101 protein-coding genes, 1 tRNA gene, 2 rRNA genes and 28 pseudogenes (1 of these 132 running past the window's edge) are annotated in these 115,343 nt (G+C 36.0%); 63 read left to right on the top strand and 69 right to left on the bottom strand.

Features of this window, described 5'->3' with window-relative positions:
* Both ARADI_RS15015 and rrf read left to right on the top strand, forming a co-directional pair.
* Window positions 1-292, top strand: a 23S ribosomal RNA gene (locus ARADI_RS15015); the annotation flags it as partial.
* A 154-nt stretch (window positions 293-446) separates the two neighbouring features.
* Window positions 447-564, top strand: a 5S ribosomal RNA gene (rrf, locus tag ARADI_RS15020).
* Window positions 565-719: 155 nt separating this feature from the next.
* On the opposite strand, the pseudogene ARADI_RS21965 reads toward rrf, so the two are convergent.
* Window positions 720-2,694 (bottom strand): annotated as a pseudogene (locus tag ARADI_RS21965) (acetate--CoA ligase).
* Window positions 2,695-3,028: 334 nt separating this feature from the next.
* Here ARADI_RS21965 and sodA point away from each other — a divergent pair.
* Entirely contained in the window at window positions 3,029-3,658 is a 630-nt protein-coding gene (gene sodA, locus ARADI_RS15035) for a superoxide dismutase [Mn] (protein ID WP_119712537.1), read from the top strand.
* Window positions 3,659-3,960: 302 nt separating this feature from the next.
* On the opposite strand, the gene trpS is transcribed toward sodA, so the two are convergent.
* The 12 genes and pseudogenes from trpS to pilM form a co-directional block, all read right to left on the bottom strand.
* A complete protein-coding gene (gene trpS / locus ARADI_RS15040; RefSeq protein ID WP_119712538.1) occupies window positions 3,961-5,004 on the bottom strand; it encodes a tryptophan--tRNA ligase in 1,044 nt (347 codons plus the stop codon).
* 4 nt (window positions 5,005-5,008) lie between these two features.
* Window positions 5,009-5,609: pseudogene (locus tag ARADI_RS15045) on the bottom strand (HAD family hydrolase).
* Between the two features lie 22 nt (window positions 5,610-5,631).
* Window positions 5,632-6,303, bottom strand: a complete 672-nt coding sequence (gene rpe / locus ARADI_RS15050; RefSeq protein WP_119712539.1) for a ribulose-phosphate 3-epimerase — start codon at window positions 6,301-6,303, stop codon at window positions 5,632-5,634.
* Complete coding sequence (gene dam / locus ARADI_RS15055; protein WP_119712540.1) at window positions 6,245-7,162, bottom strand: adenine-specific DNA-methyltransferase; 918 nt, start codon at window positions 7,160-7,162, stop codon at window positions 6,245-6,247. Before dam ends, rpe begins: the two co-directional genes overlap by 59 nt.
* Window positions 7,163-7,241: 79 nt before the next feature.
* Entirely contained in the window at window positions 7,242-8,108 is an 867-nt protein-coding gene (locus ARADI_RS15060) for an SPOR domain-containing protein (protein ID WP_119712541.1), read from the bottom strand.
* A gap of 126 nt (window positions 8,109-8,234) precedes the next feature.
* Window positions 8,235-9,329: a 3-dehydroquinate synthase gene (gene aroB, locus ARADI_RS15065; protein WP_119712542.1), complete on the bottom strand. Its 1,095-nt coding sequence runs from the start codon at window positions 9,327-9,329 to the stop codon at window positions 8,235-8,237.
* A gap of 55 nt (window positions 9,330-9,384) precedes the next feature.
* Window positions 9,385-9,906: a shikimate kinase AroK gene (gene aroK / locus ARADI_RS15070; RefSeq protein ID WP_119712634.1), complete on the bottom strand. Its 522-nt coding sequence runs from the start codon at window positions 9,904-9,906 to the stop codon at window positions 9,385-9,387.
* Between the two features lie 716 nt (window positions 9,907-10,622).
* On the bottom strand, window positions 10,623-10,850 hold the full coding sequence (locus ARADI_RS15075; RefSeq protein ID WP_119712543.1) for a secretin GspD/PilQ domain-containing protein: 228 nt from the start codon (window positions 10,848-10,850) through the stop codon (window positions 10,623-10,625).
* A gap of 259 nt (window positions 10,851-11,109) precedes the next feature.
* Entirely contained in the window at window positions 11,110-11,430 is a 321-nt protein-coding gene (locus ARADI_RS21375) for a secretin N-terminal domain-containing protein (RefSeq protein ID WP_119712635.1), read from the bottom strand.
* Between the two features lie 283 nt (window positions 11,431-11,713).
* Entirely contained in the window at window positions 11,714-12,073 is a 360-nt protein-coding gene (locus ARADI_RS15085; RefSeq protein ID WP_119712544.1) for a hypothetical protein, read from the bottom strand.
* On the bottom strand, window positions 12,060-12,554 hold the full coding sequence (locus ARADI_RS15090; protein ID WP_119712545.1) for a PilN domain-containing protein: 495 nt from the start codon (window positions 12,552-12,554) through the stop codon (window positions 12,060-12,062). Before ARADI_RS15090 ends, ARADI_RS15085 begins: the two co-directional genes overlap by 14 nt.
* Before the next feature lie 58 nt (window positions 12,555-12,612).
* A complete protein-coding gene (gene pilM, locus ARADI_RS15095) occupies window positions 12,613-13,428 on the bottom strand; it encodes a pilus assembly protein PilM (protein WP_119712546.1) in 816 nt (271 codons plus the stop codon).
* A gap of 137 nt (window positions 13,429-13,565) precedes the next feature.
* On the opposite strand from pilM, the pseudogene mrcA reads away from it, so the two are divergent.
* Window positions 13,566-16,094, top strand: a pseudogene (gene mrcA, locus ARADI_RS15100) (peptidoglycan glycosyltransferase/peptidoglycan DD-transpeptidase MrcA).
* Between the two features lie 90 nt (window positions 16,095-16,184).
* On the opposite strand, the pseudogene nudE reads toward mrcA, so the two are convergent.
* A pseudogene (gene nudE, locus ARADI_RS15105) lies at window positions 16,185-16,733 on the bottom strand (ADP compounds hydrolase NudE).
* 356 nt (window positions 16,734-17,089) lie between these two features.
* Here nudE and ARADI_RS20100 point away from each other — a divergent pair.
* The 5 pseudogenes from ARADI_RS20100 to pckA all read left to right on the top strand — a co-directional run bounded on the left by ARADI_RS20100 (window position 17,090) and on the right by pckA (window position 22,384).
* A pseudogene (locus ARADI_RS20100) lies at window positions 17,090-17,788 on the top strand (IgaA/UmoB family intracellular growth attenuator).
* 92 nt (window positions 17,789-17,880) lie between these two features.
* Window positions 17,881-19,233, top strand: a pseudogene (locus ARADI_RS20105) (IgaA/UmoB family intracellular growth attenuator).
* Between the two features lie 15 nt (window positions 19,234-19,248).
* Window positions 19,249-19,665, top strand: a pseudogene (hslR, locus tag ARADI_RS15135) (ribosome-associated heat shock protein Hsp15).
* Window positions 19,666-19,691: 26 nt separating this feature from the next.
* Window positions 19,692-20,563, top strand: a pseudogene (hslO, locus tag ARADI_RS19020) (Hsp33 family molecular chaperone HslO).
* A gap of 201 nt (window positions 20,564-20,764) precedes the next feature.
* A pseudogene (pckA, locus tag ARADI_RS15150) lies at window positions 20,765-22,384 on the top strand (phosphoenolpyruvate carboxykinase (ATP)).
* Window positions 22,385-22,958: 574 nt separating this feature from the next.
* Here the strand turns inward: pckA and ARADI_RS15155 are convergent.
* On the bottom strand, window positions 22,959-24,152 hold the full coding sequence (locus ARADI_RS15155; protein WP_119712552.1) for a BaiN/RdsA family NAD(P)/FAD-dependent oxidoreductase: 1,194 nt from the start codon (window positions 24,150-24,152) through the stop codon (window positions 22,959-22,961).
* 289 nt (window positions 24,153-24,441) lie between these two features.
* On the opposite strand from ARADI_RS15155, the gene pitA reads away from it, so the two are divergent.
* On the top strand, window positions 24,442-25,929 hold the full coding sequence (pitA, locus tag ARADI_RS15160) for an inorganic phosphate transporter PitA (RefSeq protein ID WP_119712553.1): 1,488 nt from the start codon (window positions 24,442-24,444) through the stop codon (window positions 25,927-25,929).
* Between the two features lie 127 nt (window positions 25,930-26,056).
* Here pitA and uspB read toward each other — a convergent pair whose 3' ends face one another.
* Window positions 26,057-26,365: a universal stress protein UspB gene (uspB, locus tag ARADI_RS15165; protein ID WP_119712554.1), complete on the bottom strand. Its 309-nt coding sequence runs from the start codon at window positions 26,363-26,365 to the stop codon at window positions 26,057-26,059.
* Between the two features lie 422 nt (window positions 26,366-26,787).
* Here uspB and uspA point away from each other — a divergent pair, with 422 nt between their 5' ends.
* Both uspA and gdhA read left to right on the top strand, forming a co-directional pair.
* Window positions 26,788-27,219 carry a universal stress protein UspA gene (gene uspA / locus ARADI_RS15170; RefSeq protein WP_119712555.1) on the top strand — a complete coding sequence of 144 codons (432 nt, stop codon included), beginning with the start codon at window positions 26,788-26,790 and terminating at the stop codon, window positions 27,217-27,219.
* Window positions 27,220-27,515: 296 nt separating this feature from the next.
* Window positions 27,516-28,818: pseudogene (gene gdhA / locus ARADI_RS15175) on the top strand (NADP-specific glutamate dehydrogenase).
* Window positions 28,819-28,989: 171 nt separating this feature from the next.
* On the opposite strand, the gene ARADI_RS15180 reads toward gdhA, so the two are convergent.
* The 16 genes from ARADI_RS15180 to prlC form a co-directional block, all read right to left on the bottom strand.
* Window positions 28,990-29,208 carry a beta-barrel domain-containing protein gene (locus ARADI_RS15180; RefSeq protein ID WP_119712556.1) on the bottom strand — a complete coding sequence of 73 codons (219 nt, stop codon included), beginning with the start codon at window positions 29,206-29,208 and terminating at the stop codon, window positions 28,990-28,992.
* 33 nt (window positions 29,209-29,241) lie between these two features.
* Entirely contained in the window at window positions 29,242-29,457 is a 216-nt protein-coding gene (locus ARADI_RS15185) for an HlyD family efflux transporter periplasmic adaptor subunit (protein ID WP_119712557.1), read from the bottom strand.
* A gap of 261 nt (window positions 29,458-29,718) precedes the next feature.
* Entirely contained in the window at window positions 29,719-29,904 is a 186-nt protein-coding gene (locus tag ARADI_RS15190) for a hypothetical protein (RefSeq protein WP_119712558.1), read from the bottom strand.
* Window position 29,905: 1 nt separating this feature from the next.
* On the bottom strand, window positions 29,906-30,232 hold the full coding sequence (locus ARADI_RS15195; protein WP_182853298.1) for an HlyD family secretion protein: 327 nt from the start codon (window positions 30,230-30,232) through the stop codon (window positions 29,906-29,908).
* Between the two features lie 175 nt (window positions 30,233-30,407).
* Window positions 30,408-30,644: a hypothetical protein gene (locus ARADI_RS19025; RefSeq protein WP_238149534.1), complete on the bottom strand. Its 237-nt coding sequence runs from the start codon at window positions 30,642-30,644 to the stop codon at window positions 30,408-30,410.
* A 92-nt stretch (window positions 30,645-30,736) separates the two neighbouring features.
* A complete protein-coding gene (locus tag ARADI_RS19030) occupies window positions 30,737-30,883 on the bottom strand; it encodes a hypothetical protein (protein ID WP_238149535.1) in 147 nt (48 codons plus the stop codon).
* Window positions 30,865-31,293 (bottom strand): ATP-binding cassette domain-containing protein, encoded by a 429-nt coding sequence (locus ARADI_RS19035; RefSeq protein ID WP_238149536.1) that lies wholly within the window; start codon window positions 31,291-31,293, stop codon window positions 30,865-30,867. Before ARADI_RS19035 ends, ARADI_RS19030 begins: the two co-directional genes overlap by 19 nt.
* A gap of 116 nt (window positions 31,294-31,409) precedes the next feature.
* Window positions 31,410-31,751, bottom strand: coding sequence for a hypothetical protein (locus tag ARADI_RS19040; RefSeq protein WP_238149537.1), 342 nt, complete (start codon window positions 31,749-31,751; stop codon window positions 31,410-31,412).
* A 19-nt stretch (window positions 31,752-31,770) separates the two neighbouring features.
* Complete coding sequence (locus tag ARADI_RS19045) at window positions 31,771-31,953, bottom strand: hypothetical protein (protein ID WP_238149538.1); 183 nt, start codon at window positions 31,951-31,953, stop codon at window positions 31,771-31,773.
* Window positions 31,954-32,362: 409 nt separating this feature from the next.
* A complete protein-coding gene (locus ARADI_RS15205; RefSeq protein ID WP_119712560.1) occupies window positions 32,363-32,557 on the bottom strand; it encodes a hypothetical protein in 195 nt (64 codons plus the stop codon).
* A 335-nt stretch (window positions 32,558-32,892) separates the two neighbouring features.
* Window positions 32,893-33,048: a hypothetical protein gene (locus tag ARADI_RS19050; protein ID WP_238149539.1), complete on the bottom strand. Its 156-nt coding sequence runs from the start codon at window positions 33,046-33,048 to the stop codon at window positions 32,893-32,895.
* 373 nt (window positions 33,049-33,421) lie between these two features.
* A complete protein-coding gene (locus ARADI_RS15210) occupies window positions 33,422-33,571 on the bottom strand; it encodes a hypothetical protein (RefSeq protein WP_182853299.1) in 150 nt (49 codons plus the stop codon).
* A 61-nt stretch (window positions 33,572-33,632) separates the two neighbouring features.
* Complete coding sequence (locus ARADI_RS15215; RefSeq protein WP_119712562.1) at window positions 33,633-34,007, bottom strand: hypothetical protein; 375 nt, start codon at window positions 34,005-34,007, stop codon at window positions 33,633-33,635.
* A gap of 18 nt (window positions 34,008-34,025) precedes the next feature.
* Window positions 34,026-34,439, bottom strand: a complete 414-nt coding sequence (locus ARADI_RS15220) for a collagenase (RefSeq protein WP_119712563.1) — start codon at window positions 34,437-34,439, stop codon at window positions 34,026-34,028.
* 537 nt (window positions 34,440-34,976) lie between these two features.
* Window positions 34,977-35,744 (bottom strand): 16S rRNA (guanine(1516)-N(2))-methyltransferase RsmJ, encoded by a 768-nt coding sequence (rsmJ, locus tag ARADI_RS15225; RefSeq protein ID WP_119712564.1) that lies wholly within the window; start codon window positions 35,742-35,744, stop codon window positions 34,977-34,979.
* Complete coding sequence (gene prlC / locus ARADI_RS15230; RefSeq protein ID WP_119712565.1) at window positions 35,745-37,787, bottom strand: oligopeptidase A; 2,043 nt, start codon at window positions 37,785-37,787, stop codon at window positions 35,745-35,747.
* A 201-nt stretch (window positions 37,788-37,988) separates the two neighbouring features.
* Between prlC and ARADI_RS15235 the strand changes: the two genes are divergently transcribed.
* Window positions 37,989-38,083 (top strand) — tRNA-Sec (locus ARADI_RS15235).
* Here the strand turns inward: ARADI_RS15235 and ARADI_RS15240 are convergent.
* Window positions 38,061-38,198, bottom strand: a complete 138-nt coding sequence (locus tag ARADI_RS15240; RefSeq protein ID WP_182853300.1) for a hypothetical protein — start codon at window positions 38,196-38,198, stop codon at window positions 38,061-38,063. The genes ARADI_RS15235 and ARADI_RS15240 overlap by 23 nt on opposite strands.
* Before the next feature lie 927 nt (window positions 38,199-39,125).
* Between ARADI_RS15240 and ARADI_RS15245 the strand changes: the two genes are divergently transcribed.
* The 23 genes and pseudogenes from ARADI_RS15245 to ARADI_RS19075 all read left to right on the top strand — a co-directional run bounded on the left by ARADI_RS15245 (window position 39,126) and on the right by ARADI_RS19075 (window position 53,938).
* On the top strand, window positions 39,126-40,187 hold the full coding sequence (locus ARADI_RS15245) for a condensation domain-containing protein (protein WP_119712566.1): 1,062 nt from the start codon (window positions 39,126-39,128) through the stop codon (window positions 40,185-40,187).
* A gap of 8 nt (window positions 40,188-40,195) precedes the next feature.
* Window positions 40,196-41,728, top strand: coding sequence for an AMP-binding protein (locus ARADI_RS15250; protein WP_182853301.1), 1,533 nt, complete (start codon window positions 40,196-40,198; stop codon window positions 41,726-41,728).
* 9 nt (window positions 41,729-41,737) lie between these two features.
* Complete coding sequence (locus ARADI_RS15255; RefSeq protein ID WP_119712568.1) at window positions 41,738-42,583, top strand: alpha/beta fold hydrolase; 846 nt, start codon at window positions 41,738-41,740, stop codon at window positions 42,581-42,583.
* Window positions 42,525-42,821, top strand: a complete 297-nt coding sequence (locus ARADI_RS15260; RefSeq protein WP_147392429.1) for a hypothetical protein — start codon at window positions 42,525-42,527, stop codon at window positions 42,819-42,821. The genes ARADI_RS15255 and ARADI_RS15260 overlap by 59 nt, the downstream gene beginning before the upstream one ends.
* 53 nt (window positions 42,822-42,874) lie before the next feature.
* Window positions 42,875-43,744 (top strand): annotated as a pseudogene (locus ARADI_RS15270) (AMP-binding protein).
* A 50-nt stretch (window positions 43,745-43,794) separates the two neighbouring features.
* Window positions 43,795-44,061 carry an acyl-CoA synthetase family protein gene (locus ARADI_RS15275; protein WP_182853302.1) on the top strand — a complete coding sequence of 89 codons (267 nt, stop codon included), beginning with the start codon at window positions 43,795-43,797 and terminating at the stop codon, window positions 44,059-44,061.
* Between the two features lie 9 nt (window positions 44,062-44,070).
* Complete coding sequence (locus ARADI_RS15280; protein ID WP_182853303.1) at window positions 44,071-44,484, top strand: AMP-binding enzyme; 414 nt, start codon at window positions 44,071-44,073, stop codon at window positions 44,482-44,484.
* A complete protein-coding gene (locus ARADI_RS15285) occupies window positions 44,477-45,046 on the top strand; it encodes a condensation domain-containing protein (protein WP_119712574.1) in 570 nt (189 codons plus the stop codon). The genes ARADI_RS15280 and ARADI_RS15285 overlap by 8 nt, the downstream gene beginning before the upstream one ends.
* Window positions 45,047-45,186: 140 nt before the next feature.
* The gene (locus tag ARADI_RS15290) at window positions 45,187-45,783 is read left to right on the top strand and encodes a condensation domain-containing protein (RefSeq protein WP_255420758.1); all 597 of its coding nucleotides are present in this window, start codon (window positions 45,187-45,189) and stop codon (window positions 45,781-45,783) included.
* A gap of 149 nt (window positions 45,784-45,932) precedes the next feature.
* A complete protein-coding gene (locus ARADI_RS15295) occupies window positions 45,933-46,130 on the top strand; it encodes a hypothetical protein (protein WP_238149540.1) in 198 nt (65 codons plus the stop codon).
* A 38-nt stretch (window positions 46,131-46,168) separates the two neighbouring features.
* Window positions 46,169-46,912: pseudogene (locus ARADI_RS19055) on the top strand (AMP-binding protein).
* A gap of 8 nt (window positions 46,913-46,920) precedes the next feature.
* Entirely contained in the window at window positions 46,921-47,286 is a 366-nt protein-coding gene (locus ARADI_RS21380; RefSeq protein WP_369407058.1) for a hypothetical protein, read from the top strand.
* A gap of 127 nt (window positions 47,287-47,413) precedes the next feature.
* Complete coding sequence (locus ARADI_RS15315) at window positions 47,414-48,319, top strand: beta-ketoacyl [acyl carrier protein] synthase domain-containing protein (RefSeq protein ID WP_119712581.1); 906 nt, start codon at window positions 47,414-47,416, stop codon at window positions 48,317-48,319.
* A 6-nt stretch (window positions 48,320-48,325) separates the two neighbouring features.
* Window positions 48,326-48,583 (top strand): annotated as a pseudogene (locus ARADI_RS15320) (beta-ketoacyl synthase N-terminal-like domain-containing protein); the annotation flags it as partial.
* A 27-nt stretch (window positions 48,584-48,610) separates the two neighbouring features.
* Window positions 48,611-48,952, top strand: coding sequence for a ketoacyl-synthetase C-terminal extension domain-containing protein (locus tag ARADI_RS15325; protein ID WP_305000211.1), 342 nt, complete (start codon window positions 48,611-48,613; stop codon window positions 48,950-48,952).
* Window positions 48,953-48,973: 21 nt separating this feature from the next.
* Window positions 48,974-49,879 (top strand): hypothetical protein, encoded by a 906-nt coding sequence (locus ARADI_RS15330; RefSeq protein WP_147392431.1) that lies wholly within the window; start codon window positions 48,974-48,976, stop codon window positions 49,877-49,879.
* Complete coding sequence (locus tag ARADI_RS15335; RefSeq protein WP_182853307.1) at window positions 49,812-50,300, top strand: KR domain-containing protein; 489 nt, start codon at window positions 49,812-49,814, stop codon at window positions 50,298-50,300. The genes ARADI_RS15330 and ARADI_RS15335 overlap by 68 nt, the downstream gene beginning before the upstream one ends.
* Before the next feature lie 171 nt (window positions 50,301-50,471).
* Window positions 50,472-50,801, top strand: coding sequence for an acyl carrier protein (locus ARADI_RS15340; protein ID WP_119712585.1), 330 nt, complete (start codon window positions 50,472-50,474; stop codon window positions 50,799-50,801).
* Between the two features lie 62 nt (window positions 50,802-50,863).
* A complete protein-coding gene (locus tag ARADI_RS15345; protein WP_119712586.1) occupies window positions 50,864-51,532 on the top strand; it encodes a thioesterase domain-containing protein in 669 nt (222 codons plus the stop codon).
* Between the two features lie 339 nt (window positions 51,533-51,871).
* The gene (locus ARADI_RS19060; RefSeq protein WP_238149541.1) at window positions 51,872-52,306 is read left to right on the top strand and encodes a 4'-phosphopantetheinyl transferase family protein; all 435 of its coding nucleotides are present in this window, start codon (window positions 51,872-51,874) and stop codon (window positions 52,304-52,306) included.
* On the top strand, window positions 52,299-52,574 hold the full coding sequence (locus tag ARADI_RS19065) for a 4'-phosphopantetheinyl transferase family protein (RefSeq protein WP_238149542.1): 276 nt from the start codon (window positions 52,299-52,301) through the stop codon (window positions 52,572-52,574). Before ARADI_RS19060 ends, ARADI_RS19065 begins: the two co-directional genes overlap by 8 nt.
* A gap of 474 nt (window positions 52,575-53,048) precedes the next feature.
* A pseudogene (locus ARADI_RS19070) lies at window positions 53,049-53,567 on the top strand (serine hydrolase).
* 83 nt (window positions 53,568-53,650) lie between these two features.
* Window positions 53,651-53,938 (top strand): serine hydrolase, encoded by a 288-nt coding sequence (locus ARADI_RS19075; RefSeq protein ID WP_238149543.1) that lies wholly within the window; start codon window positions 53,651-53,653, stop codon window positions 53,936-53,938.
* 61 nt (window positions 53,939-53,999) lie between these two features.
* Here ARADI_RS19075 and ARADI_RS19080 read toward each other — a convergent pair whose 3' ends face one another.
* Together ARADI_RS19080 and ARADI_RS19085 are read right to left on the bottom strand one after the other, a co-directional pair.
* Window positions 54,000-54,314: a Mammalian taste receptor protein (TAS2R) gene (locus tag ARADI_RS19080; RefSeq protein WP_238149544.1), complete on the bottom strand. Its 315-nt coding sequence runs from the start codon at window positions 54,312-54,314 to the stop codon at window positions 54,000-54,002.
* 61 nt (window positions 54,315-54,375) lie between these two features.
* Window positions 54,376-54,669, bottom strand: a complete 294-nt coding sequence (locus ARADI_RS19085) for a hypothetical protein (protein WP_238149545.1) — start codon at window positions 54,667-54,669, stop codon at window positions 54,376-54,378.
* 1,518 nt (window positions 54,670-56,187) lie between these two features.
* Between ARADI_RS19085 and ARADI_RS15365 the strand changes: the two genes are divergently transcribed.
* From ARADI_RS15365 to ARADI_RS15375, 3 genes are all read left to right on the top strand, one after another.
* Window positions 56,188-56,976 (top strand): MMPL family transporter, encoded by a 789-nt coding sequence (locus tag ARADI_RS15365; RefSeq protein WP_119712587.1) that lies wholly within the window; start codon window positions 56,188-56,190, stop codon window positions 56,974-56,976.
* A gap of 266 nt (window positions 56,977-57,242) precedes the next feature.
* On the top strand, window positions 57,243-57,674 hold the full coding sequence (locus tag ARADI_RS15370) for a hypothetical protein (protein ID WP_119712588.1): 432 nt from the start codon (window positions 57,243-57,245) through the stop codon (window positions 57,672-57,674).
* 1,122 nt (window positions 57,675-58,796) lie between these two features.
* A complete protein-coding gene (locus ARADI_RS15375; protein WP_238149546.1) occupies window positions 58,797-59,648 on the top strand; it encodes a hypothetical protein in 852 nt (283 codons plus the stop codon).
* A gap of 596 nt (window positions 59,649-60,244) precedes the next feature.
* Here the strand turns inward: ARADI_RS15375 and ARADI_RS15380 are convergent.
* The 4 genes and pseudogenes from ARADI_RS15380 to ARADI_RS15395 all read right to left on the bottom strand — a co-directional run bounded on the left by ARADI_RS15380 (window position 60,245) and on the right by ARADI_RS15395 (window position 65,746).
* Window positions 60,245-61,377 (bottom strand): annotated as a pseudogene (locus tag ARADI_RS15380) (BamA/TamA family outer membrane protein).
* Between the two features lie 512 nt (window positions 61,378-61,889).
* On the bottom strand, window positions 61,890-62,174 hold the full coding sequence (locus ARADI_RS21385; RefSeq protein ID WP_119712591.1) for an autotransporter outer membrane beta-barrel domain-containing protein: 285 nt from the start codon (window positions 62,172-62,174) through the stop codon (window positions 61,890-61,892).
* The gene (locus ARADI_RS15390) at window positions 62,060-63,244 is read right to left on the bottom strand and encodes an autotransporter outer membrane beta-barrel domain-containing protein (protein WP_182853308.1); all 1,185 of its coding nucleotides are present in this window, start codon (window positions 63,242-63,244) and stop codon (window positions 62,060-62,062) included. The genes ARADI_RS21385 and ARADI_RS15390 overlap by 115 nt, the downstream gene beginning before the upstream one ends.
* 1,989 nt (window positions 63,245-65,233) lie before the next feature.
* A complete protein-coding gene (locus ARADI_RS15395) occupies window positions 65,234-65,746 on the bottom strand; it encodes a Spy/CpxP family protein refolding chaperone (RefSeq protein ID WP_119712594.1) in 513 nt (170 codons plus the stop codon).
* 154 nt (window positions 65,747-65,900) lie between these two features.
* On the opposite strand from ARADI_RS15395, the gene cpxR reads away from it, so the two are divergent.
* The 4 genes and pseudogenes from cpxR (at window position 65,901) to ARADI_RS15415 (ending at window position 69,704) form a co-directional block, all read left to right on the top strand.
* Complete coding sequence (cpxR, locus tag ARADI_RS15400; protein ID WP_119712595.1) at window positions 65,901-66,596, top strand: envelope stress response regulator transcription factor CpxR; 696 nt, start codon at window positions 65,901-65,903, stop codon at window positions 66,594-66,596.
* Window positions 66,593-67,963, top strand: a complete 1,371-nt coding sequence (gene cpxA, locus ARADI_RS15405; RefSeq protein ID WP_119712596.1) for an envelope stress sensor histidine kinase CpxA — start codon at window positions 66,593-66,595, stop codon at window positions 67,961-67,963. The genes cpxR and cpxA overlap by 4 nt, the downstream gene beginning before the upstream one ends.
* Before the next feature lie 198 nt (window positions 67,964-68,161).
* Window positions 68,162-69,128 (top strand): annotated as a pseudogene (locus ARADI_RS15410) (NAD-dependent epimerase/dehydratase family protein).
* 105 nt (window positions 69,129-69,233) lie between these two features.
* Window positions 69,234-69,704: pseudogene (locus ARADI_RS15415) on the top strand (TrmH family RNA methyltransferase).
* A 28-nt stretch (window positions 69,705-69,732) separates the two neighbouring features.
* Here the strand turns inward: ARADI_RS15415 and cysE are convergent.
* The 4 genes from cysE to ARADI_RS15435 form a co-directional block, all read right to left on the bottom strand.
* The gene (gene cysE / locus ARADI_RS15420) at window positions 69,733-70,548 is read right to left on the bottom strand and encodes a serine O-acetyltransferase (protein ID WP_119712597.1); all 816 of its coding nucleotides are present in this window, start codon (window positions 70,546-70,548) and stop codon (window positions 69,733-69,735) included.
* A 25-nt stretch (window positions 70,549-70,573) separates the two neighbouring features.
* The gene (gene gpsA / locus ARADI_RS15425; RefSeq protein ID WP_119712598.1) at window positions 70,574-71,596 is read right to left on the bottom strand and encodes an NAD(P)H-dependent glycerol-3-phosphate dehydrogenase; all 1,023 of its coding nucleotides are present in this window, start codon (window positions 71,594-71,596) and stop codon (window positions 70,574-70,576) included.
* The gene (gene secB / locus ARADI_RS15430) at window positions 71,596-72,072 is read right to left on the bottom strand and encodes a protein-export chaperone SecB (RefSeq protein ID WP_119712599.1); all 477 of its coding nucleotides are present in this window, start codon (window positions 72,070-72,072) and stop codon (window positions 71,596-71,598) included. The genes gpsA and secB overlap by 1 nt, the downstream gene beginning before the upstream one ends.
* Before the next feature lie 72 nt (window positions 72,073-72,144).
* The gene (locus ARADI_RS15435; RefSeq protein WP_119712600.1) at window positions 72,145-72,582 is read right to left on the bottom strand and encodes a rhodanese-like domain-containing protein; all 438 of its coding nucleotides are present in this window, start codon (window positions 72,580-72,582) and stop codon (window positions 72,145-72,147) included.
* 340 nt (window positions 72,583-72,922) lie between these two features.
* Here ARADI_RS15435 and envC point away from each other — a divergent pair.
* From envC to rfaC, 5 genes and pseudogenes are all read left to right on the top strand, one after another.
* Window positions 72,923-74,194, top strand: a pseudogene (envC, locus tag ARADI_RS15440) (murein hydrolase activator EnvC).
* Between the two features lie 101 nt (window positions 74,195-74,295).
* Complete coding sequence (locus tag ARADI_RS15445; RefSeq protein ID WP_238149551.1) at window positions 74,296-75,174, top strand: divergent polysaccharide deacetylase family protein; 879 nt, start codon at window positions 74,296-74,298, stop codon at window positions 75,172-75,174.
* A 295-nt stretch (window positions 75,175-75,469) separates the two neighbouring features.
* Window positions 75,470-76,408, top strand: coding sequence for an ADP-glyceromanno-heptose 6-epimerase (rfaD, locus tag ARADI_RS15450; RefSeq protein WP_119712601.1), 939 nt, complete (start codon window positions 75,470-75,472; stop codon window positions 76,406-76,408).
* A gap of 11 nt (window positions 76,409-76,419) precedes the next feature.
* Complete coding sequence (rfaF, locus tag ARADI_RS15455; RefSeq protein ID WP_119712602.1) at window positions 76,420-77,466, top strand: ADP-heptose--LPS heptosyltransferase RfaF; 1,047 nt, start codon at window positions 76,420-76,422, stop codon at window positions 77,464-77,466.
* 2 nt (window positions 77,467-77,468) lie between these two features.
* Window positions 77,469-78,443: a lipopolysaccharide heptosyltransferase RfaC gene (rfaC, locus tag ARADI_RS15460; RefSeq protein ID WP_119712603.1), complete on the top strand. Its 975-nt coding sequence runs from the start codon at window positions 77,469-77,471 to the stop codon at window positions 78,441-78,443.
* Between the two features lie 154 nt (window positions 78,444-78,597).
* On the opposite strand, the gene ARADI_RS15465 is transcribed toward rfaC, so the two are convergent.
* Together ARADI_RS15465 and waaA are read right to left on the bottom strand one after the other, a co-directional pair.
* The gene (locus ARADI_RS15465) at window positions 78,598-80,076 is read right to left on the bottom strand and encodes an ArnT family glycosyltransferase (RefSeq protein ID WP_119712636.1); all 1,479 of its coding nucleotides are present in this window, start codon (window positions 80,074-80,076) and stop codon (window positions 78,598-78,600) included.
* 190 nt (window positions 80,077-80,266) lie between these two features.
* Window positions 80,267-81,544, bottom strand: a complete 1,278-nt coding sequence (waaA, locus tag ARADI_RS15470) for a lipid IV(A) 3-deoxy-D-manno-octulosonic acid transferase (RefSeq protein WP_119712604.1) — start codon at window positions 81,542-81,544, stop codon at window positions 80,267-80,269.
* Between the two features lie 325 nt (window positions 81,545-81,869).
* Here waaA and coaD point away from each other — a divergent pair, with 325 nt between their 5' ends.
* The gene (gene coaD, locus ARADI_RS15475) at window positions 81,870-82,337 is read left to right on the top strand and encodes a pantetheine-phosphate adenylyltransferase (protein WP_119712605.1); all 468 of its coding nucleotides are present in this window, start codon (window positions 81,870-81,872) and stop codon (window positions 82,335-82,337) included.
* A 19-nt stretch (window positions 82,338-82,356) separates the two neighbouring features.
* Here the strand turns inward: coaD and mutM are convergent, their stop codons facing one another.
* The gene (mutM, locus tag ARADI_RS15480; protein WP_119712606.1) at window positions 82,357-83,166 is read right to left on the bottom strand and encodes a bifunctional DNA-formamidopyrimidine glycosylase/DNA-(apurinic or apyrimidinic site) lyase; all 810 of its coding nucleotides are present in this window, start codon (window positions 83,164-83,166) and stop codon (window positions 82,357-82,359) included.
* Window positions 83,167-83,508: 342 nt separating this feature from the next.
* On the opposite strand from mutM, the gene ARADI_RS15485 reads away from it, so the two are divergent.
* Genes ARADI_RS15485 through ARADI_RS15495 form a run of 3 tightly spaced genes read left to right on the top strand, consistent with a single transcriptional unit; the run spans window position 83,509 to window position 84,477 of the window.
* Window positions 83,509-83,958, top strand: a complete 450-nt coding sequence (locus ARADI_RS15485; protein ID WP_147392432.1) for an O-antigen ligase family protein — start codon at window positions 83,509-83,511, stop codon at window positions 83,956-83,958.
* A gap of 28 nt (window positions 83,959-83,986) precedes the next feature.
* On the top strand, window positions 83,987-84,175 hold the full coding sequence (locus ARADI_RS15490; RefSeq protein ID WP_147392433.1) for a hypothetical protein: 189 nt from the start codon (window positions 83,987-83,989) through the stop codon (window positions 84,173-84,175).
* Between the two features lie 53 nt (window positions 84,176-84,228).
* A complete protein-coding gene (locus ARADI_RS15495) occupies window positions 84,229-84,477 on the top strand; it encodes a hypothetical protein (protein WP_119712609.1) in 249 nt (82 codons plus the stop codon).
* 36 nt (window positions 84,478-84,513) lie between these two features.
* On the opposite strand, the gene ARADI_RS21390 is transcribed toward ARADI_RS15495, so the two are convergent.
* From ARADI_RS21390 to radC, 9 genes and pseudogenes are all read right to left on the bottom strand, one after another.
* The gene (locus ARADI_RS21390) at window positions 84,514-84,630 is read right to left on the bottom strand and encodes a glycosyltransferase family 8 C-terminal domain-containing protein (protein WP_238149552.1); all 117 of its coding nucleotides are present in this window, start codon (window positions 84,628-84,630) and stop codon (window positions 84,514-84,516) included.
* 129 nt (window positions 84,631-84,759) lie between these two features.
* A pseudogene (locus ARADI_RS15500) lies at window positions 84,760-85,523 on the bottom strand (glycosyltransferase family 8 protein); the annotation flags it as partial.
* Window positions 85,524-85,591: 68 nt separating this feature from the next.
* A pseudogene (locus ARADI_RS15505) lies at window positions 85,592-86,555 on the bottom strand (glycosyltransferase).
* Between the two features lie 48 nt (window positions 86,556-86,603).
* Window positions 86,604-87,401 carry a lipopolysaccharide core heptose(I) kinase RfaP gene (gene rfaP / locus ARADI_RS15510; RefSeq protein WP_119712610.1) on the bottom strand — a complete coding sequence of 266 codons (798 nt, stop codon included), beginning with the start codon at window positions 87,399-87,401 and terminating at the stop codon, window positions 86,604-86,606.
* Entirely contained in the window at window positions 87,394-88,518 is a 1,125-nt protein-coding gene (locus ARADI_RS15515; protein WP_119712611.1) for a glycosyltransferase family 4 protein, read from the bottom strand. The genes rfaP and ARADI_RS15515 overlap by 8 nt, the downstream gene beginning before the upstream one ends.
* Window positions 88,519-88,522: 4 nt before the next feature.
* Complete coding sequence (gene rfaQ / locus ARADI_RS15520; protein ID WP_119712612.1) at window positions 88,523-89,593, bottom strand: lipopolysaccharide core heptosyltransferase RfaQ; 1,071 nt, start codon at window positions 89,591-89,593, stop codon at window positions 88,523-88,525.
* A gap of 1,404 nt (window positions 89,594-90,997) precedes the next feature.
* Window positions 90,998-91,165 (bottom strand): 50S ribosomal protein L33, encoded by a 168-nt coding sequence (gene rpmG / locus ARADI_RS15525; protein WP_119712637.1) that lies wholly within the window; start codon window positions 91,163-91,165, stop codon window positions 90,998-91,000.
* Between the two features lie 13 nt (window positions 91,166-91,178).
* On the bottom strand, window positions 91,179-91,415 hold the full coding sequence (gene rpmB, locus ARADI_RS15530) for a 50S ribosomal protein L28 (RefSeq protein ID WP_119712613.1): 237 nt from the start codon (window positions 91,413-91,415) through the stop codon (window positions 91,179-91,181).
* Window positions 91,416-91,674: 259 nt separating this feature from the next.
* Window positions 91,675-92,342, bottom strand: a pseudogene (gene radC, locus ARADI_RS15535) (RadC family protein).
* Between the two features lie 193 nt (window positions 92,343-92,535).
* On the opposite strand from radC, the gene coaBC reads away from it, so the two are divergent.
* The 3 genes from coaBC to slmA all read left to right on the top strand — a co-directional run bounded on the left by coaBC (window position 92,536) and on the right by slmA (window position 94,900).
* The gene (gene coaBC / locus ARADI_RS15540; protein WP_119712638.1) at window positions 92,536-93,750 is read left to right on the top strand and encodes a bifunctional phosphopantothenoylcysteine decarboxylase/phosphopantothenate--cysteine ligase CoaBC; all 1,215 of its coding nucleotides are present in this window, start codon (window positions 92,536-92,538) and stop codon (window positions 93,748-93,750) included.
* Window positions 93,728-94,186, top strand: coding sequence for a dUTP diphosphatase (gene dut / locus ARADI_RS15545; RefSeq protein WP_119712614.1), 459 nt, complete (start codon window positions 93,728-93,730; stop codon window positions 94,184-94,186). The genes coaBC and dut overlap by 23 nt, the downstream gene beginning before the upstream one ends.
* Window positions 94,187-94,300: 114 nt before the next feature.
* On the top strand, window positions 94,301-94,900 hold the full coding sequence (gene slmA / locus ARADI_RS15550) for a nucleoid occlusion factor SlmA (protein WP_119712615.1): 600 nt from the start codon (window positions 94,301-94,303) through the stop codon (window positions 94,898-94,900).
* A gap of 92 nt (window positions 94,901-94,992) precedes the next feature.
* Here the strand turns inward: slmA and pyrE are convergent, their stop codons facing one another.
* Window positions 94,993-95,574: an orotate phosphoribosyltransferase gene (pyrE, locus tag ARADI_RS15555; protein ID WP_238149548.1), complete on the bottom strand. Its 582-nt coding sequence runs from the start codon at window positions 95,572-95,574 to the stop codon at window positions 94,993-94,995.
* 145 nt (window positions 95,575-95,719) lie between these two features.
* Window positions 95,720-96,436 (bottom strand): ribonuclease PH, encoded by a 717-nt coding sequence (gene rph, locus ARADI_RS15560; protein ID WP_119712616.1) that lies wholly within the window; start codon window positions 96,434-96,436, stop codon window positions 95,720-95,722.
* Between the two features lie 118 nt (window positions 96,437-96,554).
* On the opposite strand from rph, the gene ARADI_RS15565 reads away from it, so the two are divergent.
* The 4 genes and pseudogenes from ARADI_RS15565 (at window position 96,555) to ARADI_RS15580 (ending at window position 100,011) form a co-directional block, all read left to right on the top strand.
* Window positions 96,555-97,418, top strand: a complete 864-nt coding sequence (locus tag ARADI_RS15565) for a YicC/YloC family endoribonuclease (RefSeq protein WP_119712617.1) — start codon at window positions 96,555-96,557, stop codon at window positions 97,416-97,418.
* A 415-nt stretch (window positions 97,419-97,833) separates the two neighbouring features.
* Complete coding sequence (locus ARADI_RS15570) at window positions 97,834-98,052, top strand: type II toxin-antitoxin system Phd/YefM family antitoxin (protein ID WP_119712639.1); 219 nt, start codon at window positions 97,834-97,836, stop codon at window positions 98,050-98,052.
* 26 nt (window positions 98,053-98,078) lie between these two features.
* A pseudogene (locus ARADI_RS15575) lies at window positions 98,079-98,449 on the top strand (type II toxin-antitoxin system death-on-curing family toxin).
* Window positions 98,450-99,273: 824 nt separating this feature from the next.
* Window positions 99,274-100,011 carry a helix-turn-helix transcriptional regulator gene (locus ARADI_RS15580; protein ID WP_119712618.1) on the top strand — a complete coding sequence of 246 codons (738 nt, stop codon included), beginning with the start codon at window positions 99,274-99,276 and terminating at the stop codon, window positions 100,009-100,011.
* Here ARADI_RS15580 and ARADI_RS15585 read toward each other — a convergent pair.
* Window positions 99,982-100,643 (bottom strand): annotated as a pseudogene (locus ARADI_RS15585) (acyl-homoserine-lactone synthase). The gene ARADI_RS15580 and the pseudogene ARADI_RS15585 overlap by 30 nt on opposite strands.
* A gap of 642 nt (window positions 100,644-101,285) precedes the next feature.
* Between ARADI_RS15585 and pfkA the strand changes: the two are divergent.
* Complete coding sequence (pfkA, locus tag ARADI_RS15590; RefSeq protein ID WP_119712619.1) at window positions 101,286-102,263, top strand: 6-phosphofructokinase; 978 nt, start codon at window positions 101,286-101,288, stop codon at window positions 102,261-102,263.
* Window positions 102,264-102,335: 72 nt separating this feature from the next.
* On the opposite strand, the pseudogene glpD reads toward pfkA, so the two are convergent.
* The 7 genes and pseudogenes from glpD to ARADI_RS19100 all read right to left on the bottom strand — a co-directional run bounded on the left by glpD (window position 102,336) and on the right by ARADI_RS19100 (window position 107,537).
* Window positions 102,336-103,841 (bottom strand): annotated as a pseudogene (gene glpD, locus ARADI_RS15595) (glycerol-3-phosphate dehydrogenase).
* 260 nt (window positions 103,842-104,101) lie between these two features.
* Window positions 104,102-104,861 (bottom strand): annotated as a pseudogene (locus ARADI_RS15600) (DeoR/GlpR family transcriptional regulator).
* 17 nt (window positions 104,862-104,878) lie between these two features.
* Window positions 104,879-105,732, bottom strand: a pseudogene (gene glpG, locus ARADI_RS15605) (rhomboid family intramembrane serine protease GlpG).
* A 15-nt stretch (window positions 105,733-105,747) separates the two neighbouring features.
* A complete protein-coding gene (gene glpE / locus ARADI_RS15610) occupies window positions 105,748-106,074 on the bottom strand; it encodes a thiosulfate sulfurtransferase GlpE (protein ID WP_119712620.1) in 327 nt (108 codons plus the stop codon).
* A gap of 94 nt (window positions 106,075-106,168) precedes the next feature.
* Window positions 106,169-106,747, bottom strand: coding sequence for a Fe-S biogenesis protein NfuA (gene nfuA / locus ARADI_RS15615; protein WP_119712621.1), 579 nt, complete (start codon window positions 106,745-106,747; stop codon window positions 106,169-106,171).
* Between the two features lie 161 nt (window positions 106,748-106,908).
* Window positions 106,909-107,358 (bottom strand): phosphoribosyltransferase, encoded by a 450-nt coding sequence (locus ARADI_RS19095; protein ID WP_238149549.1) that lies wholly within the window; start codon window positions 107,356-107,358, stop codon window positions 106,909-106,911.
* On the bottom strand, window positions 107,313-107,537 hold the full coding sequence (locus ARADI_RS19100) for a double zinc ribbon domain-containing protein (RefSeq protein WP_369407060.1): 225 nt from the start codon (window positions 107,535-107,537) through the stop codon (window positions 107,313-107,315). Before ARADI_RS19100 ends, ARADI_RS19095 begins: the two co-directional genes overlap by 46 nt.
* 39 nt (window positions 107,538-107,576) lie before the next feature.
* On the opposite strand from ARADI_RS19100, the gene bioH reads away from it, so the two are divergent.
* Window positions 107,577-108,353: a pimeloyl-ACP methyl ester esterase BioH gene (bioH, locus tag ARADI_RS15625; protein WP_119712622.1), complete on the top strand. Its 777-nt coding sequence runs from the start codon at window positions 107,577-107,579 to the stop codon at window positions 108,351-108,353.
* An 88-nt stretch (window positions 108,354-108,441) separates the two neighbouring features.
* Here bioH and ARADI_RS15630 read toward each other — a convergent pair whose 3' ends face one another.
* The 4 genes and pseudogenes from ARADI_RS15630 to ARADI_RS15645 form a co-directional block, all read right to left on the bottom strand.
* A complete protein-coding gene (locus tag ARADI_RS15630; protein WP_119712623.1) occupies window positions 108,442-108,681 on the bottom strand; it encodes a FeoC-like transcriptional regulator in 240 nt (79 codons plus the stop codon).
* A gap of 10 nt (window positions 108,682-108,691) precedes the next feature.
* Window positions 108,692-111,009 (bottom strand): annotated as a pseudogene (gene feoB, locus ARADI_RS15635) (Fe(2+) transporter permease subunit FeoB).
* A 58-nt stretch (window positions 111,010-111,067) separates the two neighbouring features.
* A complete protein-coding gene (feoA, locus tag ARADI_RS15640) occupies window positions 111,068-111,304 on the bottom strand; it encodes a ferrous iron transporter A (RefSeq protein WP_119712624.1) in 237 nt (78 codons plus the stop codon).
* A gap of 315 nt (window positions 111,305-111,619) precedes the next feature.
* Window positions 111,620-113,873 (bottom strand): annotated as a pseudogene (locus ARADI_RS15645) (Tex family protein).
* A gap of 245 nt (window positions 113,874-114,118) precedes the next feature.
* Here ARADI_RS15645 and greB point away from each other — a divergent pair.
* Window positions 114,119-114,604 (top strand): transcription elongation factor GreB, encoded by a 486-nt coding sequence (gene greB / locus ARADI_RS15650; RefSeq protein ID WP_119712625.1) that lies wholly within the window; start codon window positions 114,119-114,121, stop codon window positions 114,602-114,604.
* A gap of 141 nt (window positions 114,605-114,745) precedes the next feature.
* Window positions 114,746-115,343 carry the 5' portion of an osmolarity response regulator transcription factor OmpR gene (ompR, locus tag ARADI_RS15655; protein ID WP_119712626.1) on the top strand. 122 nt of this gene lie beyond the right edge of the window, so the window shows 598 of its 720 coding nt (coding positions 1-598); it begins with the start codon at window positions 114,746-114,748; its stop codon lies off the right edge, out of view.

The raw sequence follows: 115,343 nt of genomic DNA on the forward strand, positions 1-115,343 counted from the left end.
CTGTTGTGGGCAAAGGAAGATTGAGGAGGGCTGCGCTCCTAGTACGACAGGACCAGAGTAGACGCACCACTGGTGTTATAGGTTGTCATGCCAATTGCATAGCCTGGTAGCTAAGTGTGGAAGAGATAACCGCTGAAAGCATCTAAGTGGGAAACTTGCCTCAAGATGAGTCTTCCCTGACAGTAATGTCCTATAAGGGGTGTTCGAGACGAGGACGTAGGATAGGCTGGTTATGTAAGCGTATCGATACGTTGAGCTAACCCAGTACTAATGACCCGAGAGGTTTAACCTGACAACACCGAAAGTGTTTTGAGAGAGAAAGAATTTTAGTTTGTTTTGAGATTGAATCTGGTCAGATTTTGCTGAAGGCAGAGGTGTGGTCGCTGCTGAGGTAGGTGAGCAGGCCGGAAGCCAGCGAAATCAGACGGGATAAAAAAAAGAATTTGTCTGGCGGGGTAATAGCGCGGTGGTCCCATCTGACCCCATGCCGAACTCAGAAGTGAAATGCCGTAGCGCCGATGGTAGTTTGGGGTCTCCCCATGTGAGGGTAGGGAACTGCTAAGCTTAAAATATTAAGGACACCTAATTAAGGTTGCTTTTATGTATATGTAAATAATAAATCTAACTTAATGAATAACATATTTTATAGTTGAATTATATCTATTTTACCGACAATTTTTATTAATATTTTTGACATTTATTATAGGTAATTGACTAATCTAATTAGAAATATTAATCGAATCCTTTTCTTCTAGTAGTTTTTCAACAACACTTGGATCTGCTAACGTTGATGTATCACCAAGATTATTTATATCAACAGTGGCGATTTTTCTTAGAATACGTCGCATAATTTTGCCTGAGCGCATTTTTGGTAATGCATCAGTCCAGTGAAGGATATCTTGGTGTAGCTATTGGCCCAATTTCTTTACGCACCCAATTGCGTACTTCATTATAAAGCCCTGCTGAAGGTTCTTCACCATTATTTAATGTAATGTAGGCATAAATAAGCTTGTCCTTTAATATTGAGGGACACCAACGATGGAAGCCTCAGCAATTTTAGGGAACGCTACAAGTGCAGATTCGATTTCGGCCGTACCTAAACGATGACCAGAAATATTTAAAACGTCGTCAACACGACCAATTATCCAATAATAACCATCTTCATCACGGCGAGCACCATCTCCACTGAAATACATACCTTTAAATAGTGAAAAATAAGTTTGTTGAAAGCGTTCATGGTCACCATAAATGGTTCTAGCTTGTGCTGGCCATGAATCCATGATAATAAAATTGCCTTCAGCAATACCCTCAAGTAAATTACCTAAATTATCAATAAGTTCAGTTACTTCCGGTAAGGGAAGAAGCATAAAACCACCGGTTTCTGTTTGCCACCAAGTATCAATAATAGGGCAATGACTATTACCTATTTTTTTGTAGTACCATTCTCAAGCTTCCGGGTTAATAGGTTCACCGACAGAGCCTAAAATCCTTAAAGAATAAAGAATAAAGAATAAAGAATAAAGAATAAAGAATAAAGAATAAAGAATAAAGAATAAAGAATAAAGAATAAAGAATAAAGAATAAAGAATAAAGAATAAAGAATAAAGAATAAAGAATAAAGAATAAAGAATAAAGAATATTTACTTTATGTTTATCAACTATTTGGCTCATGCGATTTATACTTGGATAGTTAGGTACACCTTCAAACATTAGCGTGGTGGCTCCCCATTGGATAGTGGGCCATAAATTAAGTAACTATGGCCTGTTACCCAGCCTATATTAGCAGTGCACCAATAAATTTCTTTTACCTGGTAGTCAAATGCGTATTTGAAAGTGATAGAAACATAAATTAAATAGCCACCAGTAGTGTGTAAGACGCTTTTGTGTTTGCCTGTTGAACTAGATGTATAAAGATGAATAAAGGATCTCTGCATTCATTTCTTCAGCGGGACAGTCAGCGTTGAGGCCTTTAATAACTTCATGCCACCAATGATCACGTTTTTCTTGCTAATCTATTTGATTACCTATTCGTCTAAAAATAATAACATTATTAATACTTTCAATTGCCGGATTTTTTAACGCTTCATCAACATTTTTTTCAGTGGTATAGTATGATTTGCTCTTAACCCTTCATCTGCGGTAATGATCAGTTTAGCTTTAATGTCAATAATACGACCTGCAATAGCTTCGGGTGAGAAACCAGTAAAGATAACAGAGTGAATAACTCCAATGCGGGTACATGCTAACATGGCGATGGCTTGATTCAAGTATCATCGGCATATAAATAGCAACAACATCACCTTTTTTGATGCCTAATTTTTTTAATGCATTGGCAAATAGGCAGACATTATGATGAAGTTGGCGGTAAGTTATATGATAAGACTGTGATGAATCATCTCCTTCCCAAATGATTGCAGTTTGATCACCGCGTAATTGTAAATGACGATCTAGGCAGTTAGCACTTAAATTTAAGGTACCATCTTCAAACCATTGGATGTTAATGTGCCCTGGATCAAATGAAGTGTTCTTTACTTTGGTTTAGGGTTTTATCCAGTTAACAATTTGACCTTTTTCTCGCCAAAAATCGTCAGGATCTTCAAGTGATAATTGATAATCTTGTTGGTACTGTTTTTTATTAACTAAGGTATGTGCGGTAATTTCAGTAGGAATGGGGTACTTGAACGTTGATATCATATTTTTCTTCTCCTCATTTGTGTTAATCATATGTCAAAGAGCAGTTAGCTAAACCTATGAAAAAGAATTTGTTTTTTTGTGTAAGTGATCACGTAAATGAGGGTGTTTTATTTTAGATTTATTATTAATTATTTTATTTAAATTGTTTTAATTAATGATTTTTATGAAAAAAGTTTATTTTAATCTAATGAGCTAATATATCGATTTTTTATAGAGAAATAAAAACCTTAAAAAATATATTGTTTATAATTGTTTTCATTATTATGGTAATCCTTGTAAAATAAGGATTGATTGAAACATTTATTTTATATTTAAGTAACAGGAGTTAATGCGGATGAGCTATACATTACCTACCCTGCCTTATGAATATGGGGCACTAGAACCACATTTTGATGAAAGGACAATGAAGATCCATCATACCAAACATCACCAAACATATGTCAATAATACTAATGATGCGTTAAAAGATTTTCCTGAGCTTGCTAAACTTGATATAGATGATTTAATTCAAAATTTAGATAAGGTGCCTGCCGATAAGCGTACTTTTTTACGTAATAATGCAGGTGGTCATGCCAATCATAGTATGTTTTGGAACGGTTTGAAAATAGGTACTGAACTAAAGGGTGAGTTGAAATCTGCGATTGAACGTGATTTTGCTAGCGTTGAGAATTTTAAAGAAATCTTTGAAAAAGCAGCAGCCACTCGTTTTGGTTCCGGCTGGGCATGGTTAGTATTGAAATCGGATGGAAAAAAGCTGGCGGTTGTTTCGACAGCTAATCAAGATAACCCATTAATGGGTGAATCTATTTCTGGTGTTTCCGGTTATCCTATTTTAGGGATTGATGTTTGGGAACATGCTTATTATCTTAAATATGAAAATCGTCGCCCTGAATATATTAAAGCCTTTTGGTCAGTCGTTAATTGGGATGAAGCGGCAAAACGTTTTGCAGAAGAAGTAAAATAGCATTGACTTTATCTGTTTGTTTTATATCAATGTTAGTAGTGCCAGATGATTTACTGGCCTACTAATATTTTTTAATGACCAATTAAAATTATAGTAATAAAAAAAATTTTAACTCTTATTAATTATATATAAAAAAATAAAAGAAACTTTTGGTTTCGCTAAATGGTATTTTGTTATTTATATTATTCAATAAATATTTTAATAAAATAAAGATTGATATTTGTTTTAACTATTTATTTTTATTAATTTTTGAATTTATTCTTAATGTCAATCTCCCTCGTATTTTAGGAGGGAAAAGAGCATTATTTTTTTATAGGACTAATAAAACCTATCGCGTCATAAACTTTACTAAGGGTTACTTGAGTGCGAGCTTCTGCTTTGCTAGCACCTTCAAACATAATGTCATTCAATAATTTTTCGTTATTACGAAATTCATCAAAACGGTTTTGAATATTTATTAGCATATCTGAAACAGCTTCAGCAACGGTATTTTTAAGATCGCCATACATTTTTCCAGTAAATTGTTTTTCTATCGCCGAGGTAGATATGCCTGTTACGCCAGAAAGGATATCTATCAGATTAGAAATACCCGGTTTGTTTTCTGTATCATAATAAATTTGCGGTGGCTCGTCAGAATCAGTAAGGGCACGTTTTATTTTTTTAGCCGCTGATTTAGGGTTTTCTAATAAAGTTATTACATTATTGCGGTTATCATCTGATTTTGACATTTTTTTTTGTGGTTCTTGTAGAGACATAACCCGCGCTCCTTTTTCAGGAATAAGGGGATCGGGTACAGTAAATATTTCACCATAGAGCGAATTAAAACGTTGAGCAATATCGCGGCTTAATTCTAAATGTTGTTTTTGATCAATACCAACTGGGACTTGGTTTGTCTGGTAAAGTAAAATATCAGCAGCCATTAATACTGGATAATCAAATAATCCAGCATTAATATTTTCAGCATGACGTGTTGATTTGTCTTTAAATTGTGTCATGCGGCTTAATTCACCAAAATAGGTATAACAGTTAAGCGCCCAACTAAGTTGAGCATGTTGCGGAACATGGGATTGAACAAAAATAATACTTTTTTTAGTATCAATACCACAAGCTAGGTATAAGGCTAATGTATCAAACGTACATTTTCTTAATTCTTTGGGGTCTTGACGAACTGTAATGGCATGTTGATCAACAATACAATAAATACAGTCATAATTATCTTGCATCTGAACCCATTGGCGTAATGCGCCAATATAGTTGCCGATGGTTAACTCCCCAGACGGTTGAGCCCCACTGAATACAATAGGCTTTTTGTCGGTATTAGTTGAATTTGTAGGGGGTATATTCATGTTATTATCCCAGAGTTGTCAAAAGTGGTAGTCCTAACGCAGGAAGTAGATCGGCAAAGTTATCTAATACATAATCTGGTTTACTTAATGCGATAGATTCACCATAGTTATATCCGTAAGTTAAACCCACACAAGGATAATCTGCAGCTTTAGCGGCTAAGATATCATTATGAGAATCACCGACAAACAATAATTGATCTTTATGTAGGCCAAATTTTCCCATTATAAGATATAATGGAGACGGATGGGGTTTTTTCTCTTTTACGTCATCTCCCCCTAATATTAAAGAAAAATAACAATCAATGGTCAATTTTTTTAATAAAGGGTCAATAAATGGCGTAGGTTTATTGGTGACGATTGCCATTGGTAAAGATTTTTTGGCTATTTCTGCTAATGTTTCTTTTACTCCAAGAAAAAGCTGACTACCAAGTTATTACTATTGTTGCATAAATTTTATCAAATAATCGACACCATTACCAACCCAGGTAGAAAACAAGTTCTTTGCCCGCAGCGGGTAATTGCTGAATGATTAAAGCATGATCTAAAGCATCAGCTAATCCGCCTGCACTGTCGACTAATGTACCATCCAAATCAAATGCTTTAATATTGGTTAATTTTTAAATGCTATTAAATTGCCTCAGCTAACTTTTTACGCATAGCATCAATGACAGTTTTGTAATCTGGTTGATTAAAAATTGCAGAACCTGCGACAAAGGTGTCAGCACCTGCATTTGCAACATTAATAATATTATTAATGTTGATCCCACCATCAACTTCTAGGCGAATATTATAACCGTTTTCATTGATCATTTTACGAACTTGACGCAATTTATTTAGGGTTTGTGGAATAAAAGATTGTCCACCAAAACCAGGATTTACCGACATCATTAGGATTATATCCGGTTTATCTATCACGTAATCTAAATAGTTTAATGGTGTAGCGGGATTAAAAGCTAAACCAGCTTTACAACCGTTATCTTTAATTAATTGTAATGTGCGATCAATATGCTCACTTGCTTCAGCGTGAAAGGTAATATAGGTTGCACCAGCTTTAGCAAAGTCAGGAATCAGTCGATCTACAGGTTTTATCATCAAATGCACATCAATGGGTGCCTTAATACCATAATCTCGCAATGCTTTACATACCATTGGGCCAAAAGTTAAATTTGGAACATAATGGTTATCCATTACGTCAAAATGGATAATATCAGCTCCAGCTTTAATGACTTTCCCAGTATCTTCACCTAAACATGCAAAATTTGCGGATAAAATAGAGGGGGCAATCAGAAAATCTTTCATTATTGTCTCCGATTTGTTTTTTACTTTTTGCGTTTTTTTTATAAGTTGGATTATAAAATGCCAAAAGTTCATCGATTTTTCTACGAGCAAGGCTATTACGACCAATTGTTCTGCGTACTTTAACAACATTTAGCTTGGCATGATGATACCATTCTCTAGTCGCTGGTGTATCATGATTTGATATTAATACGGGTATTCCGCGAGTTGATGATAAGTGATAAGCGATTTGAGCCAGATTGTATTGTTCTTTGTTGCCAAAAATATTTGTATGATATGCGGTAAAATTAGCCGTATCAGAAAGAGGTGTATAGGGTGGATCACAGTAAACAACAGCACTTTTGTTTACTGATAGTAATGTTTCTTGATAGGTTTGGCAGACAAAAATAGCTTTTTGTGCTTTTTCTGCAAACCAATAGAGTTCATCTTCAGGAAAATAAGGTTTTTTATAGCGCCCAAATGGAACGTTAAATTCCCCTTTTGAGTTGTAACGACAAAGACCATTGTAGCAATGACGATTAAGATATAAAAATAGTTCACTACGACGTCTAGGATTATTACATAAGTTGAATTCAGTACGTAAACGGTAGTATTGTTCAGGTGTATTAAACTCATTGTTAAAAAGCTGAAGTGAATGCTGCACAAATGTATCAGTATGATATTTTACAGTATTATATAAATTGATAAGATCATTATTGATGTCAGCTAGGATGTAAGCATTATAGTTGGTATTCAAAAATACTGAACCTGCCCCGACAAATGGCTCTACCAGACAATCACCTTCTGGTAGATATTTTTTAATTTCTTCTACCAGAAGATATTTACCGCCAGCCCATTTTAAAAAAGCGTGTTTTTTCTTCATGCCGCCATATTTTATCTAAATGTTCCAGAGTTTTTGATATATCTCTGTTTAGGACAGCATATTTGCGCCTAATGATTCTTTATTTTTGATCTTGCTTAACTTGCTGAAATTTTCTAACCCAGGGTTTTTTTTCCTGAACAGAAGCGGGCAAAGTTGAAATTGCGTTTTTTGCTTCACTGACTGAGCGGTAATTACCGTGGATAAGAACATACCATCGTTGTCCATTGCGCCTGGTTTTATAGATTTTATAATTAGTTAAGCGATTGTTTTTAGCAAATGCTTCTAGTGAGTTAGAATGGCTTGCACTACTTAATTGTAGTGTGTAATTACTCGCTGGAGCCGATAATAAATCACCACTTTGATTTGTATGTGTTCTAACTATAGGTTTTGTTTCAGGATTAGTTTTAATTGGTTCAACGATATTAGGTGGTGTAGTAGCGGGAAGTTTTGTTGATGATGGCGTTGATGTTCGATTTTCAACGAGTTGTTGCTTTGCATTAGGTAATGTTTGTCCCTGGCGTAAAGCATCAACAACGTCACCAGGGATTTCAATACGTTTACCTTGCCCTTGGTTGACTGGAGGTAAGGAACTTTCAGTCGGTGTATCACTAATTGAAGGCATGGTTACGTTTTGTGGTTGGTTTTGTTCTTGGGATAAAGGGGACTCATTTGATAGTGATGTTGATTTAGAAATATCAATGTTACGTTCATTTATTGTTGTAGAGGTATTTTGTTTCTCATGATCTGTTGGTGTTTTAAGTGCGGAGCTAATCGCGATAATGAGTAATAATAGAACCAAAACAGCGATACCAATCATGACATATTGCCGAGAAGCTAGATGGTGTTTAGATCCTTGCTGACGTGAACGTAATACAGGCCTGTCTGAAGTGTCTGGCCGGAAGTTACTCTGATCTTGAGGATTTCTTTCTGGTTTAAACTCGTCCATTTTTCCCTCCCTTTAAGGTGAATGACCTTATATCATGCATAAAGATGATTTTTTGTACAATTTGATTCTAAAATACGGATATTTATTATAGTGTCACTATAGCTATCTTGCTATCTCAATCAAGGTTTAATCTGTATGTAGGCATTGTTTAATTGCTTTTAAAACAATCTCATGGCTTATATTAGTGTATAATTCTGCGTTGCCAATAGATTTGGGTAGCACCAGATTGAGTTGATTATTAACTACTTTTTTATCTCTCATCATGTGAGGTAAATAAGCTTCAGCAGCCATTTTTGCTGGTCCCTTAATAGGGAGATTTGCTTGCCTCAGTAAGTTTAAAATGCGTTGAGTATCATTATTATCAAATTGGCCAATTAACTCTGCGGTTTTTGCAGCCATCACGATACCTGCAGCAACTGCCTCACCGTGTAGCCAACAACCATAGCTTAATTCAGTTTCAATAGCATGACCAAAGGTATGTCCTAAGTTCAATAATGCACGTTGTCCATTGGTTTCTTTTTCGTCTATAGCAATGATTTTTGCTTTTAATTCACAACAACGTCGTATGCAATAACTTATTGTTTTTTCATCGAATTCAAATAGTTTATTAATGTTTTTTTCTAACCAACAAAAAAAATCATAATCTAGAATAATGCCATATTTAATAATTTCAGCTAAGCCTGAAGAAAACTGACGTACTGGTAATGTTTTTAGACTATCTAAATCAATAATAACTGATATTGGCTGATAGAAAGCACCAATCATGTTTTTACCTAATGGATGATTTACTGCTGTTTTTCCTCCAACAGATGAGTCAATTTGAGATAAAAGCGAGGTTGTTGCTTGGATAAAACGAACGCCTCTTTGGTAGCAGGCGGCAGCAAATCCTGTCAAATCACCAATAACACCGCCCCCAAGGGCAATAAGGGTGGTGCTTCGAGGATGATTTTTTTCCAATAAAGCAGTGAAGACAGTATCAAGACTAGCTAATGATTTGTACTGTTCTCCGTCAGGTAGAATGATCTCATCAACTTTGACGCCCATTTTTGTAAGAGTAGATTTTACTCTTGCAGAATAAATGGAATGTAGCGTTTTGTTCGTTACAATCATTGCGTATTCGCCACTTTTAAGCGGTAAAAAAGCATCAGGTGAGTTAAGTAAACCAAAAGCGATACTAATAGGGTAACTCCGTTCACCGAGTGTAACTGTCAATTTTTCCATATTGATTTTACCTTTATGGCATGGTCAATCAGTCATTCATATTGATTTATTGAAATTAAGTATTTTCTAATAATTCAATGATTTGGTTAGCAACTACTTTTGCACTTTGATCGTCGGTATGAATAGTAATGTCTGCGATTTCTTCATAAAGTGGATTACGTTCATGAGCGAGTTTTTCTAAAACTTCACGAGCAGGCTGATCTACTTGCAATAAAGGTCTTTTTTTATCGCGTTGAGTTCGTGCCATTTGTTTTTCAATCGTAGTTTCAAGATAAACGACTACCCCGCGAGCAGAAAGATGGTTGCGTGTTTCTTTTGATTTTACCGATCCCCCCCCTGTTGCTAGAACAATGCCTTGTTTTTCTGTAAGCTCATTGATAATTCTTTCTTCACGTTCCCGAAAACCTTCTTCGCCTTCCAAATCAAATACCCAACTCACATCAGCACCAGTACGTCGTTCAATTTCTTGATCGGAATCAAAAAACTCCATACTAAGTTGCTGCGCTAGCTGGCGACCAATAGTACTTTTTCCGGCGCCCATAGGCCCAACCAGAAAGATATTGTGTTTCTCTGCCATGTTTTTGGTATTACTAAGATTATTCGTTAATGATAACCCGCCCCCGCCAATCAAATTAGCAACGGGACCTATAATTGAAACCTCATGAGTATTGACATCTTTTCTTGCATATAAAAGCAAAAAAATCCCAAATACATTCAGTTTTTTCTGAATTATATTGGAAGGGCCTGTTTTTGGAACATAACTGATAGCAGTATTTCTTCACAAGTTTAAAATCCCGAATGTCTCGTAATACGCAATATACAGTATTACGAAGCTCAAGTATTCGTCTTTAAGTTTGTTTGCGCACTAAGTTTAACATCAATCAATTTGAAAACCACGTCGATATCTATACGGAAAATGTATTATTTGCTGCCAATTATGAATGATATTAAATTAGATATAAAAATTATCGCAATAGATTAGCTAAAAATGCAACTCTAATCATACATATAAAAGTTTTATTATCGAGTGCGCACAACATATTTATTTCGCTAAATAGCTAACTTTGTAAGCTAAATCTTTCTTATCGTCAAATTTATAATCCACCATTCACAATAATTGGATGATTTTTGCTCTCTTGGGTGCTGTTTAGGATGAAGTTATATTATAAAAAATAATTATTAGTTACTATATTTTGTTAAATATTAATTAATTGTGGTGTTATAAATATGATTAATTCTCTATGGTAAGTTTGTTTTCCATCTTTGGTGAATAAATGACCAAAAAAGGAATGTCTACCAGGTAGGGGATTTTTTGCTGTTGACTACTTTTTTCTGCTGAAAAATCCCACCTAAAATAAATGTTTCTCCATGATTAATAGTAATTTGGGTTGATATTTCTTGTTTATTAATTGCAATATGTTGGTAAGTATTTGCTAGCAGAGCGGTATTGGGGCTATTTTGACTGATTTTTAGCGATAGACGAACTTTACCTCCTCGTAAAATAGTAGGAATAACCTCCATTCCTAAAATTGCTTCTTTAAATTTTATCTGACTTTTTTATTACTTTGAATGACATAAGGTATTTCCGTGCCTTATTTAATGCTGGCAGATTGGTTATGAGAGGCTATTAATCTGGGACTGGCAATGATAGATAGCTGATTTTCTTGTTCTAAGGCACTTAATTCCAGTGACAATAAGTGACTTTTAATTTTAGCAATATTAAATGCGATATGTGGAATTGAAGATGGTGCTGGTTGATGAATATTAAGTCGATTAATCCCTACTTGATTGATTTTATCAGTACCAAGTTCCCAAAAGATACCCAGCTCATATAAAGCTTCTCGACTTTTATTGATAATATAGGCCGTGATTTGGACTTGTTGTTGAGGTATATCAATTTTTTTTTTAGCCAGGATTGAAGACGCTCAATATGTCTCTGTGTATCCTCAAAAATTAAGTTATTGTTCTGTTTATCGGCAAAAACTTTTCCTGTTTTTGAGAGTAAAGGTGGATTATTTTGTGAAAGTTGAGATGCTAGTAATTCCGCTTCGACATATTGCAGGGGATAACTTAGATAATGTATATCACTCTTTTTTTTCAGCTATCGATATTGTATGAGTAACATTGTTTTCAATGATTTCCTCTGTTTTTGGCGGCGTAAATGGCTCTCTGGCGGCTATAACATTAACGCTAAATTGATATTAAAGTAAGTAAATTCATTATGTTAGGCTTTTTGTCATTGATGAAAGAATGAATTCGCAATGTAAATTATTTTTTTGGTGTTATTTTTAGTTGATGAATAAGTAGTAGTGGATGTGTTTTTTGTAAGTTTTCGATAAAAGCTATTAATTGATAGTAGCTTGCTAAAATTGTGAAATAGTAATCTACGCGATTATTTTGATTTTGTTGTTGCCAATAGATAAGTTTTTTACTGAAGTAGGTGGCGGAAATTTAAATTGCTCAAAAGTATGGGGAGTAGTCTGTATTGAAGTAAGTAAGTCTGTTATTTGTTGTTTCCTTTGGTTTATCAAGGTATTTATATTTTGTATGAGTTGGGTTTTTAATGTGTTGATATGTTGCCTGCTGTTTTTCCGTTGTCGGTTCAATTCATTAATGATTAAAGCATTTTTTGACCAATAAAAAATAAAGAAAAAGAGAAAAATCAAAAAAAGTGTTAACCATTGTGGGATAAGTTGTTTCCATAATGGTCTATAAAACCATTCATATATTTTATTTTTTATCATATTGTTCCTCCGAAAATAGCCACTTTGCATTTAATGTGGTTTTTTGAATATTCTGAGAGGTCAGTTGTATTGTTTGTAATTGGATTTGAGTTACTATCTTTTGCTCGGTTAACTGGCGCATGAACTGTAAAATTTCATGGTAATTATGGCTATTTGCCTTAATTACCAAATTATCTATTTGGCTTGAAAGCGCGACTAACCAACTGCCTGTTGGTAAAATATGCGGAATTTGTTGTAGTAAATAAAGTTGGCGTTTGTTGTGGTTAGCGGTTTGAATTAACGTATTAAGTTGTTGCGTTAATTGTTTAAGTTGTTGTTGCTGTTGCTCAATGTTAGCAAGCTGTTGTTCAATAGCTGCAATTTCTATTTTTTCATTATTAAGTAAATATTGTTGATGAAGGTATTGCTGTTTATGCCTATCTAATATAAAAAAAGAATTAATATCAAACTTGAAATTTGGATAAAAAAGAGAGATAACCAACCATAATAACGTTGTTTAAGGCGTTTTTTCTGCAATGGCAAAAAATTAACTTGATACATCATTTGTCTCCCTCACGAAGCACTAAACCTGCGGCGATCGCAAAATTATGAAAATCTTTTGATAACTTGACAGGGTAATATCGAAAAGAATCTAACAGAGACCATGTGGAGAAATGATGATGTTTTATATCGTTACCGAGGTAAAAAATAGTATTAGGTTGTTGTTGAGTTTCTTTAGGTAGTAATAGTATCAATTTTTCTATAGAGTCTACTTCAGTTATCTCAACAGATTGGTAGTGTATTGATTGATATAAAAGGCCTGCACATATCCACTCTTGTTGTCGCCGATAAATAAGCCAGGTGTTATCAGGAATAGCAGCTTTATGTGCTAAGTAACGAAGAGCATTAGGAGATATATCGATAACCGAAAGTGAAAAACCTACCTCATGTAATAATTCAGACCAAAAAGCAATATCACTATGTCTGGTAGCACAAAAGTAAATTTGTTTTTGATAAATACGATAATCCAAAACAAGCTCACGAATGTCGATAGGAAATAGCGTTTCAGCTTTGCTATGGACGAACCAACCAAGTTCTGGTTCTGTTAGTGTGATTTTTTCAGGTAAAAGGAAGTGAGATTTTAGGATTTGTAATGATGATAAAGAAAATTTTGTATCACAATTGTTAGGTAGTTTTTTGTACCATCGTTGTTGCAGGATATTTTTTAGTGTGGTTATACGAATATTTTGGGTTTCAGTATCTTGGGTTTTAGTGATTGGTAAAGAATGTTGCCAACATTCGCGAAGTTGCCAGTCATGTCTGTGTCGAGTAGCAGCCACAAGTTGAATTTTATTATGATGTATATCAAGGCCCAATCTGCCATTTTTGTAAAAACATAGACGATTTTTCTATTGTTAATGTATAAAATTCCATATTCAAGGTAATTTCAAACATTTATACTAAATATTCGATGTTTATAAACTACCCAATAAATTGTAAATGGGAATTTCAGGTGAAGATCGTAAAGTTTTTTCTTTTTTTATAGTTTGCTGTCTATTTTTGGAGGCAGGATCTATTTTTGGTTTGTACAAATATGTCGAATCAGAATTACCTGATGTAGCAACATTAAAAGATGTTCGATTGCAAGTACCTATGCAGGTGTTAAGTGCAGAAGGTGAGTTGATCGCACAATTTAGAGAGAAACGGCGTCTTCCATTGCCATTAAAAGAAGTTCCCACGCTAATGATAAAAGCTTTTGTCGCGACGGAAGATAGCCGATATTATGAACATCATGGTGTTGATCCTATAGGAATTTTTCGAGCTGTATCGGTGATGACTGTTTCCGGTCATGCTTCGCAAGGGGCAAGTACAATAACACAGCAATTAGCAAGAAATTTTTTCTTAAGTCAAGAAAAAACATTGATGCGTAAAGTTAAAGAGGTATTTTTAGCTATCCGGATTGAGCAATTGTTGTCAAAAGATGAAATTCTGGAACTATATTTAAATAAAATTTATTTAGGAAATCGCGCTTATGGTGTAGGCGCAGCGGCTTATGTTTATTTTAGTAAGTCTGTAAATGAATTAAGTTTAAGTGAAATTGCTATGATTGCAGGTTTACCAAAAGCACCTTCTACTTTTAACCCCCTTTACTCCCATGAACGAGCGATAAATCGTCGAAATACCGTACTATTGTGTATGTTAGAAGAGGGGTATATATTACTCAACAGCAATATAATAAAGCAAAGCGTGAAAACATTATTGCTAGTTATCACGCGCCAAAAATTTCGTTTTCAGCTCCCTATCTGGCAGAAATGGTTAGGCAGGAGCTCTATAACCGTTATGGTGAGGATGCTTATACAAAAGGTTATAAAGTTTATACCACAATTATCGGTAAAGATCAGATAGCAGCGCTTAATGCTTTGCGTAATAACCTAATTAATTATGATATTCGTCATGGCTATCGAGGAGCAGAAAAAATTCTTTGGACTCAGCTACAAACACCTTGGACTCATGAACAAATTATTGAACAGCTGAAAAAAATATCTACTTATGGGCCCATTAATTCCCGCAGTGGTTATTGCGATAAATAAAAATAAAGCTGAAGTCATAATGTCGAATGGTGCTTTTGTTGAGTTGGCAATGAATGGTGTTTCTTGGGCACGTAAGTATATTTCTGATAAGCGGGTCAAGGCATAGCACCTAAAACGGTTAACGAAGTTGTTAAAGTGGGAGAATTAATTCGTATACGACCGGTTGACGATAGCTGGTGGTTAGCTCAAATACCAGAAGCAAATTCTGCTTTTATTGCTCTTAATCCGTTAGATGGCTCTATTGTCTCGTTGGTTGGCGGGTTTGATTTTGAATTAAGTAAATTTAATCGAGTAACCCAATCGTTACGTCAAGTTGGCTCCAATATTAAACCTTTTCTTTATACCGCCGCATTAGATAAAGGACTAACGTTAATTTCATTATTAAATGATATGCCGATTACTCGTTGGGATGCTGGAGCGGGTTCAGATTGGCGACCTAAAAATTCTCCCGCCAAATATGCTGTTCAAATCAGTTTGCGTCAGGGATTAGGCTAGTCTAAAAATGTTGTGATGGTACGCGCAATGCGTGCGATGGGTGTTGATTATGCGGCGGATTATCTAAAACGTTTTGGTTTTCCTGAAGAAAATATTAATCAAACTGAGTCATTGGCATTAGGTGCTCGGTCATTTACGCCGCTGCAAATAGTTCGAGGTTATGCCGTTATGTCTAATGGTGGTTACCTTATCGATCCTTATTTCATTAGTCGCGTTGAAGGGCTACAAAGTGAAGTTGTGTTTGAAGCTAAAGCTAAAATCGCTTGTCCAAAATATAACGATATACCTGTTATTTATGATGATGTGCCAAAAATTAAAGAAATAAATGCAGAATCTATTGAGGATATAGTTAAATCTACAACGCCAATGATAAATTTTAAACCTAGAGTAGATATTAATAGTGAAATTCCAATAACGGTTGAACAAAAAAATATGCTCCTCATGTTATTAGTACACCCCTAGCTTTTTTGATTAGTAATGCAATGATGACGAATATTTATGGAGAGCTTGGTTGGATGGGGACAGGCTGGCGTGCGAGAGATTTTAAGCGTAAAGATATTGGCGGAAAGACAGGAACGACTAATAGTTCTAAAGATGCTTGGTTTTCTGGTTATGGTCCCGATATTGTTGCTACAGCTTGGATAGTTTTTGATGATAATAAGCGCAGTTTAGGGCGTACTATTACAGGTGGTGAAGCGGGAGCAAAAAGTGCCCAAGCTATCTGGAATGATTTTATGAAAGTTGTTCTAGATGGAGTTCGTCAGAATGACATAGAGCCTCCTGATGGAATTATTTCTATTACTATTGATAGCAAAACAGGTAAATCAGCAACGAATAATTCAGTAAGTAAAAATTTGGAATATTTTATTGAAGGAACTGAACCTAAAACAGCGGCTATTCGAGAGGTAGGTACAATTGTTATTTCTGAAGATGGAAATAGCCAAGAACTCTTTTGAATAGTAAAAATATTCTTTAATTTTTGTCATTGAAATTAGGGTTATTAGATAGACCCTATTTCATTTCACAATATTAGGACTTAATTAAAATTAGCAGATGTTTTTGAGATAACGTTGAGCATAAAATAGGGCGCTAATATTTCTTGCTTCGTTAAAGTCTTTAACATTAAGAAGTTGCATCATGTTTTCGATTGGCCAACGAATTTGCTCTAATGGCTCTGGTTCATCGCCTTCCAGTTTTTCTTCATAGAGATTTTATGCAATGAATATATTCATTTTGTTGGAAAAATAGGCGGGTGATATTGTTAGTTTTGCTAGTAATTCAACATGTTTTGCGCCATAACCAATTTCCTCTTTTAATTCTCTTATAGCAGCTATGGCAGTTTCTCCTTTATCAATAGCTCCTTTAGGAAAACCTAGTTAATATTCTTCAATACCAACAGCATATTCACGAATTAAAATTAATTCTTCATTAATGATAAGAACGATCAGTACGGCTTCATTTATTGTTGGCTGCATTCGTTCATAAAGACGCTTAACGCCATTACTAAATTCAAGATCAACAGATTGGATACGAAAAAGTCTAGATTCAGCAATATTTTTTATATTCAAAATTTTGGGTTTTTTGATTTGTTTCATATACTGTGTCCCGGACAAAATTTGTTGAATAGATTATAACTTTTTATATTCAGAGCGAAGATAATCTTTTGATTTTTTGCTGAAATCAATTCTCATTCAATCTATCTTTTTAGTGATAATATATCAATAAATTTAGCCAGAGGTGATTATTATAATAAGAGAGTTTTAGTAATATTTTTATTATATTACTTATTAATTGAACGACCATGTTTTTAAAATAAATAATGACAAATCGTAACTCATTACTCATTGTTATTAATATTAAAAATAGAAAATTAGAATAGGAATTACCTTATTTAGAGCTATTGAAAGGGTTGTTATTCTGCACAGGCATTATTCGTTACATCGGGGAAGAAATGAACTTACCTTTTGTTATATTGGTTATTTTAATTATTTGCTTGTTTATATTAATTTTCTTTTTGTTTATGAAAGGAAAAAAAGGTAATGATATACATAGATTACGTTTCTTAATACAAGCTAATTATCGTAAAATTACGTCTGATGAATATCAGATAATTTGTGACTATCTTAAATATACCAATTCTGAACAAATCTTAATAAATACAAAAGAAGCTACAATAAGAAAATTATTTGATTTTCCTAAAAGAAATGCCTGGGTTTCTACTGGCTGTAATGCAATAACACGCTTCTTTTTAATCAATGATCAAGATAATTTATGGCGCTATTTTATTGATTCTAAAGAAGTTCATTTACCCAGACAATTAGAACCTTACTTAACAACTCAAAATGTTATGGATGTTATTGATACGGATACCTTACCGCTTGTTATCTCAGTAAATAATCATTTCTTGGGTGATTTTAAGCAAAATTTTAAAGAGTTTCAGTTAACTAAAGAAATAACATTTCCACCAGTTAATGCCATTATTCAAGAGAGTGGTTAGCAATTAGTAAAGTTTATTAAGGTCAGAAAAGAAACATTGGAAGAGTATAAACTTAATCGATCGTTTAGTTTTTGGGGCGGTGGTGTTATTTGTGTTGGGCTAATTGTTTGCGCACTTTCGTTATTCGCTATTACTATTTTTTTCCTTGGTTAATGTTGTTTGGTGGGCTAACTTTTATTATTGGAGTTTATCTTCTTTATCGGCCATATATTTTTCGTAAGAGATATCAATAGGATATTTGTTGTGTGGTAGGTAAACCTAAACGATGGGGTTTATTTGGCGAGTTTGATAAAGGTAAAAAACATAATATTTCATTGGCTGGAATTGATCTTATTTATCTATCTCATTGGGAGCCATTTCTGGAATATAAGATTGATCAGGCTATTAATATTGATATGTATGCAAACGGTTACGTTGTTCGTCAAGGACGTTATTTATCTTTACATGAAGAGGCTCGTCGTTATCCCTATAAAAGATATGGCAAAAATTTAATGTTGGTGATAACGAGTTTTTTCCTTATGTTATTACTTCACTTCTATGAACCAGTTCATTTACCCGCGAGATTAATTTTTCATTGGCTTAATGGAGAAAATTTTCTACAGACAACAAATTATGCCGAATTGGAAGTGATGCCGTTACAGATTGGTGACTATATTGCAGTTAAAGGTGTGGGTATGTGCTATGTATCTATTGATTTTATAGAAAAAGGAAATAGGTTTGATTTTCTTCCTTTTGATTGTTCCGGTATTTACTGAAATAATATAAACTCATCTCCTATACCTGAATCTGATATAGTTGAAAAAGTCTTTTCTCTTTCAACAACAGTTAAACAGCAGCTTTATTTTAATAATTTGGATCGTAAAGTTAATCAGCAACTTTGACGAGAGATTATGAAATCTGGTATGAATTTACTTGATAATTTCGCTGATATCATCTTAAAAACAAATTTATTATGCCCACTTAATAATGAGTGTTTTCGTTTAAAGAGCGCGTTAGTTAATTTAAGTAATACCTATGAATGGTCGGTACTTGTTACCAGAGCTAAAAATGGGAAATTAGCGGGTACCAATGTGATATTGCGGCCAGGCGGGGCAGAAACCTTGGAAAAACTGGTTAATGAAACGACATCTTTTTATATTAATAGAGAAATAGAAAAAGCAGCGGCGTTATTGAATACACCACCGACCAGAGGTGTATTACTTATCAGTGATGAAGGAAAACCGTTTGTAGATTTAGTTTCATTCCACTCTACTATTGTTGATTCTTATTCTCCATTACAAAAATGGCAAGAGCTGCAAAAATTGTCAGATATTTTAATGCATACTCCTTTTGAAGCAGAAGGTATTATTACTAAATTATTTGTCGATAAAAAAGGTACGCGTCATATTATTTTACATAGTAAACCTAGTTCTATGTTACTTTTACGCTATATTAGTGCTTTTCTATAAAACTTGGTTTTAATGGTAACTTTTATATTAAATCTTATTCTGGTTATTACACGTAAGCGTATAAATAAGTGGCGATTAAAAAGTATTCGGCAATATTATGAGCATTGTTTTAATATTGTCTCTTCCATTGACCAGCAAAAAAATATTTAACCCAATGAAAAGAGTATGAAAACACAGTCAGATATGGATTTGATTATTCGTTTAGATAAATGGTTATGGGCTGCACGTTTTTATAAAACTCGAGCAATTGCTCGTAAAATGATTGAGGGTGGCAAAGTTCACTATAATGGGCAGCGAAGTAAAGCAAGTAAAGTCGTTGAAAAGCATGCCATTATAAAATTAAGACAAGGAAATGATTAGTTAACTATAGAAATATTGGCCATTAGCGATCAGCGACGGGGCGCATCAGAAGCAAGCGCGTTATATCGTGAGACACAAGATAGTATTGTTAATAGAGAAAGATTGGCTTTAGCACGTAAGACTAATTCATTAACCATGCCAAACCTAGAACGTCGTCCTGATAAGAAAGAACGACGTAACCTGATTAAATTTAAGCATACAAATTTAAATGAGTCATTTTGATGACAACTTTAGCAATGAGAAAAAATATGTCTAAATATGACCAGTTACACCGTTTTTTGTTTCAAGATGATACTGTTCGTGGAGAGCTAGTTTCAGTTAATGAAACTTATAAAAAGATACTCGATCAACACGATTATCCGGCAGCAGTTAATCTATTATTGGGTGAATTGTTAGTTACCACTAGTTTATTAACAGCAACTTTAAAATTTGATGGTGATATTACCATACAAATTCAGGGAGATGGCCCGGTAAAAATGTTGGTAATAAACGGAAATAATCATCAAAAAATGAGAGGTGTTGCTCGTATTGAAGGTTCAGTTACTGTTCAATCATCATTAAAACAGATGGTTGGCCAAGGTTATATGGTGATCACAATTACACCAACAAATGGTGAGTGTTATCAAGGCGTTGTTGCATTGGAAGGTAATACAATAGCGGAATGTTTGGATGATTATTTTAAACAATCAGAACAGTTGCAGACACGTTTATTCATTCAGGTGAAATAAATGGTGGGCGCCTGCTGCCGGTGGAATATTATTGCAAGTATTGCCCTCTGCCGGTATTGAAAGTCAGCATCAATTTGATCATCTGGTGCAATTAACCGCTACGATTAAAGGGTGAGGAACTATTTACTTTAGAGCCAAAGGAAATTCTTCATCGTCTTTATCATGAAGAAGATGTGACATTATATGATCCACAGCTAGTCGCTTTTCATTGTAGTTGTTCAAAAAAGCGCAGTGAAAACATTTTGCTATCTCTTTCTGATGAAGATATTGAGCATATATTGCATGAACGTGGTGAAATTGATATTGAATGTGAATTTTGTGGGGCTGTCTATCTGTTTAATAAACAAGATATAGAGGAATTGAAGCGAATTAAAAAACAGCAAATTCATTGATTCGTTAGTGCTTATTTTATACTGTAATAAAGGATATAAATATATTTTTTACTGTAGCGTTGATTGTGCTCTAGATCGCATTTTTGGTTCAGAAAATAGTTTAGATGAAATTTATTGATTTTTATCGCTGTCAATTTCGAGTAAAAATTTATGATATGTCCTAATTAAGGTTAATATTCATTTAGGAGCATAAATTAATGAGTGAAAAAAAAGATTACTCCAGAAGAGATAGCTAGATATGGTATTCATCTCAAGTAACTGAAATCGTTTATAACCCGGGATATGAACAACTATTTGCAAGAAAAAACAAAACCTTCTTTAAAAGGCTATGAGCGTGGTATTGAAACTAAATTAGGAGCAGTAGCGGTTGATACCGGTATTTTTACTGGTAGATCACCGAAGGATAAGTATATCGTTCGTGATAACGTTTCTAGGGATAGTGTTTGGTGGGCGGATCAAGGTAAAGGAAAAAATGATAACAAACCGATCACCGAAGAGGTTTGGCAATCATTAAAAGATTTGGTGACTAACCAATTATCAGGTAAGCGTTTATTTATCATTGACGCTTTTTGCGGCGCAAATGCAGATACCCGTTTGAAAGTGCGTTTTATTACTGAATTGGCCTGGTAGGCACATTTTGTCAAAAATATGTTTATTCGACCTAGTGAACAAGAATTGATTGATTTTCAACCAGATTTTGTTGTAATGAATAGCGCAAAATGTACTAATCCCAACTGGCAGGCTCAAGGCTTAAACTCAGAAAATTTTATGGCGTTTAATTTGACTGAGTGTATGCAACTGATTGGCGGTACTTGGTATGGCGGTGAAATGAAGAAAGGATTGTTTTCGGTCATGAATTATTTGCTGCCATTAAAGGGAATTGCTTCAATGCATTGTTCCGCTAATGTTGGTGAAAAAGGTGATGTGGCTATTTTCTTTGGTTCGTCTGGCACAGGAAAAACAACTCTTTTAACTGATCCTAAACGTAAATTAATTGGTGATGATGAACACGGATGGGATGATGATGGTGTGTTTAATTTTGAAGGTGGTTGTTATGCTAAAACCATACATTTGTCTGAAGTGGCAGAGCCTGATATTTATCATGCGATCAAACGCGATGCATTATTAGAAAATGTCACTGTTTTGACTGATGGCTCTGTTGATTTTAATGATGGAACAAAAACAGAAAATACTCGCGTTTCTTATCCTATTTATCATATTAATAATATTGTTAAACCGATTTCAAAAGCAGGCCATGCGACAAAAATTATTTTTTTGACAGCCGATGCTTTTGGTGTTTTGCCGCCGGTATCTTGTTTGACACTTGAACAAATTGAGTACCACTTTTTGCCAGGTTTTACCGCTAAATTAGCAGGCACTGAACGTGGTATAACTGAACCAACGCCAACTTTTTTAGCCTGTTTTGGCGCGGCTTTTCTGACATTACATCCTACTCAATATGCTGAAGTATTAGGTAAGCGAATGAAAGCGGCTGGTGCAAAAGCATATCTGGTTAATACCGGTTGGAATGGAACTACTAAACGTATTTCGATTAAAGATACTCGTGCAATTATTGATGCGATCTTAAATGGGGATATAGATAAAGCAGAAACCATAAATTTACCCATTTTTAATTTAGCTGTACCCACCAATTTGCCAAGAGTTGATAACAATATTCTGGATCCTCGTCATACTTATACAGATAACAGCTAATGGGAAGTTAAAGCCAAAGATTTGGCTAAGCGATTTATTAATAACTTTGAAAAATATACTGATACCCCGGTTGGGGCGGCACTTGTGAAAGCAGGCCCTGAGCTGTAATTTTCAATAAGAGTTGTCAATAGTAAAATAAAAAGTGCATAGAATATAACAAAGGCTATGTACTTTTTATTTAGTTGTGAATATTCATGAACTGAAAAGGAATGGCAAAATTTTGCTTAAATTTTCTCTATCGTCTTGCTGTTCTACTACATCCGATGGGATATAAGTCAAAAAGTCGGGTCTATTAAAACATTTCACCTTATAATGAAATCTTCATTAATTAACGGTGACGATAAAATTGAGCGAAAATATTAAAAATTGATAAAAGTTAAAAAATTGCCAGCGCTAGGCTGGCATAAGTAAACACTGGAAGCAATGTTAGCAATGTCGTCCTTTCATATGATCCCAGAAAGGTTCATCCGAAAGTGCTTTAATGATAATAGTTATCACTATTATTTGTAAAGTGATTTTTTAATATAAATGTAAAAAAATCATTCATAGTGATAATATATTAATAATTATAATATATTTTGATGGTTAATTTACAATTTCAAAACAATTGGTTTCATCGTTGATAGCAAATGGCTAGATCACTTTAGCTGACAATATTAAGAATTTAACTATAATGAGATAGTTATGATTTTGTCAGGCTTTGAGCACACGTCCAAGCTGAACTCCATGCCCATTGAAAGTTATATCCGCCTAACCAACCAGTAACATCAATTACTTCACCAATAAAGTAGAGTCCGGCTATTTTTTCTGATTCCATCGTTTTTGAGGAAATACTGTTTGTATCAACGCCACCAAGTGTGACTTCTGCGGTACGGTAACCTTCTGTGCTATTTGGTTGTATCTGCCAGTTGTGTAGCATTTCTGCAATCGTATTTATCTGTTTCATATTGAGCTGTTTTAACGAGTTATCTGGGATTTTTTTTAATACTTGTAATGTCTCGATAAGTCGTTTAGGTAGATATTTTGTTAATAAGTTTTTTAACGATAGATTAGGATGAATGGTTTGTTCATGGATTAAACAATCGATAAGATTAATATTGGGAAATAAATTAATACTTATATGCTCCCCTGGTTGCCAGTAACTTGAGATTTGCAAAATAGCTGGGCCTGATAATCCTCTATGTGTAAATAGAAGATTTTCTTGGAATGTCATGGTATTTTGTGAACTGATTTTTACTGGAATAGCAATGCCAGAAAGTGTGTGTAAAACGTCAAGCAGCTCTTTATGTAATGTGAAAGGCACTAAAGCTGCTCGCGTCGGTTGGATGGTATGGCCAAATTGCTCAGCTATACGATAACCAAAAGGAGTTGCCCCCAATTTAGGCATTGAAAGGCCACCGCTAGCAACAATTAGGGCGTTTGAACTAATAATTTTTTCATTAACGTAGACTAAAAATTTATTATCTATTTTTTTTATCTGAGTGATTTCGCTTTGCAAGCGTAAACTAACGCCAGCTAATTTACATTCAGTTAATAGTAAATCGATAATATCTTGTGCGCTATTGTCACAAAAAAGTTGACCTAATGTTTTTTCATGATAAGGGATATGATGTTTTTGTACTAACTCAATAAAATCCCATTGAGTAAAGCGAGCCAGGGCTGACTTACAAAAATGGGGATTAGTAGATATATAAGCATTAGGATCAATATAAAGATTGGTGAAGTTGCATCGTCCGCCACCAGACATTAAAATTTTTCTACCCGCTTTTTTGCCATTATCCAATATCAGTACTTTTAACCCTTTTTGACCTGAATTGGCTGCACAAAATAGACCGGCCGCTCCTGCACCTATAATGATTACGTCAAATTTTTCCACAAAATTTCTTTTTTATCTGAAAAGATATTTATTAATAATACAAATAGCGCATTTTTTATTAAATAGCGTAAAATATTTATTACGATTTAAATTTGTGTGGATAAATGTTAGTAAGTACTAGAAATCCGCATATTTTTTATTTTATTAACTTAATGAAAGTGAAGAATATTTTTGTTTTATTTGTTTTTTTGTCAATTAAAGTCAAAAAAGATGTAGATTTTGCTTCCACCGCTAACGTTTGTCACTGATAATGCATTGAGTTTATATTCAACAAATTGGCTTAAGGTTTATGCTACATTTATTTACTGGTTTGGATTTTTACACCGGTCTGTTATTAATACTAGCGCTATTATTTGTGCTATTTTACGAAGTAATTAATGGTTTCCATGATACCGCAAATGCAGTAGCAACGGTTATCTATACTCGAGCAATGCGAGCTCAATTTGCGGTTGTTATGGCTGGTGTTTTTAACTTTTTTGGCGTTATTTTAGGTGGCTTGAGTGTTGCTTATGCTATTGTGCATTTATTGCCAACAGATCTTCTCTTGAATGTAAGTTCTGCTCATGGCCTGGCAATGGTTTTTTCCATGCTATTGGCGGCCATTATTTGGAATTTGGGTACCTGGTATTTGGGGTTACCGGCTTCTAGTTCACATACATTAATAGGTGCCATTATTGGTGTTGGTTTAACCAATGCATTATTGACCGACTCCTCTATAGTCGATGCATTGAACATCCCAAAAGTGATTGAAATCTTTCTTTCCCTCATCCTTTCTCCTGCTATTGGTTTTGTTATAGCTGGATTGTTAATTTTCTTTTTACGCCGTTATTGGAGTGGTACGAAAAAACGTCGTCGTATTCATTTAACACCGGCTGAGCGAGAGAAGAAAGATGGTAAAAGAAAACCCCCTTTTTGGACACGTACTACATTGATTTTATCTGCCGTTGGCGTCAGTTTTTCTCATGGTGCTAATGATGGTCAGAAGGGTATTGGTCTTATTATGTTGGTGTTAATTGGCGTGGCGCCTGCCGGGTTTGTGCTTAATATGAATGCCAGTGGTTATGATATAACTCGTACCCATGACGCGATAGTGCATCTACAACATTATTATGAAGAGCATCAGTCAGCGGTAAAACATATTGTTAATAAGTCACAACATGAGTCGGAATTGGAAATTTTAGATGAGAAATTCCATTGTGATAATTCACGTCCTATTACTGCGCTAAAACAGACATCACTGATGTTGATGGATATTCAAAGTTATTCAGCACTAAAACCTGAGCAACGTAATCAAATGCGTCGATTATTAATGTGTTTATCTGATACAGCATTAGATGTAGCTAAACTACCAGAGACGTCCTCTTCGGATGCTCGTTTTCTGCGTAACTTGAGTAACGATTTGCTTAATACAGTGGAGTATGCGCCACTGTGGATTATTATTGCCGTTGCTTTGGCGCTTTCTGTCGGTACTATGATTGGTTGGCAACGTGTTGCTATAACGATTGGTGAAAAGATTGGTAAAAAAGGTATGACTTATGCGCAAGGTGTTTCTGCTCAAGTTACTGCGGCAGTTTCCATTGGTGTTGCAAGTTATACTGGTATGCCTGTATCAACAACACAAGTTTTATCTTCTGCGGTAGCCGGTACAATGGTTGTTGATGGTGGTGGTGTACAAGCTAAAATAATTAAAAATATATTACTGGCTTGGTTATTTACATTACCTATTTCTATTATACTTTCTGGTTTGTTTTATTGGATATCATTAAAACTTATATAGACATGTCAGATAAACTATATAACAAAAATAGTGATGCTTAATTTGGGCATCGCTATTTTTTTCATTGAATAATATATTATCTATATCATTTAAATATTATTTGAGTCCATTAATATCACCAAATGGTCTATATTAAACTTATAAAAACAATAATACTTAATCCACTAATTAACATAAATTGTTTGCGAATGCGTTCACAACGTAAAATAACTTCGGGATCGTGATGATTAGTGTATTGCTGAGTATTAATGTAACGGATTAGTTTTATATGCTTAGTCCATTGGCCATAGGCGGTACAGAATCCGTTGCCATCAACAGATTGATAGAGCAAGGGATCAGATTCCCGCAGAATAAAAAGTAATACTCGGATTGAGGAAAAATATCGCATCATATTTATGATGCAAAGTATACATAATGCCCAAAACCATACATGCATATTAAGATAATGACCTTAAAAAATACAGATTTAGCCGCTGATACTGTTTTTAGCAAGCGTAAAAGAAGATATATGCTTATGCTTATCTTATCAGTTGCCGGTTTATTTTAATTGTAGAATAATCTAACAACTTCACAAAATGACCCATTAGGATTATTTTTATCGGTTTAATTTTTATGATGTGTATTTTTTAATAAATAATTAACATCTTCAACACTATGATTTTTATGCTAAATTATGTAAAATTTAACTAATTTGGTCTATGCTAATTATTCAGAAGGTATCCATTTTTCATAATTTAATGGGTAAAATTTTTATTAAACTATGTTCAAGATGATATTAGACTATCAGGTTTGACCGCTAAGTACTTATCATAAAAACTGGTGTTCTTTTTTAACAGCTACGTTTGAAAGGAGCTAGATATGGCTTACAAACATATTCTTGTTACAGTTGATTTATCCCCAGAAAGTAAAGTTTTAGTCGATAAAGCTGTCTCCATGGCAAAACCTTATAATGCAAAAGTTTCTTTAATTCATGTTGATGTAAATTATTCTGATCTTTATACCGGCTTGATTGATGTAAATCTTGGTGATATGGAGCACCGTATCACTAAGGAAACTCACTATGCATTGACCAAATTAGCCAAAGAAGCTGATTATAAGATTGAAAAAGAATTGAGTGGTCGAGGTGATCTTGGGCAGGTTTTGGTTGATGCAATCAAGGAATACAAGGTAGATTTAGTTGTTTGTGGTCATCATCAAGATTTCTGGAGTAAGTTAATGTCTTCGGCTCGCCAGCTGATTAATATTGTTCATGTTGATATGTTAATTGTGCCATTAAAAGATAGTGATTGATAATATTTATTGCCAAATCAATTTTTTCAATAAAAATACTTGATTATTCAAGTGTTTTTTTATTAATTTTCGATAAATTAAATCGACTTATATTTTGCCAGAAAATGTGATTAAGACACAAAAAATCTCATTAAAAATAGAGATAAATTAGTGATATATTTAATAAGTAAATTCACACTTAGCAGGTCATTCTGCAAAAATAAATGTTAATAAGTATGAAAATATCTTAATTTATCTTTTAATCTAAGGAATTTTGTATGAAAGATGGTTTATCTTTATAGTCATTCCTAACACCAATCCAATCACGTTATGCTCATCAACCTGAATTCTTACAAGCCGCGTGTGAAGTGTTTTCTTCCCTGGCGCCGTTTTTACGCGATAATCCTCAATATTGTGAACAGGCATTACTGCAACGAATAGTAGAGCCTGAAAGGGTGATTCAGTTTTGTGTTTGTTGGGTAGATGATAAGGGAAAGGTTCAAGTTAATCGAGCCTGGTGGGTACAATTTAATTCGGCAATCGGCCCTTTTAAAGGTGGAATGCGTTTTCATCCTTCAGTTAATTTATCAATTTTAAAATTTCTCGGTTTTGAACAAACGTTTAAAAATGTATTAACCACTTTACCTATGGGTGGTGGTAAAGGTGGCTCAGATTTTGATCCTAAAGGAAAAAGCCAGGCAGAAGTTATGCGTTTTTGTTAGGCGTTGATAACAGAGCTTTTCCGACATTTAGGTCCTTATACCGATGTTCCCGCTGGAGATATTGGCGTGGGTGGGCGTGAAGTCGGTTTTATGACAGGTATGATGAAGAATCTGTCTAACAACACTTCTTGTGTTTTTACTGGTAAAGGCTTGTCTTTTGGTGGTAGCTTAATTCGACCTGAAGCAACCGGTTATGGTGTGGTCTATTTTACTGATGCGATGTTAAAACATCATGGTTTAGCGTTTGAAGGAAAATGCGTATCCGTTTCTGGTTCAGGAAATGTTGCTCAGTATGCTATTGAGAAATGTATGTCTTTAGGCACTAAGGTTGTTACCGCTTCCGATTCAAATAGAACAGTTGTTGATGAAGCAGGCTTTACAGCCGAAAAACTTAAACGATTGGAAGCGATTAAAAATCAATATGGTCGTGTTGAGTCATATACAGAAGAGTTTGGTTTGACTTATCTTAAAGGAAAAAACCCCTGATCGGTGCCAGTAGATATTGCCTTACCTTGCGCCACTCAGAATGAACTTAATATAGAAGATGCAAAAATTTTAATTAAAAATGGTGTTCAAGCGGTGGCTGAAGGTGCAAATATGCCGACAACAATTGAAGCTACTGAAGCGTTTATTAAGGCTGGTGTTCTGTTTGGACCGGGAAAAGCCGCCAATGGCCGGAGGGGTTGCAACATCAGGTTTGGAAATGGCACAAAATACGGCGCATTTGAGTTGGACAGCAGAAAAAGTGAATAGCTGTTTGAAACATATTATGTTAGATATTCACCAGCATTGTGTGAAATATGGTGGAGAAGATAAGCAGACTAATTATGTTAAAGGCGCTAATATTGCCGGTTTTGTTAAAGTCGCCGATTCGATGTTAGCACAAGGTATACTGTAATAAATCAATAGCGATAGGGCAAATTAAAAACTAATTATATCTCTTAATACTAGTAAAATTCTGAATATTATTTTGCTTATTGAACATCACCCGCAACTATCCTTTTCAGGCGATGTTGTTAGCAAAAATTTGTCGATTATTATTTATCCTATTAGCTGACCTATAGTTATATTAATCTTCATTTAGACTCATATGTAGGTGATCAATTAAAGGTTTAAACAAGTAATTTAGTAGCGACCGTTCGCCAGTACAAATAAAAAATTTCACTGGCATTCCTGGTTTGATGGTTAACTGATTTAGGCGTTGACGATTTTCATCATTTACTTGAACCTGTAATAAATAATAGGGCTCGCCAGTCTGTTCATTAAGTAGACTATCAGCAGAAATCATCGTCACTTTGCCTTCCACTTTAGGGGTCGTACTTTAATTAAATGTAGTAAATTGTAACTTTACCGGTAAACCTAATTTCACTTGATCAATCAAGTGTACCGGAACCCTTGCATCAACTAATAGTGGTTGATCATCAAGAACAATCTCCATCATTTTTTTTCCGGCAGCGATTACGCCGCCTTCAGTAAAAATTGACATACCAATTATGGTGCCAGCAATCGGGGCACGTATTTGAGAATTATTCAGCATGAACTTCGCTTTAACAAGTTGACTGTTGGTATGATTAATCTTAGTTTGTATGTCTGATAGTTGGGCATGAACATCTTTTTGTTATTCTTGTTGGAGTTTTTCGCTAAGCAGTTTTTGTTCTAATATTTGATGTTGGATGCGACTAATATCACCAAGTGTTTGCGCTAAATTACCATCGACTTCAGTATATTTATTTTCAGTTTCTAGTAATGTATTGCGAGCAATATAGCCGTTTTTTTCTAATTCCCTTAATCCTTCTAATTATTGCAATAACATAGTAAGCTGCGTTTTTTGGCTCTTTGCTTTTTGTTGTTGGGCATATAAAGTAGCGTTCAATCCAGTTATTTTTTCTTTAATGCTGGCTAACTCTAATTGTAAAACTTGATATTGGTTTTCCAGCAATTGTTGATTTAATTGAATAAGTTCGCTTACATTATGTTCCTTCATTTCACTTTGCAAAGCGGGTGAGAAAATCAACCGTTTTTTTGCCCTGCTGTTCAGCTAATAAGCGGGCTTCTCTTACTAACAGTTCGTGGTATTGTTTTAGTTTTATATTGTATTCTGCATGCACTTCAACGGTATTGAGTGTTAAAAGAATTTGTCCTGCTTGTACTTTTCCACCATTATTAACGGATAGTTGTTCGATGATCCCGCCGTATTGATGTTGAATAGTTTTATGATTGCCTGCCACAATCACATTACCTGATACAGGAACCCCTTTATCTAAGGTAGCCAGTGCTGACCATAATAAAAAGCCACCAAATCCAATAGTCACTAATGACCAGCCTAAGTATACAGCTCGTTTTTCATTACTGATTAATTTGTCTGTTTAAGATAGGAGATGATTTGTGATATTTAGCTTGTGCTGACATATTTTTTTCCATTAATTGCTATTATTTTTACAGACTGAAATATTGAAGGATCACGTTGTTAGTTGTGACGTTTTATGTTCATTTAATAATGTTTGTGGTGTTCCAAAATGTGGTGACATTCCGACTTGTAAAATTAGCACATGCACTACATATCTGAGCAGAAAAGGGCGATGGGTAATTATAATAAGGGTGCAATGTTGTTTTTTTAAGTTCTTCAATCGCGAGGAACAGGGCTTTATCTCCTTCGCTATCAAGATTAGAGTTAGGCTCATCGAGAATAATTAAACGGGGAAGGCCATAAATAGCTCGCGCCAAAGCTAATCACTGTTTTTGTCCGCCAGATAAGCCACGGCCGTACTCGCCTAATTGAGTGTCATATCCATTAGGTAAAGTCAGAATTAAGTCATTCACGCGGGGGCAATTTTAGCGGCAGTAATTACTTTGTCTACGTCAATTTCAGCAAAACGAGCAATATTTTTTGTGATTGTACCATCGAATAATTGTATATCTTGCGGTAGATAACCAATGTGAGGCCCTAAAATTTCTCTATCCATTTGGTGAATATTTGCACCATCCAACCTAAGGTAGGAGGAAGCGCGCCGACAAGTATCCGAGCTAATGTCGATTTCCATGCACCAGATGCGCCAATAATAGCCAATGTTTGGCCAGCAGAGAGTGAAAATTGGATATCAAATAATAGCGGTGGATATTCAGGATCAGGGCGGTAGAGAACATTTTCAACGCTTAATTCGCCAGTTGGCGCAGGTAAAGTTATCACTTGTTTACGGGGAGGATGTTGTTTGAATAACTGATTTAAGCGTAGATAAGCCTGTTTGGGATTATTATATTGTTTGCTAACAGCGATAAGTTGGTCGATCGGGCTGAGGACACGTCCCACCAGAATAGAACTGGCGATCATCATACCTGCGGTCAATTCATTATTAGTGGCTAACCAGGCGCCCATGCCTAATACCAAAGATTGCAGTATCAAACGTGAGGTTTTTGACCATGCGCTGGTGGCTGAAGTTCTTTCGCTGGCTAATTTCTGTTGGGATAAAAAAGCGTGATGGTAGCAGTGGTTTATGAGTGTAACGTTGATTCAGCCAGGTTAATAGGGAAATAAAAGTTGCGCCACCTAAGGCTAGATAGCCTAACCATGGATGGAGTAAAAACACCACACAGAGGAAAAAGAGAAACCAAGGCGCCCGCATCAAATAAAGCAAATAGAGCTTTCCCTGTTACGAATTGGCGTAGTGTTGTGAGATCACTTAACGCTTGGCTAGCTTGTGAGTCACTATATTTTAAGCTTTGCTGGTACGCTGCATTGAATACCGATTGATTAACTGATAGGTTTAGGCCTGTGCTAATACGTATAACAATCAGATTACGTACCCATTCTAGTACGCCAATAAATAAATGCAAATAACAAGTAGTGTCAACATTAATAACGTTTATTATTTGACGCCAAGACACGATCATAAACTTGTAACATATAAGTAGAGGGGGCTAGCATCAGTATATTAATGATAGCGGTAAATATTCCAATACTATAAAACGCTTTTTTATATGTTTTTATTTCATTAATTAATATATTGCTATTTTTAGTTTTTGAATTATCTGTCATGCTATTCCCATTTTATTTTTATAATATTCAATCCTAATATTCATTATGTAAATAATTAAAATATTAGAAAATGTTTTTCATTTTTCAATCTGGTTAAAATTAATATGACAATTTTAAAATTAGTAAACGATGTTATTTTTATTAGGTTATATTACCTATTCCTATAGATAAATAGCGTTGTCATAAATAACCGTTTCATTATCATTCCCTATATTTTGATTAATTTCAACCTGATAATCAGAATAGTCCATATCCGAATGTTGTCTATGATAAATATTATTTTCATTATATTTACTATCGGATAATGGTGGATAGGAAGGATTATGGCTGAAGGACTTGTTCTTATAAAGAATGTCAGTGCTAATTTTTTTGTCAGGACTTTTATTAACTGGCTGATGGTCATTTGTTGTTAAATTAATTTTTTATAGTCGGTATATCCGTGATTTGTATTGCCAAAGTCACCATAACCTTGATCGAACACTATTACCTCTTCAATAATATCAACTTGTGGAGAATAAGAGGCGAGAAAATCCTTGAAACTGTAGTTATAATCAATGGAAAAGAAAATATAACCTTGAAAATTATGGTGATCATTAGATAACATGCCAATGTCGGCGCCATTATAAAATATTTTTACTTTAATAGAATATTTATAACTATCAGAAATTCTTACTATATCATTATTTTCATTTCTTGGAATTTGATAATCATTTGGATCGTATTTAAGTTTAAAAAGAGAACCATCTGGATATTTGCCAAAGTTTATTAAGCCAATATTAAGATGGTTATTTGAGTGATCTTTTTTTTTTCGTATCGGTTGGCAAAAATGGAATCGATAAGTCTATATTCATTGGGTATGTCAGTATATTCAGTACCCTCTTTGTCACACACTGCAAGTTTATAGGCGTCGTCTTTTTTTATTAATTTTAGATATGTTATTTATTTTAGTAATTGATAACGAATATTTCTGCCATGATCATGAATAAATAACTCACTGCCATCAATAATATTATTATTTTGGTCGATTATTTCTTCAGTAATATAAAATCCTGTCGTCTTGAAATTATAAATTACTTTATCATCTTTATAAATCACCGCTTCGTATACATCATCATCTATGTTTGAACTTCCTTTATTGTCTAATAATTTACCCTTTTTAATCGTGTACGGCGGTTGTTCTTGTGAAGTTGCAATATTGGGCTAATGGGGAATCTTTATGATTGTATATTTTGGTACCGTTGAGTTGTGATGATAGCAGATCTTTTTGCTGAATATGATTGATACTGGGGCTTAGTAACTCATTTTTATGTAAATGTGGCTGACAAAATATGGGTTTTTATGAACTTCTCTACCATCTATCAAAGAAGCTTTATATTGTATCTCCTCTTTTTCAACAGCCAGATAACTTGCTACCATAACTTGTATGGAGATTATGAAACGCATTGGAAAAAACAAAGGATTCTTGCTGTTAGCCATCAATTTGTTTGAAGAAACCAGTTTCGCTAAGTAATTCGCTAACTTTTTCTTCTCCATCATATAAAGATAATGCACTCACCATACCCTGCCAGAGTTTTTTTACATTGAAAATAGTACCTAAAGGTTTATTGGCTAAGTTCATATTAGTTAGCTCATTAGGGTTAATCTCTATTAATTGAGCAATTATTTCATTTACTCTTTTTTCAGTTATTTTTCCATCGAAAATTTGTTGATCGTATTTTGAGTTTATGTTGATATTCATAACTATCGGTAAAATATTTAGTACCATCTTCATTGGTAAACAATAATTTAATTTCATTGTTATTATTTTCAATTAATTTTAAATAGTGATAATCACCGGTTATTTTGATATCGAAATAGTCTCTAGATGCTGCATTATAGCAACGAATATAATTACCATAACCTGTGTATTCTACAGTAGCAAAAAATTCTTTTTTTTCTAAACTTTTTATATCGGTGGTATAATAATTTATATTTTTAATTTCACCATCTATTATTTCTTTTTTGCTAGTAATAAATTCACCTTTAGTCACTTCTAAAGCATTTATTTTTTGCACGGCATTATTACTATTATTTTAATTAAGCCAATTTTTAAAATTATCATTTTCATTTTCATTTTCAATTAGCTCTAAATATTGTTCTGGATTTTCATTATGTAAAATATTTTTTAACAATTCAGGTTTTTTTGCTTTTAAATACATAGTGAGAGCAAGACCTACTTTATAAAACTTGAAATTTTTATGAAAGTCATTTGAATATTTTAATTTTAAGAACTCAGATATATTTTTTGATTTTATTTCATCTTCAGTTAGGTCAATACTATTTGCTTTGGCATTAAATTTATTATCTGAAAAATATTCAATATAATCAGCGATGCCCTCTTTTAATATGGTAGGTAAGTGAGCTTCATTAGCTATATTTATATTAGTTAAATAATGAGTAAACTCATGTTTAAGATTAAAAACATTGCCCTGTTGATATACATATATGGTCGGTGAATTTCCTGAATAAAATTTACCACTTTCGGTTCCTAAACCTTTTTCTTTACCATAATTTTGGTAATCTTATTTATTATCGAATATATATATTTCAAATGGCTTTTCGCTTGATTTAAGGTCTTTTAAATCAGCAAAAATTTTAAAATCATTTACAGCCTGTTAGAGCTCTTTAATTATTTTATTTTGTTTTTTTGGGAGGGATTTTTATAATTAAGAATAACTTTTATTTTTTCTGTTATGGTTATTTCTTGTTTTGAGGTTTTGGTGTTGAAATAATAAAATGTATACTGTTGTTTTATTTTATGATCAGCAAATTATCTCCAATATTATTAACAATATCCATTTAAACAATTACATTTGTTTTAAGGTTATTACAAGTTTATTTTAATGTTTATAATATGAATATTATTTTAAAAAAATGGTATTTTTAGAACAATAAATAAGGGATATTTTTATAAAAGAGTTAATATTGATATAATATTTGGCTTTTTATCAACATTTTTGGTTATTTATTATTTTTATTAATATTTAACGGAGTGAATCAGTTGAAAATGAATAAATATCAAAACGATGATTTTTAGTTTTGATCGTCGCTTGTGGAGAGATTGCTGCTAGGGGGGATGCATAATTGGATCGTTTCACCACAACCCGGCGTTTAGCTATTGTTATTGCCGGAATTAAGAGGTTGTCCGCATCGTCATCATTACCAACAAGCGATTGAAAAACGCGCATTTCTTTTTTTACTAAAGCACTCTTTTGTCGATGGGGATACATCGGATCGAGATAAACTACATCTGGTGCGGGTGACATCGTTGTCAATGCATCGATGCTTGAAGCGTGTAGCAATGTCATTCTCTGTCTTAACCAGCTTCCTATTTCAGCATGTGCGTAAGCCCGTTGTAATCCGTCATCAAGAAGTGCCGCAACTGCGGCATGACGTTCATACAGGCGGACTTCACAGCCTAGCGCAGCAAGGACAAAAGCATCTCTGCCAAGACCGGCAGTAGCATCAACAATCGTGGGTAAATATGATTTTTTGATGCCAACTGCTTTGGCAATAGCTTCATTTCGACCACCACCAAATTTACGTCGGTGTTTCATTGCCCCTGAAACAAAATCAACGTAAATGCCACCTAATTTAGGTTCGTCTAATTTTTTTAATTGTAAATACTGGGGTGTTAGCACTAATGCCATTAATGCAGCAGGCGTGTGTTTAAGTTGCCATTTATTGGCAATCAGCGATAAGGCGCTTTGAGAAGCGCCAGGTTTACAAATTAATTGAATATCAATTGCCATTTATACATTAATACCATAACTTTGTAACATTGCATCCAGCTTAGGTTTTCGTCCGCGGAAACGTTCAAACAGTACCATCGGTTCCTCTGAATCACCACGACTTAAAATATTATCGAGAAATGATAACCCAGTCCTGCGATTAAAAATACCTTCCTCGGTAAATCGTGAAAATGCATCGGCAGCTAAAACGTCGGCCCATAAATAACTATAGTAACCGGCACCATAACCACCGGCAAAAATATGGCTAAATGCATGAGGGAAACGGCCCCACTCGGGTGACGGCACTACAGCAACCTGTTGTTTAACCGATCGTAAGGTTGATAAAATTTGGCCGCCTTTTTGCGGAGAATACTCAGTATGTAAGCGAAAATCAAACAAACCGAATTCTAATTGACGAAGAATGAACATTGCGGCCTGATAATTTTTGGCTGCTAACATATTATCTAACATTGATTTTGGTAACGGTTCACCTGTTTCATAATGACCTGAAATGAAGGTAAGTGCTTCAGGTTGCCAACACCAATTTTCCATAAATTGACTGGGTAGTTCGACAGCATCCCACGGTACCCCATTAATACCAGCTATATCCGCTACATCAATTTGGGTTAAAATATGGTGTAAACCATGGCCAAACTCATGAAATAAGGTAATAACTTCATCATGGGTAAACAGTGCGGGTTTATCACCAACAGGTTGGTTAAAATTACAGGTTAGGTAAGCCACAGGTTTTTGGTAGCTGCCATTGATATGCTTTAATCTGCCCGTACAATCATTCATCCAGGCACCGCCACGTTTATGTTCTCGGGCATAGAGATCTAAATAGAAGCTGCCGCATAAATCACCACGTTCATTATATAATTCGAAGAAACGTACATCGGGATGCCATATCTCCACATCATGACGCTCTTTTGCTGTCAAACCATAAATTCTGTTAATGACTTCGAACATACCGTTGATAACCCGTTGTTCTGGAAAGTAAGCACGTAGTTGTTCATTATCAATTGAAAATTTATGTTGTTTTTGTTTTTCACTATAGTAACCCAGATCCCAGGGCTCAAGTTTCTCAATTCCGTAGTGATCCTTAGCAAACTGGGTCAATTCCGCAAGTTCTTTTTCACCTTGATGGTAGGCTCGTTGCGCAAGATCGGTAAGAAAATCCAGAACCTGTTTGGGTGATTCGGCCATTTTAGTAGCTAAAGATTTTTCAGCAAAATTATTAAAACCAAGTAATTGTGCTAATTCGTAACGTAAGGCTAAAATTTCATCCATAATGTCACTATTATCCCATTTACCAGCGTTTGTCCCCTGATCAGAAGCACGGGTATTATAGGCGTGATGCATTTCTTGGCGTAGTTGACGATTATCAGCATAAGTCATAATTGGCAGATAGCTTGGCATATCCAACGTGAATAACCAGCCTTCTTCTCCTTTAGATTTAGCTAATGCTTTTGCTGCTAAAAGAGCACTTTCTGGTATGCCAGTTAACTGATCGCTATTTTTAATCAGTTTTGTCCAACCCATCGTTGCATCTAACACATTATTGTTAAACTTAGTTTTTAATTCGGCAATTCGAATAGCAATTTCACCATAACGTTTCTTTTTTTCTGCTGGTAAACCAATTCCGGATAATTCAAAATCACGTAACGTATTTTCAATTGATTTACGTTGTGCTTGATTGAGGGTATCAAATTCAGCACTATTTTTTAACGATTTATAAGCTTGGTAAAGACCGGTATGTTGTCCCATCCAGGTACTAAATTCTGATAGCATAGGTAAACAGGTATCATATACTTGTCGTAATTCGGTGCTATTTTTTACTGCATTGAGATGACCTACGGGTGACCAGGCTCGAGAGAGTTTGTTGTTAGCTTCTTCTAATGGTTGACATAAATTGCGCCAGTTAAAGGTGCTATTTTCTTTAACTATGGTCTCAATTGTTTGCCGATAGTTGTCTAATACGGTTTTTATCGCAGGGAGCACATCTTGCGGTGTAATGGTTGCAAAATGAGGTAATACAGATTTCGTTAGTAAAGGATTTGTCATAATAAAAACATCCTGTGATTAATTATACTACTTGATAGGTACAATTAAATATTAAATAAGAGATGTGATTAAGATATGGCTATAAATGGCTGAGTTCAATATGAAGACAAATATTTTATCTGTTTTTTTTTACCAGATTGTTTAAATACCTAGGTTTAGAATTTCTGAAAATAAGATTATAATGATTGCCAATTTTTCCATGGAAGATCATGGTCCCCGGTGGGGTGGCTGGACTTCAAATCCAGATGGAGCCGCCGACGGTCCTTGGCAGGTTCAACTCCTATGGTCTTCCACCATTCCCAATCTATTAGTATCACCAAAAGTCCCCAATTTTCTGATAAAGGGAAAGCTATTTTTTATTCTGGTATCGGTTTTATCCGGATAGCCACAGACACCATAAATTTTAGGCAATAAATCGAGGTCAATTTGTGTTTGAGCGTAAAATCTAATAATAAATAATTAAGAAGTCAATTTTAATCCCTCTTTCCCGCTTCATCTGTTTTAGGTTACCTAACACTTAAATATTTACTAAACAAACCAATATCTCCTAATAGAATTTTGATTAAATTTAACCACGATTTTATCTATCGGAAAATCAATGAAACGAAGCGAATAACACTTAATTATCTTAATATTACAGAACTATAACGATGTATTAACTCTTAATACTTCAGGTCAGTTATTTCCGTTAACAATTTAATGTGGTGGGCAGTTTTAGTTGGCCGTAAAACGTTAAATAAATTAGAAATGTGAAACTCAGCACGAAAATAAATTAATAAAGAAAATAACGTATTAAAACAATTAGTTATGGTAGATTAATGATATGTATGCATATTTTCAAAAATACTAACGATATCTACCATTTTGTTCCAGGTTACTGTTCGCGTTTGATACGGGTAGTGAAAATTCTTAATTCTTATAGGTTGTAACGTGACAACCTAAAAACCGCTAACATCTAATACTTCCCTGTACAAGCAAGGTTTGAAGGAGCTTGGTATCGTTGGTTGACTGGGTAAATACAAAAGAAGCGTTGAAATACCAGATTGTCTCGATTTGCTGAGCAAATGTAATAACCAGCCGCTGCTTACTATCAATAAAAATCTACCAAGGCAGTGGAATTACCCTTTATCACAACATACGAGGAAAAAATATACCATGACACAATGGTTTGCGACTAAAGTGGGAAAATACATTTTATTTATCCGATAAATCATCTGATAACGCTGAAATTTCCAATACACTTTTTTCAATAAAATTAACAGGTCAACTTAATCGTGACATTTTTATGTTGGCTCTGTCCCATGCACTAAAGCAACCAAGTTTTCAGTGGACGTTTTTATGGCAAAACGAATTAAAAAATGCCATGTTGAGGTACCGACACAAGGTGAATATTATGATTTTTCACAACACGATTCACCGCAGCAGTCTGGCCAGGATAATCTTAATGCCATTTACCAACAGAGATTGATCCCTGGTGTGACACCATTATTTAAATGGTGCTTATGCTATCTAGATAAAAACGATCAGCAGATGGAGCATGTATTAAATCTTGTTATTCATCATCTAATTATTGACGGTATCTCATTTCGTCAGTTTATGTTAAATGTCCAGCACTTTTATCAATTATTAACAGAGTTTCAACCATTACCGCAATGGGCATCGCCAGAATGTTATTTCATCAATCAACAGCCAGAAAATAGTTTAACTCAATCAGAATTAGCGCTGTCGGAGCAACGTGCACAAGATTTAATTGGGCAACCATATCAATTAATGCTGCCTCGCAGTTCGCAACAGAATGAAAAGGTAGAAAGTAAAATGTTATCGCTACCTGAATCTCTTGTGAAGAGTGTTCAGGTTTTAGCGGACAAGCATAACGCAGCCCGGCATATTGTTTTACAGGCAATATTTGTTGGTTTACTTTACCGTTTATCGGGTCAAAATGATATTTTCATGCTCTCGCCATTAAGTATGCGCCCGATCTCTCGCCGTGAAGAAGGAGGATGTTGGGTCAACACTGTTATTTTAGGTCACCATTTTACCGCAGATTTGAGTTGGTCTAACTTATTTGAACAAATCATTTTGCAACGCAAACGCTGGAAAGTGGCAAAACATATCCCTTTAGCAAATATCATTAATACGTTGCGTAAACAGAAAAAAGAACATTCATTAGAAAGGTTCAATCTGATATTTGGTGAAACGGTGGCATTAAACCACAGCTATCGTTTCAATGATGGCGTCACCGTCTGCGAAAATTATGAATTTATCGAAAGTAGTAATGACTTACAACTACTATATTGCCAGGCAGAAAATGGTGAAATCCATTTACGTTTAAATATCGCGCCAACGATTAATCAGGATGGCTATTTAACGCTTTTATGGTGCAATATCAAACAGCGTTAGAGACGGTGTTGGTAAATTCTGATCAGCGGATCATCGATTTACCGCTGCTTACGCCGGCCATGATAGCGAAGATAGATCAACGTAATGCTACCGCCGTCGCCTGGCCTGCCCATACTTTGGCACAACAATTCTATACTCATGTGTTAGAACAACCTGACCATATTGCGCTTATTGATAATGTGACTGGTCAGCAGTGGAGTTATGGCCAACTTCACCAGATTGCAACCTATATCGCTAATCATTTAAATACCATGTTTACTGATCCGCACCAAATGATTGTCATGTTGCATATTGAACCTCTGGCGCAGTTGGTGATTGCTATTTTGGCGGTGCAGTATGCAGGAATGATTTATTACTGTATTGATCGTAGTGCACCTGAGGAACGTAAAGCATTGATGAATGGGGTGGTACAGCCCGATTTGCTGTTAGTCGATCAACCCCAAATGTTCGCTCTGGCATTACCGCAATTAGAGATATCTCTTCTACTGGAAGAAGCTCAAACGTCTTTATTTGATGCCATATCTCCCTTGAGCCAGAGGCCAAAAGGGTCGGTTGAAGATCTGAGTTACCTAATTTTTACCTCTGGTACCACAGGCACTCCCAAAGGTGTGGCATTATCTCATCAGTTAGTGATGAGTACCTTATATCAACCTCGACACCTTCCAGTCTCACAGCGTGTTTTCTATTCCGCGAATGAAACTTTTGATTGTGTAACGCTGCAGTTGTGGTCAGCTTGGATCCATGTTGCGACGGTCATTACTCCAGAAAGAAAAGCCATTGCTGATCCACAGCGAATGCAGAAGCTGATTGTTAATTATCAACCAGACAATATTTTCTTAGCGACAGGATTATTTGATAGCTACATGCAGTCTGTTAAGGCCGCGCTTTTTTCAACTGTTGATACGGTGATTTCTGGTGGTGATGTTGTTAACCCTACAGTGGTGCGTGCTGCCAAGCAGGCTGGGGTCAAAATTTTGTTTAATATCTATGGTCCCGCGGAAACGTGTGTTTATAGTTTTGCTTATGCCGTACGTCGCAAAATCAGCGGCACGGTTCCTCTTAGATGGATTTCCAACAACATGCAGGTCTATATTCTTGATTCGCAGCAGCAACATGTTCCTGATGTCGCCATTGGTGAACTCTATTTTGTCGGTCAGGGATTAGCGCGTGGTTACCATAATCGGCCAGATTTAGATGAAAACGCATTTGTTGAAATTACTCTTCCCGGTTCTAAGAAAGAAAAGGTTAGAGCTTATCGCAGTGGTGATTACGGTTATTGGAGAGAAGAGGGATTGATTTTTGTCGGACGGCGTGATGATCAGGTCAAAATCAGAGGCTATCGTGTTGAATTAAAAGAGGTGCGCCTGGCACTGGAAGCTGTACCGGGTGTCATTCTTGGGGTGGTAATAGCGCCTGGAGAAGCTGGTCATCGTGAACTACATGGTTTTTATATTAGTAATAATCCTTTGGATAGCAGCCAAGTGCGTAAAGAGCTAGCTAATAAATTGCCAGAGTATATGGTTCCACGTTATCTGCAGTAAATTGAAAAAATGCCACTGACGGTGAACGGTAAATTTGATTTGCGGGCGCTAGAGGCTATGCGGGTGATCGATCGACCGCGCAATGACAAATTTATCGCACCTCGTAATGATATTGAGATGAAGCTGTATACTCTTTTTTCGCAGCTTTTTCTTAACGTAACGATTGATATCCATAGCCACTTTTTTGAACTTGGTGGTTCATCGCTGGATGCATTAAGACTAGTAAATCTGGTTGAAAAAGAGATTGGCCAACTTCTTTCACTAACTGAATTAATTCGTTATCCAACTATTGAGCAATTAGCGGTTTTACTACGGACTCGCACCAGAGGTAGCCAGCAACAAAATGTTCGGGCCTACAATTTAATGACCTTTCGTGACGGGAAGCGCCATCTTATCTGTATACATCCTGGTGGCGGTACCGCTTATTGCTATCTAAAACTGGCGAATGCTCTCAATCGTGACCTCGGTATACATGGTATTCAGGCGCAAGGCTTAAAAGAGGGAGAGTCATTTTTACCCATTTTTGATGCAATGGCAGACCATTACCTGACTCAAATTGAACATCTAATTAGTCAGCCTCATATACTATACGGTTGGTCATTAGGTGGGCTGATGGCATTATTAATGGCACGTAAGCTTCAACAACGAGGTTTTCACCATAGCAAAATTATTATGTTTGATACGGGCTACCCTTATCCCGAAATGGTGCGCTGTATCCCACAAATGGAATTGGACGAATTTAAACAGAAATTATGTCGTTTTGATGGCATATTTCCAGATATTCATGAAGATGATATTGATCGTTATCACCCGCTTATACAATCATCACCGTCTCTTACTTACTGGTATAACTAAGGTTCCCCATTTTTCTGGCCGTGCCTGGTTAATCCAGGTACGCGACAAAGAGTACACCTTTGATATTGAACGTGCCGCCGAAGCATGGCGTCAGGTTATCCCCCAATTAGTTGCGCTGCCTATCTCAGTTAATCATTGGTCGTTGATGGATCCACCTCACGTGCAAAAAGTGGCGCTGATGGTGGAAAATATCATAGTCGAACATTGCCAGGAAATGGTTGAGGAAGTATGCATATGAACACCGAAAAACCGCAAAATTTACTTGCTGCTTTTCACCATTAGCTTCAAGCAATGCCTGAAGCTGATGCACAGCAAAGCTTGAGCTACCGCGAACTGGAGGATAAGAGTAGCGTATTGGCGGCTAAATTAGCTGTTTTAGTTGGAAAACCTGGCCGCATTATTATTCTGCATTTGCAAAAAGGTGCCGATATGGCAATAGCCATATTGGCGGTAATAAAGCTTGGAGGCAGTTATCTTTGCGTTGAACCCGATACACATTAAGCCCGTTTAGAACAACTGTTGGAAGATGTAGCGCCGGCGCTGGTGCTGACATCATCTGTCGTAAATTGCGCTTTACCGCGGACCACACGCTGTATTGATCACAGTCAGTTACCTGAAGCTAGTCCTATTTCTACATTTTTGGGATACCATTTAACACCGCAGGCTTGTGCCTGCCTGTTTTATACCTCGGGCACCACCGGGAAACCGAAAGCAGTAGCAATTAGCCAACAAGGGATCTTGCATATGGCTTGGCAGCCAGATTATGTCACCATTGCCCCTGGCCAAGGCGTAGGCTCGCTTTCGATTCCGGCTTTTGATGCTTTCAGTTTCGATTTTTGGGCAGTATTAACCAATGGGGCATATACGGTAATGATCACGCCGGATATGCTCTGTTATCAGGGAACAGATAGTGATTTTAAACCTGCTGCTCCAGTCGATGTGCTATTTTATCACCTCTGCACTATTTCACTCCTTAGTCGTTGGTACCGCCCCTTTGCTGGCCTCGATAAGCTGCTTATTAGTAGGAGGAGAAACATTAAGACCGAAAGCGGTTTGCCAGTTTTACCGTCAGTTTATGCCAAATTCACCTCAGCTGGTTTATGGACTGACGGAATGCAGCCCTTTTTGCTACTGCCTGGTCAGTTCCGCAGAATTTCATAGGTGATCGGCTACCGATCGGGCAAGGGATCGGACAAACTCAGTGCTGGATTTTGACACCGGAAGGGGAACTCGTTAGCGAGGGAGAAAGCGGTGAGCTTTATTTTTCTGGTCCTGGCGTGGCACTAGGCTATTACGCAGATGAACAAACCACTCAACAGAAGTTTGTCGACGGTCATTTTACTGCACCATCTGTTAGTTGTTATCGCACCGGTGACAAAGTATGCTGGAACAAGCAGGGTCAATTGGAGTGGTTGGCGCGGATTGATAATCAGGTAAAAGTTCGTGGTTTTCGTGTTGATATCAATGAACTGGAATAACATATTCTTTTGGCACCGGATGTTGAGGCGGCAGCGGTGCTGACGCGTGAAAATGAGGTTTCCATTGAGTTAATCGCGTTTGTCAGTGGTGATGTCGATCGACTGGTAGATTTTCTTAAGTCAAGAGTGCCCGGCTGGATGATCCCCCATCAAGTGCACAGGCTACCAGCTCTGCCTTTGACACCAAATGGCAAGATTGATCACCAGGCATTATTTAAATTACTCGTTGTGCAAAATCGGTCACAAGAGCTACAACCGTTTAGTGAAAACGATACTGAGGCGGCGCTGCGATGTCTGTTGCGCTACGATAATTTTTACCCGCAACTTTCCTTAATGGAAAATGGAGGTGATTCGCTGACAGCTATAAGAATGTTATCAGCTTGGCCAACCGCCAGTTGCTGCGCAAGCAACCATTGTGCTTGATAACGATATTAGTCATGTGGCCTCTAGTGAACAATTGCGCATGTGGTTTCTACAGCAGCGTGATCCCAGTCTTTATGCTTATGCGACGCCTTTTCAATTTGAATTTCAGGGTCAGATGGACGAGCAGTGTCTTGAGCAGGCACTACGGATATTGGTACAACGCCATGGTGCTTTACGTACCTTGTTTGAGTTTGACTTAAATTTGCAACAGCTAATGCAACGCGTTGTTCCGCAAAGTGATTTTAGCCTTGAGCATCAACAAGTAAGTGATGTTGCTTGGTCCAACTGGGCTAAAGAGTGGTTCAGACAGCCTTTCGATATAGGTCAAAAGTGTGCTCTGCGTGTTTGTTTACTCACTATAGAGAGTGATCGGCGAGTGCTGTTGCTAAATATGCACCATGCACTGATTGATGGTGAATTGATCAATATTTTACTACGTGAGCTGAGCCACTGTTATGCTGCGCTACAGCACAACCAGCAAGCAGGGTTTGTGTCACTAAATTACTCACTGTTACACCATACAGCAGCATTAAATCTTTACTATCAGAAGGCAGAAGGATAGTTATAAGCAGCGCCTAAATTTTTGGCGCGCAAGGCTGCCAGAGATACTGGCGATACGGCGACGCTCTGGTTTAATTCCCGCTGCTGATATGGTTGGTGAGCGTCAGCAGCTGATGATCGACCAACAGACGGACTCAGGCCATTAAAGTGCTGGCAAAAAAACAAGGAATGACGTTTGCCGGATTGCTGCTCAGTGTGTTGGGATGGAGTTGGGGACAATGGCAAAATCAGAGTGCTGTCACTATTGGTTTCCCTGACGCCGGTCGCTTTTTGCCAGGTAGTGAAAATGAAAACATCATTGGTATGTTAGCTAATACGCTGGTATGGCATGAGCAGATATTGCCCGATGACACATTGGCTAGCTTCTTGGATCGTTCGGGACAAGAGCTGAAAAATATTTTCCGTCATCACATGGTGAACTATGCAGACTTAACTGAACTTGCTTCAACTATGCAGGCGGCAGGACAAACGCTATTTGACCTAGTATTTGTTATGGAGAATACTGATTTTTGTTACCTTGAATTGCCAGGCCTGAAGATGAAAAGCAGTGTACCAGACATCGGTAGCGCCAAATTTCCATTTTTGGTCTGTTTAACACCACAGGGGATGGCAATAGAAGTGATTCTGGAGTATCAGACGGCGTTGTGCAGTCGTGAGGAGGCTCATTTTTTTGCCAGCCAATGGATCAGTCTGTTACAAAAGTTAACCTGCGAGCTAGCTGTTATGAACACACTTTGAACTCAGTTTCCTTCTTCCCCTTCATTCGTTCCCTCTGTTATTGCTAATCAAGGGCAGCAGCAGACGCTCCCTTTTGCTACGTTGCGAGCCTGGCTTGATCATCAAAGGAACCTAACCCCGAAGCTTTGGAACTGGTTGATAATAATGGTATGACGCTAACCTATTCCGACTTAATGGAACAGGTAGCGTGCATGGAAATATTCCTTAGTAAACAGTGGAAATTGTCTTATGGCAGCGTGGTAGCGATCTACGCTCATGCTGACCGCCATGCAATTATTGCCATTTTAGCGATGGCCAGTCGTGGCATTTGTTTTGTCGGTTTGGATGTGACTACCCAGATAAACTAATTACGCGTATTTTAACCACGGCAGGAATCGATGCCGTGATGGTTGATCGCGCCAATGTAGCTTCGCCATTATTAACCGCTCAACCCGAGTTGCCATTAATTCCAATTGATGGTTATCTTCAAGTTACCAATCAGTCACCGTTACCCCAAGATAAGGCTGTTAATGCAGATACCTTGATGTATAAGGTATATACTTCTGGTTCGACCGGGTTGCCTAAAGAATTGGTAGCACGCCACAACCTAATGCTGAATATTATTCAATGGCAAAATGGTATTGGGCTGGACAAACCGGCACGTACCACCTTACAGTTTACCTCTCTCTCCTTTGATATTTCTCATCAGGAAATCTGCACAACCTTATGTACCGGCGGTACATTGTTATTACCTCCACCGGATTTTCGTCGTGACCATCAGGCTTTACTATGATTTATACAAACTGAGCGTGTTGAGCGCTTGTATATTCCCCATATTGTTTTGCAATCCTTAGCCGAGACTGCGCAAGCGTTGAAAATGGCGCCAGACTGTCTTTATGAAATAGTTAGTGCTGGAGAGATGCTTTTTTGTACTGAGGCCATTAAGGATCTATTTCGCAAATCACCGGGTTCCCGGCTTATTAATATGTATGGTACTTCAGAAACTCACGTCGTCACTAGCTATACCTTGCAGGGTGAGCCCGATAACTGGCCAACAGCTGTGCCGGTCGGTTATCCGGCAGATAATTGTGGCGTATATATAGTTGATGAAACCAACCAGCTGGTGAACAACAAATCGGGCAGATTGTGATCACTGGAATGCACGTATGGCCCTGCTATCAAAATAATCCCAGTGCTAATCAGCAGAAATTCTGTCAGCTCTCACTGAACGGACAACATCAGTTAGCTTATCTGACCGGAGACATAGGTCATTATGATAAACAGGGGCGTCTTAATTATCTTGAGAGACGCGATTATCAAATCAAAATTAATGGTTACCGGTTGGAGTGTGGGCAGTGGTTGCCAGCAGGTGCTTTAAAAATGGAATTTCGCTTGGTAGATGCACTTAGTACCATACCGAGCGGCAAAATTAACCGGGCTGGTTTAGCCGGGCTGCTATGGTACCCGTTGCCAGATGATAATCTTAGTGCTCAGCCGATTATTAAACGGCAAGCAACAAACTAGCGCTCGGTAGCAGACTGGCACTATTTATTAAGCCAGTTAATAGAGAAAGAGCTTGGTGGGAAGCCTAACAAGTGGGCAGACCAAATTTTCACTATGGGCTTAACATCGCTACGACTGATAAAAATCTATGTCACCACCTTCAATCGCATCGACAGTCACTGAACAAGCCATGTTGAATGAAACCTCAGCGGAACAAGGAGCTATTGCGGTGATTGGCATGGCAATCAATGTCAGTCAATGTGCTGATCTGGTAACGTTTTGGCGTGCTGTTATGGATTCTAGCGAGTTGGTCGAACGTGACAAACCTTCAATCACCACTAATAGTGAAGATGAAGAGCGTAAAGTGACAGTACGTTTCTCCTTATTAGGTATTTTTGACTTCGATCCAAATTGGTTTAGTATTTCGCCACAAGAGGGGAAACGCATGGATCCACAACAACGTCATTTGTTGATGAGTGTAGTACAGGCGTTAGAAAATCCTGGCTATAGTAGCAGGGAAGATTTGGCGTCTGTTGGCATCGTAGCCAGTACAGGTGATGCCTTTTACCAACGCTGGTTAGAGCGTAGAAATTATGCGGAAAATCACAATAGCGATCCTTTTTCCTTGGGTTTATCTTATCAAAAGGATTTTTTGGCGACTAAGGTGGCTTATTATCTAGGCTTGCGGGGCCCTGCGCTGACGGTACAAACTGGATGTTCAAGCTCTTTAGTGGCCGTGCATCAGGCATGCAATGCACTAAATATGGGTGATGCTGAAATGATGGTGGTGGCTGGTGTCAATATCGATCCTGATGCAGTACAGGGATATAAATGGACACCTGGCCATATCTTCTCTAAACAAGGTAGCACTAATCCGTTCAGTGATATGGCGGATGGCCCGTTGGCGACTAATGCGTGTGGCGCAGTGATCCTCAAACCATTGGCGGCAGCTCGACGCGATAATGACCGCATTTATGCCGTTATCAGCGGCAGTGCAATTAACAATGATGGTCGTGATAAAGCAGGATATACCGCGCCTTCTGTTGCTGGTTAGGCAAAGGTGATTAATTTGGCACTCGCACGTGCTGGAATAACTGCCGATCAAATTGGTTATGTTGAAGCTCACGGCACGGCAACACCGCTGGGTGATCCGATCGAAATTGCTGCATTTAGCCGAGCATTCTTATCGACAACGAGTAAAACGGGTTTCTGCCATATCGCCTCGGTAAAAAGTTAGCTTGGTCACCCTGGTCCAGCTGCTGGTATCTTAGGGCTGATCCGTGCTGCTTTGGCGCTCTATCATCAGGTACTGCCTGCTAACGTAGGCTATGAGCGCGCTAATCCATTGCTAGAAATAGATAAAACACCGTTCACTACCATTGCCACCAGTCGCCAGTGGAATAGTGAAGAGCTAAGCTATGCTGGTGTTAGTAGTTTTGGTATGGGTGGTACCAATGCGCCTCTTATCTTACGTGAGCCACAGCAGCAGGAGCGCTGCGCGCATTCAGTTAAGCAAGCAGGGATCTGTCTGGCGCCATTATCTACCTTTACGCCGCAGGCATTGCAACGGCTTATCGTTCAATTGTTGAATGTCATGCGCACCTCTTCACTGGATTTATCTATCCTCTGCGTACGTTTATCACTACATAAACCACAATCAATACGCTATCTCGGTATATGGAACTAGCTTGGTAAAGCGCAGGCAGAAATGGAAAGTTGGTTAACCCAGGGACAAAATAGCCAGCAGATATTGCGGCGGATTGATAGACTACAAAACAGCCAGCAGCTGTCGTCTATTCAGGCTCAGCAGTGTCGCGATTGGTTGTTGGATGATGAAAGTAGTTGGCCAATCAGTCGAGTGAATAATCATCCGGCAAGCTGGCAGTTTTCTATTACCAACTTTGCCTGCGCCCCTTTTATGTTACTTCCTACAGGAGTTCCTGCAAAGCTACCCACTAAACAATGGCGTTACACTCCTTGCTGGCAAGTGGCAGTGCAGCCTAAGATGGCGGTTGCCGATCTCTGCCTGGTTATTGGCAGATTGCCCGATAATGTGCAGCTGACTGCTCATCAGGTGCGGGTGTTATCAGTAGAAGAAAAATCCGATCAACTATTACAGCAGGCAGCAAACACTGCTGGTAATGTACAAATTCTGTGGGTTTCTTCTGTTGGCGAGTGCGCTGTTGAACTGTTGCTGAGTCTCACTGATATCGTACAGGCTGCTAGCAAGTGGCTGCCGAATCGCACGCTAGAATTGGATCTGCTCACTGTTAGTGCATTGAGTACGACAGTGGGGGAAGCGGTACTACCTGAACAGGCGATGTTAACCAGTACACTGAATGTTATTATGCAGGAACACCCACAGATACATTGTGCCTTTCTTGATTGTTCTGTTGATAGTCCGACTGTCGCTATCGGATATGGTCTGAGTCAGCATGATATGGTACATGCATGGCGCAGGAAGGGATGGTTAAAGCTAAGCTATCAGCCGTTGACAGAGCAACCACTGCATCAGTTATCCACGCTGCTGCCATCAGGCATTTATCTTGTTAGGTGGCAGCGGTGGCATCGGTCAGGCATTGGTACAGGCCATTGCTGCCATTACCCCTCATAGCCAATTTGTTCTTGTTTCACGCTGTGTAAATAAAGAGCCTGTCGCTTTGCATTTGGCTGGCCAATGTGAGTACGAATCGCTGAGTTGCGATATCACTAACATAGCCGAGGTACAATCACTAACGCACTTGTTGCAAGAGCGTTATAGCCCCATATACAGGGGATTTTACATTGTGCCGGCGGGGGCGCTTATTGCCCGTCATCAGTGTGCCGAAGATTTTGTCGTTGTTGAGGAAAAAATTCGTAGCTGCGACGCGCTGGAAATTCTGCAGGCACTTGAGTCGCGTTGGATTATCTGCGCTTCCTCTATGTCGGCTATCCATGGTGGTGTTGGACAGCTTAGTTATGCTTGTACTAACGGATATCTGGCAGGATGGTGGTATGTCAGTGCAGGAGCTTCCTGCTGGACTGTGTCGTCATGATAATCTGCTGCATTTGAGTACCGGTCGGTATCACTCGTCGTGAGGGGGCTGAAATGCTTTATCAAACCATGAGTACACCGCAGACTCAGCAACTGGTGTGTACAACCGGTTTTACTAAATCCCGCTGGTTTTATTAACTTTTATTAACAGCACATACCATCCCGTCTACCTATGGCTGCCAGCTCTGATCTAGCGGATAAATTTTCATTACCGTTGATTCGAAAACTGTACGCGGAACATCTTGGTATTGAAGAGAGTGACAATAATACTTCCTGGGAGAGTATGGGCGGTGACAGTATTCAGGCGCTGGATTTACTCGATGAATTGAATACCAAATCTCCCAGCCCATTTACGCTTGCTGAATTTATGCAACTGGATACACCTGAGGCACTTTACCGTTTTATTACTGAGATACGGCTACCGCCAAACCATCGCAGCAGGTCAGCAAGATGGCTGTGGCTCAGATGGTTTTACTTCACCCGATTGGTGGAGATCTCTTAGCCTACAGGGAAATGTTGAAGATGCTCGATAGCCGGGTCAGTGTTATTTAGATCCAGGATCCTATGTTAGATGGACAGGTACTAGTAGAAGATACACTTGTTGAACAAGTTGCAGTTTACTGCCGCCAGGTATTGCCGCAGCTGAAAGACAACTGTCCCCTGATAGTTGTGGGATGGTCATTTGGTGCACTGCTGGCCTATCAAATGGTGGCTATGTCAGAATTACAGAGCAAAAAACCGGTTTTAATCATGATAGATCCGCCAGCTGCGTACTCATGGCAAACGCTACCAACAAATGACTGCCAATTGCATGGGTTTGCCAAGGAACTGAATTACAAACTGCATGAAATTACTCTGCCACAGGTGAAACTTTTGATGATGGGTAAAGCTAGCGAAGGGTTGGATTTGTCGCTTTTTACCCGGAATTATGTAGCTAATCTGCTACAAGCTTTCCGACGTAATCTCACGTGCTTGCGCAGTTTCATTCCAGGTTGCCCACCGCAAGTAATGACCTATCTGCTTTATGCGAGTCAAAGCCAACAGGCGATGCAGTTCTGGCATCAGCAACTTAAAACAGCCGAGTGTATTTGTATTGAAGGTAACCACTACTCAATTTTGAATAGTAATAACGGGAAAGAACTATTCAGTCAACTAAACCGAATTATCGCGATTGTAATCAACGCTAGAGCCGTGACTGTATATTCGCATAGCATCGAGCATGCAGTAACTTAACTTCCGAGGGATAGCCTTTCTTGGGAAACCAATCAGTGTTGACGGCAGAAGTGCACAACAAATCTCGGCAACACTGGTTTGCTATCTAAACGGTTTGCTTTGCGCGGCAAATATAGCGCTGGATGCAGCCTTACAAATAGTACAGCGAAAAGAAAGGCTATCGGTTAAAAAAGAGTAATGCGAGCAGCATATACCAGCTGACCCGAAAAGAAATAGTGAAGCAACATAAAACTTTCGCTGCAGATAAAAAATGAATCATTTTTAACCTGTTATTGATAATAGCGGGATTAATTGTTTTATGGCGTTTTATTTTGTTGGTTATTAGCGATGGTTTGTTAAATGCTTACTTCAATCACGACAGGCTCAATGCCGCCTTTTATTCGATCTTTTGAGGTGGGGGCGATTACCTCTTTACCTGGTCTGTGTTACTGCTTGTTCAATTTTGATATTCGCTGTTATCAGGACGCATTGTTTACCTATTTTGCTATTCCTTTTCCGCAAACGTTGAGTTCAGCGGTTGTTAAACGTCGAGCAGAATATATTGCAGTACGATATGCGGCTAAAATACTGCTACGAACTGCAGGATGTAATAACACACTCGGTATTGGGCAGGATCGTGCGCCAGCTTGGCTATCAGGATGGTGTGGTAGCCTGTCCCATACCGATGGACATGCTATCGCACTAGTATCGCCACAGGAAGCCGACCTGATACCGGGTGTCGATATCGAAACTAACAATAAGGCAGACCGCAAATCTTTTTTCTTCGTTGGATGAACAAGCACTACTGGCAGATAGTGGTATTGATTATGAAATAGCATTATTAGTTACGTTTTCTGCCAAAGAAAGTTTATTCAAGGCGCTCTACCCTGAGGTCAGGTATTTTTTTGGTTTTGAAGCAGCCAGGGTTTGTAAAATAGACATTTTACATCAACGAATTACGTTGGAATTGACACAAACACTTACCCAAAATCGTACAAAAGGTAGCCAGATAGCAGGTTATTATGTAATGCGGGGCAACCAGGTTATTACTTTATTTGCGTGAAATATAATTGTTTTATCTCCAGATAATAACGCTTAATTTAGCTGTAAATAGCAGAAATTTTTTAGCTGGCTCTAATTTGAGAGGAAAACTTGATTAAGAGAGAACAACAGATGTACAAAATAATATTATGAAAATTTATTTATCAGTATTGATGGGGACTTTATTGTTTCTAAATCAAAAGACAGTAAAGTAATTGGAAATTGAAAGTACTATAGCAAATCTATCATCTTGTATGTCACAGTGCTTATAGATATAATCATAAATGTGGAATAAAAATCCGCACTAATAAATTTATTCATTTAAATCTATCAACTAATTAATCTATATAATATTTTACCCAATAGGAATAAAGAGTTTTTGTTTGTGTTGTAACATATTTAGTTGAGAATAATACTGATAAGGCAAATTCTTATGATTGTCAGTCACACAAAAGATGGGTTTTATAGCAATTTATTTCGAGGATAGGATGATACTATGTTTTTCAAACATCGAATAAAATCTGTTAGGTTGATATTGTTTATTACTGCCATCTGTAGTAATGCAAATGCTTATACGATTAATCAAACTGCGCTTGTTAATATTGTTAAGCAAGAAGAAAAAAAACTAAATTCTCGTATTGGTGTTGCTATTATTGATGCAGCTAATAATGTTATGGTAAGTTATCGAGGTAATAAAAGATTTCCTCTAAATAGCACCTTTAAAGCGTTGCTATGTTGTATGTTGTTAAACCAAGTAGATAACGGAAAAATAGTATTGACGGAAAGTGTCCAGTTTGAGAAATGACAACCAGTTACTCACTCTCCCGTGACAGAAAAATTTATCGCTCCTTTAGCGATGAACTGGCAACAATTATGTGGTGCAGCTATTAGTTACAGTGATAATACAGCAGCTAATCTCATTGAGAAAAAGGTGGGAGGGCCGACAAGTTTTACCCGTTTCTTACGCAGTATAGGTGATAGGTTACCCGGCTTGATCGCTTTGAACCTGAATTAAATAGCGCTATACCGGTTGATAAGCGAGATACTACAACTCCGGTGGCTATTGCAAAACATTAAAAATTCGTGCTTGGTGATGCGTTGCAGCCTTCATCATGTCAGCAATTAAGGCAGTGGATGGAACATGACAAAGTTGCGAATGCGTTATTCCGTTCTGTTCTGCCAGCACAGTGGAAAATTGCCGATAAAACGGGTACAGGAGATTATGGCTCCAGATCGATTATTAGTCTTGTTTGGCCAGAAAAACGCCAACCGCTAATCGTCTCTGTCTACATTACACGAACAAAAGCAACTTTAGCGCAAAGTAATGAAGCCATTGCTCGCATTGGTAAAGCAATATTTTCCGCAACAGATAAGAAAAATCAGTAACATTATCTATAATACCTTGTACCAGAAAAGGTGTTTTAGTTACCGACTTGATTAAAAAAACTTACACGTTACAGTTGATTTTAGCTATTTTTTTAGCCAGCCAAAGTGATTTTGTACTCCAAAAAATGATATCGGTACCGAGATAATTTTCAGCAAATTGTACAAACTCGTCTTTGCTGAATGGCTTACCAGTCTTTTTATTTATATAGGTTAAGGTTGTGGCTCCTGCACCGGCCATGGCAAAAAGTGTTAATTTATTTTTATATTTATTAAAAAATGGGTATGAATTTTTCATTTGTGCCTTACTGTTGGGTATAATATCCGGCCCACCGAGACCAATGTTATTAACACTGGTGAACTTGAATAATTGACTCATATAAGTTTGGTCATTGTTCCATTCGCACGGCCAGAAATGTACATATTGTACTACATATGATTTAGTAAACACTTTTCGTGCAAAGTGTGATATTTGTTATTTCACTGGCAAAGTAATTATCACAGCTAAATCCCTTAGGCTGTGCTTTCTCATCCAAATCAATGGCGGTTTCAGGTAAGTTTATTCCATATACCTGGCCATCAAAACGCTTAGCAAGTACAGCCAATAAAGCTTTATAACGGTGACGTACCGCAGGATCCCATTGCCGTGCTACCCAACCAGAGCCAACAATGTCCCCCTCCCCTGGATTGTCAAATTGCGGTGACTGCCCACCGTTATAAACCGGATCATTCAACAGATAATCAGGAACGTATCAGGCGTTCGGCTCGAAAAATCGATCTTGGATCTGGATAAATAATTTTTTGCTTGCTTGGTGTGTACCAGACCTTTTCAATTTTCGAGAAATCGTATTTGTCCTTCTCGGGTTCGAGCAAATGCCAATTGTAAAGAATTTGTCCGCCGTGAATGTCGCTACGCGCTAAGATAGCTGATACCGATTCGAAATCACCTGCACTGGTATAATGAAGTTTTTAGGCTCTTTAGCTAAGGCTGATAGGGGCGTTGCGATAGTTAGGCTAACGGCTATGATGATGAGTTTTTTTCTCATTTGTTTTTTGATGGTAGGAAACATGATATCCACACGTTCATTATTTGTAAGTCAAAATTTAGCATAAAAGAATACCTGAGACGCGTTATGTTTTTAATTCGCGGCAACACGCTTTAGTTTAATAGGCAGCAGCAAGATAATTTTACCAGTATTAGATGAAAGAAAATCCTGATTGTTACTGAACAAAGAGCAATTAATATTACTATGAAAATTTATTGTGAGGTATTTAGAAGTTGGGTAAATATAACGATATTAAATGATTAATGTTCATTATTGATTTTGGTGATCTTTACTAAAACCATAATCGCCACATTAACTTGATAAGGTAGCAGAGGGGTAATTGTTGTAATCAACATTGTCGCCACTATTAAATCATTAGTATAACTAATAAATATAAGCAACAAATTTTTATTAAGTACAAAAAATATGCTAATTCTTTTTTACTATTGGTGAGTATAAAGTAATCCCTTTTTGTTTAATTAAGTATAAAAATATAGAATATTATTTTTATTTTTTTTATTAAAAATAAAATTTTTTTCAGAATAAAAAACTAAATATTCATTTATGGAGTTTATATTTCTTTACACTATTAATAGATTTTTGATAGGGTAATTTTACAATTTTACTTACTTCTATAGGATAGAGTAGTTATATGATTGCTCGTTTTTTACTCAAGCGGGGGCAAGTAGCTTTACGCTGGTAAATTAAAGTAGGGTTAATGGAAAGCATAGCAAGAATATTTTTGTTTTAGTGTCAGGGAGTGATTTTGTGAGCGTTTTTTGCTGTTTTCTCATCGTAATGAAAACTTGTTTATCGATATTTGAACTTAAATTTTTATTATATTTTTTCTTGATAAATAAATTATTAAATAATGTCATCCAGATTAATTATTTTGAAAATTTATTTTATCTAAATGTTTTTCTTTTAGATGATAAACAAAATTATTAGATTAATATTGCTGTTGGGTAATATCGATGAATGTTTTTTACATTGATTAATGATGAATAACCCATTTCTGCCTAATAAATTTTTGCACTGTGGTGCAGTGATATGGTTTTTTATTTGTTTGTTGTTAATAGTATTATTAGCATTGCTACCTAATGTACGATTTAGCGCCAATATTTCAACATGGTTACCGCAAAAAAATTAAACGATTTCACCGCCTCGCTTGACAATGATTTTATGCAGCCGTTCGAGTGACATCTAATGTGGTTGATAAGTCCGAGCAAACAGCCAGATCCATCTGCTGCAGAACATTGGTTAGCATCGCTGCGTCTTGAACCCGGTATTAGTTATGTTAAAGGCCCAATTGATATTGAACGGCGGAAACAATTAGAAGAAAGCGTTCTTTCTGATTGTCGTGAAGGTGAACAACTTCCTGGGGAACGAGTATTTAAAAATCATAATAATGCGCATGCTCAGTGGATAATGTCTCAAATTTATGACGTTTTTTCTGATAATAACAAAAATTCTATCATTGATCCCCCAATACTTATGCCTAATACGTGGCAAAAGTTAGCACAAAATACTAGTCAATTATGTCTACAAAATGGCTGGATTATAATACAAGATTATCACGGGCAATATTGGTATCTGATTTATGGAGAGCTGATAGATTCATCTTTTAGTATGCATAAGATTGATCAGTTAGTAACAAATTTAGAAGCACAAGCGAAACAATTTACGGTTGATTATCCTCAGATACAAATTTTATCACGTGGTACTATGCTGTATAGTGATTATAAGAACCAGCAGATAGAACAGGATATTTTTATTTTTGGCACTATTGCCGTACTAGGTATGGGGTCACTAATATTGATTGTTTTTCGTTCTCTTCAATCATTATTACTTTGTTTTTTATCAGTTGGTATTGGTGTGCTAGTTGCTAGTATTACTACGTTATTCGTTTTTGGTGAATTATATTTGATTACGTTAGTAATGAATATAAGCATTATAGGACTATCTGTAAACTATCCCCTTTACTATCTTACATAACGGATGCTTTATAGCTATAAAACAGATCCTTGGCAAAGTCTTTAAAAAATACAAGCGACATGATTATTAGTACTTATTACTACTATAACTGCTTATATTATTATGATGTTTACGCCATTTCCTGAAATTTGCTAAATAGTATTTTTTTCTGCGGCAAGTTTTATTGGCTCATATTTAACGGTTGTTTTTTGGTTTCCATGGTTAAGTCGTGGCATACCAGTAAGAATAATACTAGCTAAGACTTTCATGTCGCTCTGGTTTAGAGCTTGGCAACGATACAAAATGTTACGTATTGGATTACCACTTTTGTGGGTGTAGTGTCATTAAGTGGATTGGCAATGTTTAAAATTAATGATGATGCATCTTTGCTTCAGGTATTGCCCTCAGTAATTTTATCTCAGGAAGTTATCATAAGTTTAACCAGTAACAATAATGATCAAAAATGGTTTGTAATCTATGGTGATAATTCTAAAGGAACATTTAAGCGTCTTAAAGCTTTTATTATGAAACTTAATATAGCGAAAAAACGTGGTTGGTTGACAAATTATAATCTTATTCCGTTTGATTCAGAACAAAATCAATATCCCGATACGGCCTTTATTCGAGATCTTACTATAATAGAAGACCAAGCCAGTCATTATACAGTTAATATGTTAGAAAAATTAAAGATGACTGTAGTGCTAAATAAAATTGAGTAAAATGCTGAAAATTCAGTCAGTGACAGTTGGTGTTTGATATGGATAACTTTGGCGGATGGTAGAAATGGTATTTTGATTCCGGTAGATGGCGTCAAAAATAGTGTTGCACCTTCAGCATTAGCAGAAGCGCTTCCAGGGGTAGTATAGTATTTAGTGAAGTATTTACACTATATTGTATGATTATTGCGGGATTGCTATTCGCGGCACTTGGAGTGATTGCTGCCTGTATGATAGCTAAATTGGGCCTATGTCTATGTCATGGGATGATTAGTTTATTACCTTCAATATTGTCATTAATCAGTAGCCTTGCCATGCTTGCGTTTACTGGGCACTGTCTAAATATTTTTTCGTTATTAGCTTTGGTTTTAGTGCTGGGTATTTGTGTTAATTATACATTTTTTTGAGTAACGCTAATAATGAACCACTTAACTCTTTATTTACTATTACGCTAATTATGATAACAACACTTTTGATGTTAAGTGTACTAATTTTTAGTAATAGCTTAACAATTAGTAGTTTTGGTATTGTTTTATGTAGTGGGATTTTTGTTGCGTATATATTATCACCAATGGTGATGTTTAAATGTAAAGAAAAAAATCACTATAAAATTTAGGATTCAATTTTTTTGAATATTATTTTTTATTTATCATATTGTTATGTTCTTTATTTGGCCGCATTCAGAAACTATTGACACCATAAATTTTTAATTCCAACCTAATTTACTATTAACTAAAACCGCGATAATATTAAATTTTTGTTGATATAAATCTTTTTGCTAAGCAGATTTCGAATGCCATACAAGTTATTGCATCGTTTCAGGAATTAAATTCATTTTATTCTGTTGAGAAATGTTTTTATAGTATTGATACTTCGCGGTATAAATAAAAGATAAATATCGCGCATTACTTAGAAAGTATAATTATTTTATTACATTAGTGTTTATTAACCGCCATGAAGTAGCCATTAATTTATTTATTTCTAGAATGGAGCAAAATATAGCACTTATCGTTGTATACAGTGAAAGTTCTAAAAATTATTTAGAGTGGGATAATTGTTTGTTACAAGATATTAAATTACATGTTTTCATGAAATTTTAGGGGATAAATAATGAGATATAAACAAATGACCCGTCAGGAAGCTGTGAAAAGATGTTATGAGCTGACACCACAACTTCGTGAATATGATGAATTTATGTATTTAAGTGTTCGCTGGCTTCCTTATACTATGTTTTTTCACCAAAAGAATTATCGTTCAGCCGTGATTAATACTAATGAAATGGGCTTCCGAATGAGTAAATCATTTTCGGGTTGGGTTTCACCTGCTAATTTTCCAACCGATGAATTAGTTAACATTGTTATTGGTGGTTTGACTGCCATGGGAACAGGTGCTACTTTGGATGCATATACAATTTCTTCTATACTTTCTAAGTTGACTGGAGAAATATGGCTTAATTTTGGTGGTAGTGGATATAATTGTGTGCAAGAAGCAATTCTTTTTATGCTGAATCAGCATAGGTTTAAAAAAATAAAAAATATTATTATATTAAGTGGCCTTAGCACACTGACCTTTGAGGGGCTACCCGACGATTTTACCACAGAATATGGTAAATATTATTATTCTTACGGATTAGCTCATTATATGAATAAATATAATGAAGGTTTAGCGTATGGAATAAATTCTAATCCACCATGTAATAATAGTGCTGCAAAAAAATTTATCCCAAAGCTTGCTGAAAGATTAAATAATTGGCTTGATGATCTTGCACAAAATCCAATGGAAAAGGTATTTACTGATACATATATAGATATTAAGGAGCGTCTCAATCGAGCAGTTAAAATGACTGTTGAATCAGCAGTTCAGATAAAACAGTTAGCCAAAAGCATGATACCAAAGTGTATTATATCTTGCAGCCGCTCTCTCGATGGAGTAAAGAGCGGTTTCATAAAGATGAATAAGAGATGTTTTACACAATGAACGCTTGTGGGAATAAGTTTTGGCAATTATTTGATCATTTATGTGCCTTAGACTTACATAAAAAGTATTCTTCACAGCTTGAAGCGGGTTGTCAAAAAGATAATATACCATACTATGATATGAATTTTTTGATGAGACTATCACCTAAACTTCACGATAATATTTATATTGATCACCTGCATTTTAATAATTTAGGATATGGATAAATGGGGAGATTAATTTATGAAAAAATTCTTAATTAAATGATGAAAAATTTTAACAATATTTATGCTATTCACTTTTGAGATTGAAAATAGTTAATTAAGTCTATTTTATTTTAACAATTAATATGCTTATATAATTTTCACTGTTATTGTTTTTAGTGAAATATCATCTTTTTGTCGATCGAATTTATTTACCGATATATTGCGTTGCCTTGATGTAGATCTTTCGAGTGAACCAATAGTTAACTGAAAAATTGGTTATTATGTTAGTTCAAAATAGTTTGGCAATAAATAGATTTAAAAATTAATTCCATTAGTATTATTAGTTTCATTTCCTTCCACCTAATGGCTATTTTATTACTATAAATAACAAATTTTTGCTGCTCAAAATGCCTAACCTACTTGAAAATAAAAGCCGGTGCTATTGCGGCCAATACCAAAATCTAATCGAATATTCATTCTCGGTTTAAATTCGAATCGATAGCCTACGCCAATAGTCGGTAACCAATGATTATAGCCTAGTTTTGATGGTGAATCACTAAGTGTTCCTGCACCTATCCAACCAACGACACCATGGCGCCAATCCAACTTTCGACGATACTCTAATTGGGTAGTAAAAACGTTATTATCACGATAACGACCTTCATAATAACCTCTCATTTGATTTGTATTACCCAACAAAGAAAAATGATCCCAAGGAACTGAAACTGGCATAATTATCAACGGCTAAAACACTATTTTCTGATAGTGTGTAGTAGACAGAGTATTGTAATTGTGTGCTTTGAAAGCGATTGTCGCTAGCGAGCTCTGGCGAAAAATAGCTATAAATAACTTCAAGGGCTTGACCATGTCGGGCATTAGGTAAGAAATTACGTAAATCATAATTAAAGTGGGCACTGATCCCAAAACTACGTATAAGAACTACCACCAACTGATTTAGCAAAATAATTTTTGCCACGATTATTTAAATCACTAGCATTGAGTAATGAAAAATCCCAATCTAGCTCTATATAAGTGTTATCAATTATGTGATAAAGTACTCTTGGTTTGATAGAAAATTCTTGGGATTTATATTCCACTTTGTTGTAGTAATTTTTACCGGCAGAATAACCTTTTCCCCAATAATAGGTGGGAATATTATTTACAGTACCAGAAATAAATAAACGCCATTGTTCCGCAGATAAGAAATTATAATTATTAAAATTTAGCCCGAAAGCGCCAGTTGCTGAAGCAAATCCACTTAGACTCAATGATGAAGGTTGACTAATTTTATTATTTTTATCAATACGATATAAACCTACTAATGCGATACCAACGCCAGCCCTCATTTCTGGTGTATAAAAAGGACCTGGCAATAATCCCCAGTTGATAGTTTTAGTTTCATCAAAACGGTTTGCTCCCCCCAATTTTTCGAGCCCGCGATCTATATTTTTTTGTCGTTCGGGGAAAATATTGGCGTATGCCACCGTGGATACAATAAGTAAATTGATTAAAGTTAATCTTATGATGTTGCGATAAAAACTCATTAAAAATACAGCTCCCCTGGTAAATAAAAGTCATTACGGCTATTATTGGAGCCGATTGCATAAAATATATTACAATTAAGTACTAATCCTAGCCTTATACTTATCGCTGTAACTTGATTTATTTACTAGATTTTATACGATTTTGTAGTTGGTTTCTGAGCTTTTTATGTGGTATTTTTATATTGTGTCACTAAAGTTCAAAAAACATAATAATGACAATGGATATAGAGATTTTATCAAATTTAGGGTTAATTTGTACTTGTAAAAGTATACTTATAAATAAGTAATAAAGAATAATGTTTTAGATTATACTTGATGTTAAAAATTTGGTTATTACTATTGTAAAAAATAAATTTTTACTGACTAAATTAACTTTGTTTTTATTTTATAATTAAAGTGCATTTAAATATTTATTAGCAGATATTTTGTTATAAAGAGTATTTACTAGATTAAAATAAACTATTTTGTTTTTGTAAAATAATTTAAACATATTAATTAAATAATTAAAGGGATTAGAAAAGATATTTAACTCCTAATATAGCTTGTGTATCGCTATATTCTTTATTACTTAGCCGTTGAGAAAAATTTCCCCGTAGATTCAAATTATTATTGATTTTTGCTTCTATACCCAATTTCAATTCAAATATATGACGGCTACTATCAATCCTAATTGGTATAGTGTCTATACTAGCACCATATTTTTTACTGTTATGAAGCCAATTGGTTTCAATGAAAGGTTCAAATTTCCGATTTTTGTCTTTGTCTGTGATACTCTTTCCTTTAAGATAAACCAGAATACCAAGCCGAGTCTATCTATTTTGGTACCATTTTTATCTATGTGTGTTTTGGCTTTTACTCCCATCCAGGTTATTTGAGCTTGAGGTTGTATATGGAATTTATTCAATAAATTGTTTTGGGAAAGGTATTGGTAAATTTTAAATGTATAACCAGATTCAGCTGAAATGGTTGCACCGCGAGATTTATATTTTTCATTATGCTGAAAATCACCATGGATTTCATTATCAAACCAGTTATATAGTGCCCATGAATTTACATATAATCCAGTTTGATCTGGCTGATTTGAATACCAAGTGCCATATAATCCTGCACTATAACCAACTGTTCTACTTATTGAGCCACTGTCAATAATGTTTGAGACAGTATCACTGCGGTGATTGGCGTATCCTACTATTCCACCTAAATGATAGCGGTTACATTCATTTGCTGACCACCGTGCTAAATCACCACCAATTTGAATTACAGAACGATTTGCCTGACTTCTTAGTTGATCATCACCCATTCTGGCGTGGTTTCTTCCAATAACTCCACGTATCCACATAGAGGTAACTTTATGTTCCATTGTTAGCGCATCTGTATAACGTGTTTCACCCAGACGATCATGTAATGTCATATGAAATAGTATATTGGCGGCTTGAAGATTTTTGATATAGCTTCCAAATTTAGGTCGATAAATAGGGGTTGTTAACTCTATTTCATTTTCAGTTGGATTGAATTGATGTGGTGACTTTTCTCTTGTTTTGATTAAAACGTTTGTGAGGTACCAATTTTTATTTGAAGTGGTTTTTGTGTGCCCGCCTCTTTGTAAAGCATAATCATATGCTCCAGCTACAGTACGGTTGGCTAATTTAAATTCTCCTGATGAATTACCATTAACTTTTATTAATTCAATACCATTAACTGTCGATTCGCCTTTCCCATTAATATTATTAATTATTACTCTTGCTGTTCCTAAAGTATTACCTTTTATAATTAATTTATCTGTGGGTGATAAATCATTATTTAAGGTAGTATTCATAACAAATTTACCATTTTTTGATGTTAAATTTTTATCAATATCTAATGTCAAGAATTTTTTCTGTCGGAGGAGCGAAATTTACCTGGCTATTATCTGAATCTAAATTTGATATTTTAGAGACTTTGGTCAAATTCCATTGTGAATTATTATTCATTGTTATATTCGTTGTTGCTGTATTTTTTTTAATGCACCAGCAGAAACTTGAGTACCACATAGTTAATGTTAACTGTAGTTCTGAATTACCTTTTACATTTATAAGGTTTATATCTTGATTTGTATTTTCCTACTTAACATTTTTTAGAATAACATTACTTATATTACCTTCATTCTCCACCATGATATCAACAACTGCATTTTTTGCGTTAATAGTTGATTTGCTTATATTAATATAACTTGAACTATCTAAAGAAATTACATTTCCATTTTTATAACTTAACTTACTATTTTCAATAAAAATATTTGTTCCATGACCATGAATGATATTACTGTTGTTTCCTGTTGATATTATTTTTCCATTATTTATTTTTATATTATATTCTGCTTTCTGATTATAATTTTTTGTTCCTACAATTGTATTTTAATCATCACCAGATATTTTTATATCTACTTTATTAATAAAAATTCTGGATTCTTTACGTTCACTAGAGATGGCGGCAGGAGTCATCTTTATTTGATTTCATGGTAGCTAATCCACTAATATTTATAATTTATTTTTTCTTTGATTTTAATCCATTAGATTTTTCCAATTGAGTGTAATATTAATATTGTTAAAAGATATTTTATTTTCTTCTGGTTTATTAATATTATCTGCATGCACTGCTTTGATTCAGCGCCATTAATTATTATTTTGATATTTTTTGTTGATATTAAATTTACTCCTCTTTGAACGAAAATACCATCAGACTCATCCCCATTTACTTCAATTATTGAGTTGCCATTAAGATTAATACTTGTTTTTTCATTGCTAAGTGTATTAGATTAAATAACACTTGCTTTTTTGATTTTGATTTTATATTTGCATCATCATTTAAGTTAATAATAGCTCCTTCTTGATTAGCAACAATGGATGTTCCATTATTTGAATTGATACTTAAATTTCCGTTTATATCAATTTTACTATTTTTTGTTGATTCTAAAGTAGATTTATTTGAGACATTTTTTATAGAAACATTTCTATTGGATTTTAGAGTAAAGCCTTCATCTGTTTTTATTCCTCCTAATGATGTATTAGTGATTATATCAATATTATTTTCAATATTAGTATTAACTTTTTTATTATTATCGTTTTTATTAATTGTGATATAGCTTCTGCATTGGTATAATTATTTGATATATCAACTTTATTATAGGTTATGGTTATTTTGTTTGACTTTGAGATTCAATGGATTGATTGTTTTCTGTTGAATATATTTTTAATGAAAAGCCAGAGAATATAATGGCTGTTATAAAATTTATTTTTAATCGCATATGGAATTTATCCTAAAGACAGTGTCTTATTATTAAAACTATGTTTAACTAAACAATAAATTTACTTAACATAGTATATTGAAAATATTTTAACAATAAGGCATCTTTTTATTTTTTCAAGTTAACTTATTTATAATTAATTTATTGATTATGCTTTTTTATGAAAATCTTCATATAAACTATAAAAATAAAAAATTAATATATCATGCTAATGGTTAAATTAATAAAATATTAATTCAATTAATGATTATATTTTAAATGTTAACCTTTATTACTATATTTATTATTATAAATTTGAATGGATAAAATATATTATGATAAATTTACTCATAATGAAGATTGAATAATTATATTTGATAGTAAGAAGTCATTTTTCTTGGATTCTTACCAGAAGAATTTTGTTTAGTTTATAATTAACAATAGAATTTTTAATTATTAAATCTAAAAATTAGTTTTTTTAATATAGAAAAAAGCCCTCTATAAAGGAGGGCAACAAAGACAGGGATGGTGTCTATGACAAGGAAAAACTTCAATGATTACTTGCTACTTATTACTAGGCTTATTACGAAATATTTAATATCTTGCCCGTGATAGCTGTTTTTGATGTTGCTTCTCCAGTATCATTTTTTGCTCGTGCGTTAATAATTTGTAAAATTGGTTATATATGCGAGCTATTTCAACTTGTTGTTCAACAATGTCTTGTGCCAGTTTTTCTGCTGCTACGCGAAAAGCAACATCATCAAAAATATCTGCTGTCATCAAATTATGTAAAATTTCACGTTCTTGTCGCGAAACTCTATTTTTAAAGCTTTGTTGTCGTTGTGAAGCCATCAAGTCACGCATTTGCTGGCGTTGTCTTTCGCTTAATGTAATACCTTTCATTAAGGGGATAAATATATCATAGGGATTGCATAGTCTATCTCTTGTTATGTTACGCTTAGAAATATGGCTATCATATTTTACAGCCGGTATTTTTTCGGCAGATTGTGATGTTGCTATACTAACATCTGCTGCTTCCGCTAAAGCCGCTGTTGAGCCAACAATAAATAGCGATGATGTAAAAGTTATCATTGACCAGTGACGCATTAATAATTTACTCCCACCCTCTTTGAATAAAAATGTTAATATTGTACTAACTATATCCGTGTGGTTGAAAACTAGCGTCAGAGCGTGTAAAAGAACGTAAAGTCATGGCATCGCGGCGATTCTTGTCGTATTTTGCTCTTGGAGGATATGACTAATGCATAAAATCTTACTTGTTGATGATGACCGCGAACTGACTTCGCTGTTAAAAGAATTACTTGAAATGGAGGGTTTTAGTGTGATCATCGCCTATGATGGCGAGCAAGCATTAACGCTTCTCGATTCAACAATTGATCTATTGTTACTTGATATCATGATGCCCAAGAAAAATGGTATTGATACATTAAAAGAGATACGTAGACAATATCAAATTCCGGTGATTATGTTAACCGCTCGTGGCAGTGATTTGGATCGTGTTCTTGGTTTGGAATTAGGTGCAGATGATTATTTACCTAAACCATTTAATGATCGTGAATTAGTTGCACGTATACGAGCCTTACTGAGACGTTCAAATTGGAGTGAGCAAAGTCAGGATAACCTTAATTCGTCAATTTGTCAGGTAGATGGTTTACAGTTAAACCCAGGACGACAAGAAGCGAGTTTTAATGGCAAGGTGCTCGATCTTACTGGAACAGAATTCACTTTACTTTATTTATTAGCACAACATCTTGGTCAGGTTGTGTCTCGTGAACATCTTAGCCAAGAAGTTTTAGGGAAACGTTTAACCCCGTTCGATCGTGCTATTGACATGCATATCTCAAATTTGCGGCGTAAATTACCTGAGAGGACAGATAGATTGCCTTGGTTTAAAACCTTACGTGGACGAGGGTATTTGATGGTTTCAGCAACATGATAAATAGTTTGACAGCCAGGATATTTGCCATTTTTTGGTTTACACTGGCTTTAGTATTGATGTTGGTATTGATGGTACCAAAGCTTGATTCAAGGCAAATTACACCGCTGTTGGAAAGCGAGTACCGTCAAGGTCTTATGTTAGAACAGCACATAGAAGCTGAATTAGCTGGCGATCCAATTAATGATCTTATGTGGTGGCGCCGGCTTTCTAACGCTATTCAAAAGTGGGCTCCGCCAGATCAGCATCTTATCATGGTAACCAGTGAAGGACGGGTTATTGGCTCTATGCCTAATGAAATGCAGGTAATTCGTAATTTTATTGGGCAATCAGATAATGCAGCTCAGCCAAAAAAGAAAAAATATGGTCGAGTGGAAATGTTAGGGCCATTTTCTATTCGTGATGAGGAAGATCATTACCAACTTTATTTGGTTCGTCCAGCCAGTAGTCCACAATCTGATTTTATTAGCTTGCTTTTTGATAGGCCTTTTTTGTTGTTAGTTGCAACAATGCTAATTAGTGCCCCCTTATTATTATGGTTAGCATGGAGTTTAGCAAAACCTGCCAGAAAATTGAAAATGGCAGCAGATGATGTTGCTAATGGTAATTTACGTCAACACCCTGAATTGGAATCTGGCCCGCAGGAGTTTTTGGCGGTAGGAAACAGCTTTAATCAGATGATTAGTGCGCTAGAAGGAATGGTTAGTGCGCAACAACGGATGATTTCTGATATTTCCCATGAGTTACGCACTCCGTTAACGCGTCTTCAATTAGCGACAGCATTATTACGTCGCCGACATGGGGAGAGCAAAGAATTAGAACGGATTGAAACTGAAACATTGCGCCTTGATGGTATGATTAATGATTTGTTGGTACTGTCTCATAGCCAACATAAGAATGAAATATTGAGACAAAATATTAAAGTTACCGATCTTTGGAATGATATTTTGGACAATGCCACGTTTGAAGCTGAGCAGATGAATAAAACACTTAATGTAACGGCTTCTCCTGGTACTTGGACAATTTATTGTAACCATCCAGCATTGGGTAGCGCGTTAGAAAATATTGTTCGTAATGCCTTACGTTATTCCCATAATCGTATTGAAGTTGCATTTAAAGAAGAAAATCAAGGTATTTTGATCACGGTAGATGATGATGGCCCAGGCGTATCAAAGGAAGATCGGGAAAAAATCTTTCGACCATTTTATCGAACTGATGAAGCGCGAGATAGGCAATCAGGCGGCACAGGTTTAGGACTAGCTATTGTCGAAACAGCGGTTTTTCACCATAAAGGGTGGGTAAAAGCTTCTGATAGCCCATTAGGCGGACTAAGATTGCAATTATGGTTACCGCTTCATGGACGTTAATTGCTTTAACTAAAAAGTTTTGTCATCGCATTAATTGATGTTTTCAACGATATTGGCTTTATAACTACTTAGAATTATATTGATATGCTTAACAACTAGAAGTTATGTTTTTTATGAAAATTAGGCTTCTTATAGTAAAGACTACTACCAACCTTTATTTTGTCCAAAATATATAAAAGATTAAGAAAGTAGAAGGATATTTGTGCTAACAATCCTCGGTGTGGCTCCGGTTTTATTGGTACCCGTCTTGCTAATCAATTAAAAGCACAACAAATTGAGTTTAAAATCGTTGATATTAATAAAAGCCAAGCACATCCAGACAACTGGCTATTTGGTGATGTTACCAAAACAGAAACGCTAATTGGGCCATTAAAAGACGCTTCCATTATTATTAATCTGGCGGCACAACATCAGGATAATTTTCATCCTATCAGTCTTTATTATGAAGTTAATGTGGATGGTGCGAAAAATGTTTGTCAGGTTGCTGAGCAGTTAAATATTAAACAGATTATTTTTACTTCTTCAGTGGCGATTTATGGTTTTGTTGAGCAGGAAACTGCTGAAGATGGTAAATTTTAGCCTTTTAATGACTATGATAAATCGAAGTTGGCGGCGGAGCGTGTCTATGATGACTGGCATGCAAAAGATAGCCAACGGACATTAGTGACTATTCGCCCGACTGTGGTTTTCGGTGAGGCTAATCACGGTAATGTTTATAACCTATTTAGACAAATTGCTGCCGGGCAGTTTTTGATGATTGGTTTTGGTAATAATCAGAAATCGATGGCGTATGTGGAAAATATTGCTGCCTTTTTATATTTTGTTACTAAATTAAAAGCCGGCCGTCATATCTTTAATTATGTTGATAAACCAGATTTCACCATGGATCAGTTAACAGAAATTATTTGTCTGGCATTGCAAAAACAGAAATCCAATCTTCAAATTCCTTATTCGTTCGGCCTTTTGGCGGGTTATTGTTTTGATTTGCTTGCTAAAATAAAGGGTAAAAATTTTCCTATAAGCAGTATTCGAGTTAAAAAATTCTGTGCGCGCCCTCAATTTAAATCTAATGCCATCGCTGGAAACGAGCTTTGAACCGCCGGTAACCTTGGCTAAGGGGATAGAAAATACTGTTCAGTTTGAGTTTAAAAAATCATTAGATTAATAAAAAATTCTGTTTGCTTGATCGGTCGCAATTGAAATCGTTAACAGGGACAATGATTGTGTTAGAATACAGCACTTATTATTAAGGGCTGTATGTTAGTTAAACATCGTTTTATTTGAGCTGAAATTCCACCAAATACCGGCTGTCAGTTACATCTCATTGAACCATTGGGTTTTACCTGGGACAATAAATGGTTACGGCGGGTACAGTTGGATTATCATGAGTTTGCCAATATTAAAAGCGTCATCGTCATCATGATTATTTTGCTTTTCTAACTAGTATTGCTTTGTCCAAAGCGTATTGTCAGACTGCATCTGTTAACCGTTTGTTTGCTTTGACAACCAAAGGAACGCCAAGCCATAGTAGTGTGGCATATCGGCCGGGAGATTATTTAATGTTTGGGCCGGAGACACGCGGTTTACCTGCATATGTTCTTGATGGGCTACCAATCAGTCAAAAGATCCGTATCCCAATGTTAGCAGATAGCCGCAGTATAATTTGTCCAATTCCGTTGCAGTGGTGGTATTTGAAGCATGGCGCCAGTTGGATTACTCCGGTGCACTGTTGCGTGAGTAATTTTATTCACCACAGGTTGATGGCATGGTTAGATACCTTCACCAAAACCATGGATTGAGTTGCTAAAGTTTTGATCCATATCTAGTGAAGGTTTTTTACTGTTTGGTGTTCCCACTTTGTGCGCTGGTACTCCTGCCACGGTAGTATGAGGTGGTACAGGGTGTAGCACTACTGAACCCGAGCCAATTTTAGCGCCCTTGCCAATTTCTATATTGCCTAAAATTTTTGCTCCCGCCCCGATCATCACCCCTTCACGAACTTTAGGGTGACGATCTTCACCTGTTTTGCCGGTTCTACCAAGGGTGACTGATTGCAATATCGAAACGTCATTTTCAACTACCGCGGTTTCGCCTATAACGATACCTGTTGCATGATCAAGCATAATACCGTAGCCAATACTAGCCGCGGGATGAATATCAACCCCAAAAGAGACAGATATTTGGTTTTGCAGATAAGTTGCTAATGTCGTGCGATCCACTTTCCATAACCAGTGGCCGATATGATAAGCCTGTAAAGCATGAAAGTCCTTTAGATATAATAACTGGATTGAATATTTGTCGACTACCGGATCACGTTGCACGATGGTTTTTAGATCACGAGCGGCATAAGCTATCATTTGTTTATCGTTTTTATAAGCATCTTGAATAATCTCTCGAATGGCAATCGCTGGCATAATCGGGGTAGCTAAATTGTTTGCCAGGATATAACTGAACGCATTACCAAGATTATCATGCTTAAGTAATGTCGCATGAAAAAAGCTGGTTAATATTGATTCACAATTGGCTAAAATTTCACCCTCTTGCTTTATTATCGTCCAAATTTCCTCAAGTTGCTGTCGAGACATATTCACACTCTACTATTTTTAATGATCAAGAAGCATGTGTATCATTAGTTTCGTCTTTGGTTGCGCGGCTAAGCAATGTATTTGCCGCTTCGAGTACATTTTTATTACCGTACAGAACCTGATAGATTTGCTCGGTAATTGGCATTTCTACACCAACACGTTGCGCTAATGCACGGACTTCTTTGGTATTTAAGTAACCTTCAACCACCTGACCAATCTGCTTTTCAGCTTCTTTAGTCTGCATGCCTTGGCCGAGCAACATGCCAAAGCGACGATTACGTGATTGATTGTCGGTACATGTCAAAACCAAATCACCTAAGCCAGCCATTCCCATAAATGTAGAGGGTTGAGCAACCATAGCGATGCCTAAGCGGCTGATTTCAGCTAATCCTCGGGTGATCAACGCTGTGCGAGCATTGGCGCCAAATCCCATACCATCGGACATGCCTGCACCAATCGCAATGACATTTTTGACCGCACCACCTAACTGCACACCGATCATATCTGGATTTTTATAAACTCGAAAACTCTTACCGCAATGGAAAAGTTGCTGTAGCTCTTCACTAAATTCTACATTAGAAGCGGCTACCACAATAGCTGTCGGTAAGCCGGTAGCCAGTTCTTTGGCAAAAGTTGGGCCGGAAAGAACAGCTAGCTGAATTTTATTTCCGAGCGTTTCGCGGGCAACGTCTTGTAACAGGCGTCCAGTCCCGTGTTCGAGCCCTTTTGTTGCCCAAATAATGCGTGAGTGTTGCGTTAAGTAAGGTTGGATATTTTGCAAAACTTGATTAAATGCATGGCTTGGAACGACGATCAATATATTGTGGCTTGCAGTTATTGCCGTCTTCAGGGAAACTTCAGGTAACAAATTGTCTGGGAATGGAACGTCGGGTAGAAATGCTTGGTTACAGCGCTCTTGCTGTAATTTTTTAATGTGCTGAGGATTATGTCCCCAAAGCAAAACGCGGTGGCCATTACGGGCAAGTGTAATGGCTAATGCGGTGCCATAAGAGCCGGCACCGATAACTGTCATCGAAACAGTGTTCATTAAGCTTCCTGATGATCTGCCGAATTTTTAGTTTGGGCAGTATGCTGTTGTTGTAGATAGTTCATAAACAATGCATCAAAGTTAACAGGCGCTAAGTTTAGTTGAGGAAAAGTTCCACGGCTAACTAAATTGGTAATACATTCACGCGCATAGGGAAATAAAATATTTGGGCAATAAGCGCCTAAACAATGAGCCATTTGGCTTTCTTCGATACCATCAATAGAGAAAATGCCAGCTTGTTGCACTTCGCACAGGAAAGCGGTTTCTTCAGCGACGCTGGCGGTGACCGTGACCCGTAAGATAACTTCATAAACATGTTCAGCTAATTCACTAGGCGAGGTGTCTAAATCTAATTTGACTTCTGGTTGACACTCTTGCTGAAAAATATTGGGGGCACTTGGTGTTTCAAATGAGATATCTTTAGTATAAATTCGTTGGATCTGAAATACTATCTCTTCATGACTTTGTTCTGACATAATGTTAATTACCTTTTAAATTTCCTTATGATATTGAATTGTATAAACATAATTTCTGATGTGTCCGATGAATTACTTTTTGCCGCGGGCTAGAGGTAAATTTTCGCTAGACCAGCCGGTAATTCCTTCTTTTAGAATAAAGACACGTTCAAAACCATATTGCACCAGTTGTTCAGCTGGTTTAGATGCTTCCATGCCATTTGCTGAGACAACAATAATGGGTTTTTGCTTATGTTTTTCCAATTCTACGATATTATTGTCTTTAATTTCTGATGGAGTCAGGTTAATTGAATCAATAATGTGTCCTTTACGAAAATCGTCACGGGAACGTAAATCAATACTGATCGCTTCTTCTTTATTAATTAATTGTATCGCTTGGGCACGGGTGATATTTTTTGTTTTAGCCAACAAACCCTTAAAGGTTAAGATAATTACAGCAATCAACAAAGCGATCCAAGCCAGACTGAGTATTGGATGTCGGCTAATAAATTGCATGATTTCTTGCATCATGGGGGGTAATTACTCCCGTAGTTAGTAATAGATAGATCTAGGTTGCAAAGTATACCTTTGTCGCTGCGCAATTACAGCCAATTTGCAAAAATGACTAGGTTTTTTTGCAAATTAGTGTCCATACCGGCGATATTTGTCTACGATATCAGTTAATTGATACCACTTAAAAAGTAGCTGAATGAAAGTAATATTAATAATAACCTATGGTTATTTTATAATTTATTGTATAAATGAAGAAATTAAGTTTTTTCAGTATTATCCTAAAAGAAGCAGAAATGTTTACTAATTATATTAATTGTCAATAATTTTAAGTGATATTGTTTCAGGATGCTGAACTAAAATGAACAATACCAGCCGATATGGTTTAATCCTAATCCTTTTGGCTCTACTAAAGAGAGTAGTGGTTAAGCCGTTATTCTTTGTCTCGCTATTTCTTATCTGGCCATTGATTACCACTGCCAATCTCATCAGTGACAATAAAGTAAAACTGCAAGATCTGTTATCAAATATTGCAGAAAAAGAGAAAAATGTTAAACAGCAGCAAGCTGAAAGAAATCATTTAGTTGAAAAATTGAAAAATCAGGAAAAAAATATTGCTGCTGCTGAACGAGCATTACATGAAACACGTAAAAAACTTTCGCAGTTAACAAAAGAACTGACGCAATTAAATGAAAATATTAGCCGTTTACAACAGCAAAAACAGCTCCATGAAACATTATTAGCTAAGCAGCTCGATGCAGCGTTTCGATTAGGCCAGCAAAAAGGGATTGAATTGTTATTTAAATGTGAACAAGGACAACGAGAAGAGCGTATTTTAGCCTATTATAGCTACTTAAATGCAGCCAGAGAGCAAACGATTATTAAATTGCAGCAAACAACGACCTTACTCGCTGAGCAGAAACAACAGAAGCAGCAAACGCAATTGGCACAGAAAAAAAACTTAGCTAAACAAGATCAAGAAAAGAAAACGCTAGATTCGGCGCAGGATGCTAGAAAGAAAACGCTGTTATCGTTGGAATCGACTTTAAAAGCGGAGCAAAAAAGTTTGGCGGTGATGAAACGTAGCGAAACACTGTTGCGTAGTAAAATTGCCAGAGCTGAACGAGAGGCAAAAGCTAGAGCGGAAAGGTAAGCGAAAGAGGCGGCACGTATACGAGCAAAACAACGGCAGGCACAGCAAAAAGGAACCACTTATCGTCCAACTGAAGATGAGCGGGCTCTGATGGCGCGTACTGGCGGTTTAGGCCGTCCTGTTGGTCAGGCTCTGTGGCCGGTGCATGGCCAGATCCTTCATCGCTATGGGGACAGTATTTCCGATGAATTACGCTGGAAGGGTATGGTGATCAATACCTCTGAAGGAACAGAGGTTAAAGCCATTTCTGCCGGCCGTGTTTTACTGGCTGATTGGCTACAAGGCTATGGTTTGGTGGTGGTTATTGATCATGGTCAGGGAGATATGAGTTTATATGGTTATAACCAGAGTGGATTAGTGAATGTTGTTCGACAGGTTCGTTCGGGTCAGCCTGTTGCGTTAGTGGGTAGTAGTGGTGGACAGCAACGTTCCTCACTCTATTTTGAGATCCGTCGTCAAGGTAAAACCGTTAATCCATAGCCTTGGTTAGGGAGATAACAGTGCAAAAGCGGATTGTTTTAATAATCATGCTTCTACTGTTACTTGTAAGCGGATAAGTTAATGCAGGCAAATTGGCCATTGTGATTGATGATATCGGTTATCGTAAAACAGAAGACAATCAGGTATTAGCTTTGCCGGTGGCACTTTCTATTGCCATTTTACCAGACTCCCCTTATGGCAGAGAAATGGCCGAAAAAGCTTATCAACAAAGGCGAGAAATTTTAATTCACATGCCGATGAAGCCGATTAGCCATCAACCACTGGAAAAAAATACCTTAACGCCTGAGATGAGTGCCAGTGAAATAGAGCAGCATATCGTTGCTGCGATTAAGAGAGTACCTCACGCCAAAGGTATGAATAATTATATGGGCAGTGCGATGACGGCTAATTTAGCGGCTATGATAAATGTTATGCGCGTGCTTTCGCATTATGATCTCTATTTTCTCGGTAGTGTGACTATAGCAAACACTAAGGTCAATGAAGCAGTTAAAGTTTTTATGTTGCCAACCTTACGTCGTAACGTTTTTTTAGATGATATAAAAGCAGAAGTACAAATTCGTAAACAGTTTGCCTTTGCCATTTCATTTACCCGTAAGTATGGTAGCAGTATTGTTATTGGCCACCCTTATCCTGCTACCATTGATGTGTTACAACAAACATTATTTGAGTTACGTGATGATATTGAACTAGTGACGGTTAGTACTCTACTTAACAATAACATAAAAGATAAATTGGCCAGTCAAACGGTTAGACAAAATCCAGAGAAAGTTCCGGTGCGACCCTTGGCATTGCCGAAAGTTGTCAGCGGTTACTGCGAAATATCACCAGTCACAAAAGCATTATCGGGTATTGATTCAATGATATATTTTGTCGATGCGATGTATCATGATCCTCACTTAAAAAAACTATTCACTGAACAGAGAAAGCCACTATTTGGCAAAAATGTTTCATCACCCTAATAAAATGATAGCTGACGAGAATGACACATTATTTTGTTCGCGTGAAAAAATTCGTCATAATATTTTTTCTATATCTTTAATAAATTAAGTGAAAATTGTGCTGACGCGTTCTGCTGTAATTTATTTTAATAGAGTAGTTAATTGACCAACTTATTGAGGAGTGCAACCGTTTTGTTGCTTCTGGTTAGTTATTCTATTTGGATAAATCAGATGAGTTACTGTGGTTAACGTGGGATAAATGTTATTATCACCTAATATAAGCAACGATTAGATCGATTGAGTAGAGGTAAATCCAATGATCATAGTCACGGGTGGGGCTGGTTTTATTGGCAGCAATATTGTTAAAGCACTGAATGATATAGGGCGTAGCGACATTCTGGTGGTCGATAATCTTAAAAATGGCGCTAAATTTGTTAATTTAGTCGATTTAGATATTATAGATTATATCGACAAAGAAGATTTTATTGCCAGTATAATGGCTGGTGATAATATTGGGGAAGTTGACGCAGTTTTTCATGAAGGCGCTTGTTCATCAACCAATGAGTGGAATGGTCAGTATATGATGAATAATAACTATGAATATTCGAAAGAGTTACTTCATTACTGTATTGAACGAGATATTGCGTTTTTGTATGCTTCCTCGGCTGCAACTTATGGTGTGCGCAGTGATCATTTTATTGAAGAGCGGCAATATGAAAAACCATTAAATATATATGGTTATTCCAAGTTTTTATTTGATCAATATGTTCGTGGGCTTTTACCACAAATTACTTCACAAGTCTGTGGCTTCCGTTATTTTAATGTTTATGGTCCGCGTGAGGGGCATAAGGGGAGTATGGCCAGCGTCGCTTTCCATTTAAATTGCCAAATCAATCAAGGGCAAAGGCCAAAACTTTTTGCCGGTAGTGAAAAATTCAAACGTGATTTTATTCATGTGAGTGATGTTGCTGTGGTTAATTTATGGTGTTGGCAAAATAAAATCGCCGGCATATTTAACTGCGGTACCGGTAAGGCTGATTCTTTTCAGGCAGTAGCTGATGCGGTAATCGCTTTTCATCAGGGAAAAAAACTGGCAGTGGAATATATTGCCTTTCCTGATAAATTGAAAGGTTGTTATCAGGCATTTACCGAAGCAGATCTTACCAAATTAGGTGCTGCGGGTTACGATAAACCGTTCAAAACTGTGGCGGAAGGGGTTGCTGACTATATGCAATGGTTAAATTGCAATGATTAAATGGAAATAGTATGAAGATACTGGTAGTTGGTCCTTCATGGATGGGCGATATGATGATGTCGCAGAGTCTTTACCGTACTTTGAAGACCCTACACCCAGACGCAAAAATTGATGTTATGGCACCTGATTGGTGTCGGCCACTATTAAACAAAATGCCTGAAGTCAGGCAGGCCATATCGATGCCTTTGGGGCATGGTCGTTTAGCTATCAGTGTACGTCGTCAGCTTAGTATTCATTTACGTACTCAGCGTTATGATCAAGCCTATATTTTACCCAACTCTTTTAAATCTGCGCTGGTGCCTTTTTTTGCCCAAATACCAATACGGACGGGATGGCGGGGTGAGATGCGTTATTGGTTGCTAAATGATATTCGCCTATTAGATAAAGCCGCTTTTCCACAAATGGTCCAGCGTTATGTGGCTTTAGCTTATCAAAAAGGCACTGTTAACAACGCCGATGAGATCCCCAAGCCTATTTTATGGCCGCAACTTTCGGTGACAGAAACAGAGATTGTCCAGAGTAAACGTATTTTTCATATTCCAGAACAGTTACCGATTACCGGTTTTTGTCCAGGTGCAGAATTTGGTCCAGCTAAACGCTGGCCAGCTTATCATTATGCTGAGTTGGCGCAATTATTAGTTGCTGCTCATGGTTATCAAATTTTAATCTTTGGCTCGCAAAAAGATAGTCGTATCGGTGAAGATATTCGACAGTCACTTTCTGCAGATTGCCGGCAGCATTGTTTTAATCTGGCAGGTAAAACAACCCTGGAGCAGGCAGTTAATCTACTGGCATCTTGTCGAGCTGCGGTGACCAATGATTCCGGGTTAATGCATATTGCGGCAGCATTAAATCGGCCTTTGGTAGCACTTTATGGGCCAAGTAGTCCTGATTTTACGCCACCATTGTCAAATCGAGTAGAAATTATCCGTTTAATAACCGGTTATCATAAGGTGAGGAAAGGCAGCGCAGAAAGTGGCTATCATCAAAGTTTGATTGATATAAAACCCGAATGCGTGTGCACCGCATTAACTCAGTTATTGGCGGAGAGCCAATAGCCATGAACGTGTTGATTGTTAAAACCTCATCGATGGGTGATGTATTGCATACTTTACCTGCACTGACTGATGCAGTTATGCACTATCCTGATATTCAGTTTGATTGGGTTGTTGAAGAAAATTTTGTCGAAATTCCACACTGGCATCATGCTGTTAAGCGAGTTATTCCGGTAGCTATTCGACGCTGGCGAAAAAACTGGTTGGCAAAATCTGTCAGGCAGCAAAGAGCCGTTTTTCGTGCCCAATTGCAACAGCAAGAACATGATGCTGTGATTGATGCACAAGGATTATTGAAAAGTGCTTTTCTGATCACACGGTTAGCTAGTGGTGTAAGTCATGGTTATGATTGGAAAAGTGCTCGCGAGCCTATAGCAAGCCTATTTTATGATTGTCGCTATAGTGTCGATAAACAACTGCATGTGGTTGAACGTATCCGACAATTATTTGCCGATAGTTTACATTATAGTAAACCGACTATTGTCGGTGATTATGGTATTGCGGCCTATTTTTCGCCACCGGCTTTGGCAAAAGAAAACGATCCTTATATTATTTTTTTCCATGCCACCACACGTGATGAGAAACATTGGCCTGAGTCCCATTGGCGACAATTGATCACCGCTGTAGCAGCTAAAGGCTTAACAGTTAAATTACCATGGGGAACCAATCTGGAACATCAGCGTGCCCTGAGGCTGGCCGCTGGTTTTAAGCATGTTGAGGTATTGCCTAAGCTGTCATTAGACAAATTAGCTCAACAAATTGTCGCAGCCAAAGCGGTTGTCTCTGTTGATACAGGATTAAGCCATTTAACCGCTGCCCTGAGCAAACCGAATATTACCCTCTATGGCCCTACCGATCCGCGATTAATTGGCTGTTATGGTGAAGCACAACAAGCAATTGTTTCAGCCGATGGCAATATGGCGACAATTAAACCGGATGAAATCTACCAGCGATTAGTTTTAAAAATAGACAATAAATAGTGAAAATTTTTATCTATCTATTTGTTGACAGATAAGGCACAACCCAGCAAGGCAATTACTCAGTTAAACTTAATTTAGCTTTAGTAAAACTGTCAGGTTGATAAAATATAGGTAGCAATTTTGTGACAATAAAAATTTTCTTCCTATTTTATTGTCACTCTATTTTTTTAATGATCATTTTTTCTGGTGCAATAAATCCCAAACACATTGATTGCTGATCAGCGTTTGGTTCTGATTGGTAAATAATGGCCTCTTTTTTAATAGTAAATTGTGGCCAATGTTTTGACATCCGAGTAAAATTTTCTTGGCTGCAATCTTTACCTTTTCGTCCTAATAATAAAGCACCATGTTTTTTAATTGTTTCTGCCGTAATATCGCGATAATAAACATTCGGTGGCTGATCTTCACTGTTATCCCAAGGCTGGATAGTGTGCGGTCTATCAGAAGCATAGATAATAAACCATTGATAAAGGTTATCTTCGCCACCAACATATTTTAATGGTTGACCATACTTTTGCCGCCAGCGCTGTTGTCCTTCTGCTGTGAGTGCTTTAATACCGATTATTTTCTGGCCAGCGTCACGGATATTATAATTTAATACTAGGCAGTAACCTAAAAAGATCAGGCCGCCAATGATAATTAAACCAAAAAATGTTTTTCGTAGTGATTTTTTGGGCGAAATGGAGATAGAGCCAATAAACAATGGCGCAGCAATCATCATAAATGGTTGTAACCATTCGGTCATCCTCCCTCCATCATGAAACAAAAACCAACCGAAAATTACGGCCAAGGGAAGGAGTAAAATAAAATTAACTAATTGATTGGGTTGTTCTTTAGGCCAACCTATTTTACCACCTAATAGATAGAGAATAATGGTAGCAATAACTAACGGGTAGAAAACAGATAATGTTGAGCTGACAACATGCAGGTTAAAGCCTTGTTCGATCTGTGAATCAACCCATTTAAAGGCAGAAAAGTCATTTTCTAATAGCCAGAACAAATTAGGCAAGATCAATGCAAACCAAAGTGCAATTGCAATATAAAAAAGAGGTTGCTGATAACTTTTGCGCACCTTAGGCACGAAAAGGGTTAATAAAAAAACCGTGCCAACCAGGGCTAATGTTGAATACTTGCCCATGGTGGCCAAGCCAGATACTAGTGCAAAGGCAAGCCACCATTTAGGATGATCATAAACAGCACGCAGGAAGAAGAGCAGCACACAGGGCCATAGAGTGACCAAAATATAGTTATCATTATAAGGAATGATATCAAAATTAATGATGCCTGATAAATTTAGTATCAATAATGCAAACCAAGCCAATTCAGTTTTGTGACTGAGGCGGTAAGCCAGCTGCCATACCCCTATCATACCAATGGCTATACCAACAAAGTGAATAAAATACCAATAAAAACTGTAGGGGAGATTTAAGTAGATGGCGGGCCACATAACGGCACCAATAAACCAAGGGTTTTTGGGGGAGCCCCATTCACTATTCATTCCCCAATTAATTGCTTCAACAGCATCGTAAGGTACGGCTGGATCTAAAAAATAACTTCCACAAATCCATAAAATTGCATAAATCGACACCCACAGATAGAGCAATATTTTTGAATTTGAGCTAGATAATGGCATATTATGTTTCATAGTTAGTTATAAAATTGGTGGGTAAGGATCCCATTTATTTGAATTAAACGAGTAACACTATAATGAAGAAAAGACAAAATATGTAGTATTTGTTAAGTTATATTGTTTAGTGAATTATCATAAGTGCTATTTCGTTATGGGTTTTAGCGATATTCAATATATTAAATTATATTCGTATTTAATGGGTTACTGGTGGTAGGTAGGGTTCCAGTAGCTTTAGTAATTTTTGCAATGCCCCTTGATTCTCATGTAAAACTTCTGCTGCTTGACGACCATGGTATAGACGATAATCTTCATCTTTAAGCAAATGGGAAACAGTAACAGTTAAGGATTTACTATCATTAACCGTAATAAGACCATCGACTTGTTTTAGTTTGGTACAAATATCTTTGAAATTGAAAGTATAAGGCCCCATTAAAACAGGCAGGGCATGTGCGGCTGCTTCTAAAGGATTATGCCCGCCTTTTTCGACTAAGCTACCGCCGACAAAGGCCAGATCAGCAATACCATAGAGTAGCATCAGTTCACCCATGGTATCGCCAATAATAACTTGAGTATCCGTATTAGGAACGCGATTTTCACTACGGCAAATATAGCGTAGTTTAGCTTTTTGGGTTAACGCTTTTGCTTGTGCAAAGCGCTCCGGGTGGCGAGGAACAAGAATCAGCAATAAGTCGGGAAATTGTTTTAATAGTTTAGTATGAGCCTGTAAAATAATTGACTCTTCTCCTTCATGGGTGCTGGTAGCAATCCAAACCGGGCGGTGCGGAGCCCATTGTCGACGTAATGTTATGGCTTTTACGGCCAATTCAGGTGTGACAGAAATATCAAACTTTAGACTACCTGTAACATTCAATTTTTTTCTTGCTAAACCCAGTTTAATAAAACGTTCGCCATCTTCTTGGTTTTGTGCTGCGATTAAGGTGATTTTTTGCAATAACTTTTTGATAAAATAACCCAATTTTTGATAACGTGCTGCTGATCTTTCAGACAGACGGGCGTTAGCAATAACTAATGGGATTTTACGTTGTCTTAATTGAATAATAAGATTTGGCCAAAGTTCTGTTTCCATAATAATGGTTAATTTAGGATCCGCATGATTTAGGAAACGGCGTACAGATCCTGCCAAATCGTAGGGTAAATAGACATGTTGAACATCATCACCAAATGCAGATAAAACACGCTCAGAACCAGTTGGGGTCATGGTAGTAACGGTAATTGGTAGTGTTGGATAGTGATGGCGCAATGCTCTAACTAATGGAACCGCGGCTAAGGTTTCGCCAACTGAAACAGAATGTAATAATATACCGCCGGGAATTACCTTACCATTACAAAAACCATATCGTTCACTCCAACGTTTGCGATAAGCCGGAGATTTGTGACTACGCCATAATAAACGTAACCAAATAATAGGTTGAATAAGGTAAATAAGTATTTGATATAGACGTAGTAACATTCTATCACATTGATTGATTGAGATTAGCACCATAGTAGCATATTGCACATAAAAAAGTGCAATGAATATCTATTTAAATAGCGTTTTTATTCATCATAAAGATAAAATTTTTTAATATTTTGTCCGCTAATTAAAATTAAACTAGTGATTAACTAAAAATATGATAGTAATTATCATTTATTATCAAAAGATAATAAATTGTAGCTATTCTTATCAATGATAGAGATTTATTTTGTCAACATAATTGTTCAATATGTTTAAACAATAAGATAATATGTGCTCAGTTGTTTGTTATTAGTGAAAATAATTTTATGAAAAAAAAGCAATTTACCCTGGTACTTTTGATCCTATAACTTACGGTCACTTGGATATTATAGAGCGCGCTGCCTTAATATTTGAACAGCTAATATTGGCTATTGCTGATAGTTCGCGTAAAAATCCGATGTTTACCCTCGATGAACGTATTTTGTTTGCTAAAGAACAGACAAAACATTTAACTAACGTTGAAGTAATCGGCTTTTGTGGGCTCACGGTAAATTTTGCACAAAAACACCAGGCTAATATTTTGATCAGAGGTGTGCGAACCGTATCAGATTTTGAATATGAATGTCAGTTGGCTAATATGAATAGTCATCTAATGGCTGATCTAGAAACCATTTTTTTATTACCTTCTCCGAAGTTGTCGTTTGTTTCTTCTTCTTTGATTAAAGATGTTGCCCGCCATGGCGGTGATATTTCATCTTTTATACCAGAACCAATAGCTAAAGTAATGTTGCAAAAAATTAAACAATAAAAAAGAGTTATACTTAAGTTTATTTTTGGCAACTATGACAGAAAAAAGTACTGCGTTGCCCTAGTTTTATTGATTCAATCAGTTGACCGCAATGGGTACAAGCTTGATCTTTTTTACCATAAATAAAGAGTTGTTGAGCAAAATAACCCGGTTTTCCATTTGACTGTAAAAAATCTTTCAATGTTGTTCCACCCTGTTCTATTGAACGTTGCAGAACTTGTTTAATTTGAATAACTAAATTGCTGATCTCTTTTTTTGTTAATGAATGTGCAGCTCTGGTTGGCAGAATTTTAGCGGCAAATAGTGCTTCATTAGCATAAATATTTCCTACACCGACGACGACTTTATTATCCATTAACCAAGGTTTTATGGAGGTTTTTTTATTTTTTGCTCGTTGATAAAGATAATTGGCGTTAAAATCGATAGAAAGCGGTTCTGGCCCTAGATGGGAAAGTACAGAGCAATTAGCCAGGTCATTAGCCCATAACCAGGCACCAAAACGTCTGGTATCGGTATAACGCAATATTTTGCCATCGGCTAGAATCAAGTCGATATGATCGTGTTTTTCGGCTAATTGCTGCTTGGTTAAGATGCGTATACTACCTGACATACCCAAGTGAATGATTATCCAACCATGCTGGAGCTGAATGAGTAAATACTTAGCGCGCCGTTTAACACTGAACACTGATTCATTGGCGATATGTACAATTTCTGTCGCTACCGGCCAGCGTAATTTGCTATTGCGTACTATGCTATATTGTATTTTATTACCAACCAAGTAGGGTTCAATTCCACGTCGGCTGGTTTCAACTTCAGGTAGTTCTGGCATAGATCCCTTAATTATGTAACTAGTCGTTAATGTTAATATATACTACTGTATCTTGTGTTAGTTAGTCGATAGAATAGAATGCGTTAATATGTTATTTGGAGTAGAAATGAATAAGGTTATCGCTATAATTAATAAACGATTTAATTACCACTCTTATTGGAATTTAGGGATAGTCTTTTTTTTATTGCTATTTATTTTCTTGATGGTGTTACACGTTATAAACATGCCTTAGCTGGATTAATTTATCTTACTGCGATTGTCTATTTAATTAAAGATAGAAAGCGTGTTTTCAGCATATTTAAGAATAATTTATTTTTATCTTGAATGTTTTTTGTTTTGGCAATGCTTTGTTCATTAATTATTTCTAAAGATGTTAACATTTCAATAAAATCTATTAATAAAGGTGTTGTCGAAAAATTATTTATTACTGCAATAGCTATTGCGATAGTACTCTATCGAGAAAAGAAAGAGCACATAACTAAGCTATTAATTTTCTCTTTAATTTTTTCTATTTTACCGTTAACCATTAAGGAAATTTTGCAATATATTGATGAATATCATCAAGGTATCATGCCGTTATCAGCATTTGAACATCGATATATTTCTGATTGGTTAATATTTATTGTACCCGCTTTGTTTGCTTTTTGGTTATATAAAGGTATAAAAAATAAAATCTTATTTTTCTCGCTTTCGGTTATTTTTGTCGCTATATCAATTGGCACATTACAGCGAGGTACATGGTTATCTATTGCAGTAATATTTATTATTTGGTGTGTAGTAAAAAAAAATTAAATTGCCGGTTATTGCTTGCAGTATCTTATTGTCTGGGTTAGCAGCAATTAATCAAGGGCATTTTGATAATTTATTTTACAAATTAGAGCAGACCAGTAGTAGTCATCGATATGATAATGGTACTCAGAATTTAGCATTAGATTTGATTAAAGAGAATCCAATAAAAGGTTATGGCTATGCGAGCAATTATTTTATAAAATTTATAATGAAAGGGTAATTGATGATCCTGATTGGGTTTTTAAACAATCGATTGAACCTCATAATACAGTTTTGTCAATTTGGTTTGCCGCTGGAATATTTGGACTAATTGCTATCCTCTATCTTTTTGTTTCAATTTTTATCTATTTATTTAATGGATATCGTAATAATATGGTAAAAGATGGTTTTTTGATCCTGATGTTGATATTTATCGGTGATATGATTGTTAGAGGTTTGTTTGAAACAGTAAATGTTTCAAATACGGCTATCATAATAGGGATAGCATTAGCACTGAATAGCGATAAAAAATTGATTAATTAGCTAAGTGAAAGCACCTATCTGTAAGGTGCTTTAAAATTATTTTTTTAGTAATTTATATTTAATTAAACACAACAAACCATGCACATATTTATGTTGTAAAAATAGATGCTTATATTTTTCTTGTAGTTCCGTTCTCTTTTCTGCGATTTTCAATGGCTGATCTTTCCACGGTGAGTGAATATATGAGTTGAAAAAAAATTGACTGGCCGGGTAATTAATACCCCAAGTATGCCAGGGTTTTGTGACGCCAGTATAGTGGATAAGAATGGTGCTATCAGTTATGGTATTTTTGTATTTGGATAAATCGTGAAAAGCCAATTCATTTTTCAACATATATATACAGTTATAATCACGAGATAAATAGATATTTTGCGTCTGAAATAATATATTTAGTGCATCTTGATCAAGGTATTTTAATTTACCAAAATTTGTTTTTCCGCGTACCAGTTCTAATGATTTTTTGGATAAATCATTTTAATCCATTTCTTTAAATTCACATAGACTACGCCGGCATTAAAATATTTGCCATTTAAATCGGTTAACTTTAGTCGAGCCGCACTTGATTGCTGCATGTTGTCGACATCGAGTACCACGGCGGCAAAAGAATTCGCTAAGTTTAGCTGAAATAGTTCTTTTAGACTACCTTTGCAAATAACATCAGCATCTAGATATAAAATAGAGTTTATGTTCGTACTTAAATATTCAAAAGCGATTAACCTAAAATAGGTGGCATAAGACCAGAAATCTGAGGTTGATAATTGCTTTAATTCTTCAGCATCTAACAGATAGATAATTATATTAGAATTATACTTTGTTATTATTTTTTGAAAACGTTGTATATATTCTTCATCAATATAATCAGTAAATAGGTGAAAATTGAAATCTATATCAATATTATTTATTAATACGGAATTTATTGATATCGTTGCACCAAGTAGGAAATTTTTATCAACGCCATAAGCAATGTTAAAATTTTTATTCTTTTTAAGAAGTTTTTCCCCCGTAATATTAAAACTTTGTTTTATAAAATGCCTCATGATAAACATAGCCCTTTAACTTTTTTAAAGAGAATTTTAAATTTTGCTAAATAATAGTGAGTTTAATTTTTTAAACCTTAGTGGTATTTTCTTTGTTTGAATTTATGTTTACCCCAATACCTTAAAAGATGGACGCTTTCTGCTTTTAATAGTGGTTTATTTTTCCAGGGGAAGGCATTTTTTGCTTTTATGAATGGTTGGGGAAAAAGGCGATATTGCCCACTCATGCCATGGCTCTGTCGGGCCAATGTAGTGAATAAAAATAGTATCAATAGCAAATGCAGCATGTTTAACGCTTTTCAGACCATAATTTATACTATATTGAGTATTATATTTTTTGGCCAGATAGATTATTTTATTTGCTAGCAGAATATTTAAAACATCTTGGTCTAAAAAAGAGAATTTATTTTTTAACGCATTATTTTTAAGTAACCTCATTGCCTGCGTTGAAATATCTTCTCCTGCCCAGCGATTAAGATTAATGAATAAAAATCCAGCATTAAAATATCCTCGCGAGATATTTTCTACTTCTAATTCGGATGCTCTTTTTTGCCACCATCTCTCATCTTTTTCTGTTACAACTGCAGCAATTTCATTATTATAGAAGTGAATATTTTGTAATCTATCTAAACTATTATTACATATGATATCTGCATCTAAGTATAAAATTTTATCTAATTTATTTGAAAAATAGTCAGCAATGATGAATCTAAAGTAGGTGGCATAGGACCAGTTTTTAGTACTGGGTAATGATTTTAAGCTCTGATCGTCAACCAAATAAATATTTATTTCAATTTTATATTGTTGCACAAGGGTATCGAACAAGGTTTCTTGCTCATGCTCAAAATAATCGGTAAATATATGGAAACAATGATTATTATTAATATTATGCAGTGCAATTGATGTTATCGAAATTACGCAACCATGTAAAAAATTTTTGTCTACTCCATAGGCAATATGGAATTTAGGGTGGCAATCAGCATGCAAATTTGGCGTTAAATAGAGTTTTTGAGTAATAACTTTATGCTTGTCAAAATACATGTACTATACCTATTTCCTAAAATTTTTTATAAAACAAAACGGTTAGAGTTATAATCCTCTCCTAACCGTTCTTTCTTTTATTCTTTCTGCTTTAATATTAGCGCTCGATATCAATTTTTGTTCATTGTTGAGAATATTTTTTAAATTATCAGAAAAATAAATCTGCATAAAACGAAAAATATCTCGTTGGGTTAAACCGATATTCAGTGATGAAAAATATAATCCAATCAAATCTTTATCTTTCCAACGTTTTGTTACATTCTGACGTATTTGGGCACGATGCAAATCAATGATTGAAATCTTTAATTTTTTTCCATCGCCGTCAAAGGGCAAATGTAATAAAAAATGGCAAATATAGCAATCGCGATGATTGACACCACATGCATGCATTTTACGTACTATTTCAGCCATTCGACAAATTAATATTTTTTTAGTACTAAATTGGGGAGCTGAATTTTTCCACTTTGCGCAGTACTCTTCTAAGCTAGTGGTTGGAATAAGCGCTTCGGTAATAATAAATGACTTACGGCGTAAAGGATTAATTCCTTTCTGACCGAAAGCTTTACCATGCATAGTATCAATGCCTGCCTCAGTTAGGCGATGGATTGCTTTCAATTCTCTATCCGCACCTAATACGGGTAAGCGTAAAGAAAATAGATTTTTTAGTATTTCTTTTAACGTAGTACCATAATGAATTTTGAGAAAATAACTTTTTTCATTAAGCATAAAGCATAATGTTTTGCGTGTCTCTAATTGACGAAAAATTTTACCATCTAATTTTTCTATTTCTATAAAGGGATCTTTGTCTTGCCATAAGTTTTTAAAAGGTTGTTTAAGTTCAACCATGCTGGCATCCCAAAATAATATCTGCAGTTTTTTCAGGCAAACTGTATAAATCTTGAGTATCAGCAAAGTGGCGCGCAGATTTTGACCATTGATTTAATAGAGATTTATTAGTTAAACTTGTTGTCAAAGCATTATTAAGATTTTTTTGTTTATAAGGCTCATCTATTACTATGCCACAATCTGCATATTTGATATAGAACACATAGCCACAAATATCTGTTGTAATTACTGGTAAACCCGCTGTAATGGCTTCGATTAATACTATACCAGCAGCTTCTTGATAGGCAGGATGAATTAACATATCAGCAGCAGCCATCAATTCTGCTATATCATTACGCCCCTGAAAAAATAAAACTTGTTTATCTATCCCCAAATTTTTTGCTAGCCGTTGATAACGGGTAGGTGAGTCTTGTCCTACTACCATTAACATAGTCTTATTTTTTATTTTGTCAGGCAGGGAAGCTATTGATTTAAGTGTTCTGTCTACGCCTTTACGTTTAAAATCTGAACCGACTTGTAATAAAAGAAATTGGTCCTCAGAGATAGCATTTTTTTTACGATAAATTAGTTTTGCGTCAATAATCTGTTGGTCATATTTTCTACTAAGGTCAATGCCCGGTGGTAACAGATAAAAACGGGCATCAGGTGTTTTATAATGCTTTTTAAAATCATTAATTTGATGTTGGGTAAGCATTAATAATTTGCTGTGACTATCTGCATCAAAAACCGCTTTTTCATAAGCGATATAATGTTTGTATCGTTTAGTCAGTTTATAAAAAAAACCTTTTTCTTTTTCAACTTTTTCTGCATAACAAACATCTGCTGCATAATAAATATCTAATCCTGGCATCTTATTAAAACCAACAATAATATCAGCAGGATGTTGGATTAAATGTGTTTTGACCTGATAATAAAATGCTTCATTACGCCCATTATTTGTATGTGCTTTAACTGGGATTATGATAACGTTCATATCAGCAGGAATTTCACCATCCCATACCATTGTGTAAACACGTATTTGATGCCCTCGTTTTTGGCAAGCAGAGAGAATCTGAATGAAATCTCTTTGTAGTCCACCAAAAGGGAAATATTTATATAAACAAAATGCAATTTCCATCGGATTATATCTCTATCTCAGATTTTATGGTTTGTATATCTATTGGTAACATTTTTTTTGTAGCGGTAATAACATCTTTAACGGGAATTATTGATAGATACTTTTTATTACGATCACGTCCATGTCGTTCTGGCATTTTTTCATAATTGCCAGCCCAAATTTGAATAACATTTTTACTCCATGGTTTCCAATATTGATGATCTGTCGCACCGAACAAGCAAATAATAGGGGTTTCTAATGCTGCTGCAATATGCATTGGTGCTGAATCTACACCGATGAATAAGGCGGTATGGCTAATTAGAGCACCTAATTCTGGAAATGTTGTTTTTCCTGCAAATTCGGTAATGGGTGATTGACGACATTGTTGTGCAATATTAGTCACACAGCTGAGATCATCTTTACTGGGACCTGATGTTAATATTACCTGGTATCCTCTAGATTGTAGATTATCAATCACCTCAGCAAATTTTTCATCATCCCAGCACTTAAATTTTTGTCTAGCTGTTGGTTGGATAACAACATAACTACTATGTACACCTAGAGATATTAATCGGTGATTAATTTTTCCCCAATCAGTTGGTTGGTAAGTCATTGTTGTACTGGAATACAAAGTATTAAGTTGAAGTGGTTTTAATATAGAAAGATTTTGTTCAACAACATGTTTTCCCGTTGGTTTAACCATATGTGTAAAACTTCCAGACCAATAGTTTGTATTTCTATCGTTAAATTGGTGAGAAATTTTCATCTTGGCAGGAATACATCTTACTAAAAAAGGCACAATCCATTGATCAGCTAAATTTATAATTAAATCATAATGATTTTCTCGTAATTTATTGATTAATAAAATAAAATTAACTAATTTAGCTATTATGTTATTTTTTTTGTTTTTAACGCCATAAAGTGTATGAATTTCTCTATTTTCAGACAAGATTGGTATTGTATCTTGATAGAGAAGAATATCAATTTTAGCGGCTGGATAATTTTTTTTGAGCGTGCTAACGACAGGTGTTGTCAGCAACATATCTCCATGAAATCGCATTTTAATGATCAGAATTTTTTTAAATTGTTTATCCACTTGCTGCAGTCACTCTTGAATTGTTTGTTTATAAGTTTATCTGATTTTTTGACCAATGTTATCACTATAAATTCAACAAATTTAAGATAGTTAATTTATTAGAATAATCTAAATGGTTACCTATTTTGGCATTAAAAATAACTTTTATTTTAAAAATTTTCAGCAGATTTGAAAAAATAATAAAAATTTGAATTTATATAAAGTAAAGAATTTTTAATATTATCAATTATTTTAACAATAAAATTACTGATTTGTAATTTATTATCTACTATTTTTTACTACACATCATGCTATCTATCTATTTTTTAAATAGAAATATTTATAAATATTTTTAGAAAGTTTGAATCGACAGTGGTGAAAGATTATATGGCTAGTATGAAAATAAGATAACTTGATAGTTTGATTTAGTTTATTATAACAAAAAATTGAATAATTTTTGTTACTCTTCGAGTTTCTGTTAACTGTTTGAGTAATTATGGTAATAATTTTAAATGCACTGGTTATTTCACTTTAGATATAAATTTTAGATGTTTATTTTATTATCTTAAAAATAGTAATTCTTGACTGTCTGAGTAATGTTTTTATTCAAAGAAAAATTATATCGATATGTAAGTTAAAACTTAATAAATAAAATAATAGATTTTTACAATTTTTGATAATTATTTATACCCGATAGTTTTTTTAAAAGGTTATTTATTATATTGAAAACAAATTTTTTAGTCTATTTTAATATAAAATTAATAAAGCTATTTGCTATTAAAGCATTAATTAAAATTTTAGTTTAATCATACGTTCCTTGCATTCCTCAGCACTTAGTCGATATTTTCAGTCGTTGCAATAGCTATAAAATGCCTAGTAGTTACTTTTCTTTTTATCGATATTAATCATATCATAAAATGTTTAGGTTGGCTGTCTTCTATATAATCGGTTAGACAACTATCAACAGCAGTTTGGTTGTCAATGATCTTTCATTAGAGGTGATATGGAGTTGTTATAGCTGTTTATGTTTTTATTAGCAAAAAATACACTGAAATATTATCTATTTTGCTACCAATATGAGTAAATGTTACTGTCGATAAATTAATAAATATCTGATATCAGATAAAGTCGATAATTTAAACTTACTTAAGTCGTGACTGACCAATTTAATTGGTTTTATTAACTCAAGGCTAAAATGTCTTAATATTTTTAGTATTGAATCTTTGGACAACTTTAACGATTTATTTCTTGATGATAAATAGGTAAAAATATTAAAAAAGAGATGTAAATTTTTCAAATAGGGCGCAGATCTTTTTGTTGTGAAAAGAATGGAATGAATAAAAATGTGAATAATATAAAGCTTTGTGTTTTATACACCCAAAATACTATAAAAAAAACCAGCGGAAGCTGGGTTTTTTTAAGAAGTTATTTAATTTTAGCTTCTTTATAAATCACATGCTTACGAACAAATGGATCGAATTTTTTCATTTCCAATTTTTCAGGCATAGTACGTTTGTTCTTCGTTGTAGTATAGAAGTGACCTGTACCCTCAGAAGAAATCAGTTTAATTTTATCGCGAATACCTTTAGCCATTTTCTTTAGCTCCTTAGTATTTCTCACCACGGGTGCGAAGTTCAGCAAGAACTGCGTCAATCCCTTGTTTATCGATTATACGCATGCCTTTTGCTGACACACGAAGCTTTACGAAACGTTTCTCAGATTCAACCCAGAAACGGTGAGAGTGCAGGTTTGGCAGAAAGCGGCGTTTAGTTGCATTCATTGCGTGTGAGCGTTTGTTACCACTCATTGCGCGCTTACCAGTAACTTGACAGACTCGTGACATGTCTATTTCTCCAAAAATCTAATCAGTTCGAGCGTTATATCGGGAATGACTGACTGCCTCGTCAGACTTGGAAGCCTATTCCTCAGCAAATTTTCTTAATATAATTAATATAAAAAATAACTTAATTTCAGTAAAATTTACTGAGATAGGCTCTTCCTGCCAAACCCGAGATCCTAAAGGTGGCGTATTATACGCCCTCTAGCGCCTTCACTCAAGCCGAGAACTAATAAAGTTGCTATTTATTAGTCAAAATATGGTACTAGAGTAGGCCAAGTTGGACAAATGAAAGGCATTTTTTATCGGTGACGACAAAATGGTCAAACAATTTTATATCTATCAAACGGCAAGCATTAGCGATTTTTTCGGTGACAATTTTATCCGCTAAATTGGGCTCTGGGTTACCCGAAGGATGATTATGTACAAGAATAATGGATACTGCATTTACTTTAACCGCCTGCCTTAAAATTTCTCTTGGATGTACTTCAACGCGATTTATGGTGCCTTTAAACATCTCTTCATAGCAGATAATTTGGTTTTGGTTATTTAAAAATAATACAATAAAAATTTCTCTATCCTGTCCAAGATAAAAATCGAGTAGATATTTTTCAAGTGCTTAGGACTTCTCATAATACTTTGATTAATAAGTTGTTGTGTAAAGAATCGTTTAGCGACTTCACCAATAGCTTGTAATTGTGAATACTTACAAACTCCTAATCCCTTGTGCGCTGAAAATTGTTGATAATCAGTAGTTAATAGTTTGTGTAACGAGCAAAATTCTTTTAATAAGTTTTCAGCCAATATTAAAACTGGAAATCCAGGCAATCCTGTGCGAAGAAAAATGGCCAAAAGCTCTTGGTCACTTAATGATGATGCCCCATAAGCTAAAAGCTTTTCTATAGGTTGAAGTGCATAATTTATTTCGTCCATATGTTTATTCCTGTCTATTTCCTTGTAGCTTTGACAGTTTACAGCATGCCAAAATATGGGCCAAAATTTTCTAGCGTAGTTGCGTAGCGCTTTGCAACAAAGTTTTTTTAAGATAAAAATTGATGGTATTCTCCCCTAAACTTCAGCTTATGGTAATATCAGTAGACTCATCATTTGAATTTGGATATATATGATGGCAGAACTTACAGGTAAACATATCGTACTTAGTATTAGTGGTGGTATTGCTGCTTATAAAACACCAGAATTAGTTCGTCGTTTGCGTGACCATGGTGCAATTGTACGTGTGGTAATGACGAATGCCGCCAAATCTTTCATTACACCGTTGACGCTACAGGCTGTTTCGGGCTATCCGGTTGCTGATGATTTATTGGATCCTGCCGGAGAGGCTGCAATGGGTCATATTGAATTAGCAAAATGGGCAGATTTAATTATTTTAGCGCCTGCAACTGCAGATTTGCTGGCTCGTATATCCGTTGGTATGGCGAATGATTTATTAACAACGGTCTGTTTAGCTTCAGAGGCAACAATAGCTGTCGTACCGGCAATGAATCAGCAAATGTATCGCGCTAATATTACTCAGCAAAATATTGCAATACTTAAAGAACGCCATGTTTTAGTTTGGGGTCCAGATGAAGGTAGTCAAGCTTGTGGTGATATTGGCCCTGGTCGAATGTTAGATCCGTTAGCTATTGTTGAATTAGCTAAGAATAGTTTTCAGCATAAGCTAGATATGGTAAACCTGCATTTAGCAATTACTGCGGGGCCAACACAAGAAGAAATTGATTCCGTTCGTTTTGTGACTAATCATAGTTCAGGGAAAATGGGTTTCGCGATAGCACAAGCTGCTGCAAAACGAGGGGCTAATGTAACACTTATTACCGGTCCAGTTGATTTACCAACACCAGCAGGCGTTAAATGTATTAATGTTGTCAGCGCGTTGGAAATGTATAGTCAAGTACATAATATAATTGATAAACAAGATATTTTTATTGGATGTGCCGCAGTTGCTGATTATCGACCAAAACAGTTTACAAAAGAAAAAATTAAAAAGCAGGCAGATGAAATTACTCTGACATTGGTAAAAAATCCTGATATTGTGGCAAGTGTTGGTAAATTGACTAAAAATCGTCCTTATGTCGTTGGATTTGCAGCAGAGACACAAAATATGGAAGAATATGCCCGTAATAAGCGTACCCAAAAAAATCTGGATCTTATTTGTGCAAATGATGTTTCATTAGCTGATCATGGGTTTAATTCAGAAAGCAATGCCTTGAATTTATTTTGGGAAGATAAAGAGATATATTTACCACATAGCCATAAATTAGAGCTTGGTCACCGTTTACTCGATGAGATACTTCAACGTTATGAAGAAAAAAATAGACATTAAAATTCTTGATCCTCGTGTAGGAAATAAATTTCCGTTGCCAACTTATGCGACAGAAGGATCTGCTGGGTTAGATCTACGAGCTTGCTTAGATAAGGCTATTCAATTAGAACCATGTCAAACTGAGCTATTACCTACAGGATTAGCAATGCATATTGCAGATCAACAATTAGCTGCAGTCATTCTTCCTCGTTCAGGTTTAGGACATAAACATGGTGTTGTATTAGGAAATTTAGTCGGTTTAATCGATTCTGATTATCAAGGTGAATTGAAGGTTTCAGTCTGGAATCGTGGTGATACAAGTTTTACTATTGAACCTGGTGAGCGTATAGCACAAATGGTTTTTGTACCAATTGTTCAAGTTGAGTTTGATCTGGTACAAGATTTTGAAATGACAAAACGAGGTAGTGGTGGTTTTGGTCATTCAGGTCGTCAATAATAATCTTGTTGTTTATAAAATATTATAAATTTATTAAATTTTGCGCTTTATAAATGATGAAAGGCAAGGATTGCGTGGTCTGTTTTGTTGTTTTATCAGGGGTCTTGTTTCGCCATGGCAGGAAAAGAGATAACAAAGAAGAAAAACAGGCGTGAGGAAATCTTGCAGGTGCTTGCGCAAATGTTGGAAACGAGTGATGGTAGTCAACGCATTACTACAGCTAAATTGGCAAGTCATGTTGGTGTATCTGAAGCAGCACTTTATCGGCATTTCCCTAGTAAGGGAAAAATGTTTGATAGTCTTATTGAATTTATTGAAAATTCTTTAATTTCACGGATTAATCTGATTCTGCAAGATGAAAAAGACACCATTAGGCGTATTCGGTTGATTTTAATGTTGATACTCGGTTTTGCGGAGAAAAATCCTGGATTGACACGAATAATGACGGCACATGCGTTGATGTTTGAGCAAGTTCAGTTACAAGATAGGATTAGCCAATTGTTTGAACGTATCGAAGCGCAATTTAGACAGGTTTTAAAGGAAAGAAAAATACGTGATAAGCAAAGTTTTAGTTATGATGAGAGTTTATTAGCATCTCAATTATTAGTGTTTTGTGAGGGTATGCTATCACGTTTTGTACGCTCAGAATTTCGGTATTGCCCAACCAAAGAATTTGAGGCACGCTGGCCTATGATCTTGGCGCAGTTGCAATAATTAATTAATTGTACTACTCACTCCGCCTGATATTTGGGCGGAGTTTTTTTTTTATGCTAGTGGGTTAATAAAGTTGCTAATTTTTTTATTTGTTAAGAGGGAGTGATACCATAATTCTCACGATAAGCTTTCATCGTAGCTAAATGGGTTGACATATTCGGATTTTCACTTAGATAATTAATTAAATCATTCAAAGTGATAATAGAAAATACATTGCATTTGAATTTTTTTTCGATTTCTTGGACGGCGGATAGATTCTTTTCACCTTTCTCCTGACGATCTAGACTTAATATAACAGCGCTAAGTTTAGCTTTGTTTCGCTGAATTATTTCTGCAGATTCTTTGATTGCAGTTCCTGCTGTAATAACGTCGTCAACGATCACAACGTTTCCTTTTAATGGGTTACCGACTAATTCCCCACCTTCCCCATGTTTTTTAACCTCTTTACGATTAAAACAGTAAGGCTTATCGAAGTGATAATGCTCAGATAGTGCAACTACCATGGTTGTTACGATCGGGATACCCTTTATAGGCCGGACCAAAAATAATGTTACAAGTAGGATTATGATCCATGAACGCGCTTGGGCATAAAAATGACCAAGTGCAGCTAAATCTTTTCCTGTATTAAAGAGGCCTGCATTGAAAAAATAGGGGCTCTTACGACCAGATTTCAACGTAAATTCACCAAATTCCAATGCTTTTTTTTCATGGCGAGTTTAATAAATTCGCGCTGATAACCTTTCATTAAATTTCCCTCTTTAATTTATTCTCACTTTAATTAATTGCTATAAAAAGACCGTTAAACAGATGATTAAAAATTTATTGTTCTAATGCTTCTTTTTGAGCGGTAAAAATAATTTGTAAACCATTTTTTGCTAAAGAAAGCAGTGATAGCAGCTCTTCATGATTAAATGGTTCACCTTCGGCAGTACCTTGAATTTCGATCATTTTACCATTATCCATCATGACAACATTCATATCTGTTTCTGCGGCAGAGTCTTCAATATATTCTAGATCACAAATAGGTTTGCCATCCACTATGCCGACAGAAACCGCAGCAACCATCGATTTAAGTGGGCTTTTTTTCAATTTTCCTTCTGCGACCATTTTATTTAATGCGTCCGTTAAAGCGACACAGGCACCAGAAATTGCAGCGGTACGAGTCCCCCCATCAGCCTGAATAACATCACAATCTAGTGTAATGGTATATTCACCTAATTGTTTTAAATTAACGGCTGCTCGCAGAGAACGGGCAATAAGGCGTTGTATCTCCATGGTGCGGCCCGTTTGTTTGCCTTTTGCGGCTTCGCGTATGTTACGAGAATTTGTTGCCCGTGGTAGCATACCGTATTCCGCTGTTATCCAACCTTGTGATTGGCCTTTTAAAAAGCGGGGAACGCCTTCTTCGATTGTGGCGTTACATAATACTTTGGTATCACCAAATTCAATCAAAACAGAGCCTTCGGCATGTTTAGTATATTGGCGGGTGATTTTTATAGGGCGCACCTGACTAGCTTCTCTATTCTCTGGACGCATGGTGTTATCTCCGTAGTTAAACAATGTTGGTGGCGCATTATACGTTCTTCGACATTGAATGCCTATCCTATGGTTTCACTCAAGGTTATAATTTAATTTTTATTTATAGGAACGAAATATGATCCATAGTATGACCGCTTTCGCACGACGAGATATAAAAAGTGAATGGGGAAATGCGGCTTGGGAGCTGCGTTCCGTTAACCAACGTTATCTTGAAACTTATATTCGCTTGCCGGAACAATTTAGAAGTCTGGAACCTGTTATTCGTGAGCGTCTACGTGCCAGATTAACCCGAGGAAAAGTAGAGTGTAGTTTACGTTTTGAACTTAGTTCACACCAACAGAGTGAATTAGTGCTGAATGAAGAGTTAGCTAACCAATTGATTAGAACTGCTAACTGGGTAAAAAAGAGTAGTGGTGAGGGAGAAATTAATCCATTAGAAATTCTTCGCTGGCCTGGTGTTATGTCGGCTCAAGAGCAGAATTTGGATGTTATTTGTACGCATGTACTTAAAGAATTAGAACTTGCTTTAGATGATTTTATTCTCAATCGGGAAAGCGAAGGGAAGATGCTAAAAATAATGATTGAGCAACGGCTAGATGCTGTTTGTCAGGAAATTCAAGCGGTTCGTCGTCAAATGCCTGAAATTTTAAAATGGCAGCGTGAGCGCTTACAAACAAAATTAGAGGAGGCAGAAATTCAGATAGATAATAATCGATTAGAACAAGAGCTTATCATATTAGCGCAACGTATTGATGTTGCAGAAGAGCTTGATAGGCTGGATGCTCATGTCAAAGAAACACATAATATTCTTAAAAAACAAGAAGCTGTCGGCCGTCGGTTAGATTTTATGATGCAGGAGTTTAATCGTGAAGCTAATACCTTGGCCTCAAAGTCTATTAATAGCCAAGTGACTAATTCTGCTGTTGAATTAAAAGTATTAATAGAACAAATGCGTGAGCAGATTCAAAACATCGAGTAGATTCTCTCAAGTAAATTTACTAAATATCATAACTTGCAACTAATACCAATAAGCCAGTGCGAATACTGGCTTTTTAAATTCAACAAGTTTCATATGAGAAATCACCAAAGCGCACATTATTGGTGTACTTAAAATGGTACTTAGTTGGTTTTAAGTAGACTAATTTAAGGACATCCTCAATAAAATCGATACAATATGGGAAAACTTAACGATATACAAAAAAGAACATGGATATGAAGTAGAGAACTCTTTGTAAGATGTTCAGACGGTAGTGAGCTATATTTTATTTTCCAAACTAATAAAAAATAAACAAATATTATATATGTCAATTTGAATGCCTAATGGCTCCATCACTCATTTCTTTTCATATAGTTGCACAATAAAAATGCTCGACGTACACTTTAAAAGACATATCATGCGTACATACACTTCCACTCAAGCCCGCGCCAATATCTCAGAAGTGCTAGATGCTACCACTCATGGTGAACCCGTTGAAATTACCCGCAGGGATGGAAGTTCAGTAGTAGTTATCAGTAAGGCTGAATTCGAGGCATACCAGAAAGCTAAGCTGGATGCGGAGTTTGATGTGATTATGCAGCTCCATAGGCATACTGTAGAGGCTTTGACAAACTGATGATATGAGTCAGCGCACAGGAAGTTATTGCTTTTCATGACCGTGACCGTATATTACAATGGCTTCCCGGCGTTGCTGGTATGCCGGATCCTGGTAGAGCAGAAGCTCTTATTTACCGGGTGTAAAATCGTGCACACAATGACGGTGTTACGGATATTTTTGAGCTGGCCGCCACTTACTGGGTTGCTATCGCCAGAAGTCACATTTTAATGATGGCAATAAGCGTACCGCGTTTTTTGTTACCATGACGTTCCTCTACCGCAATGGTATCAATGTCTGAGATAACGACAACACTTTGGAAAATTTAACAGTAGAAGCCGCTATGGGAGAGAAGACCGTTAACCAGCAAGCGCAGCAGTTACATGAGTTAGTAAATCGTATCGATCCAATTGGTTGAATAGTCATTGTTTTTCATGTAATTAACCAAAAATTAGCTTAGTAAAAATATAATCAAATAATATTAGTAGTAAGCAACTATTTAGTACTCAAAATCATACTAGTTTATTAAGTTAAGGTATTTTTTAAAATTGTTAACATGGCTAAATAACACACTTGTATTGCTATGGTGTTTTTTTTTTAAAAAAAGATATTGTTAATTAGTGACAGAACATTGAAAAATTCAATTATGATAAGCATCTACCCAAAAAATGTTGCTTATTTAGCACATTTATTTTCATAAAGAATAAACCATTCATAATGTTTTTATATCGTAAAATTCTTAGATAATTTTAATATGTAGGATGTTCAATATATAACTAAATGAAATTTATAGAGCAATTGAGATATAGATTAAACTGATTTTTAGAATGAAATATGGCTAATTAGTCGATATATTGATTTAATTATAAATAAATTTGTAAGCAGAAGTTTATTTCTTTGTTAAGGTTAATATATTGATATATAAGTAAAAATTAAAGTCTTACGAAGAAAAAGTGAATTATTAATGGCAAATTATGATGAAAAAAGCTATAAAACCAGCAGAGACATCTTACTTCTGCTGACTATATGGCTTTATGATATTGAGAAATAAATTTCTCTGGTGCTGGCCAGATTGGCAGCCTGACTTTACATGAGGTCAGTTTTTTTTATTGTTTTTATATAAATGTAATAGTGATCTTACCTTTTTTTATGCTTCGATTGTAGTTAGACTTAAGTCTAATTTTGTACTATACTTTTGTCCTAACATGGAAGTTTATTATTTTACTTTTGAGGTGATATTAGATGTCAGAGTTATTTTATGGTAATGATGAAATAGATAACTCAGTAAAAAATTATTTAGATAGAAAATTGGCTGTTTTTGGAGATTTCAAATATGCATATATGATTCTCAATAAGAGAGACCCAATGCGCATGCTAATCATCTCAAATTATCCGACGGAATGGATTGATATATATAAACGCAGGCAATATCAACAAATAGATCCAGTTGTCTTAGCAGCTTTTAGTCGAATTACTCCTTTTTCTTGGAATGAGAGATTTTCTGTTAAGGATTTAAATGGTTTCAAAAAGATCTTTAATATCTCAAAAAATTATAGTGTTATGAATGGTTATACTTTTGTGCTTCATGATTGTAATAACTATCTTGCTATGTTATCGATTTTGATGAATGAAGATGGAGCCATCGATATAGAAGAAAAGCTAGAAAAGAGTAAGGGTGATTTGCAAATGCTTTTGATTACTATTCATGAAAAAATCACCTCCCTATATCGAGAGATAACTCAACAAAGCTACTTTATGCCAGTAGATGGGAAAGATTTTTTTTCACCACGTGAAAATGAAATTTTATACTGGGCTAGTATGGGAAAAACCTACCAGGAAATTGCAACCATACTAGGTATAAAGTTGGGTACGGTAAAATTTCATATCGGCAATGTTGTAAAAAAATTAGGTGTCATAAATGCTAAGCATGCAATAAGACTTGGTGTCGAATTACAACTCATTAAACCTGTCTCCAAATGATGGATATATTAATAGCCATTGCTTCAATTTATTATTAATAAGGCTGTCATAATGGTTTATTATTTTTAGGATAAGTTGGTTTTGGCTTCCAGAGTCTGTAGGTAAAAGCATCAAATATACTTTTTCGTGTTTTTCAGATATCCCTTGTTCGATAATTGATATATCCCAACCAGAACGCTCTAAAATCTTCAACATAGCACGACTAAGGATGGTGAGAATGCCATCATACTGGTATTTTTTTGCGTAATTAAGCATTGCTAAAAATAATATAGAATAGACGGGATCTTTATTATAATTTCCCTGGCTTATTCGGTTTTTAGCCACAAAAAAGCGGCTTGATTCAATATAGTTTTCTTTAGGGAGATTGAGATGCTTGAAAAAAGGTGCAAATGTGCCTATGATCATATTAGGAAATTGCATTTCAATAAACCTAACACTACAGATAATGGTATTACTTCTTACGCCAAATAGATAGTTAGCGTTGTCATTATCATATTCATCAAACTCATGCCATTAATACAATTAACTGCCCAGTTAAGACGATCTTTAAATGTTTCTTTTCTTAACGTAAATAATTCTTTTGATTTTTTTTCAGTCAAAAGGTTGTAGTTCACATCGAATATTTCTAACATTTTTTCTCCATTATTTCATTTACTCGCAGATCCTATATTTAAAATTACTAAAATATTTCTATCTAGCGATACTATTTTTTTATTTCCACTGTGGGTAATAATGCCTGTTATATTTTGCCTTCTCTATAATTTTTTGTACACTAGTGGTGTTAAATTTATATATGCGTTTTTCGATGTAACTAACTTATTTATAAGGAATATTTTAGATGAAGTGCAAATCGGAGGTGTAAATTAATCAGACAGTTTTTAATTAAAAGTTAAAAATTTTTATAGATAAAGCTAGCTATATTAAAAAGACATAAAAAGCGTTTTATTGATAGCGCTGGTTTAAGAAAAGTAATTTATATATTTATCGTATAAAAAAATTAAACTATCTATTAAGATAACTGAATTATCCGCTAAATATATAATTTATTAATATAATGATGAGACATTTTTTTTATTTAATTATTCTAATAATAGCATTTGCAATATTTATACTAAATTTTACTTTATCAAAGAAAGTTAATAATTTAAGCATTCAGTAAAAGTTTTATCGTATAATATAGTAAGCTAAATCAATTCAGCCAGTTATAGCCGTAAGCAAAATGCATGAAATTATGGTTTTTATACTTGTGGCAATATATTAAATGAGAGGTCACCATGAACAAAAAAGAAATAAAAAAAGTTGGCGTTTTAACCAGTGGTGGTGATGCGCCAGGAATGAATGCTGCTATTCGTAGTGTTGTGCGCATGGGACTCTCTGAAGGTTTAGAAGTTTATGGTATCTACGACGGGTATATGGGACTTTATGAAAATCGAATAAAAAAACTCAACCGTTTTAGTGTTTCTGATATTATTAATCGCGGCGGTACTTTCTTAGGCTCTGCCCGTTTTCCTGAATTTCGTGATAAAAATCAGATAAGAACCCAAGCTATTGATAATATGAAAAAACATAATATTGATGCCTTGGTTGTCATTGGTGGAGATGGCTCTTATCGTGGCGCAAAGAAGATCACGGAAGCGGGCTTCCCTTGTATAGGTGTACCCGGAACTATTGATAATGATGTTGCCGGTACTGATTATACGATTGGTTATTTTACCGCTTTGGATACCATTGTTGAAGCAATTGATCGTTTACGTGATACCTCCACTTCCCATAAACGTATTTCGATAGTTGAAATAATGGGACGTCATTGTGGTGATTTAACTTTATCCGCGGCTATTGCTGGAGGCTGTGAGTTTGTGGTATTGCCCGAAATACCTTTTGATAAGGAAGAGTTACTGACAGAAATTAAATCTGGTTTAGCAAGAGGTAAACGTCATGCGATTGTTGCTATTACTGAACATATTTATGATGTTAATGAATTAGCAGAATATATTGAAGAAGAAATGGGGCATGAGACACGAGCAACGGTTTTAGGTCATATTCAGCGAGGTGGTAGCCCAGTAGCGAGTGATCGAGTTCTGGCATCCCGTATGGGCGCTTACTCTATTCAGTTACTTATACAGGGCTATTGTGGCCGCTGTGTTGGTATTCAAAATGATAAACTGGTTCATCATGATATTATTGATGCAGTTGAAAATATGCAACGTAAGTTTAAGCAGGATTGGTTAGATACGGCAAAGAAACTTTATTAACTGTCTTGAGCGGGTTGTAGCCGATAAAGTTGCGATATAAGCCTCATAAATTTTTATGAGGCTTATATGTTTTTATTGTGTGATGGTTGTATTTTTAGTCAGCCATTGCGTTATTCGTTGTTTCTCGTCATCATTGAGCTACATACCTAATTTGGTTCTGCGCCAGATGACATCATCTAACTCTGTAACCCATTCATTTTCGACTAAATAACTAACGTAATTCAGCTTCATATAAATTGTGGCCAAAAGCTTCACCTAGATCTGATAACGATTGTGCTTGTTTCAAGATCAAATTGCTATTACTACCGTAAGTGCGGGCATATCGCAATGCAATGCCTTCTGGTAACCATGGGTAGCGTTTACGTAATAGTTAGGCATAAACCGCCACGATCACAGCCTTCGATATCACCACCAGGTAGCGTTGCTTCTTTAGTCCACGCTTTACCGGCATTAGGATAGTATAATGAGCTAATTTATCTATCGCATGTTCTGCAAGTTTACGATAGGTGATTAATTTACCTCCGAAAACAGATAGTAAAGGTGCTTTTCCTTGTTCATCATGGATGTCGAAGGTGTAATCACGTGTAATAGCTTGATGTGAATCAGATTCATCATCACATAATGGACGCACCCCAGAGTAAGTCCAGACAATATCTTGCTGTGTTAGCTGTTTTTTGAAATGATCGTTGTAACCTTATTAATAAATAATTGATTTCATTATTATCTATGAGAACATCTTTTGGATCATCCTGATATTCGACATCGGTAGTACCGATAATAGAAAACTCGTCCATCCAAGGAATAACAAAGACAATACGATGATCTTCATTTTGTAAAATATAAGCTTGTGAACCATCGTGTACACGATGGTTCAACAATATAGCTACCTTTAATTAGCCGGATACCGTAGGGAGATTTTAATTGTAACGCTTCATCAAAGAAAGATTTAACCCAAGGTCCTGTTGCGTTTACTAATCCTTTTGCTTGCCAAGTTTCTTTTTTGCCCGTACGTAAGTCTTCTGCTTCTACGACCCAGAGCCCATTTGCCCGCCAGGCTCTCCTCGCTTTAGTGCGAGTTCGAACTTCACCTTTATGTCTGAGAATTTCTTGTGCATTGAGGACAACTAAGCGTGCATCATCTACCCAACAATCTGAATATTCAAAACCTTTTGTTAATTCTGATTTTAAGACAGAGTTTTTACCAAATTTTAGCCCTTTACTTCCCGGTAGACTGGTACGTTTACCGAGGTAATCATAAAGGAAAAGGCCAGCACGTATCATCCAAGCAGGACGAAGATGAGGTTGATGAGGTAGGCGAAAACGCATAGGGAAAGCAATATGAGGAGCAAGCTTAAGCAAAACTTCACGTTCGGCAAGAGCTTCACTAACTAAACGAAATTCATAATGTTCTAAATAGCATAATCCGCCATGGATTAGTTTGGAACTAGAAGAAGAAGTTGTGCTAGCAAGATCTTGAACTTCTAATAGTAATACTGATAATCCTCGACCAGCAGCATCAGCGGCAATACCTGCACCATTTATACCACCACCTAGCACAATTAAATCTTTTGTTTTCATGCGTCCCACAATGTTCGAGATTGCTCAAATATGTTCGTTTTCGCTCACAATTTTAATCAAATTAGATTCTAAAGCCAACTATTATTAAGTGGAGAAAAACCATTAAATTGAAGTTATTTATCATTTATTGGAAAAATAGATCAAAAATAGCAAACTAATTAAGAAAATGAGTATTAATCTGGAGAGAATATTAGCTTATTAAGAAGTATAGCCACAAAATAGAGCAGGAAATAAGAAAATCTCCTGCAACAAAGTGAGCATTAGCATATTTCAAGTGTTACATTATGATGCTCAATCATTTTGTGGATGTTTGCAGGAGGTGCTTTGTCAGTAAAAAGATAATCAATCATCTCCATACTACCTAGGTTAACCATTGCATTGCGACCAAATTTTGAGTGATCAGTAACCAGCATAACGCAACGAGAATTTTCAATAATTGCTTTTTTTGTTCGTACTTCATGGTAGTCGAACTCAAGTAATGAACCATCTCCATCGATACCACTGATGCCTAAAATACCATAGTCTAGACGGAATTGAGTTATAAAATCTAAGGTTGCTTCACCAACAATTCCTCCATCACGGCTGCGAACTTTCTCCTCCTGCTGAGATTAGACGAAAATCCTTTTTTGCCATAAGTAGGGTTGCAACATTAAGATTATTAGTGACGATCCTTAAATTTTTATGATCCAGCAAAGCATAGGCGACAGCTTCTGGTGTAGTGCCGATATCAATAAATAGGGTAGCTCCATTAGGGATTTGACGGGCAACATGTTGAGCAATCCGTTCTTTTTCACTCGACCACATCATCTTGCGATCGTGGTAAGCAGTCTTAACAGAACTTGAACGAAGCGCGGCACCTCCGTGATGGCGCTGAATTTTATTTTTTTCCGCCAGTTCATTGAGATCACGACGGATAGTTTGTGGGCTGACATTGAAATATTCAACTAACTTTTCAGTACTTACATAGCCTTGAATACGGGCAAGTTCGATAATAGTATCATGGCGTTGAGTTTGTTTCACAAAAACCTCAAGTATCACTATATGTATTGGTCATGTTTGGTATTATTTGGTTTATGTCTATTATCCCATAATCCCATTAATAAACCGATAATTAACCCGGCAGTGTGCGCCGGGTTAGCTATTTTCATGCCAAAAATATCAAAGTAACCAAGAAATAACCATAAAACAGCAAATATCATTAACCCTCTTGGAATAGAAATACCTTTTTCTGGGTGACGTTCATCGGTTAACCAAACGTAGCCAATCAGCGAAAAAACTACGCCGAAAGACCACCAAAAGCAGAGCCGCTAAAGAGCGATTGTCCCCAATTACTAAATAGAGCTGATACAATAGCAATGACAAATAGTTTACCTGTACCCAATTGGCGTTCTACCTGACTACCTAAATACCACCACCAGATTAAATTAAACAAAATGTGCATCAACGAAAAGTGAAGGAGCGCGGGGGTAAATATTCGCCAGATTTCAGTGTACTGAGTACTTGATGGCCAGGCAAGATAAGCCATTACTGCGTCATTACCGGAAATTAATATCCAAATATAAATCAAAATAGATAAAAAGAAAACGATGATGGTTAGTGGCCCAGATTGTTTTTTTAAGTAATCAACAGTTAGATAATTACGGTAGCCAAATTTTTTATCAATATGTCCCGTTTGCCAACTTGCTGCCTGATAACGTGAATTAAGAGGATCTTGCATAAACAGCTTTAGTTCTTGCTGCACTTGATCGAACTTATTTTCATCATGTAGCCAGAGATCAAAAAATTTTTCCTGTGGTTCTGCGCGCATTTCGATAACAATGTTTTGCATCGCCATATAATCAATAAATGCTTGTGCTAATCTAGGATTTGCTATAGAAATTAAATGGATCATAACCAGTTATATCGCTTACGAGAGTGAGTTGATGGTGTGTGGGTATTCTCTCAACCATGCTTCAAAACCACCATTTATGCTATAAACAGTTTCGAAGCCCATATTAACTAAATATTGTGCTGCGCCTTGGCTACTATGACCATGGTAACACATTACCATTACCGATGAGTCAAAGTCTGTTTGCTTAATAAAGTTATTTAAGGTCTCATTCGTGAGATGGTAAGTGCCTTTAATATGCGCTGAATGAAAACTTTGCGGGTCACGAATGTCGACCATGATGATGTCACCTGTTTGCCAAAGTTTATAGGCTTGTTCAACTGTAATTAATTTAAAATTATCCATAGTAATCTACACAATATTATTTTACATTCGGAAAAACAAGATACTCTCTGTACTTTTAAAGAGTATCCATCATTGGTAAAAATGAGTAATTATTTTAATAATAAGAGTGATCACCACGCTGATGTTCGGTTAAATCTTTTACGCCTTTCAATTCGTCTGGGAACATATTTAGCAGCTGTTTTTCAATACCTTCTTTTAAGGTAATATCGACCATTGAACAGCCATTACATCCTCCACCGAATTGTAGAATTGCATATCCATCGTCAGTGATTTCCATCAATGAAACCCGTCCTCCATGGACTGCTAATTGTGGGTTAATTTGTGATTGAATAACATATTCAACTCGTTCAATCAGTCGAGCATCGTCAGCTACTTTTCGCATTTTAGCATTAGGCGCTTTTAGGGTAAGTTGAGATCCTAATTGATCCGTTACGAAATCGATTTCGGTCTCTTCCAGAAAAGGTGCGCTAATTTCATCAATATAAGCTGAAAGTTTATCAAATTTAAGTTCAATATCCGTCGCTTCGATAGCATCAGGAGGACAATAAGAGACCCCACATTCTGCAGAAGGTGTGCCAGGATTAATGACAAATACGCGAATTTGTGTACCAAGTTCTTGATTTGCCAATAGTTTAGCAAAATGAGCTTGTGCTACTTCAGTAATATTAATCATAATCTATGCTCAAGTTTATCATTCTAGTATGTTTATCATACGCTTTTTTTCTTACTTTCTACAAGGTTCTGCATATTGCCCAGGCTTGAACTGAATTTGCGCCAGCACTAATCAGCAACTTAGCAACTTCATTCATTGTTGTTCCTGTTGTAATGACATCGTCAAATACGGCAATACGGCAATACGGCAATACGGCAATACGGCAATACGGCAATACGGCAATCTTGAAACGATTTTTTTACCCTAAAAGCTTTACTAAGATTTTGAGTCCGTTTTTTAGCAGAAAGTTGAGTTTGCGGTAGTGTAGCACGAGTGCGAATAATTGAATTAGTTTGAAATGGGCATCTTAACCAATAAGCTAATTGAGTTGCTATTAAACTGGCTTGATTAAATCCACGTTGCCAATGTTTACTTTTACTATGATGAAGTGGGATCGCTATTATGATATCTAGTTTACGCCAGCGTTGTTGGCGATATCCTTGTTGCCAATAGAGTAGAAATAAGCGTGCAAGGATAAAGGCGATTTGCGTTATCTTTTCATATTTGTACTGCTGTATTAGCTTGCTTAATGGTGGTATGTAAGGAGTAATGGCGACAAGATTGTGTGCCAATCGGGTGGAGTTTGTAAGCAGCGACCGCAAGCAAGGGTGAATTGTTTAACGGGTAAAGCGCAGCGATGACAAACTCGTTTTAGATAAGGCAAACGCTTTAAACAGTAGTGACAAATGCCATGAGAGCGATATTTTAGTGTTTGATGGCATAACCAACAATACCCAACCATTGTTAACATAATGATGTCCTTTTTTATACGTATAATGAGAGAATCACTATGACGACACTGTTTTGGCAGCAGTTGGGTAAAGGAAAACAAGATATTGTGCTATTGCACGGATGGGGATTGAATGCAGAAGTTTGGCGTACCATTGAAGTGGAATGTGGTTCTCATTTTCGTCTCCATCTAGTTGACTTACCTGGCTATGGTCGTAGTAATCTTTTTCCACCGATGTCGCTACAACAAATGGCAGAGGTAATTTGGCAGAAAGCGCCCAAGCAGACTATTTGGTTAGGTTGGTCGTTAGGCGGACTGATTGCTAGTATCATCTCACTTAACCATCAAGCTGAAATAGCCGGTTTAATAACAGTGGCTTCATCGCCCTGTTTTGGACAACAAGAAAATTGGCCAGGCATTAAACCTACTGTACTTAAGGGGTTTGAACAACAATTACAGGTTGATTTTCATCGTACAGTAGAACGTTTTCTTGTATTGCAAACATTAGGCACTAAAACAGCTAATGGCGATATACGATTATTAAAATCGATCATACTAGAGCAGCCGTTACCCTCTGTTGCCGTATTAAACGCAGGTTTGGAAATTTTGCGAACAACTGATCTACGGCAATCTTTATTAACGTTAAATAAACCTTTTTTGCGTATTTATGGTGACCTTGATAGCTTAGTACCAAAAAAAATAGTACCAATGTTGGATAAATGGTTACCTGATTCGACTTCGGTGGTAATAAAACATGCCGCCCATGCCCCTTTTATTTCTCATCCTAATCAGTTTATTCAATTGTTAGTCAATTTTTCGGGTCAATTGGAGAAATGAATATCGGGAGTCAGAATAAAAGCAAAAACATTCTTTATACTAATCAATTAAGCGATAATTTTAATAAATTCTCGCTTAATTGCATAAATTAGAGAGAAGTAACTTGATAAATTTTTAGGTTACACTTTTTTATTTCGGGACATTGCTTACAACTATGGACCGTTAAACAGGATGATTGATCAATTTGCTCTAATTTTCCCATGGCCGCTAATTTATCTAACATAGCCTCAATCATGGGTAATGAAGCAGAGAATTTCTGACTAATTTGGTAAGCATCCGTTCTGCCATACAGCGCAACCATATCTCTGACTTGCAATAAACTAATCATCTCATTACCTCTAGTGGCATGAACCACTTTGGTTGTGGTTACATTTATGGACATTATGATGGAGTTTTAGTGTTATGCGTTTACGTGAATGGCGCAACAATGCGATTAACAGTAAGTTAAACACCATGAGCATCCCAATAATCCATGCGCTATATTGTGGATGTTGTGAGAAAGTGGCTATTTGGTAGAACAAGGCAGAAACCGAATAAGCAACATTCAAGCCCCATAGAATAGAAAATGTCATCCAGTTTCGATTCGTTTCACGGGCAATGGCCCCTAATACAGAAATGCAAGGCACATAAAGTAGAACAAAGATTAGATAACTATAGGCTGATAAAGACGAGCCAAATCGTGCTGCCATAGCGCCCATTGTACTGCTATCCATATCACTATCACCTTTACTTGCTTCAATAGGATTGGATAAGACACTTAAACTGAATGTTTCTTTTAGACTATCCCAAATTTCATTAACTGCATCTTCTAATTCATCTAACGGATTAAATTGCTCGGTATTAAAAGGTGTTTGAGTAATATTTTCGGCGGTGTACAGTGTATTTAATGTGCCGACAACCACTTCTTTAGCTAATGCGCCCGTAATAAGTCCAACGGTTGCTTGCCAATTATCATCATTGATACCGATAGGTTTCAGTAACGGGGTAACGGTTTTACTTACTGACGCTAATGCTGATTGGTTAATATTATCAACGACTTTACCGGACAAAGAAAAACTATTAAGCGCCCCGATAATCATACTGGCAATAATAATTACTTTTCCCGCTCTTAAGACAAAGCCTTTCAATCTTTGCCAGGTCTGTAATAGTAATGTTTTTAAGTGTGGTACATGGTAAACCGGTAATTCCATGATAAAAGGGGAGGATACGCCTCGTGCAACAGTATATTTCAATAACAACCCGGTTAGGATAGCAATAACAATACCTAATAAATAAAGAGAAAAAACAATATTTGCGCCATTTTTGCCAAAAAAAGCGGCCGCAAAGACAGCAAAAATAGCTAGCCTGGCGCCACAAGACATAAAAGGCGCCATTAAAACGGTGATTAATCGTTCACGAGGAGTATCTAGTGTCCTTGCACCCATAATAGCAGGCACATTACAGCCAAAACCGACAATCAAAGGAACAAAAGATTTACCAGGCAGACCTAGTGCTTGCATCAGTCTATCCATGACAAATGCTGCGCGTGCCATATAACCTGAGTCTTCCAATACAGAAAGGAATAAATACATTAAACTAATTTGGGGAACTAATGGCAAAACAGTGTTGATACCACCACCTACCCCTTGGGCAAGGAAAACCGTCAACCATTGTGGAAAGTTAAAAGTATAGCCAATCCATTGAATTCCATGGATGAAAATGGCTTCTGAGCCACCTTCAAAGAGCGGTTGTATTGCACCACCAATATTAATAGCAAGTATGAACATCAAATACATGATAAAAAGAAATATCGGTACCCCAAACCATCGATTAAGTACTATGTTATCAATAAATTGCGTTAAGGCATTCGGTTTTGCCGTTTCAGTATTAATAACTACTTCGCAAAGGGTGGCAATAGTTTGATAGCGGGCATCAGCGATGATGAGCTCAGGCTCTTCTTGTTGTTGAGATTGTAAATGGGTTCTAATTTTATCTAATTTATCAGTGGAAATAGCGGCACGTTCCAGGCTATATATATCACCTTCTAAGATTTGTAATGCTAGCCAACGGCGCTGTTGATGATTGAATTTATTATGGTCGATAATTTGAGTTAAATTTCCCACTTCGGTGAGCAAAAAATCGGGATAGCGGATGAGGGTTGAAATAAGATTATTACTATTTTTATTAATCGCTTGTTTTAATTTGCTAATACCTTTTGCGCGAGTCGAGACTAGAGGGATAACAGGGCAACCCAGGCGTGTTTGAAGTTCATCAATATTAATATGAATATTTTGGTTTTCGGCAATATCCAACATATTAAGCGCGACAATACAAGGCACACAGGGAATTCAATAAGTTGTAATGTTATATAAAGATTACGCTCGAGGTTAGCGGCATCGATAACATTTATCAACATATCCGCTTCGCCACTTAGGATGAAATGACAGGCAATTTGCTCATCAAGTGAGGTCTGTTCTGAAATAGTGGTTAGTGAATAGGTGCCAGGCAGGTCAACTAATTCAATATCATATTCCGAGGTTGCAAAGCGGCCAGCCTTTCGTTCAATAGTGACACCAGACCAGTTGCCAACACGTTGGCGAGCGCCTGTTAATTGATTAAAGAGTGTCGTTTTACCGGCGTTAGGGTTGCCAATAAGGCCAATAGTTAATGGTTTCATAGTTTTGGTGTCAGATGAGTAATATGCAATAGGCTATTTAGTTATCATAAAAATATTTTTATACCGCTTGGTTGCCGGTATCGTCCAAATTTAATAACGCAAGATCTTTTTTTCTTAAGATCAAATTCATACGGCGAGTTTCGATTTGAATAGGATCACCAAGCGGCGCTATACGAATAACGTTAAAAAAAGATCCAGGTAACATACCTAAAGAAAGTAACTTTTGACGGTAAGCTGGATTTATTTCTGCTGAAAATCCGACAATTTTGTATCGATGATTAGGAAGAATTGACATAGACACTTCCACTCTAGAGCCAAAAAAACAAAGATACCGCAAATGGGTACCAGACGAATAGTAAAATTAATGAAAAATATTATAATTCTCATATTAATAATGATAATCATCATTATATGCTACTCGAATTAATTTAGCGCTTTTTTTAAATGACAGCAATTGATATTGATCAATAGTTCTCTAGAGAGTAAAGTATTAACATCAAAATTAGTGTTAATTCATTAGTTTTTATTAAAAATAACCATTTTCTAAAATTGAATATGCTAATAGTCTAATGTTAGATCAAACTATTAACTATATAATATATATTAACAATTAGAGCTTTTTATTGAGTGCTGCCGCCAGCGCATCACCCATTACACTATTAACGAATAGCGTATTGTTGCGTTGGGATGTTTTAGTTGAACTGGCTGAGGAGGCATTTTTGTCTGTCTGTGCCTTATTACGATGTTGTTATGGCCTATCTGCTGTTTTCTCATCCAGACGCATGCTTAATGTAATTCGTTTACGGTTTAAATCAATATCGATGACTTTAACGGTGATAATATCCCCTGCTTTGACTAGAGAATGAGGATCTTTAATAAATTTATCGGACAGGGAGGAAATGTGTACTAAACTATCCTGATGAACACCTATATCGACAAACGCACCAAAATTGGTCATATTTGTCACCGAACCTTCTAATATCATACCTACTTTAAGATCTTCCATGGTTTCAATGGCATCGATAAAAGTGGCTGTTTTAAATTCTGGCCGCGGGTCTCGTCCAGGTTTTTCTAACTTGTTTTAAAATATCATTTACCGTCGGAATACCAAATTTGTCTGTAGTAAACAATTCTGGTTTGAGATTATTAAGCACGCTAGTGTTACTCATAACCGTTTTTAAGGGTTGCTTAGTGGTTAATAAAATTTTTTCTACGATCGGATAAGCTTCAGGATGAACTGTTGAGGCATCGAGAGGATTATTCCCTGCCATAATGCGTAAAAAGCCTGGGCACTGCTCAAAAGCTTTTGTCCGAGACGTGTAACTTCCAATAGTTGTTTGCGGTCATTAAAGCGCCCGTGTTCGTTACGCCAATTAACGACATTTTAGGCAATCGTTTTACTTAGTCCTGCAATATGTGAAAGAAGAGCAACAGAGGCGGTATTTAGATCAACACCGACTGAGTTTACACAATCTTCAACTACCGCTGTCAATTTTTTAGCTAGTAAAGTTTGGTTAACATCATGTTGGTATTGACCAACACCAATTGATTTGGGATCAATTTTTACTAATTCGGCTAGTGGATCTTGTAAACGGCGGGCAATAGAGACTTGCCACGTAAAGAGACATCGAGTGCTAGAAATTCTTGAGCCGCTAACTCAGATGCCGAGTAAACTGAAGCGCCAGATTCACTAACGATTACTTTCTGAGCGGTAATTTGCGGGTACGGTTTTTTAACTGTAGCAAAAAAGCGTTCAGTTTCACGTGAGGCAGTACCATTACCAATAGCAACCAAGGCGACTTTATATTTCCCACATAAGGATGCAATAGTCGTTGCAGATTTTGTTGCTTGTCCGGTGTGAGGATAAATCGTGTCTGTAGTAATGAGTTTGCCTGTCGCATCAACAATAGCAACTTTGACGCCAGTGTGTAAACCGGGATCTAATCCCATGGTGGTATGCATACCACCAGGCGCTACCATCAAAAGGTCACGTAGATTACGGGCGAAAACATGAATCGCCTCTTCTTCTGCTTTTTCACGTAAGGTGCCCATCAATTCTGTTTCAAGATGTAACAGAATTTTAACTCGCCATGTCCAACTGATAACGGCTTTTCGCCATTTATCTGCTGGTGCATTATTTAAATGTAAGCCAAAGTGTTGGGTAATAATTTCTTCACAATAACTTTCTTTTGGTGGTGATTCAAATTGCGGATCGGCATTAAGTGATAATTGTAAAATACCCTCGTTACGGCCACAAAACATAGCAAGTGCACGGTGGGATGGAATCTGCGAAATAAGCTCATGGTGATCAAAATAGTCGCTAAATTTTGCACCTATGGTTTCTTTACCTTCAATAATTTTGGCCGTTAAATGGGCATTTTTCTACAAATAATCACGAATTTTGCTAAGTAAATTTGCATCTTCAGCAAAGCGTTCCATTAAAATATAACGAGCACCATCGAGTGCAGCTTTAGTGTCATTAATATTTTTTTGTGGATCAATAAAGGTTTCAGCTATCTGTTCTGGTATATGTTGGGGCTCATTCCATAACCGCTTTGCAAGTAGCTCTAAGCCAGCTTCAATCGCTATTTGGCCCCGTGTCCTACGATTTGGTTTATAGGGTAAGTAGAATCTTCGAGAAAAGTGTTATTAATTGCTTGAGAAAGTTCAGTCGTAAGCTTTCCTTGTTCATTAATCGATTTTAGGATAGTTTGGCGGCGTTCGTTTAATTCACGTAAGTAACTTAAAAGTGTTTCAAGTTTACGTAGCTGGTTATCATCGAGTCCTACTGTGACTTCTTTACGGTAACGTGCAATAAAAGGAACAGTATTTCCTTCATCAAGTAATGTAATGGCTGAAAGTATTTACGCTGGCGTTGTATCTAATTCATGCGCAATAATTTTGCTTAAGGATTTATTCATCATTTTAGTTTCTTCAATACTTAAATAGGACGTAATTAACGACTTATGTGCGCATTTATACGTGTTGAAAATAATAATTTCCAGTTAACATTATATTTGGATATTAGAACTTGATGTAGTGAACGAAAACTTTTTATGAATTATATATAGTAATTAGTTTAAATTAAGGTTAATCATACTGAGTTTTTATTGTGAAAAATAATTATATTACTCGTGAAGGGTGGGACAACCTAGAACAAGAGTTGAAGTTTCTTTGGCGTGAGGAGCGGCCAAAAGTCACTCAAGCTGTATCAGAGGCAGCGGCGCTTGGTGATCGTTCAGAGAATGCAGAGTATATTTATGATAAAAAGCGATTACGAGAAATTGATCGACGTATTCGATTTTTATCTAAACGTCTTGAAGTATTAAAAATAGTTGATCCCGATCCTCGGCAGGAAGGTAGAGTTTATTTTGGGGCTTTGGTAAAACTACAAGATGAAAATGGTGGTATTAAAGTTTTTCGTTTAGTTGGGCCAGATGAATTTAGTCCGGCTAAAAAATGGATTTCTATTATTTCACCAGTGGCAAGGGAATTATTAGGTAAACAAATTGATGATGAAGTTACGGTGAATACGCCAAATGGTATTATTACTTATTGGATATTGGAAATTAATTATCAAGGAATTGAGTTGTGAATGATATAAAATTAAAAAAATCAATAAAATGTAAATATTAATCTAAAAAAGCCTAATAGGAATTAGTTATATTATTATTATTATCTTATTTGTTATTAAGACACTATATAGGGATCTTAAAAATATTTGTGGAGTCAAAAAATGCAAGAAAATTATAAAATTGTTGTTGTGGATGATGATATGCGTTTGCGCTCTTTACTGGAACGTTATTTAACTGAACAGGGTTTTCAAGTTCGTAGTACCGCCAATGCGGAGCAAATGGATCGTATTTTGACGCGTGAATCTATTCATTTGATTGTACTGGATTTGATGTTACCTGGTGAAGATGGCTTATCTATTTGCCGTCGTTTAAGAAGTCAAAATAATCCTATTCCAATTATTATGGTAACGGCAAAAGGTGAAGAAGTAGATCGGATTGTTGGATTAGAAATTGGGGCGGATGATTATATACCCAAACCGTTTAATCCTAGAGAATTAATGGCTCGTATTCGTGCCGTATTACGACGTCAAGCAAATGAGTTGCCAGGTGCGCCGGCACAGGACGAGGCGGTAATTCGATTTGGTAAGTTCAAACTAAATCTAGGAACAAGGGAAATGTTTCAAGATGATGAGTCTATGCCATTAACCAGTGGTGAGTTTGCGGTTTTAAAAGTGCTGGTCTCTTATCCACGTGAGCCTCTATCTCGTGATAAATTGATGAGTCTTGCTCGAGGGCGTGAATATAGTGCGATGGAGCGTT

It is taken from the genome of Arsenophonus endosymbiont of Aleurodicus floccissimus, from assembly GCF_900343025.1.
In the GTDB taxonomy this organism is placed as follows: domain Bacteria; phylum Pseudomonadota; class Gammaproteobacteria; order Enterobacterales; family Enterobacteriaceae; genus Arsenophonus.

Bases quoted from the DNA above. Each gene is read 5' to 3' on its own strand.
- slmA (WP_119712615.1), top strand. From the start codon at position 94,301: ATGGCAGGAAAAGAGATAACAAAGAAGAAAAACAGGCGTGAGGAAATC.
- ARADI_RS15515 (WP_119712611.1), bottom strand. From the start codon at position 88,518: ATGGAAATTGCATTTTGTTTATATAAATATTTCCCTTTTGGTGGACTA.
- waaA (WP_119712604.1), bottom strand. From the start codon at position 81,544: ATGTTACTACGTCTATATCAAATACTTATTTACCTTATTCAACCTATT.
- nfuA (WP_119712621.1), bottom strand. From the start codon at position 106,747: ATGATTAATATTACTGAAGTAGCACAAGCTCATTTTGCTAAACTATTG.
- mutM (WP_119712606.1), bottom strand. From the start codon at position 83,166: ATGCCAGAACTACCTGAAGTTGAAACCAGCCGACGTGGAATTGAACCC.
- ARADI_RS19030 (WP_238149535.1), bottom strand. From the start codon at position 30,883: ATGGATAGAGAAATTTTAGGGCCTCACATTGGTTATCTACCGCAAGAT.
- ARADI_RS15245 (WP_119712566.1), top strand. From the start codon at position 39,126: ATGGCAAAACGAATTAAAAAATGCCATGTTGAGGTACCGACACAAGGT.
- coaBC (WP_119712638.1), top strand. From the start codon at position 92,536: ATGGCAGAACTTACAGGTAAACATATCGTACTTAGTATTAGTGGTGGT.
- rfaP (WP_119712610.1), bottom strand. From the start codon at position 87,401: ATGGTTGAACTTAAACAACCTTTTAAAAACTTATGGCAAGACAAAGAT.
- ARADI_RS15485 (WP_147392432.1), top strand. From the start codon at position 83,509: ATGCTTTGTTCATTAATTATTTCTAAAGATGTTAACATTTCAATAAAA.
- pitA (WP_119712553.1), top strand. From the start codon at position 24,442: ATGCTACATTTATTTACTGGTTTGGATTTTTACACCGGTCTGTTATTA.
- secB (WP_119712599.1), bottom strand. From the start codon at position 72,072: ATGTCAGAACAAAGTCATGAAGAGATAGTATTTCAGATCCAACGAATT.
- ARADI_RS15365 (WP_119712587.1), top strand. From the start codon at position 56,188: ATGTGGTTGATAAGTCCGAGCAAACAGCCAGATCCATCTGCTGCAGAA.
- ARADI_RS15345 (WP_119712586.1), top strand. From the start codon at position 50,864: ATGTTAGATGGACAGGTACTAGTAGAAGATACACTTGTTGAACAAGTT.
- cpxR (WP_119712595.1), top strand. From the start codon at position 65,901: ATGCATAAAATCTTACTTGTTGATGATGACCGCGAACTGACTTCGCTG.
- dut (WP_119712614.1), top strand. From the start codon at position 93,728: ATGAAGAAAAAAATAGACATTAAAATTCTTGATCCTCGTGTAGGAAAT.
- ARADI_RS15210 (WP_182853299.1), bottom strand. From the start codon at position 33,571: ATGAACTTAGCCAATAAACCTTTAGGTACTATTTTCAATGTAAAAAAA.
- ARADI_RS15315 (WP_119712581.1), top strand. From the start codon at position 47,414: ATGTCACCACCTTCAATCGCATCGACAGTCACTGAACAAGCCATGTTG.
- glpE (WP_119712620.1), bottom strand. From the start codon at position 106,074: ATGGATAATTTTAAATTAATTACAGTTGAACAAGCCTATAAACTTTGG.
- rpmG (WP_119712637.1), bottom strand. From the start codon at position 91,165: ATGGCTAAAGGTATTCGCGATAAAATTAAACTGATTTCTTCTGAGGGT.
- ARADI_RS15630 (WP_119712623.1), bottom strand. From the start codon at position 108,681: ATGATTAGTTTATTGCAAGTCAGAGATATGGTTGCGCTGTATGGCAGA.
- ARADI_RS15395 (WP_119712594.1), bottom strand. From the start codon at position 65,746: ATGCGTCACTGGTCAATGATAACTTTTACATCATCGCTATTTATTGTT.
- rpmB (WP_119712613.1), bottom strand. From the start codon at position 91,415: ATGTCACGAGTCTGTCAAGTTACTGGTAAGCGCGCAATGAGTGGTAAC.
- ARADI_RS15190 (WP_119712558.1), bottom strand. From the start codon at position 29,904: ATGAAGGAACATAATGTAAGCGAACTTATTCAATTAAATCAACAATTG.
- feoA (WP_119712624.1), bottom strand. From the start codon at position 111,304: ATGTCAATTCTTCCTAATCATCGATACAAAATTGTCGGATTTTCAGCA.
- ARADI_RS15205 (WP_119712560.1), bottom strand. From the start codon at position 32,557: ATGTTATCTAATGATCACCATAATTTTCAAGGTTATATTTTCTTTTCC.
- ARADI_RS19100 (WP_369407060.1), bottom strand. From the start codon at position 107,537: ATGTTAACAATGGTTGGGTATTGTTGGTTATGCCATCAAACACTAAAA.
- rfaD (WP_119712601.1), top strand. From the start codon at position 75,470: ATGATCATAGTCACGGGTGGGGCTGGTTTTATTGGCAGCAATATTGTT.
- rfaF (WP_119712602.1), top strand. From the start codon at position 76,420: ATGAAGATACTGGTAGTTGGTCCTTCATGGATGGGCGATATGATGATG.
- sodA (WP_119712537.1), top strand. From the start codon at position 3,029: ATGAGCTATACATTACCTACCCTGCCTTATGAATATGGGGCACTAGAA.
- pfkA (WP_119712619.1), top strand. From the start codon at position 101,286: ATGAACAAAAAAGAAATAAAAAAAGTTGGCGTTTTAACCAGTGGTGGT.
- rfaC (WP_119712603.1), top strand. From the start codon at position 77,469: ATGAACGTGTTGATTGTTAAAACCTCATCGATGGGTGATGTATTGCAT.
- aroB (WP_119712542.1), bottom strand. From the start codon at position 9,329: ATGGAAAAATTGACAGTTACACTCGGTGAACGGAGTTACCCTATTAGT.
- ARADI_RS15295 (WP_238149540.1), top strand. From the start codon at position 45,933: ATGACGCTAACCTATTCCGACTTAATGGAACAGGTAGCGTGCATGGAA.
- trpS (WP_119712538.1), bottom strand. From the start codon at position 5,004: ATGAATATACCCCCTACAAATTCAACTAATACCGACAAAAAGCCTATT.
- ARADI_RS19060 (WP_238149541.1), top strand. From the start codon at position 51,872: ATGCTTACTTCAATCACGACAGGCTCAATGCCGCCTTTTATTCGATCT.
- ARADI_RS15060 (WP_119712541.1), bottom strand. From the start codon at position 8,108: ATGGACGAGTTTAAACCAGAAAGAAATCCTCAAGATCAGAGTAACTTC.
- dam (WP_119712540.1), bottom strand. From the start codon at position 7,162: ATGAAGAAAAAACACGCTTTTTTAAAATGGGCTGGCGGTAAATATCTT.
- ARADI_RS15435 (WP_119712600.1), bottom strand. From the start codon at position 72,582: ATGATGCAAGAAATCATGCAATTTATTAGCCGACATCCAATACTCAGT.
- aroK (WP_119712634.1), bottom strand. From the start codon at position 9,906: ATGGCAGAGAAACACAATATCTTTCTGGTTGGGCCTATGGGCGCCGGA.
- prlC (WP_119712565.1), bottom strand. From the start codon at position 37,787: ATGACAAATCCTTTACTAACGAAATCTGTATTACCTCATTTTGCAACC.
- ARADI_RS15085 (WP_119712544.1), bottom strand. From the start codon at position 12,073: ATGATAAAAAATAAAATATATGAATGGTTTTATAGACCATTATGGAAA.
- ARADI_RS19035 (WP_238149536.1), bottom strand. From the start codon at position 31,293: ATGGGCGCCTGGTTAGCCACTAATAATGAATTGACCGCAGGTATGATG.
- ARADI_RS15565 (WP_119712617.1), top strand. From the start codon at position 96,555: ATGATCCATAGTATGACCGCTTTCGCACGACGAGATATAAAAAGTGAA.
- cysE (WP_119712597.1), bottom strand. From the start codon at position 70,548: ATGTCTCGACAGCAACTTGAGGAAATTTGGACGATAATAAAGCAAGAG.
- uspA (WP_119712555.1), top strand. From the start codon at position 26,788: ATGGCTTACAAACATATTCTTGTTACAGTTGATTTATCCCCAGAAAGT.
- ARADI_RS15185 (WP_119712557.1), bottom strand. From the start codon at position 29,457: ATGCTGAATAATTCTCAAATACGTGCCCCGATTGCTGGCACCATAATT.
- rph (WP_119712616.1), bottom strand. From the start codon at position 96,436: ATGCGTCCAGAGAATAGAGAAGCTAGTCAGGTGCGCCCTATAAAAATC.
- ARADI_RS15340 (WP_119712585.1), top strand. From the start codon at position 50,472: ATGGCTGCCAGCTCTGATCTAGCGGATAAATTTTCATTACCGTTGATT.
- ARADI_RS15465 (WP_119712636.1), bottom strand. From the start codon at position 80,076: ATGCCATTATCTAGCTCAAATTCAAAAATATTGCTCTATCTGTGGGTG.
- ARADI_RS19080 (WP_238149544.1), bottom strand. From the start codon at position 54,314: ATGAGTCAATTATTCAAGTTCACCAGTGTTAATAACATTGGTCTCGGT.
- ARADI_RS19045 (WP_238149538.1), bottom strand. From the start codon at position 31,953: ATGACAGATAATTCAAAAACTAAAAATAGCAATATATTAATTAATGAA.
- ARADI_RS15330 (WP_147392431.1), top strand. From the start codon at position 48,974: ATGGAAAGTTGGTTAACCCAGGGACAAAATAGCCAGCAGATATTGCGG.
- ARADI_RS15570 (WP_119712639.1), top strand. From the start codon at position 97,834: ATGCGTACATACACTTCCACTCAAGCCCGCGCCAATATCTCAGAAGTG.
- ARADI_RS15075 (WP_119712543.1), bottom strand. From the start codon at position 10,850: ATGGAGGTTATTCCTACTATTTTACGAGGAGGTAAAGTTCGTCTATCG.
- ARADI_RS21380 (WP_369407058.1), top strand. From the start codon at position 46,921: ATGCACGTATGGCCCTGCTATCAAAATAATCCCAGTGCTAATCAGCAG.
- uspB (WP_119712554.1), bottom strand. From the start codon at position 26,365: ATGCATGTATGGTTTTGGGCATTATGTATACTTTGCATCATAAATATG.
- cpxA (WP_119712596.1), top strand. From the start codon at position 66,593: ATGATAAATAGTTTGACAGCCAGGATATTTGCCATTTTTTGGTTTACA.
- bioH (WP_119712622.1), top strand. From the start codon at position 107,577: ATGACGACACTGTTTTGGCAGCAGTTGGGTAAAGGAAAACAAGATATT.
- rsmJ (WP_119712564.1), bottom strand. From the start codon at position 35,744: ATGGCAATTGATATTCAATTAATTTGTAAACCTGGCGCTTCTCAAAGC.
- ARADI_RS15180 (WP_119712556.1), bottom strand. From the start codon at position 29,208: ATGATTTCTGCTGATAGTCTACTTAATGAACAGACTGGCGAGCCCTAT.
- rpe (WP_119712539.1), bottom strand. From the start codon at position 6,303: ATGAAAGATTTTCTGATTGCCCCCTCTATTTTATCCGCAAATTTTGCA.
- ARADI_RS15580 (WP_119712618.1), top strand. From the start codon at position 99,274: ATGTCAGAGTTATTTTATGGTAATGATGAAATAGATAACTCAGTAAAA.
- ARADI_RS15255 (WP_119712568.1), top strand. From the start codon at position 41,738: ATGCCACTGACGGTGAACGGTAAATTTGATTTGCGGGCGCTAGAGGCT.
- gpsA (WP_119712598.1), bottom strand. From the start codon at position 71,596: ATGAACACTGTTTCGATGACAGTTATCGGTGCCGGCTCTTATGGCACC.
- ARADI_RS15375 (WP_238149546.1), top strand. From the start codon at position 58,797: ATGACCCGTCAGGAAGCTGTGAAAAGATGTTATGAGCTGACACCACAA.